Raw genomic sequence first — 112,224 nt, 5'->3', positions numbered from 1 at the left:
AGGCGCCGCCAGCTCACCCGCGCGCCCAGGCGCAGCGCGGTCTGCAGCGGCTCCAGGTTGCGCCCTTCGGCGGCCTCGCCCCGGCCGATCATGCGGAACGGCTCGGGGTCCCAGGCGGCGTGCGGGTTCTCGACACGGTCCAGGAAGCCGTCGATGGCCTGCTCGACGGCCATCCTGATGACCTTGATGTAGATCTCGTCGGACGGGCGGGCGTACTCGGGGATGCGGGTCTGGATCTCCTCGATCACCTCGGCCGAGACACGTGCGATGCCCGCCCTCAGCGTCTGCACGATGTCAGCCGGTGTCCGGGTGTCGCTCCTGATGCCCATCGTCCCTCCTGCGGCCCATTGTGACCCAGGCGACAGAAGATTTGTATGGGTACGTCACTTACCGAGGAACGCGGCGAACTCCTCCAGGTCGATCAGGCCGTCACCGTCCTTGTCGAGTTTGGTCACCCCGGCCTGGGCGGCCTCCTGGGTGATCGGCTGCCCGAGTACTTCCATCAACCGCACCAGCTCGTCAGCCGAGATCCGCCCATCGGAGTCGGCGTCGACCAGGTCGAACGTGATCGCGTAGTCGCTCATGCGTCAGACGATAGTGGCGCCAAACACCCCTATGTCGGCATTTCGACGAAGGCGGCTCGCCGTACATCTTCGGACCTTGGGTACTAAGGACGGAGAAAGGGGGAAGCGTGGCTGTACCCGTCATCATCGACTGCGATCCGGGGCACGACGACGTCTTCGCGATCTGGCTGGCGGCCGGGCACCCCCGCATCGACCTGCGGGCCATCACCACCGTGGGCGGCAACGGGCGGCTGGAGCACACCACCTACAACGCCCGGGTGGTGACCGGGCTGGCGGGCATCGCCGGGGTGCCGATCGCCCAGGGAGCCGACAGCCCGCTGGTGCGGGCGCTCGAGCCGGCCGAGTGGATCCACGGCTCCAACGCGCTGGGCGGCCCGGAGCTGCCCGAGCCCACGGTGGACGCCGATCCGCGGCCGGCCGTCGAGCTCATCAGGGACACCCTGGACGCCTACGCCGAGCCGGTGACGATCGTCGCGACCGGGCCGCTGACCAACATCGCGCTCTTCGTCAGGGCGTACCCCGACCGCTGGCCGAAGGTCAGGGAGATCGTGTGGATGGGCGGCTCGACCGGGCGGGGCAACGTCACGCCGTACGCCGAGTTCAACAGCTGGTCGGACCCCGAGGCGGTGGTGATGGTGCTCGACAGCGGGCTGCGCTTCACCATGGTCGGCCTCAACGTCACCCACCAGGCGCTGATCACCCCCTCGGTGATCGAACGCATCGCGGCCGTCGGCAACACGACGGCCGCCTTCGGCGTCGAGCTGCTGCGGTACTTCAACAACAGCTACGAGATCGACCAGGGCATGCCCGAGGGCCCGCTGCACGATCCGGTGGCCGTCGCGCTGGTGGCCGAGCCAGGCCTGGTCGAGACCGTGCACACCCGGCTCGACATCGAGCTGCGCGGCACCGAGACGTCGGGCGCGACCAGCGTCGACCTGATCGACAAGCTCAAGCGCCCGCCGAACGCGCACGTCGCCGTCGGCCTGGACGTCGACCGCTTCTGGGACCTGATGATCGAGGCGATCACGACGCTGGCGTAGGCCAGGCCTTCATCGCCAGCTCGGCCACCCGCTCGAGCGCCTCGCGGGTGGCGCCGTCGCGCGACTGCTTGGACATGCCCTGGATCATCGCGGCGTAGAAGGCGGTCAGCGACTCGGCGTCGGTGTCGGCGGGTAGCCGACCGGCGTGGATGTCGGCCTCGATCCGCGCCTTCATCGCCGCCTTCGACGTCGTCCTGAACGAGCGCAGCAGCTCCTCGGCCTCGGTGGACTCCGGACCGCAGTTCTCCGCCCCCGACACGATCAGGCAGCCCGGCGGGTGCGCGGGATCGGTGTACTCGGTGGCCGCCTCGCGCAGCACCCGCTCGATCGCCGCCCTGGCGGTGGGCTCCTCGGCCATCGCGCGGACGGTGAACGCGCCGTAGGTGGCGCCGTAGCGGGTCACCGCCTCCTCGAACAGGCGCATCTTGTCGCCGAAGGCCGCGTACAGCGACGGCGGCCTGATGCCCATGACCTGGGTGAGCTCGGCCACCGAGGTCGCCTCGTAGCCGCGCCGCCAGAACGCGTGGATCGCGCTGTCCAGCGCCGCGTCCCTGTCGAAAGCCCGCTGTCTCGCCATGGACACATTCTATAACGATCGCTATGTTATGGTTCTGTATCGATCGCTAAAGAAAGGTGGGACGTGATGAAGACCGCACTCGTCACCGGTGCCGGCCGCGGAATCGGCCGCGCGGCCGCACTCAAGCTGGGCGCCGACGGCTTCCGGGTCGCCGTGAACTACGCCAGGGACGCCGAGTCCGCCAAGCAGGTCGTGCGGACCATCGAGGAGGGCGGCGGTCAGGCGTTCGCCGTCCAGGCGGAGCTGGGCGCCGAGGGCGCCGTCGAGTCGCTGGCCACGCAGCTGGAGCAGCAGGTCGACCGGCTGGACGTGCTGGTCAACAACGCAGGCGTCGCCGCGCAGCGGCGCCTGGAGGACGAGACCGCCGAGGGCTTCGACCGCGTCTTCGCCGTCAACGTACGCGACCTGTTCTTCCTGACCCAGCGCCTGCTGCCGCTCATCCCCGACGGCGGCCGCATCGTCAACGTCACCTCGGGCGTCGCGCGGATCGCCTACCCCGAGGGCATCGCTTACGCCATGACGAAAGGCGCGGTCCAGACGTTCACGCTCGCCCTGGCCAAGCAGCTCGGGCCGCGCGGCATCACGGTCAACAACGTGGCGCCCGGCATCATCGACACGCCGATGAACGCGGGCTGGCTGCGCGACAACCCCGAAGCCGAGGCCTACGCCGCGAGCCTCCACGCGCTCAACCGCATCGGCGACCCCGACGAGATCGCCGACGTCATCGCCTTCGCCGCCGGCGACGCCTCCCGCTTCATCACCGGCACCACCATCGACGCCACAGGCGGCGGCAACCTGTAACCCTCTTCTTCTCATGCGACTTCTTCTTCTCGTACGGCAGGCCGCCGCCGCCGGCCGCCCGCCGCACTCCGGCTGAGGGCCCGCGCCCGGCGCTTCCGGCGAGTCGGGGATCCTCGCCCGCCGTCACGGCGCCTCGTCACCCGGGCACCACGGTCCCGGCTACCCCCGACGCGTCGCACGACCTCCTGACCCGGGCACCACGGTCCCCTGGCCCGCCGCACAAGGCGCCGGGCGACCGCCGACCCACGTCTCGCCGACCCCGGCGCGGGAAGCCGCTGTTCTGATCAGGCGACCCGGACACCGATCTTCCCCAGGGTGCCTTCGGTGAAGGCGGCGATGGCCTGGGGAGCCTCGGGGAGGTCGAAGACCCTGGCCACGTGAACCCGCAGCCGGCCGGCGACCACGTCGTCGGCCAGGCGGGCGAGGGTGGCCGGGCTCGGGTCCGACATGATGGTCGTGGCCTTGATGCCGGGCTCGTCAGGGACGAAGTGGATCGTCGAGGTGAACCGGCCACCGGGCGCCACGAGCCCCGCCACGGCCGCGCCGTCACCGGCCAGGTGCAGGGCCGCGTCCACGCCCGCGGGTGCGATGGCGCGGACCTGGGCCTCCAGGTCGGTGTGGTCCACCACGTGCTGCGCGCCGAGGCCGGTCACGAACTCGGCCTCGGCACCCGGCCGGCCGGTCGCGATCACCGTGACCCCGCGCGCGACCAGGAACTGGACGGCGAATGAGCCGACCCCGCCGGTCGCCCCGGAGACCAGCACGGTCTCCCCGGCGGCCGGCGCCACGGCGTCGACCGCGTTGAGCGAGGCGGTGCCCGACAGCCCGAGCGCACCGGCCCGGGTGAGGTCGAGCCCAGCGGGGATCTTCGCGATCCCGTAGGCCGCGGGGACCGCGAGGTAGTCGGCGAAACCACCCTGGCCGAGCGTCGGCCGCGCGACCACGCCGAACACCTCGTCGCCCGGAGCGAAGCCCGTCACCTCGGACCCGACGCCCGCGACCACGCCGGCGAAGTCCTTGCCCAGCGTGACGGGGAACTCGTACTCGTAGGCTCCCTTGAGGAACCCGCCGAGCACGCCCAGGTCGAACCCGTTGACGGACGAGGCGGAGACCTTGACGAGCACCTCCTCGGGACCGGGCTCGGGCACCGTCAGCTCCGTCAGCGCGGGGGAGGAGCCGAAGTCGTCAAAAGCAACTGCGCGCATGATGAGAAACCACACTTTCTGTTCGTTAGTTACCAATCGAAAGTGTGGGCCATATGCTGGGTGACGTGGAAGAAGGCACTTTGACCCGCGTAACGCACAACGATGTTCGCTGCGAGCTGCGCGACGTGCTCGACAGGGTGGGCGACAAGTGGAGCGTGCTGGTCATGGACCTGCTCGGCCACGGGCCGCGACGCTACTCCCAGCTGCAGCGCGACATCGAGGGCATCTCCCAGCGGATGCTCACGCTGACGCTGCGCAGCCTGGAGCGCGACGGCCTGGTGACCAGGACGGTCACGCCCACCTCGCCGCCGCGCGTGGACTACGCGCTCACCGAGGTGGGCCAGACGCTGGCGGTGGAGGTCGGCTCGCTGCTGCGCTGGGCCGAGCTCCACCGCGCGTACGTGGCCGCCTCACGCGCGGCCTACGACTCGACCTCCTGATCCCCCAGCTCCTGGAAGAGGGTCAGCTGGAGCCCGGCGGGCCCCTCGAGGCGGGAGTTCAGCGAGTTCCACGGGGTCCTGGTCGGCGGGGCGATCACGGTGGCGCCCGCCTCCTCGAGCCGGTCAGTGGTGGCCGGGGAGTCGTCCACCTCGAAGGCCACCCGGATGTGCCCGGCAACCCTGCGCCCCACCTCGACCTCGTCGATGTAGGCCGCGTGGCGCGGATCGGTGATCTCCAAGGTGGCCTTGCCCGCCTCCAGGATCGTCACCCTGCCACCATCGGGCGAGGAGAACGCCCCCCGTTCCGGCATGCCGAGCTCATCCCGGTAGAACTCCAGCGCCTTCTCATAATCCTCGGCCGTCACGACAAGCCGCAGTTCACGTACCTTCATGCAGCGAACGCTCTCACAGGTACGACGGTCCGGTCACCCTGCCCCTGAACGTCCACCACACCCAGGCCTGCGAGGCCACCAGGAACGGCAGGATCGCCATGATCACCGGCGTCAGCCAGGCCCCCGAGGCTCCCGGCACCAGCGGCAGCCGCAGCCCGGCCAGCAACGCCACCAGAACCAGTCCCGCGGCGGTCAGCGCGTAGGTGCGCTGCTCGCCCGCGCCGCCCGACAGCACGGCGGCCCTGTCGCGTAGCGGCCCCCGCAGGCGCAGTGCCGCGAAGGCCAGCCCGTGCGCCCCGAACAGCGCGGCCACCACCAGCGCGGGCAGCAGCGCGACGGGCCCGTGGATGCCGAGCAGCACGTCGCCAAGCAGCGAGCCGATGCTGAGCGCCAGCCCCCAGCTGCCCGCCACGATCGCGCCGTCCCAGAACCCCTGCCAGCGGGCCCCGGCCAGCCGCCCGCGCAGCCACAGCCCCATGTCCCGCACGACCCAGGCCAGCACCAGCGTCACCACGACGACGAAGTTCTCGCTCAGCAGCCGCCCCTCCAGCTGCGGGAACAGCCCGGCGAGCACCCCGACCGAGGCCACCAGCCACACCTCGTTGCCCAGGAAGAACGGCGCGATCGCGGCGATCACCTCGCGCCGCTCCTCAGGCCCGCGCCCCAGGTACGGCAGCAGCATCCCGACCCCGATGTCGGCCCCGGCCAGCACCAGGTATCCCAGCACGAAGAAGGCCAGCACGAAGATCTCCATCACGTCCTCCTCAGAAGCTCAGCGCCGGGACCGGCTGCTCGCCGAGCGCGACGGTCACAGGACCACGCCGCGCGGTGCGCGCCAGCAGCCAGTAGTTGACCAGGATCAGCACGGCGAACACCGTCACGAATCCGGCCAGCGAGAACCCGATCGGCACCCCGGGCGACATCGCGTCGGCGGTCTTCAGCAGCCCGTAGACGGCCCACGGCTGGCGCCCCATCTCCCGGAACACCCACCCGGCCAGCATGGTGACGAACGGGACCGGGATCATCGCGGTCAGCAGCCAGTGCCAGGCGCGGAACCCGCGCACGACCGGCCGGATCAGCATCAGCAGGAAGCTGGGGATCAGCACGAACAGCATCACCGCGAACAGGATCAGCATGGTCAGCGACCCGGCGTGCACCCAGCCCGACGGCGGCAGGTAGTCGCCGGGGCCGTAGCGGGCGACCATGTCGGCCTGCGCCTGCGCCATCCGGTCGGCGTTGCCGACGTAGGCGGCCAGCTTGGTCGGCTGCATCGTCTGGAACCCCATGCCGCCCATGGTCGCGGTGACCATCAGCGCCGGCAGCGCCACGCCGATCCCGATCCGCAGCGACTTGCGGAAGAAGTCCTGCTCGGCCGTCCGCTTGCGCAGGTGTCTGGCGCTCACCCCGGCCATGAACAGCCCGCCCAGGACCAGCGCCCCCGACAGGATGTGGCCGAAGGCCACCAGCGCCGCCGGGTTGGACACCACCGCGCCGAAGTCGGTCACCTCCAGCGTCCCGCCCGCCACCCGGTAGCCGACCGGGTTCTGCAGGAACCCGTTCGACACCATGATCCAGAAGGCGCTGGCGTAGGCCGTCAGCGTGACGATCCAGATCGTCGCCAGGTGCGCCCACCGGTTCATCCGGTTCCAGCCGAAGATCCACAACCCCAGGAACGTCGACTCGACGAAGAAGGCCACCAACGTCTCGAGCGCCAGCGAGGCGCCGAACACGTTCCCGGCGAACTCGGTCAGCCCGCTCCACGACAGCCCGAGCTGGAACTCCATCACGAGCCCCGTCGCGATCCCCATCGCGTAGTTGATCACATAGAGCTGGCCCCAGAACCTCGTCATCCGCTCGTGAACCGGGCTGCGGGTGAGCGTCGCCCGCGTCTGGATGACCGCCACCAGCGTGGCCAGCCCCAGCGTCAGGGCGACGAACAGGAAATGCGCCCCCGCCGTGAGGGCGAACTGCAGGCGGGCGAGGTCAACGGTGTCCATGCAGGCGAGGATCCCGTTACGGCTACCGCCGCCGCGTCATGCCCGGGCAGGCATCGCGCGTACATCCTGGGTGGCTGGGGGCCGCCGGCCGTACTCCTCAGGGAGTAAGCCAGCCCGGCGTGATCATGCCCGCCTCGTAGGCGAGGACCACCAGCTGGGCCCTGTCACGGGAGCCGAGCTTGGTCATGATGCGGCTGACGTGCGTCTTGGCCGTGGCGGGGCTGAGCACCAGATGGGCGGCGATCTCGTCGTTGGACAGCCCGTTGGCGACCAGGACGAGCACTTCCCGCTCGCGCTCGGTGAGCGCGTTGAGCTCGGGACCCGGCTCGGGGCGCTGCACCCGGCCGGCGAACTCGGCGATCAGCCTGCGCGTCACCGAGGGCGCGATGAGCGCGTCGCCGCGGGCCACCACCCTGACCGCGTGGATCAGCTCGGCCGGCTCGGTGTCCTTGACCAGGAATCCGCTGGCGCCGGCCCTGAGCGCGCCGTAGACGTAGTCGTCCAGGTCGAAGGTGGTCAGGATGATCACCCGCACCCCGTCCATGCGCGGGTCGGTGACGATGCGCCTGGTCGCCTCCAGCCCGTCCAGCTCCGGCATCCTGATGTCCATCAGCACCACGTCGGGCCGCAGCTCGCGCGCCATGGCCACCGCCTCGCCGCCGTTGGCGGCCTCGGCGACCACGTCGATGTCGTCCTCGTCGCTGAGAATGGACCGGAACCCGGCCCGCACCAGCCTCTGGTCGTCGGCGAGCAGCGCCCTGATCATCGGCTCTCCTTCTGTCGGGTACGGCCGGCCTGCAACGGCAGCGTGGCCAGGACGCGGAACCCGCCGCCGGGACGCGGCCCCGCCTGCAGGGTGCCGCCCAGCGCGGTCGCCCGCTCCCGCATGCCCTGCAGGCCGAACCCGCTGCCGTCGGCGTAGTCGGACCCCGGCCCCTCATCCTCCACGCTGATCACGATTCTTCCGGACTCGTGGGTGATGGCGAGCGTAGCGGTGTCGGTGCCGGAGTGCCGGGAGACGTTGGTGAGCGCCTCCCTGATGATGCGCACGGCGGCCAGGTCCACCTCGGTCGGCACCCCGTCCAGCGCCCCCGACACCTCGGTGCGCACCTCCAGCCCGCTGGCCGCCACCAGCTCGCCCACCCTGGCCAGGCTGGCGGCGGGCGCGGTCGGCGCGTCCTCGTCCACCTGGCGCAGCACGCCCAGCGTGGTGCGCAGCTCGCGCAGGGTCTCCTTGCTGGCCTGCTTGATCGTCTCCAGCGCCTGCTCGGCGTCCTCGGGCCGCTTGCGCAGCCCGTGCAGCGCGGCGGAGGCCTGCACGTTGATCATGGAGATGTTGTGGCCGAGCACGTCGTGCAGCTCCCTGGCGATGCGCAGCCGCTCCTCGCTCTCGCGCCGCCTGGCCTCCTCCTCCCTGCCGTGCTCGGCCTCGATCGCGCGCTGCTCGACCTCGCGCAGGTAGGCGCGCCGGTTCCTGGTGACGCCGCCGGCCGCGACCGCCGCCACCATCCAGCCGGTGATCAGGAGGAACGTGCTGTTGTCCACGTGTCTGACCGGGCCCATCTCGCCCACTCCCAGGCCGAGCAGGCACACGGCGGCGGTGACGATGGCGGCGGTGAGGTGGCCCTTGTCGGCGGCGGTGTACAGGACCAGGAACGGCAGGATGATGAGCGGCCCGTCGTAGGCGGCCGTGGGGTAGTAGGCCAAGGTCGCCAGGGACACGATGATCAGCGCCGCCACCGGGTAGCGCTCGCGCACCAGCACCATGGCGCCGGCCACCACGGGGAGCGCGAAGTCCAGCCAGTTGGCGTGCTTGCCTTCCTGGTACATGAAGGCGAGCACGGTGCCGATCAGCACGGCGACCAGGGCCGCGATGGAGATCAGCATGCTCCAGGACAATCTGCGCATGCCCTCCATTGTGCTAGCGGCGTTCTCCGTGCGGGTACATCAGGGAAATGAGCACTAGGGACGAGCTTCGCCAGGTCGAAGAGGATCTGGCCAAGTTGAAGGCCGCCAACCGCGAACTGCGCGCCCAGGTCGGGGAGATGGGAGCGACCGACCTGGTCGAGCGCTCCTCCATGATCCAGATGGCCGACGAGCAGGACGTCGTCATCGGCGATCTGGAACGCAGACGGGAAGATCTCCTCCAGCGGCTCGGTGGCTAGGTCCGAAGCGGGGCGCCGACCTCGTGCAGGTGTCGCAACGCCTGACCGTAGGAGCTCAGCAGGCCGCACTCGGCGTAGTCGATGCCCTCCTGCTCGCAGTAGGCCCGCACGATCGGCTGGGCGTGCCGCAGATTGGGCGCCGGCATGCTGGGAAACAGGTGGTGCTCGATCTGGTAGTTGAGCTGCCCGAAGGCCACGTCGAGCAGCAGCCCGCCGGTGACGTTGCGCGCGGTGAGCACCTGCTTGCGCAGGTAGTCGAGCTGGTCCGCGGACGTCAGCAGCGGCATGCCCTTGTGGTTGGGCGCGAACGTGCAGCCCAGGTACAGCCCGAACAGGCCCTGGTGGAGGGCCAGGAACGCCAGCGCCTTGCCCGGCGACAGGGTGGCGAACACCACTGCGAAGTAGACGGCGAAGTGGCCCACGAGCAGGGCCGCCTCGAGCGGGCGCCGCTTGGTCGACGGCTTCAGCAGCGCCTTGAAGCTGGCCACGTGCAGATGCCAGGCCTCGAGCGTGAGCAGGGGGAAGAACAAGAAGGCCTGGCGGCGGGCGACGAAGCGGGGCAGCCCGGTGCTCCTGGCGGCCTGGTCGGTCGACCAGACGATCACCGCGGGGGAGACGTCGGGATCGTGGTCCTCGTGGTTGGGATTGGCGTGGTGGCGGTTGTGCTTGGTGTTCCACCAACCCCAGCCGAGCCCGATGGCGGCGTTGCCGGCGATCAGCCCGGCGATGTCGCTGGGGCCGCGCCTGCGGAAGACCTGCCGGTGGCCCAGGTCGTGGGCCATGAACCCGAACTGCGTGAACACCACCGCCAGCAGCGCGGCCACCAGCAGTTGCCACCACGAGTCGCCCACCCACACGAACAGCGCCCAGGAGCCTGCGTAGGCGAGGGCGGCCAAGCTCAGCCGGATCATGTAATAGACAGGACGCCGGTCGAGGAGACCGGCGTCCTGGATCTTCGTCGCTAGCCGGGCGAAATCGCTGCCCCGGGTTTCGAGCGCTGCCGGATCGGCCACGGGTCTCCTCACGTCGCTGTGAAAGTCGCCACCAGCGTCGCGCATTCTCCGCGAAGAGGGAAGATCACCGCTTGCGCGGGCGTTTTTCGCCGATCCTCTCCCTGAGCTTGGCGATCTGCCGCTCGTACAGCTCCCGCGACCGTCTGGTGAAGTCGAGCAGCAGCTCGACCTGCTCGTCAGTGTAGGAGGCGGGGATCGAGGCGCCGTCCTCGACGATCGGCCCGTACAGCTCCCAGCCCTTCGCCCGGGCTTCCTCGGTGGCGCGCACGATCACCTTGCGCCGGTCGCCCGGGTCGGGGGAGCGGGTCAGGTAGCCCAGCTTCTCCAGCCGGTCGAGCATCGCGGTGACGCTGCCGGTGGTCAGCCCGAGGGCCACGCCCAGCTGGGACGGCGTTATCTCCTGGTGCTCGAGCAGGACCTCGATGCACCGCAGGTCGGTCCGGTTGACGCCCAGGTACTGTGCGGCGGCCTCGTCGTAGGCGTCCACGGCGGATTGCGAGGCCTGCACCTCCAGTCCCAGCTGCTCGCGTATGTCCATGCATCCCTCTTTCCTTGATAGTCAAGGTACATGATGATCGAGGATTGGCCAGGCTGTTGCCTGCTTGGGTGAATCCGTTTACGGCCGGCCTGGCCCGCTCCACAATGGCGGGACGGGGAGGAGGTCCCATGAACGGGACGCTGGTCCGGTGGCTCGCGGGCTTATGCCTCGTGATCGCGGGGGCCGGGGTGCTCGGGGGCGCGGTGGTCGTGGTCGGCGGCACCACCCGGGTCCACCATGTCATGCCCCTGCGGGTCCATCCCGTCGGGATCGTTCCCGTCGGCGTCGATGGCCCCCCGCGCGACGCACCCGGCGCGGTGGACGCCCCCGACTCCACCGCGGCCGAACGCCTGGCGATGGGCGGGGGAGCGCTGGTGGTCGGCGTGTGCGTGGGCGTGGCAGGGCTCCTGCTGCGCGCCATGGTCCTGTCGATCGCCGACGAGCCCGCGCGCGGGCGCAACGCGGCCCGGCTGACCTGGCTGGCCGTACTGTCTCTGATCGCGGGCGTGCCGGCGCCCTTCCTGCCCTACCTGGCGACCTCGCTGGCGCTGCACAGGCTGGGCCAGGACCGGGACCTCGTACCCGAGATCGACTTCTCCGGGCCTTTCGTGTTCGGCGCGATCCTGTGCTACGTGCTGTCGGAGGTCGTCAGAACGCGACGCGGTCAAGGGTGACCAGCTCGGCCCCGGCCTCGGCCAGCTCCCGCTCCACCGCGTCGGACACGCCCTCGTCGTAGGTCGAGTGGGCGCCGGCCACCAGCAGGACCCGGTGCCCGCGGGCGAGCGCGGCCAGCGAGGTCTCCCTGACGCACCACTCGCTCTGCATCCCCGCCACCACGATCGTCGACCCGGCGGGCACGAGCCCCTCCAGGTCCGTCCCGTCGAAGGAGTCGGGCACGGTCTTGTCCACGACCGGCTCGCCCGCCAGCGGCGCGTGCACCAGCTCCCACCCCGGTGTGCCCGGCTTGTCGGGGTCGTCGGGCCCGCCGTTGTTGCGCACGTGGATCACCGGGGCCCCGGCCGTGCGGGCACGCTCGAGCAGGGTGGCGATCGCGGCGCCTACCGGGCCCGCGGACAGGACCGGCGCTGGCGGCTCCAGCATGTTGCGCTGGGCGTCGATGAGCAGCAGCATGCGAACACACTATCGGATGACAGGGCCTGGCAGAGATCTGACAGCGGCGCCTGGCAATGTCTGCGGCATGACAAACGTGCTGATCGTCGGCTCCGGGCCGACCGGACTGACCCTGGCCATCGAGCTCGCCCGCCGCGGCGTGGACCTGCGCATCGTGGAGCGCTCGCCGGAGCACCCCGGCGGTGTGCGCGGCAAGGGGCTGCAGCCCCGCACGCAGGAGGTCTTCGACGACCTCGGCGTCATCGACGAGATCGTGGCCACCGGCTCCGCCTACCCGCCCATCCGCAGCTACCAGGACGGCCAGGTCGTCTGGGAAGGCCGCATGGACGAGGTCAAGCCGGTCACGGACGGCGAGCCGTACCCGAACCTGGTCATGCAGCCGCAGTGGCGCACCGAGCAGATCCTGCGCGACCGGCTGGCCGAACTGGGACACCAGGTCGAGCTGGGCGCCGAGGTGACGGACTTCGAGCAGGACGCCGACGGCGTCACGGTCACGCTGAGCACCGGCGAGACCGTGCGCTGCGCCTACCTCGTGGGCGCCGACGGCGGGCGGAGCACCGTGCGCAAGCGGCTCGGCGTCGGCTTCGTGGGGGAGACCTTCGACAGCGAGCGGATGCTGCTGGCCGACGTCAAGGTGCGCGGCCTCGACCGCGATCACTGGCACATCTGGGGCGACATGGTGGCCAAGGAGCTGCGCGTCAGCCTGTGCCCGCTGCCGGGCACCGACGTCTTCCAGCTCGTCACGACGCTCGACAGCCTCGACGACGTGACCGACGTCGAGGTCGACGAGATCGTGTGGCGCTCCGAATACCGCGTCAACATCCGCATGGCCGACCGCTTCCGGGTAGGCCGCGTCTTCCTGGCCGGCGACGCCGCCCACGTCCACTCACCCGCCGGCGGCCAGGGGCTCAACACCGGCGTCCAGGACGCCTACAACCTCGGCTGGAAGCTCGCCTCCGGCAACGAGCGGCTGATCGACACCTACGAGTACGAGCGGATGGGCATCGCCGAGCACGTCCTCGGGCTCAGCACCCGCCTGCTGCGCGACCGGGACCTCAACCGCGGCGACGAGACCAAGCAGCTCGGCCTTGCCTACTACGGCAGCCCGCTGTCGGTGGGTGAGCGCGGCGGCGAGCGGCTCGGCACCCTGTTCGCCGAGCAGCGCGGCACGCACTTCCTGCTGCTGGCCGACACCTCGCAGGAGTACGGCGAGCAGATCAAGGTGGTGCCCCCGCTCCCCGGCCAGGAGGGCGTCATGCTGGTCCGCCCCGACGGCTACATCGGCTACCACGGCGACGAGGCGGGGCTGAGCGCGTACCTCTCGGGGTTCGGCATCGCGGCGCCCCTGGCCAGCGCCTCCCGGTAGGCCCGCTCGCCCAGCGCCTGGCGCACCTCCTCGCGATCGACGGGGATGCCGCGCAGCGCCGAGGCGGCCCCGAGCAGCTCGGCGGCCAGTGGCGGCGGGCAGAACTCGGCCACGCCTTCCAGCACGGAGGCCCTGGCGGTCCTGTCAGGGCAGTCGGCCATCAGCTCAAGCGCCGCCCGCAGCTGCTCGCCGGGCTCGGACACCCGGGCCAGCTCCACCCGCACGGTCGCCAGGAACTGCGCGGGAGCGCCGGTTCCCGCCAGCTCGAGTGCCTGCCGCAGCAGCTCGGCGGCGGCCCCGTCATCGCCGGACCTCCTGGCCAGCTCGCCCCTGACGTGCAGCACCCTGGCCAGGGCGAGCGGCTCGTCCGCCCGCTGCGCCGCCTGCCAGGCCCTGCCGACCAGGGACGCGGCGCCCGCCAGGTCGCCCATGCCCGCTCGCAGGCGGGCCAGCCGTACCAGGAACAGGATCGGGCCCGCCGGCGTCTCCAGGCCGGAGATCTCGGCGCCGAACCGCTCGGACTCCTCGGCCAGCTCCAGCGCGGCGGCGTAGTCGCCGCGGTTCTCGGCCGCCAGCGACAGCCAGTGCAGCGTGTACGACAGGCCCCACCGGTCGCCCGTCGCGCGGAACCCGTCGAGCGCCGGCAGCAGCAGGTCCTCGGTGCCGGCCACGGTGCCGTACTCGAAACGCACGATCCCGGCGATCAGCCGCACCGCCGACCTGGTCCACGGATCGGGGTGATCACCCAGCCGCTCGACGGCGGACTCGGTCAGCGCGACCGTCCCCTGCGGGGGCCCGGTCAGGCTGGCCAGCACGAAGGAGTTGAGCGCGGCCGGATGGTCCGACTCGCGTACCGCCTCGGAGATCTCGCCGGTGACGATCACCTTGCACAGCCCGTGCGCCAGCTCGCGGCCGGCCGGAGCCACCGGGCCCACCCTGCGCAGCACCGCCGCCGCCTGCTCGGCCGCCTCGTGCCGCCTGCCCCGCATGATCCACGGCCACAGCCGGGGCAGGATCAGCCGCAGCGGATCGTCCGTGCGCCGCAGCGCCGCGTCCAGGTTGCCCTGCTCGGCGTCGAGCACCGCCAGCCACTCCAGCTGCTCGCCGGTCCGCAGGTACGGCTCGGCCGTCTCGGCCAGCCCCGTGTAGTGGCGCGCGTGCGCGGCCGTCACCTCGGGCAGCTCGGCCGCGGCGTACTGCCTGATCGTCTCCAGCATCGTGTACCGGTCGCCCGCCACGGCGATCAGCGACTTGTCCACCAGCGACGACAGCACCTCGAGCGACCCGCCGCACACCAGCCGCACCGCCTCGGCCGTCGCGCCTCCGGAGAAGACCGTCAGCCCGCGCAACAGCTCCCGCTCCTGCTCCGACAGCAGATTCCAACTCCAGTCGATCACCGCGCGCAGCGTCCTGTGCCGCGGCTCGGAGGTACGGCTGCCGCGGAACCCCAGCCGGTCGCCCAACTGCTCGACCAGCGCCGAGACCGGCATCGTGCGCAGCCGGGCGGCGGCAAGCTCGATCGCCAGCGGGATGCCGTCGAGCTCCCGGCAGATCCTGGCCGCCTCCCGCGCCTCGACCTTCAGATCCGGCCTGGCCGCGGCGGCCCGGTCGAGCAGCAGCTCCACGGCGGGCGCTTCACGCAGCGGCGTCACCGGGTGCAGCGACTCGCCGGGAATGTCCAGCGGCTCCCGGCTGGTGGCCACGATCCGCAGGTCCGGTATCTCCGCCAGCAGCCACTGCGCCACGTGCGCGGCCTCGTCGATCATGTGCTCGCAGTTGTCCAGCACGATCAGCGCCGAGCCGCCGCGCAGTTCCGCCACCGGATCGGTGACGCGCAGCGTGGCCTCCACGGCCGCCCGCACCCCCGAGGCCTGCGCCAGCTCCACCAGCCACACCGGGTCGCCCCGCAGGGCCAGCGTGTCGGCCAGCTCGACCGCCAGCCGCGTCTTGCCCGCGCCGCCGGGGCCCGCCAGCGTCACCAGCCTGATCCCGCTCTCCAGCAGGCCCCGCAGCCGCGCGACGTCGTCGGAACGCCCGACGAAGCTGGTCAGCCGGGCGGGCAGGTTGGTCCTCGGCTCCGGGTCCCGCACCGCGAGCAGGTGCGCCTGCCGCAGCTCGTCTCCCGGGTCCATGCCCAGCTCGTCGGCCAGCCGTTCGCGGATCCGCTCGAAGACCTCCAGCGCCTCGGCCCGCCGCCCGGCCGCCACCAGCGCGCGCATGAGCAGCGCGTGCAGCCCCTCGCGCAGCGGATGGTCGGCGACCAGCCCCTCCAGCTCCGGCAATGACGGGCCGGTGGCCTCCAGCGCCGTGAGCCGCAGCTCCTCCAGCCGCGCCGCCGGGCCCTGCGCGAACGGCAGGCCGAGCGCGTCCGCCAGCGCCGGGCCGCGCCACAGCGCCAGCGCCGCCCGCGGCTCGCCGGCCCGCACCAGGCGCTCGAACTCCCAGGCGTCCACCTCGCCCGGCGGCACGTCGAGCAGGTAGCCGGCCGGATGGGAGGCGATCAGCCCGGGCGCCTGCCGCCGCGCCCGCGACACCAGCGACTGCAGCGCCGCCGTAGGATGCTCGGGCGCTTCCTCCGGCCACAGGTCGTCGATCAGCCGCTCGGCCGTCACCACCCGCCCGGGCTCCAGCGCCAGCCGCACCAGCAGCACCCGCACCCGGGCGGCACCGATGTCGACCCCCGCCACCTGGAGCGGGCCCAGGACTCCGATCCGCATCCTGGAACCCTAACCCGGCAGCGGCACCTTCCTGCCGAGCCGGTAGATCGCCACAGGGACCTGCAACGCGGTCACGTCGGCCAGCGGGTCGCCCTGGACGGCCACCAGGTCGGCGTCGAACCCGGGGGCGAGGCGGCCCTTGGCGTCGCCCACCCGGCAGGCCTGAGCCGCCCGCGAGGTGATCGAACGCAGCACGTCGACCGGCTCGAACCCCAGGTCCACCAGCATCTTCGCGCCGAACGGCAGCAACCCGTGCGGCTTGACCGGTGCGATGCCCGCGTCGCTGCCGATGACGAACTTCACCCCGCCCCTGTACAGCTGCCGCAGCGTCTCCATCAGCAGCGGCATCCGCTTGGCCAGGTTGGGCGGCGGCGTCAGGTTCCGCACCGGGACGATCCCGGCGGTGAGCGACACGATCACGTCCGAGGCGGCCAGCCTGGCGATGATGCCCGCGTCGGGCTCGATCGAGTCCTCGGTCCAGAACGCGCAGTGCTCGATCGTGTCGAACCCGGCCTCGAGCGCGTAGACGATGCCCTCGGGGGCGTGGGCGTGGCCGGCGATGGGCAGGCCGAGCTCGTGGGCCTCGTCGGCGGCGGCCTTCAGCTCGGCCATGCCGTACTGGAGCAGGTACGGCTCGCTGCCAGGGGTCATCTCGCCGCCGGTGACCATCATCTTGACCACCCGCGCCCCGCGCTCGGCCCGCTCCCGGACCGCGGCGCGCACGCCCTGCTCGCCCTCGGCCTCGCCGCCCAGGAACCAGCAGTGACCCTTGGGGGTGGTGATCGGCGGGCCCGCGCCGATGATCTCGGGGCCCTCGGTCACGTCGAGTCCGAGCTCCAGCGCCAGGTAGTCGCGATCGCCCAGGTCACGGACCGTCGTGACGCCCGCGTGCAGGTGCCGCGTGGCGGCCTCGCGCATTCGGTCGGCCAGGCCGGGCTCTTCCAGGTGGCCGATCGGGTCGAGGCTGGCGTCGAAGGCCAGGTGGACGTGGCAGTCGATGAGCCCGGGCAGCAACGTGACGTCGTCCCCCAGGTCCAGGGCGTCGGGCGCGTCGTCGGTGACGTCGGCGATCCGCCACCCGTCCACGACCACGACCTTGTTCTCGTGCATGTCGACGCCGTCGAACAGGCGGCGCGCGCGTATGGCGAACATACCTGGACGATCGTCCCGAAGCGGGAACCACGCATGAGTACGGGGTACTCAGTTCGTCGAGCCCCGCATCACCAGCCGGGTCGGCACGAGCAACCGGCCGGGATCGCCGCCGTAGAGCAGGTCGATGAGCGCCCCGGCCGCGAGCGCGCCGCGCCGTTCCGCCTCCAGGCTCAGCACGGTCAGCGGCACGTCCCAGGTCTTGTCCTCGGCGGTCTCGCACATGATCGTGACCTGCAGGTCGTCGGGGATCCGCAGGCCGAGCTTGCGGGCGGTGCTCAGCAGCGCCTCGCCGTAGGTCTCGTTCAGCCCGTGCACCGCGTCGGGACGGTCGGGACGCGACAGCAGCCGCTCGGCCGCCGCCGCGGGCGGCTCGCCGGGCTGCAGCGACTCGATGATCACCGGGTTGCCCGTCGCCAGGCTCCAGGCGCGGTAGGCCTGCTCGGTGTCGAGGGTGTAGGAGTCGGGGTCGGAGCCCGTCAGCAGCGCCACGCGCTCGGCGCCGCGGCCCCGGAGGTGGTCGAGCAGTTCGTGCAGGCGCCGGTCGGAGTCGCTCTCGATGACCGGCACGGCCTCGAAGCCGGTGTCGAGCGGCCGTCCGTCGGCCACCGTCGGCTTCTCGGTCATGAACGGGTGGCCGTGCCCCGGGTCGACCACGATCAGCCCGTCGAGCGGCACGCGGCCCCACAGTTCGGTCGGCAGTACGACCAGCGCGTGGTCGCGCTCGACGGCCAGCATCGTGGCGCCTGAGGTGAAGGCGGCGTAGTAGGGCCGGTAGGTGTGCTCCCACTGCCGGGACCCGATGTGCTCGACCAGTATCCCCAGCACGCCGACCCGCCCCGAGGCCAGCCCGGCCGCGACGGGGTCCGGCTGGTAGCCCAGGCGCTCGGCGGCGGCCCGCACGGTCTGCCGGGTCCTGTCGGACACGCGCCCCTTGCCGCTCAGCGCGTGGGAGACCGTGGTGATCGACAGTCCTGTCGCCTTGGCTACGTCGCGGATGCCGATTCGAGGGGACACGGGCTCCATACTCTCGGTGAGAAAACGTTTTGGCAAACACTATTGACGATGCCAAAACGCTTTTGCAAGAGTTCAGGTCCCCTACCTGGAGAAGCGACATGGTCACCCTTCGTTCAACTGCCTTCGCCGCCGCGGGGCTGGTGGCGCTCCTGCTCGCCGCGGGCTGCGGCGGGGGGTCGTCCTCCTCCGCCAACACCACCGAGGCCAGCGGAGACTCCTACGGCAACTGCAAGGTCAGCGGCAAGCGCGGCGAGTTCAAGCTCAACCCCGTCGTCGCCGACACGCTGAGCGTCCAGGGCGACCTGCCCTCGCCCGGCTGGTGGAACGGCGACACCGTGGCCCAGATCAAGGACGGCTACGAGTACTGCATGGCCGCCAACATCGCCTACCGGGCAGGCCTGTCCAAGCTGGCGATCGAGAACACCCCGTTCGACGCGCTGGTCTCCGGCCGCACCCAGAACTTCGACATGGCGCTGGCCGAGATCTCCATCACCGACGAGCGCAAGAAGGTCGTCAACTTCTCGGCCCCCTACTTCGCCTCCAACATCGGCGTCATGATCAAGAACGGCACCGACGCCTCGGCCGCCAACATCAAGAAGCTGCGCCTGGGCGTCAAGCAGGGCACGGCCGGCGCGCTGTGGGTCGCCAACACGCTCAAGCCCGAGCAGCAGCCCAAGGTCTTCGCCAACGACCCGGAGATGAGCGCCGCCCTGCAGGCCGGCCAGATCGACGCCGCCCTCCAGGACGTGGCGATCATGCTCGGCTCCGCGCAGAAGTCCAACGGCCTGCTCAAGGTCGCCGGCCAGTTCGACACCGGCGAGTCCTACGGCGCCCTCTACCCGAAGAACTCCGCCAACGCCGACACCATCAACAAGATCATCGACCAGATGAAGTCGGACGGCACCCTCGACAAGCTCTCCGCCGACTACCTCGCCAAGGCCTTCGGCGGCGACCCGGCCGCCATCCCCCAGTGGCAGGCCTCGTGAGCGCCGTCACCGTACGGCGGGCCACGGCGCAGCCCGTCCCCCACCCGGCCCGCGGGCTGGCGTTGCTGGGGCTCGGGGCCGCGAGCGTGGCCACGGTGGCGACCTGGCTGGTGACCGCCGAGATCTTCCAGGCCGCCGCCGGGTCGTGGAAATGGGTCTTCGGCGCCGTGGCCGTCGCGGCGGCGGCAGCCGTACTGCTCGTCTTCAAACCGGCCGTGGAGGCCTGGCGCTGCTCGGGGCGGTGCGCCGCGTGCGGCGACGTCGTGGAGAAGCGGGCGCTGGCCGCGCGCGTGCGCGAGTCGGCGTGGACCGCGGCGGGCACGGCCTTCGCGGTCCTGTGCGCGCTGGCGCTGGTGATGTTCGTGCTGGCCAACGACGCCGCGGTGCAGCGGACGTTCTTCCAGGGCGAGCTGATCGGCACCAGCACGCTCGACATCATCAGGGCCTTCGGCACCAACCTCTTCATCGCCGTCGTGGCGCAGGTGTTCGTGCTCGTCTGGGGCCTGATCCTGGCGCTGGCCCGGCTCGCCCCCGGCCGCGTGGGGCGCCCGATCAGGGCGCTCGCGGTCGCCTACATCGACGTGATCAGGGCGGTCCCGGCGATCATCGTGATCTACCTGATCGGGTTCGGGCTGCCGATCGCGCAGATCCCCGTCCTGTCGGGGCTGAGCCAGACCTGGTACGCCATCCTCGCGCTGACCATCGTCTACGGCGCCTACGTGGCCGAGGTGTTCCGCTCGGGCATCGAGTCGGTGCACCCGAGCCAGGTCGCCGCCTCCCGCTCGCTCGGCTTCTCCTACCTGGCCACCATGCGCCACGTCGTGGTGCCGCAGGCGACCAAGCGGGTGATCCCGCCGCTGCTCAACGACTTCATCGGCCTGCAGAAGGACACCGCGCTGGTCAACGTGATCGGCACGATCGACGCCTTCAACCAGGCCAAGATCTTCTCCGCCAACCACTTCAACCTGTCCTCGGTGACCGTGGTGGCGGGACTGTTCATCCTCATCACCATCCCGCAGGCGCGGTTCGTGGACCGGCTCATCGCCCGCGACAAGGCCAAGGGGTCCTGATGGCCTTCCTCGAGATCTCCGACCTGCGCAAGAGCTACGGCGAGCACGAGGTGCTGCGCGGCATCGACCTGTCGGTCGAGCAGCACCAGGTCATCTGCCTCATCGGCGCCTCCGGCAGCGGCAAGTCCACGCTGCTGCGCTGCGTCAACGCGCTCGAACCGATCGACGGCGGCAGCGTCACGCTGGACGGAGAGGTCGTCTCCGGCGCCGGGGTCGACGTCGACCTGCTGCGCCGCGACGTCGGCATGGTCTTCCAGAGCTACAACCTGTTCCCGCACATGAGCGTGCTCGACAACGTCACGCTGGCCCCGATCAAGCTGGGCGGGCTGTCGCGCTCGCAGGCTGTGGACAAGGGCATGGCCCTGCTGGAGCGGGTGGGCCTGGCCGACAAGGCCAAGGCGTTCCCCGACCGGCTGTCCGGTGGCCAGCAGCAGCGCGTGGCGATCGTGCGCACGCTGGCCATGGAGCCGCGCGTCCTGCTGCTCGACGAGATCACCGCGGCGCTCGACCCCGAACTGGTCGCCGAGGTGCTCGGCATCGTCAGGCAACTGGCCCAGGAGGGCCTGACCATGCTGCTGGCCACCCACGAGATGGGCTTCGCCAAGGAGGTCGCCGACAAGGTCTGCTTCCTCCACCAGGGCAGCCTGCTCGAACAGGGTCCCCCTTCACAGATCTTCACCGACCCGGTTGAGGAGCGTACACGCATGTTCCTGAAGTCGATCATCGCGGCGGGGCGGCTGTGATCCTGGCCATTCAGCACGAGGACGGTACCGGTCCCGACCTCATCGGCTCGCGGATCGCCGCTGCTGGCGTGCCGCTCGACCTGCGCTGCCCGTTCCGCGGGGATGAGGTTCCCGCGTCCTTGGAGGGGTACGGCGGGCTGCTCGTGCTCGGTGGTACCCCGGGGACCTACGACGTGGAGATCGCGCCGTGGCTGCCGCGGGTACAGGAACTGCTGCGGGAGGCGGTGCGCACCGAGCTGCCGACGCTGGGCGTGTGCCTGGGCGGGCAGTTGCTCGCCGCCGCCTGTGGGGGAGAGGTCCGGGTGGCCGACCGCCACCAGGTCGGCCTGTTCCCGCTGCGCGCGCATCCCGCCGTCGCCGACGATCCGTTGTTCGGCGGGCTTCCGGCCGAGGCGGCGGCCGTGCAGTGGCACTGGGACGAGATCAGCGTGCTGCCGCCCGGCGCGGTGCCGCTGCTGTGGGACGCCGACTTCCCGCACCAGGCCTTCCGTCTGGGTTCGTCGGCGTGGGGCGTGCAGTTCCACCCCGAGGTGCTGCTGGATTCGGCCCGCGCCTGGGCCAAGGACGACTCCGAGCGGCTCGGCCGCGACGTCTCCGAGATGCTCGCGGAGATCGAGGCGGCCGAGCCCGCCCTGCGCGCCCAGTGGGGCGCCTTGGCCGACCGGTGGATCGGCGTCATCAGGAGAACACCTTCGCCTTGAGCTTGGGGAAGCGCTGCGCGACACGCAGGAAGGTCTTGAAGCCCGTCCTGGCCAGGCGGCTGCCGCCGGTGAACTGCTCGGCCGCCTTCATCGAGTCGCGCACGGCGGCGAAGCCGTACTCCCGCATCTGCTCCTCGTAGGCCGCGATGGCCCGCACCGGGTCCTGGCCGCTGGTCAGGGCCTGGTGGAGCAGGCGGGCGTCGCGCAGCGCGGTGTTGGCGCCGATGCCGCGCATCGGGGTCATGCTGTGGATCGCGTCGCCCAGCAGCGTGATGTTGGTGGCCTGCCACGGCTCGATCGGGATCGAGGTGCGGATCGGCAGCAGCGTCACCGTGTCGGGGTGTGACAGGTCGACCAGTTTGCGCAGGTCGGGGTGCCAGGTCTGGATCATCCGCGCCACGGTGTCCTTCAGCTCCTTTCCCGACATCTGGGAAATGTTGCTGGGGAAGCGGTCGATGGTCGCGCCGAAGGCCCACAGAACGTAGCTGCTGGTGTTGTCCATCAGCGCGCCGGCCTGCTCGGTCGAGCCGATCCCGGTGCGCGGGGCGTCGTCGCCGAGCTCGTGCGGGGCGCAGAACAGGCCCATGCCCACGGGCGGGATGACGCTGTTGGGCCCGGCGACGAGCCGGTCGGCGACCAGGCGCTTGGTCTGCGGTGTGAGCGGGAACTTGCCGGCGACCGTGGTGATGTGCGTGTCGACGCGCTGGGCGTGCGGCAGGTACTGCTTGCGCACCCGCGAGTTGCCGCCGTCGGCCGCGACCACGATGTCGGCCGTCTCGCTCGTGCCGTCCTCGAACAGCAGCCTGATGCGCCCGTCGGCCAGGCGCTCGTACCGCTCGAAGGTCTTGCCGAAGCGCACCACGTCCTGCATGCCTGACAGCAGCACCTGGCGGAGCGTGATGCGGCTGACCGAGTGGTGGTCGTCGGCGGGGTCGGCCGCCTTGGCCGTCTCGATGAGCAGCAGCTGGTCCATCTTCTCGGTCAGGAAGCCGAAGTCCTGGCCGCTGACCCCGGCCGTGTCGAGGAAGGCCTGCCACAGGTGGGCGGGAAGGCAGTCGCGCAGGGCGCGGGCGCCGTTCGGGTCGATGTGCACCCGGTAGCCCTGCAGCCGGTCGCCGGGAGTGCGGTCCCGCTCGAAGACTGTGACCGGGTGGCCGGCCTTCTTCAGCCCCTGGGCCAGGCACAGCCCGCCGATTCCGCCGCCGATGATCGCGATGTGAGGTCTCATGCCGGCAACTATCACCCGTCTGGATGATTCTGTCAACCATCCGGATGGATGATAGTGTGGGCGGTATGAGACGAGCACCGGAGGAGAAGCAACGGGACCCCGAACGCACCAAGGCCCGGATCCTGCAGGCCGCCGTGACGGAGTTCGCGGCCAAGGGGTTCGCCGGCGCCCGTGTCAGCGAGATCGCCGATCGCGCGGGCGTGAACAAGCAGCTGATCTCCTACTACTTCGGTGGCAAGGAAGGCCTCTACCGCGCGCTGACCAGCCAGTGGCAGAGCGAGGAGAGCGTGTTCGCCGACCGGTCCACCTCGCTGGGCAAGCTGGCCGCCGGATACGTGCGCGCCAGCTCCGCCTACCGCGACTTCGGCAAGCTCATGCTCTGGGAGGGGTTGTCAGAGGCCGAGCCCGACCCGCGCTTCACCCAGGAGATGCGGCGCAACGTCGAGGAGCTGCGCAAGCGGCAGGAAGCCGGCGAGTTCCCCGCCGACCTCGACCCGGCCGCGCTGCTCGTGGTGCTGTTCGCGGCGGCCGCGGCCGGAATCGCCTTCCCGCAGCTCGTGCGCGCGGTCTTCGACCAGGACCCCGCCTCGCCCGAGTTCGCCGAGCGTTTCGCCACGCAGATCGAGCGGCTGGTCGACCACCTGCGCGGCTGATTTGGCGTATTCACGCGATGCCCCGCGCGCGCCTGTCCGTGTTTGCTGATTCCGGCCATGCACAATCGGCTTATGTCTGGAGGCGTACATGGAGATCATCTCCCGCGGATTTCGCGGCAAGCAGCGAAGTGACGACCGGCTACCACCCGGCCAGTACCTGACCGAGGACTTCCCTGTCCTGTCGGCCGGACCCACGCCGCACGTGCCGCTCGACCGGTGGGAGTTCACCATCGACACCGAGGCGGACCAGGTGCACCGGTGGAACTGGCAGGAGTTCACGGCTCTGCCGTACGAGACGCCGACGGTGGACATCCACTGCGTGACCACCTGGTCGAAGCTGGACACGAGCTGGCAGGGCATCTCGCTGGACGTGCTCTTCGAGAACGTCGACAGCGCCGCCGAATTCGCGCTCATCCACTCCTACGGCGGCTACACCACGAACCTGCCCGTGGAGGACCTGCTGGACGGCAAGGCCTGGATCGTCTACCGCTACGACGGCGAGGAACTGGCGCCGCAGCACGGCGGGCCCGCCCGGCTGCTGGTGCCGCACCTGTACTTCTGGAAGTCGGCCAAGTGGGTGCGCGGGATCCGGCTGATGGACCAGGACTGGCCGGGCTTCTGGGAGACCGCCGGCTACCACAACTACGGCGACCCGTGGCGCGAGCAGCGTTACGAGGGCGACTGATGGCCCGCCTCACCTGGCGGGAAGCGCGCCTGGTCAAGGTGCGCGACGAGACCGCCACCGCCCGCACGCTGGTCCTGGAGGCCCTAGGCTGGCCGGGACACCTGGCCGGACAGCATCTGGACGTGCGGCTGACCGCCGAGGACGGCTACCAGGCGCGCCGCAGCTACTCCCTGGCCGCGCCCGCCGACGGCGACCGCATCGAGCTGACCGTGCAGCGCGTGGCCGACGGCGAGGTCTCGCCGTACCTGACCGAGGTCATGGAGCCCGGCGACGCGCTCGAGCTGCGCGGCCCCGTCGGCGGCTGGTTCGTCTGGCGGCCCGCCAGTCCCGCGCCGGTGCTGCTGGTCGCGGGCGGCGCGGGCATCGTGCCGCTGATGGCCATGATCAGGCAACGCCGTACGGCCGGCGCCGCCACCCCGTTCCGCCTGGTCTACTCCCTGCGCGACCCCGGGCAGCTCTACTACGCCGACGAACTGCGCGACCCCGGCCTCGGGCTGGACGTGACGCTCGCCTACACCCGGGCCACCCCCGACGGCTGGCCCCGTACGGCAGGCCGCCTCACCACCGGCGACCTGGGCCCCTACCGGGAGGCCGACTGCTTCGTGTGCGGCCCGACCGGGTTCGTCGAGGCGGCCGCCGACCTGCTCCAGGAGCTGGGCCACGATCCCGCCCGCATCAGAACAGAACGCTTCGGCCCGACGGGAGACTGACATGACCGACTACCTGGACGGCAACGCCCTGGCAGGCCCGCTGGCCGAGATCTTCGCCGTCGACGTCTCCGCCGCGATCGGCCAGTGCGCCTCGTGCGGCCTGGCGGGGCCCGTCGCCTCCCTGCGCGTGTACGGCCCCGACCCCGGCCTGGTCGCGCGCTGCCCCGGGTGCGAGGAGGTCGTGCTGCGGCTGGTCCGCGGGCCCGACGCCGCCTGGCTCGACCTGCGGGGCGCGGTGTCGCTGCGCATCCCGCTTGGCTGATGCGGCGCTGGCTCTTCCCCGACCTGCCCGAGCGGCACGGCCACCTGCTGGTCATGCTGACCGTGGTCACCGGGATGGTCGACGCGGTCAGCTTTCTCGGGCTCGGCCGGGTCTTCGTGGCGAACATGACCGGCAACGTGGTCTTCCTCGGCTTCACCCTGGCCGGTTACCGGACCTCGGACGCGTGGGCGTCCCTGCTGGCCATCGCGGCCTTCGCCGTGGGCGCCTGGGCGGCGGGCCGCCTCACCCGCAACCTGCCCGCACCCAGCGGCCGCCGGGTCCGCGTGTTCGAGGTCGCGGTCGGCACGCAGACCCTGCTCGTGGGCGCCGCGCTCGTCGTGACGCTGACGTTCGGTCACCAGCACCCGGCGCCGAGGATGGTGCTGATCGCGCTGCTGGGGTTCGGCATGGGCCTGCAGATGGGCACGGTCCGCGCCCTGGCGGTCCCCGACCTGGCCACCAACGTCATCACCACCACGCTGACCGGCCTGGCGGCCGACCCGCCGGGCCCGCCGAGCAGGCGCCGCCTGGTGTCGATCGTCGCCATGTTCCTCGGCGCCTTCGCCGGCGCCGCCCTCCACCTGCACGTGGCCGTATGGGCGGCTCTGCTGGCGGCGATGATCCTCCTCGCCCTCACCACCGTCCTCGCCATCCGCCAGACCTAGTGTGATCTCCATGGATTTCACGACGTTCCAGGCTTCGGCCGCGGATGCCGACACGATCGGCGAGATCCACGCCTCCTCGTGGCTGGCCGCCTACGGCCCCTTCTTCGCGCCGGAATTCTTCGCCCAGGCCGTGCGGCACCGCCGCACGAAGTGGCCCGCGGTGCTGGCCGAGCGGAAGGGCGCCGTTCTGCTGGGCGCGCTCGGCGGGCGGCCGCTGGCCTTCGCCTTCATCGGTGAGTCGCCCACCCGTCCCGGATCGGCCGAGATCCACTCCTGCTTCGCCCACCCCGACGGATGGGGCACCGGTGTCACGGCGTTCCTCATGGCGGCCGCGATCGACCGGTTGAGGGAGGACGGATACCGGCACGTCCATCTGTGGACGTTGCGGGACACGGCGCAGTCACGCCGCTTCTACGCCAAGTGCGGGTTCGCCGAGTCGGGTCGGACCCGCGGCTGGGACTTCGGCGATGGGAACCTGATGCCTCAGGTCGAGTACGAGCGCGGGCTCTAGCCGGCGGCCAGGCGCTCGAACAGGTCGAGGGCCGCTTGCCGTACGTCGTCGGGCGAGACGCCGCTGAGCTGCTGCCTGGCCTGGTCGACGTCACGCGTCGTGGCCAGGGTGATCGCCACGGACGCGGCCGCGGCACGGTCCAGTGACCCTGCGGGCGCGTCGTCGGCCAGCTGCTGGGCGCTCGCGGCGAGGTCGAGGTTGTCCTTCAAGCGATGCTCCTCGAATGGTTGGGCTCGACCATTGCATCACCTGCCGAGCCCCTCTATCCACCGATCGGTGAATTAGTCACTACCCGGAATGGTGACACCTGACTCGTATGCCAGGATCACTGCTTGCACCCGATCGCGCAGGCCGAGCTTGGTGAGCAGGTTGCTGACGTGGGTCTTGACCGTGTGCTCTGTCACCACCAGGGTTTCCGCGATCTCCGCGTTGGACAGGCCGCGGGCGATGAGCTGCAGCGTCTCGCGCTCCCTGGCCGTCAGTACGGCCAGCTCCCGCGTGGGCCTGGGCGTCGGCCTGGCGGCGAACTCCGAGATCAGCCGGCGGGTGACCGCGGGCGCCAGCAGCGCCTCGCCGGCCGCCACCACGCGCACCGCGTTGACCAGGTCGTCCCGCCGCACGTCCTTGAGCAGGAACCCGCTGGCCCCCGCGCGCAGCGCGTCGTAGACGTAGTCGTCGTGGTCGAACGTGGTGAGCATGAGCACCTTGCAGCCCGTTTCCGCGCACACGATCCTGGCCGCCTCGATGCCGTCCATCCTGGGCATCCGGATGTCCAGGAGCAGCACGTCGGGATCGTGCTCGCGGACGGCGGCCACGGCCTCGACGCCGTCGCCGGCCTCGGCCACCACCTCGATGTCCGGCTGCGCGGCCAGGATCATCGCGAACCCGCCGCGCACCAGCTCCTGGTCGTCGGCCACGACCACCCGTACCGTCGCCGTCACGGCCGGGCCAGCGGCAGCCGTACGGTGACCTGGAAGCCCCGGCCGTCGGCACGGGGACCCGCGGTGGCGGTGCCGCCGCAGGCGGCGGCGCGCTCGCGGATGCCGATCAGGCCGTTGCCGCCGGAGGGCAGGGCGCGGCCCGTGCCCTGGCCCTCGTCGGTGATGTCGATCATCAGGGTGTCGTCCTCCCAGGTGAGCGCGATCTCGGCGCGGTCGGCGCCGGAGTGCTTGACGATGTTGGTGAGCGCCTCCTGCGTCACCCGGTAGGCGGCCACCGCGGTGTCGGGGGGCAGCGTCCCCGGGGTGCCCGAGACGGCGTAGTCCACCTCGAGTCCCGTTCCGGCGATCAGGGCGGGCAGGTCGTCGATGGTCGGCTGGGGAGCCCTCGGCTGTTCGCCCTTCTCCTTGAGCACGCCCAGCATGCGGCGCAACTGCTCCATCGCGTCGCGGCCCGCGGCGGCGATGGCGTCGAAGGCGGCCTCGGCGCGGTCGGGATCGCTGCGGACGACCACGGGTCCCGCCTCGGCCTGGACGACCATGAGGCTGACGGCGTGGGCGAGGATGTCGTGCATGTCCCTGGCGATCCTGGCCCGCTCCCGCTCGGCCGCCCGCTCGGCCTCGACCTCCCGCTCGCGTTCCAGCCTCTCTGCGCGCTCGGCCTCGAGCCTGCGGGCGCGGTCGAGGTGGTCGGCCCGTTCCGCTTCGAGGCGCCGCGCGAGGTCGAGGTGGTCGGCGCGTTCCGCGAGCGTGGCGGCGTAGGCCCGGGAGGTGGCGGCGGCGCGTCCGATGGCGTAGGCGGCGACGGCGCCGAGCAGGCCGCGGATCGCCGTGGCCGAGGAGCCCACCAGGAGCAGCATGCCCCCGATGGCCACCACCACGACGACGAGCCCCAACCACCGCCTGCTGTAGACGGCGACTGTGTAGAGCCCGATCAGGCTGGAGTACCACACGGGCTGCGAGGGCACGGGCCCGGTCACGTCATAGAAGGAGATGGCGGTCAGCGAGACCAGCATGGCGATGATCGGCGCCCGCCGCCGCCACGCCACCGGTACCGACGCGACGACCACGACGACGTACCCCAGCCGGCTCCACGGCAAGCCCTGGTCGTCCTCCTGCGACAGGAACGGCCACATCTGCGCCACGAGCACCAGTACGGCCAGCGCCCCGTCCACCCAGAGCGGAGGGAGCGCCCGGACCCACCGACGCGCTCCCTCAACAACAGGCAGATCGGACATAAGCCCCCATCTTTCCTCACGCATGGGCGAGCGCGTGACGCGCCCCGGAGTCCGTGCGGCGGATCATCGGCAGGAAGGAGACCAGCAGGCACAGCGCACCGAGGGGGATCAGGTCCTTGTTGACCGTCGGCACCGCGAAGTCCAGCATCACCAGCACCGGCGTCCACCACTTGACCTGCCGCGCGACTGCCAGCTGCACGACCAGCGCGAGCTGCGCGGCGTAGAACAGGAAGGGCCCGGCGTCGTAGACCGCGAGCGACACCCCGGGCACGGCCCTGACCTGGTCGAACAGCGGGCTCATCGCCTCGTGCGAGGATGCCATGAACCCGATCACGATGTCGATCGCGAACTGCGCGCCGGCGCAGGCGATCCCCACGACACCGACGACGACGCTGAGCGTGGCGGGCCAGGTCCGCCCCAGCATCCTCCGCATCTCCAGAAATATCGGGACAAAGAGCGCGAGTGCGCCGAGGAAGGCCAGGTGCCCGGTGGTCCAGGCGATCCCCGGCCCCCGGCTTCCGTCGAACCCGTCCACGATCCGGATCAGGCCATAGGCGAGCACGAGCAGGGGAGCGACGACGAAGGCGGCGCGGCTTTTCATGAGTGGTCTCCTTGAGCAGTGGCAACGCACTCATCGTCGTGTTTGGCACCCCGCGCCGTGATCGCCGCCGCGACTGAAGTTCGCCTCACTCCTGAGAGTGAGAAGCCGCCTCGATCACGCCGCGCAGCGCCATGGAGATCCGCTCGGCCGCCGTCTCGGGATCAGGCATGCCGTTGTCGAGCCAGGCGATGACCCCCTCGATCGTCGCCGCGAAGGTGAGCTGGGCGGCCCAGCCCAGCCAGGCCGGATCGGGGATCCGCGCGGCCAGATTGCGCCGGGCGATCTCGATCGACTCGGTGGTGAACACGTCGACGAAGTCGCGGAACTCCGGCTCGCGCGCCGCGTACCTGAACAGCAGCCGGAACCCGTCGGGATCCTCCCCGGCCGCCCGCACCAGTGCGGGGATCGTCCGGTCCGAGTAGCCCGCCGAGCCCACCCGTTCGGCCAGAAGGGTGCAGGCCCGCTCGAGGATCGCGCGGTAGAGCTCGTTCTTGGACTCGAAGTGCCGGTAGAGGATCACCCGGCTGATCCCGGCCTCGGCGGCCACGTCGTCCAGGCTGGTCGCGGCATAGCCCCGCGAGGCGAACGCGCGGGTCGCGGCGCCCAGGATCTGCTCGCGCCGCTCGGCTCGGCGCATCCGCCGTACGGTCTCCATCCACGCTCCTCTTGTTAACTCTCAAGTCTACAAGTAGCGTTGTTTATATGCGAGTAAACAACTTGCCGCTCGCGCCCGAGCTGCTGCGCGAGCTCCAGCGCGAAGGTCCCGTCCACCGGATCCGGACCCGGGTGGGCCACGAGGCCTGGCTCGTCACCGGTTACGAAGAGGTGCGCGCCCTGCTCGACGACCCGCGCCTGGGCCGTTCACACCCGGACCCGGACAACGCCGCGCGGATCGGCGACTCCGCCCTGTTCGGCGGCCCCCTCGGCGACTTCGACACCGAGCACGCCGAGCACGCCAGGATGCGCGCCCAGCTCCAGCCGCACTTCTCACCCAAGCGCATGCGCGCCCTGCGTCCCCGCGTCGAGGCGCTGGCCGACGGCCTCCTCGACGACCTGGCCGAGCACGGCTCGCCCGCCGACCTCCAGGCCGCCGTCGCCACGCCGCTGCCGATCCTGGTCATCTGCGAGCTGCTCGGCGTGCCGTACGAGGATCGCGAGCAGTTCCGCGCCTGGAGCCAGGCGGCCGGCAACACCCGCGACAACGAGCTGTCCCTGTGGGGACTGACCGAGCTCTACGAGTACGGCAGGCGACTCGTGCGGCGCAAACGCGACGACCCCGGCGACGACGTGATCACCAGGCTGCTCGACGCCCCCGACACCGACGACGGCGAGATCGCGATGCGCGGGATGAACCTGCTGTTCGCCGGGCACGAGACCACGGTCGTCCAGATCGGGGTAGGGGCGCTGCAACTGCTCGCCAACCGCGACCAGTGGGAGGCGCTGCGGGCCGGCCCCGGACTGATCCCACGGGCCATCGACGAGATCATGCGGGCGCCGGACACGAACATCGGTGGCGGCGGCATCCCCCGCTACGCCAGGACCCGCTTCGAGCTGGGCGGCGTGGCGATCGAGGCGGGCGAGCTGGTCCTGCTGTCCGTCGGCGCGGCCAACCACGACGAGAAGGAGTTCGCCGACCCGGACCGCTTCGACGTCGGCAGGCAGGCGGCCGGGCATCTGACCTTCGGGCACGGGTCGCGCTACTGCATCGGGGCGCCGCTGGCCAAGATCGAGCTGGAGGTGGTCTTCTCCCGGCTCATCCCGCGCTTCCCCGGCATGCGGCTGGCCGTACCCGTGGAGGAGCTGCGCCACCACGAGGACTCGCTCACGGGAGGGCTGATCGAACTTCCCGTGATTTTCTGAGCCGAGCGTGTAGAGAACGCGCCGCCCGCGCCGACCCAGGGGTGAAAGGAGCGCATCTGATGAAGTACATGCTGGTGATGAACCTGAACCCCAAGCAGTTCGAGTCGCTGACCGAGGAGCAGCGCGACGAGATCTTCCGCGGTCACGAGGAGCTCATCGAGACCATCACCAAGTCGGGCGAGATGGTCACCACGGTCGCCCTGGCCGATCCGTCGCAGACGGTCACGGTCCGCGTGCGCGACGGCCGGACGGTGGGCACCGACGGGCCGTACCAGGCGTCGGAGGAGTTCGTCTGCGGCTACTACGTGGTCGACTGCGAGTCCAGGGAGCGGGCGGTGGAGTTGGCGGCGTTGATCCCTGACGCCCGCTACGCGCCGGTCGAGGTCCGCCCGATCATGTACGACGGCGGGCCGGAGGCCTGATCAGCCGAAGAAGCGCTCGAGGACGGGGGCCAGCGCCTCGGCCTTGACGATGTGGGTCTGGCCGGGCAGCGTCACGTAGTCGGCGTTGGGCAGCTGCTCGGCCAGCGTGCGCACACCGCTGCGCATCCAGGCCGGGCTCTTGCCGCCGTCGATGGCCAGCGCGGGGATCGCCACGTTCGCCCAGGCATCCGCGGGGTACGGCCGGCCGTGCTCGTGGTCCGCCACGAAGGAGACGTCGTACGGCAGCGTGTGCGCGACCGCCTTGAGCCCGGACCAGGCGGGCATGAGCGGCATCAGGGCCACCACGGGCGCGGGCAGGTTCACGCCGGCGCGCATGAAGTACTTGACCGCCTTGCCGCGTTGCCCGGTGGCGACCAGCTCGTCCATGCGCCGGACGTAGTCGGCGGGGATCGGCGGGCGGGTGTCGTCCACGAAGAACGGCGGCTCGAAGACGGCCAGCTTCGTGATCGGCAGCCCGCTCTCGGCGGCGTCCAGTGCCAGCGCGGCACCTGAGGAGATCCCGTAGACGCGGGCGGAGCCGCCCGCCGCGTCGATCACCGCGGCCAGGTCCTCGATCTCGCGCTCGGGCGCGAACGGGAGGGTGTCGCCGCTGTCGCCTCGGCCCCTGCGGTCGTAGGTGAGGACGGTGAAGTTCTTCGCCAGGGCCTGGGCCAGCGCGCCGTTCGGGCCGGCCTTGCGGTGGCACAGCGCGCCGTCGACCAGGACCACGGCGGGTCCCTCGCCCAGCCGATCGAACGCGATCGGGGTGCCGTCCTTCGACGTGGTCCGGTCCATGACGTTCCTCCTCTTAGGTGTGATCCCAGCATGCTGCCGACAAATTAATTTGTCAAGACTGAGTAGGGGTCTACTCATGCGAGCGGGGCCCCTGCGGCGCAGGGTGGGAGTCGCTGCCGCGAGGAGGGGATCGCACGTGCCGCGCTTGCGCGGCACGTGCGACGTCAGGGCGCTCAGTTGTCGATCGCCTGGTAGAGCGTGGTCCAGAAGTCGTGGAAGACCCGCGCCGAATTCGGAACGGACGCCCCGACCTGGGTGAGCAGGATGCCGGTGAGCTGGTTGGCCGGGTCGGCGTAGGTCGAGGTGCCGCTTCCGCCGTCCCAGCCGAACTGGCCGATGGGCGCGTAGTCGCCGCGGTAGGTGCGCACCGCCATCCCGAAGCCCCAGCCGCCGTGCTGCCCCTGGCCGAAGGAGATGTGGACGTTGTCGCGGGCCATGGCGTTGCGGCCGGCGTTCTGCTCGGGCGTGAGGCGGTTGGTGGTCATCAGCTCGACCGCGGGCCGGGACAGGATCCGATGGCTGCCGTGCATCCCGCCATTGAGCAGCATCCGGAAGTAGGCGTGGTAGTCATCGACGGTGGAGACCAGCCCACCGCCGCCGCCCGGGAAGGCCGGAGACTCGCTCCACCGCCCGCCCTTGGCCTCGTCCCACACGAGGAACTCGCCGGTCTGCGGGTCGGGGGCGTACAGGGTCGGCATCCGGTCGATCTTGTCGGCGGGCACGTGGAAGGCGGTGTCCTTCATCCCCAGCGGGTCGAAGATGCGTTCCCGCAGGAACGTCTCGAACGACTGGCCCGTGACCCTGGCCACCAGCACGCCGAGCAGATCGTTGCTGATGTGGTACTGCCAGCGCTCGCCGGGCTGGTACATCAGCGGCAGCGCGCCCAGGCGGCGCAGCCACTCATCGGGCTCGGGCATGGGCTCGGGCAGATTGGGCGTGAGCCCCTGCTCGAAGACCGCGTTCATGATCGGAGTGCCCAGCGACGTCATGTCCATGCCGAGCCCGAACGTGGAGGTCAGCAGGTCCCGCACGGTGATCGGCCGCCGTGCCGGCACGGTGTCGTCCAGCGGGCTGTCGATCCGCTTCAGCACCTGCCGGTCGGCGAGTTCCGGCAGCCACTGGTCCACCGGGTCGTCCAGCCGCAGCCTGCACTCGTCAAGCAGGACCATCGCCGCCGCGATCGAGACCGGCTTGGACGTGGAGGCCATCCGGAAGATCGTGTCCCGCCGCATCGGCGCGCCACCGTCATGCCGCATGGTCCCGATCGCCTCGACGTGCGTCTCCTCGCCCCGGCCGACCAGGGCGACCAGCCCGGGGATCTTCCCGGACTCGACATGCCCCGCCAGCACGTCACGCAGCCTGCGCAGCCCTGCTTCGGAGAAGCCGCCGTTGCTCTGTCCCATCATGAATCTCCTTGCGCACAGTGTTCGATCTGCGAGGTCGGACTCGCGAACCGTTCATGGCGACCACCATCGCCGACCGCGCTGATGCCGGACCGCCGCCGTACTGACGCGGTCGCTGACACGACCCGGTCGAGCACGTCCTGGGCTCGCCGTTGAGCTGGCAGCCCTTCTCGGCCGGGGTCACAACGGCTACACCACCCACCCCCGCTGCTTGAGGTGCTCGACTTGAGCGCTTCAGGTTCGGCGCGCACCGAAGGTCGTCTCGAAGGCGAGGGCGCTGGTAGTGGGCCCCCTTCCTCCAGCTCGCACATGACCGGATCGACCAGCCGCAGGCGTACATGATCTGAGTGTTCACCCGGGGTTCATGGAAGTGGCGGGAGTGAGTCATGGGGGTCTGGTGGTCTTCTACGGGTTTGTACGAGTTTGATACGAGGAGATCCGACGTGGTTGGGATCAAGGGGCGTCGTAAGGCGCTGACTGTGGTGGCGGCGGGGTTGCTGGCCGCCGTGGCGGTGCCGGGTCTGGCGGGGGCCTCCGACGGGGATCGGACGGACGAGATCAGGTCGGCGTTCTACGGTGGGCATGCGCGCAACGTCATCCTGCTGATCGGCGACGGGATGGGCGATTCCGAGATCACCATCGCCCGGAACTACGCCAAGGGGGCCGCCGGGCGGCTCAACATGGACTCGCTCCCGTTCACCGGGGCGTACACGACGTACGCCGTGAGCAAGGACGCCCCGAACAAGCCCGACTACGTCACCGACTCCGCCGCGAGCGGTACGGGCTGGGCGACGGGCCACAAGACCTACAACGGCGCCATCTCCGTCACCCCCGACGGCAAGCCGCAGCCGACGCTGCTCGAGCTGGCCAAGCAGGCCGGGTACCGCACCGGTGACGTCACGACCGCCGAGCTGACCGACGCGACGCCGGCCGTACTGGCTGCCCATGTCGTGGACAGGACCTGTCAGGGGCCGGCCGACATGGCCAAGTGCCCGGACAACGACAAGGCCAAGGGCGGCGCGGGCTCCATCGCCGAGCAGGAGATCGTCACCGGCGCCGACGTGTACCTGGGCGGCGGCAAGCAGCGCTTCGACCAGACCGTCACCGGCGGTGGCACCGTCATCCAGCAGGCGCAGGGCGCCGGCTACAACGTGGTCACCGACAAGGGCGGGCTCGCCGCGGCCAAGCCTGGCACCAAGCTGCTCGGGCTGTTCGCGTCCGGCAACATGCCGCAGGAGTGGACAGGCCCGCTGGCCAAGGTCGGCGGCACGGCGCCGTCCAAGTGCACGACCAACACGGCCTACGACCCGAACGCGCCCCACCTGTCGGAGATGGCCACCAAGGCGATCTCCCTGCTCGAGGGACGCGGACGGCGCGGGTTCTTCCTGCAGATCGAGGGCGCGTCGATCGACAAGCGCGACCACGCCGCCGACCCGTGCGGGCAGATCGGGGAGAACGTCGAGTTCGACAACGCGGTGAAGGTGGCGCTCGACTACGCGCGCAGCCACCGCGACACCCTCGTCGTCGTGACGGCGGACCACGGGCACACCAGCCAGATCATCCCGCTCGAGGCGCAGAGCCCCGGCCAGACGGCCACCCTCATCACCGCCGACGACGCGCCCATGAAGATCAACTACGCCACCAACACGCCCGGCGCCTCCCAGGAGCACACGGGCACCGAGGTCCGCATCGCCGCCCAGGGCCCCCAGGCCTCCAACGTCCTCGGCGTAACCGACCAAACCGACCTCTTCGGCACCATCACCCGAGCCCTCTCCCTCCGCTGACCCAGCCGAGGCTCCCTCGCTAACCCTCCCCGGGGGCGCGCACCACTCTCCCGGTGCGCGCCCCTCCCTTTTCCCCAGCACCCCCACGGCGGGGTTGCGGCAGCGCGTACGGCGCGGCCTGCTGGGGACGCACTTGGCACATGGCCCGTACGGCGCGTCCCGTCCCGTGGCGCGGGGTGTGACGGGTTGCCCGCCGCGTCAGGCCACCTTGCTAAGCGCCGGGTCGGCGAGTACCTCGGCGGCGGGACGCGGCGCAGCGCGTACGGCGCGGCCTGCAGGGGGTGCGGATGGCGGGCGGGTCGGTAGCAGCAGGACCGCAAGGGGTTAGGGCCACAAGCCGGTCAGCTCTAGCGCGTGTTCAGGACTGGTGGCGTGTCGGATGCCGGCGACGGGTTGTCCTTGCTGGTCGTTGAGCTGCCAGCCCCCAAGTTGGACGACAGGCGCGTGGCCCTTGCGCATCGCCAAAGCAAGCTCCGAGAGCGTTCCCCAAGATCCGCCAATCACAATGACGGCATCGCCCGAGTTCACGATGATGGTGTTGCGGGCTTCACCAACGCCTGTGGGAATCGAGATCGTCAGATGCGGGTTGGCTCCTTCTCGGTCGGCGCGAGACAGAATTCCGACGACCGTTCCGCCTGCGTTTCGCGCGCCTGCGGCGACCGCTTCCATGACACCCGAGTAACCGCCACAGATCACCACAGCCCCGCGTTCGGCCAGGAGTTCGCCTAGTCTCAGCGCGTTGCGCTGCTCCTCCTTGGAGCACTGCCGTGGTCCACAGACTGATACCTGAATGGGCATGTCCTACCTCCCGGACATGACCTTAATGAGGAGTTGCGGGGTAGCGGCTGGGTGGGCGGCAAACCCGTTCGTGCACGTGCCGGCGATGCTGCTGGGCGGCGGCTCGTCGCCGGTTGCGCCGTTGCTCGGGCCGACCCTGCTGGCGGCGGTCCTGGCCGCGGCGGGGGCGGCGTTCTTGCGCCGCCGCGGCCTGGCCGCCGGATGGTCAGGACTCGGTGGTGACTTCGTAGTGGGTGACGGTGGTGTCGTAGTCCGTCAGGGCGGCTCGCGCGGCCGGCTCGACGACGGCGGTGCCGAGGGCGGCGCCGGCGAAGTTGCGGATCTTGTCCAGGGATTCCCACCAGGTGATGACCTGGATCTCGATGATGGGTCCCGCCTCGCGCCTGAGCAGGTGGGCACGGACGAAGCCGTCCGTCCCGCGCAGGGCGGGCAGGACGGCCTCGTCGAAGTGCGCCTGGTAGGCGCCGGCGCCCGAGGGTGTCGCGGTGGCTCGCCAGATTCTCGCGATCATGCCTCGAATCTAGGCGCCCCTGATGAGATCGCGATACCAGAAATATGAGGATTTGGGAGTACGGCGGAGCGTGTCGAAGTCCACGTGGACGAGGCCGAACCGCTGCGTGTACCCCTCGATCCACTCGAAGTTGTCCATGATCGACCAGACGAAGTACCCGCGCACGTCAGCGCCCTCCGACATGGCCCTGCGCAGCGCCTTGACGTGCCCGTCCAGGAACTCGATCCGCCGGGAGTCCTCGACGGCGTCGGGGTAGGCGCACCCGTTCTCCGTGACGTAGATGGGTGGCAGGTGCTCGCCGTACCGGTCGCGGAGCTGGGTGATCATCTCGTGGAGTCCGTCGGGCACGACCGGCCAGCCGAAGCCCGTCAGCGGGTAGCCCTCGATCTCGCGAATGCCGAAGGGCAGGTCGGCGGGCAGGTCGAAGCCGGAGAAGGACTCCACGCCGTCGCCGGGCGCGCCGACCAGGGTGGGGCTGTAGTAGTTGATGCCGTACCAGTCCAGCGGCGAGGAGATGATCTCCATGTCGCCCGGCTCGCCCTGCTCGAACCCCTCGGGGTAGCGGCCGAGCAGCAACGGGTCGGCGAACAGCCAGTTCATCAGCAGGTCGTAGAGCCCGGCCGAGTCGCGGTCGGCCTGGGTGTCGCCGGCGGTCCAGACGGGCGTGTGCGACACGGCGATGCCGATGTTCCCGGCCCCGGCGGCGCGCAGCGCCTGGACGGCCAGGCCGTGGGCGAGCAGCTGGTGGTGCGCGACGGGCAGCGCGTCGAAGAGCAGCTGCTTGCCCGGCGCGTGCTGGCCCAGGCCGTACCCGAGCAGCGTCACCTCGGCGGGCTCGTTGATGGTGATCCACATCGGCACCCGGTCGGCCAGCTTGGCGCCCACCACGGAGGCGTAGTCCGCGAGGCGGAATGCGGTGTCGCGGTCCACCCAGTCGAGCTCGACGGGTGTGTCCCAGTGGTAGAGCGTGGGCACGGGCGTGATCCCGGCCGCCAGCAGCTCGTCCACCAGGCGTTCGTAGAAGTCGAGGTCACCGGAGAGCACCCGCGGCCACGACACGGAGAACCGGTAGGCGCCCACGCCGAGCTCACGCATGAGCGCGACGTCCTCCCGGTATCGGTGGTAGTGGTCGGTGGCCACCGACGCGTTGGACCCGTCCTTGATCCGGTCCCGCCGGGCGGTGAAGGCGTCCCAGACGGAGGGCTCCCGAAGGTCGGCGGCCCCCTCGATCTGGAAGGCGGAGGCGGACACGCCCCAGAGAAAATCATGAGCACCGTTCACAATCGTGGACTCTAGTGCTGCATGGGCTTGGCCACCACCCATGCGCGCGCCGACTCGGCCCGGTCGCGCAGGGACTCCAGCGCGACGGCGAGGTTCTCGTGGTCCATGTACGCGGTCTTCTCGATGGCCGCGCCGTGCGTCGCCACCTGCTCGGCAAGTGCGTTGAGCTCGGTCAGGGCGCTGACGATGTCACGGCTTTCCTGCGGGTTCAGGTCGCACATGGCCCGACGGTACGTAGGGTCCCGCTTGCCGTTCAACTGGCAAAATGGCAAGTATGTTGCGCCTAGCCCGGGCCATCGTCTTCGCGATGGCGTGCGTGGCCGTCACGGCCGCCGGGCACACGCTGGCCGGCGGCGCCGCGGTCGCGCCTGCCACGCTGGCCGCGGGCGGGATGTTGCCGCTGGGGCTCGCCTGGGTGCTCGGCGGTCGCGAGCGCGGCCCAGGGGTGGTGCTGGCCGCGACGGCCGCCGCCCAGTTCGCGCTGCACGAGCTGTTCGCCACGCCGATGGGCGCGCACGCGCACTTCGGGCTCGGCATGCCGTTGGCGCACCTGACGGTCGCGCTGCTGACCGGCTGGTGGCTGTACCGCGGCGAGAGCGCGTTCTGGCTCATGCTCCGCCTCTGGCTCAACGGCCTGCCGCGCCTCCTGCCGCTCGCGCCGCTCCCCACACCGGTACGGCCGGCCCCCGTGGAGGGCTCCTACGCCCCCTTCGTCACCCGGTGGGTGGCCACGCCGATCGGCCGCCGAGGCCCTCCCTGACGCTCCGGATTCGCGAACCTTCCATCCGTTCCCATCTGGAGCACACAAAGTGAGAACCTTCCGCAACCTCGTTGCGGCGATCTTGGGCTGCGGGCTGTTCCTGGCTCTCGGCTCGACCGCCGCCTACGCGCACGACACGCTCAAGAGCAGCTCACCCGCCAAGGACTCCAACGTCACCAAGGTCGAGAGCATCGAGCTGGTGTTCTCGGGCCGTATCCGCTTCCCCACCGTGGTCCTGCACGACGCGCAGGGCAAGCAGGTCACGCTCGACCCGCCCGAGGCCGTCGGCGACAAGGTCACCACCCGGGTCCCGCAGCCCCCGGCGCCCGGCGCCTACACGATCGCCTGGCGGGTCGTCTCCTCCGACGGCCATCCGATCGAGGGGGAGATCCCCTTCACCGTCGGCGGCGCGAAAGGCGCCCCCGTGGCCTCCGCTCCCCAGCCCGCCGAATCCACCGGGGTTCCCGTGTGGGTCTGGGTGGGTCTGGTGGTTCTCGTCATCCTCGGGGCAGGCACGGCACTCCTGACCAGGCGTTCCAGGAAATCTGAGGATTTGTCCCAACAATAGGGATAAGTGGGCGGATCCTGGAGTGGAGAGGGGGATGATAGGGGCCATTCGGCAGGAGGCTGGTCGATGTGGCGGATCTAACGAATGGGGACTACCTGGTGTGGCCACCGAATCGGTACGAGGTGCGTTGGGAGATTCCTGACGGCGGCGTGCAGAGCGAGGCGTACAGCTACCCGACCTGGGCCCGCGAGGCCGCCCGCAAGCTGCACGAGGGCGGCTGGGCCAACGGCGTGCACGTCGTCCGGCTGAAGGACGGGCAGATGCTGTTCGACCCCGGTCATGGCGTGGAGGTACCGATCGAGGAGTGGTAAGTCCCCAGGGCGCCTCTTGACCCGAAATTAGGTTTGCCTACACTAAGTCCGTCGCAGCAGAAGGAGCGGACCAGTGTGGGACAACGTCTTTCCCAGCTTCCTGATCGGCCTGCGTGAGGGGTTGGAAGCGGGACTCGTCGTCTCCGTTCTGGTCGCCACGCTGGTCAGATCCGATCAACGCGCGCGCCTGCCCCACGTGTGGACAGGCGTGCTGGCGGCCATCGGCGTGTCGATGGCCTTCGGCGCGGTGCTCACGTTCACCTCGGCTAACCTGCCCGGCAAGGCGCAGGAGGCGTTCGGCGGCTTCCTCAGCCTGATCGCTGTGGTGTTCGTCACGGCGATGGTGTTCTGGATGCGCCGCTCGGCGCGCAGCTTCTCCGGGCAGCTCAAGGAGAAGGTGGCCGCGGCCCTGCAGATGGGCGCGGGCGTGCTCGTCGTCACCTCGTTCCTGGCCGTGGGCAGGGAAGGGCTGGAGACCGCGCTGTTCCTGTGGACCACCGCCCAGGCGGCGGGCGAGTCGGCCGGCCCGCTGATCGGCGCGGCCATCGGCCTGGTGCTCGCCGCCGGGCTGTGCTGGGGCCTGTACCGGCGGGTGCTCAAGCTCAACCTGACGCGCTTCTTCACCATCACCGGCTCGATCCTGATCGTCATCGCCGCGGGCGTGCTCGCGTACGGCTTCCGCGACCTGCAGGAGAGCGGGCTGCTGCCCGGCGGCGACTCCTTCGCCTTCGACCTGCCCATCGACGCGGGCACCTGGTACGCCACGCTCGTCCAGGGCACGCTGAACCTCCAGCCGAGGATGACCTGGCTGCAGGTGATCGCCTACGTGGGCTACGCGGTCATCACGATGACGGTCTTCCTGCGCCAGACGGGCACCACGGCCCCGGCCGCCTCCGCCTCGGAGGACAAGCCGCGCAGGGTCCCCGCCTGGAGCGTTCCCCTCGCGGTCGTCGCGGTTCCCGCCGTGATCGCCGCCATGGTGATCGCCGTGTCCGGCAAGAAGACGGAGAACGTGGCGGCAGCCGTACAGGTGTCCGCGCAGAACTGCGGGAAGGGCTTCACCACGCCCAAACCGGGGCGGCAGGTGTTCCAGGTGCGCAACACGGGCGACCGTACCGCCGAGGTCTATCTGATCGACCCGGCGAGCAACGCCGTCTACGGCGAGGTGGAGGGCATCGCGCCCGGCACGACGCGCAGCCTGGTCGCCACGATCGGCACCGGCTCCTACGCCTGGCGCTGCGTGCCCAACGGCGGCGGCTCCGTCACCTCGGCGGCGGTCCGCGTCAGCGGCGGCTCGGCCGGCACCGCGGTCATCCCGCTGGCGGAGAAGGAGCTGGAGCAGCCGCTCGCGGCCTACAAGGCCTACGTGGACAAGGGGCTGGCCGCGCTGGAGGAGGACACCTCCCGCCTGCACGCCGACCTGGCCGATGGTGACGTGAAGAAGGCCAAGAAGGACTGGCTGACCGCGCATCTGCGCTACGCCTCGCTCGGCGCTGCCTATGGCACGTTCGCGGACTTCGACGGAAAGATCAACGGCCGTACGGCGGGCCTGCCCGGCGGGGTCGAGGACAAGGACTTCACCGGATTCCACCGCCTGGAGTACGGCCTGTGGCACGACGAGTCCGCCTCGTCGCTGGCCAAGATCGCCAAGCAGCTGGCCGACGACGTCACCGCGCTGCGCGAGGACTTCCCCAAGCAGGACTTCGACGCCGGCGACCTGGCGCTGCGCACCCACGAGATCCTGGAGAACACCCTCCACCAGGACCTGACCGGCTCGACCGACTACGGCAGCGGCAGCACGCTGGCCACCGCCAAGGCCAACCTCGACGGCACCCAGGTGCTGCTCGACCTGCTGCGCCCGCTCATCGACGCGCGCAACCCCAAGGTCACCCCCGCGGTCGACACCTGGATGAAGCGTACGGCGGAGCTGCTGCGCGACCCCAAGCCGCTGGACTCGCTGTCCCCGGCCGAGCGCCAGAAGCTCAACGGAACCGTGAGCCAGCTGCTCGAAGAGCTCGCCCCCATCCCCGACCTGCTCGAGATTCGGAAAGCCGGATGACATCCCAGACGGACCGCCGGTCCTTCATGAAGGCCGTGTTCGGAACCGGAGCCATGCTGGCCACCGGTGCTGTCACGGCTTCCTCCACCGCTTCGTCCGCCGAGGCCGCCGTCCCTTCCGCCGTGGCCTTCCACGGGCCGCACCAGGCAGGCGTGGTGACGCCGCCGCAGCGCGCGGCCGCGTTCGTCTCCTTCGACGTCATCGCGGCGGACAAGGCCGAGCTGGCCGAGCTGTTCAAGACCATCACCGCCCGCGCCCGCTTCCTGACGGCCGGCGGCGCGCCCGAGGACCTGGGCGTCGGCGCCCCGCCCTCCGACAGCGGCGTCCTCGGGCCCGAGGTCCCCGCCGACAACCTCACCGTCACCGTCGGCGTGGGCGACTCGCTCTTCGACTCCCGCTACGGGCTGTCGGCGCTCAAGCCGGCCAAGCTCAAGCCGATGCGCACCTTCCCCAACGACGACCTCAACCCGGCCGAGTGTCACGGCGACCTGTCGCTGCAGCTGTGCGCGGACAACACCGACACCGTGCTGCACGCGCTGCGCGACATCTGCCGCCACACGCGCGGCGGGATGCAGGTCAAGTGGCGCATCGACGGCTTCGCCAACCCGGCCAGGCCGACGGGCGCCCAGCGCAACTTCCTCGGCTTCAAGGACGGCATCGCCAACCCCGCCTCCAACGAGCACGACAAGCTCATCTGGGCATCCGCCGGCGAGCCCGCGTGGGCGGCCGGCGGGACGTACCAGGTCATCCGCATCATCCGGATGCTCGTGGAGTTCTGGGACAGGGTGTCGCTGTCGGAGCAGGAGAAGATGATCGGCCGCCGCCGCGACACGGGCGCACCGCTCGACGGCGCCGCCGAGCAGGACATCCCCAACTACGGCAAGGACCCCAAGGGCGAGGCGATCCCCCTGGACGCCCACATCCGCCTCGCCAACCCCCGCCAGGCGCAGACGGACGGGCAGCGCATGCTGCGCCGCGGCTACAACTACGACCGCGGCATCGACAAGGTCGGCAACCTCGACATGGGCCTGGCCTTCTGCTCCTACCAGCAGGACGTGGTCCGCCAGTTCGAAGCCACCCAGGAACGCCTCATCGACGAACCCCTCGTCGACTACATCACCCCCACGGGGGGTGGCTACTTCTACGTCCTGCCCGGCGTCCAGAACGCGACCGACTGGCTCGGCCGCACCCTCCTCACCTGACCCTCCTTTCCGAACGGCGGGCCCACCCAACCCCTGAACCCGCTCAACCCTCGGACCACCCGACACGCGGGACCGGCCAGCACCCGGACCCGCCACCATCCGGGGCGCCGCACGCACCCACCCCGCGGCGCCCCACCCCTCCCCCCGCGCCGGCGGTCGCCCCCCGGCGCGGGGCCCACCTCTGCCTGCCGTACACCCGCTGCCCTGCTTCTCGAGACGCGTCCGACCTGGGAGTTGTGCCGCCACGAACTTCTCGCCGGCCGGGCTTTGTCGGTGGTCGTGGCTAGCATCGGATGGGTTCGATTCCATGCGACTCCGGGTGAGTGATGTCGTTCAAGACCGAGCAGATCGCAAGGCTGGCCGATTCCGGATGGTCTCGCTGTGGTTCCGTGGCCGAAGCGGTGGCGCAAGCCGGGCTACCGCCGATCACGCCCGCCTACCTGGCGACCGCGTTCTCCGACGACATGTGGAAGACCGCCGAGCACACGGTGCGCGCCCTACGCGACCACTTCGCGTCGGCTCGCTTCGCCGACGAAACGACCTACGGCATCCTGCTGGTCCCCGACCCCGCCAAGCTGGACACCCGCCGCCCGATGCCCCCGTCCGTCCGAGCGGACCAACTCGGCACCCCCACTGACGACGTGTTCGACGAACGTTTGCCCGCAGGCACCCTAGGCACCCGACCAGGCATCCCCTGGACCATGGTCGCCACCATCACCGGCGCCTACGGCCCATCCCTGGGCAGCCACAACCAGATCGTGACCGCCCCACCGGCGTCCTTCACGGTGACCGGCACCGACACCAGAAACCTGATGATCCGTCAACTCTGGGGCGCCCGAGTCCTGCAGAGCGGCCCCAACCTCCCCGACTGCGAAGCAAACCAGCGATGGACCTTCACCCTGTTCCCCGGAGAAGGCCTAACCGGCGACCAGGCCGAATCCGGCACCGTACTCAAGGGCAAAGTCCGCTTCCGTCTAGGCAAACCCACCCGCACCATCGCCTCCGCCCGCACAGCCCCCGCAATCACCATCCCACCCTCCACCTGACCCACACCCAAGCCGGGGAGGGCTAGTGAGGGATACGGCCGATGGCGCCGAGGGCTTCGGGGGCGGATTCGGGGAAGGGGTCGCCGGGGGCGGGGCGCCAGTCGGCGACCGGGACCAGGCCGGGTTCCAGCAGTTCGAGCCCGTCGAACAGGGCGCGGATCTCCTCCCGGGTACGGACCCGGACCGGGTTGGCGCTTCGGCTGTAGATGGCCTGACCGGCTTCGATCTCCGCGCGCGGCATGGTGTCGGCGCACACGTGGGTGAGGGCGATGTGACTTCCCGGAGCCAGCATGTCGCGAAGCCGCGCGACATGCTGACCGGCGTCGTTCTCGACGACGAAGTGCAGGACGGCGACCGTGAGGACCCCGATGGGTCGGCTGAGGTCGAGAGCCGCCTCCTGGCTGGCCAGGATGGCCTCCGGCTCCCGTAGATCTCCTGCGATGGTGACCACGCCGGGCCGGTCCAGCCATGCCCTGCCGTACACGACGACGATCGGGTCGCTGTCCACGTAGACCACCCGAGCGTCCGGGTTGACCTCCCGGACCGCGTCGTGCGTGTTGGGGCTCATGGGCAGCCCACAGCCGATGTCGAGAAACTGGGTGATACCCGCCTCTGCCATGGCGCGGGCGGCCCGCAGCACGAACCCGCGGTTGGCCTTGGCCGACGCCTGCACGGTCGGGAACCGCGACATCAGCGTGTCCGCCGCCTCCCGGTCGGCACTGAAGTGCTCAGGACCGCCAAGCAGATAGTTGTAAATCCTCGCGGAGGAGGCAGTCTGCCCATCGATGCTGGAACGCGTCAAAGCCAAGCCTCCTCCGGGGGTGAGAGCAGCGATGATCTACGCCTTACCGAAGTACAGGAGCATATGCCGCCCACCCCTCCATCGACCACCCTCCGCCGCCGGCCGTCAACACGCCCTGTACGGCAAGCCCCCCACCCGCAGCCCCAAGGCACGCCATCACAGGCCGCACCCCCCACACGCCAAGTGCACCCCCTGCAGACCACGCCGTACGCGCTGCGCTGAGCCCCACCGTTGAGGTGCTCGCCGACCCGGCGCTTAGCAGGGTGGCCACGGTTGCGGTTCGTGATGCCCGTGTCCAGCCGGGTTAAGGGCGCACGCCGTACAGGTGCTCCAGGGCGAGTTGGTCCAGGCGCTCGAAGGCCATGCCGCGGCGGGCCAGTGCTTCGACGTCGGAGGTGAAGTCGCGTACCGATCGCCAGGTCTCTCCCGCCGACAGGGTCGGTACGGCCAGCTCGTCCACCCTGGCCTCGCTCAGCGCCTGACGGACCTCGGGGTCGGCGCGGAAGGCCCTGACCTTCTCCCGCAGGATCAGCCAGTTGCGCATGCACGCTCTGGCCGACTCCCACACGCCGTCGTCGTCCTCGGTCCGCGGCGGCTTGTAGTCGAAGTGGATCGGCCCGGAGTAGTCCGAGGAGTCGACCAGGTCCACCACCCAGAAGGCGCCGCGCGCGTTCCCCGCGCCGAAGCGCAGGTCCTGGTCGTAGCGCGGCCCGTGCTGGCCGTTCAGGTCGATGTGGAACAGCTTCCCCTGCCACAACGCCTGCGCCAGCCCGTGGGCGTAGTTGAGCCCGGCCATCTCCTCGTGCCCGACCTCCGGGTTGACCCCGACCAGCTCGGGCCGCTCCAGCCGCTCGATGAAGGCCAGCGCGTGCCCGACCGTCGGCAGCAGGATGTCGCCGCGCGGCTCGTTCGGCTTGGGCTCGATCGCGAAGCGGATGTCGTACCCCTGCTCGACCACGTAGGCGCCGAGCAGGTCGAAGGCCTCCTTGTAGCGGTCCAGCGCCACCCGCACGTCCTTGGCCGCCCCCGACTCGGCGCCCTCGCGCCCGCCCCAGCACACGTACACCGATGCGCCGAGCGAGGCCGCCAGGTCCAGGTTGTCCATCACCTTGCGCAGCGCGAAGCGGCGCACGTCCCGGTCGTTGGCGGTGAACGCGCCGTCCTTGAAGATCGGGTGCGAGAACAGGTTCGTCGTGGCCGTGGTCACCACCAGCCCGGTCTCGCTCAGCGCCTTACGGAAGGCGGCCACCCGCTCGTCGCGGTCGTGCCCGTCGAAGGCGAACACGTCGTTGTCATGAAAATTCACGCCATAGGCGCCTAGCTCGGCGAGCTTGTGGATCGCCCGCTCGGCCGGCATCGGCGGCCTGGTCGCCGGGCCGAACACGTCCACGCCCTGCCACCCGACGGTCCAGATGCCGAAGGAGAAGCGGTCCTGCGGGGTCGGCGTGTAGCTGCTCATCGGTCGCTCCTCCAGTTCTCGGTGGCGTCGCGCAGGCCGGCGTGCCGGTCGCGGATCTCGGGCCGCGGCTCGGCGGCGTACTCGGCGGCCCGTACGGCGGGCCACTCGGGAAAGCGCCCGGTCAGGGCCCAGGCGGCCTGCCGAGCCGCCCCGATCGCTACGTACTCGGCGGCCTCGGGCACGGTCACCGGCCTGCCGAAGACTTCGGGCGCGATCCTGCGCACCGCCTCAGATCGGCTCCCGCCGCCGATCAGCAGCACGCGGCGCAGCCGTACCCCTTGTCCCTCGAGCCGCGCGACGGCGTCGGCCAGCGAGGCGAGCACGGCCTCCACCGCGGCCCTGGCCAGGTTCTCCCTGGTGGCGTTGGCCGTGGTGAGGCCGCTCAGCACGCCGGAGGCGTCAGGCCGGTCGGGCGTGCGCTCGCCGTCGAGGTAGGGCAGCAGCGTCAGGCCGCCCGCCCCGGGCTCGGCGGCCAGCGCCAGCCGCGACAGCTCGGCGACGTCGCAGCCGAGCAGGCCGGCCGTGGTGGTCAGCACCCTGGCGGCGTTGAGCGTGCACACCAGCGGCAGGAAGCGCCCGCCGGCGTCGGCGAACCCGGCCACCGCGCCGCTCGGATCGGCCGCGGGCACGTCGCTGACGGCGAACGCGGTGCCGGAGGTACCGATCGAGACGGCCACGTCGCCGGGCTCGAGCCCCAGCCCGAGCGCGGCGGCCATGTTGTCGCCCGTCCCCGGCCCCAGCGCCGCTCCCCACGCGGTGCGGCCGACGATTTCGGACGGGCCGGCGACGCGCGGGACCGCGGGCTCGTGCCCGAGCGCGCCGGTGAGGATCTCGGGCAGGTACTTGCCCAGCGAGGGCGACCAGTAGCCGGTGCCCGAGGCGTCGCCGCGGTCGGTGACCGGCTCGTCCGCGCCCAGCCGCAGGGTCAGCCAGTCGTGCGGCAGCATCACCGAGGCGGTGCGCGCGGCGTGCTCCGGCTCGGTCTCGCGCAGCCAGCGCAGCTTGGCCACGGTGAACGCGGCCACGGGGACGCTGCCCGCCAGCCCCGCCCACCTCTCCCGCCCCAGCTCGGTGACCAGGGCGGCGGCCTGCGGCGCCGAGCGCGTGTCGTTCCACAGCAGCGCGGGCCGTACGACCTCGCCCGCCGCGTCCAGGGCGACCATGCCGTGCTGTTGCGCGCCGACGGCCACCGCCTCGGCCCGCTCGAGCAGCGGCCTGACCGCCTCGAGCGCCGCCTCCCAGTGCCGTGGATGGCACTGCGTCCCATCGGGATGCGGCGCCGAGGCGGTGTCGACCACGACCCCGTCCTCGGCCCTGCACAGGACGGCTTTGGTTGATTGAGTCGACGAATCAATTCCGGCGACGAGCGTCATACCCCAGGTTCTACACCGCGTGGTCGGCCCCGATCAGCCCCTGGCTCGCTTGATCTCGCGCAGCTCAGGAAGGATCGCCGTCAGTGGGAGTCTGGTCTGGGGATACGGACGCCGGCGGCGCGGAGCTTGGTCTCGACGAGCCCTACCCCCTGCGCCGCGGCCGATCCCTCCTCCTCGCCGTGGAGGGCGATCAGCTTGTACCGGGTCGCGGCCTCGGTGCGGGCTTGCAGACCGGTCACGATCTTCAGCTGTTCGGGATTGGCGAGGAAATGGTCGGCGAAGTCGGTGGCGAGCTCGGCGATACGCGGGTCGTCAGGTTCCCAGGCCGCGGCTTCGACGCCGCGCTTGATCAAGGCGACGAACCGGGTGTCGTCCAGGGCGTGCTCGACATGGGTGAGGTAGTCGTCGAAGCCCTCGGGGACCAGGGCTCTGGCCAGCACCCAGCCCTCCCTGGTGGCCGCCACCTCGTCCGCGGGGAAGCCGAGGCCGGGCATCCGCCCCAGCAGCGCCACGGCGCGGTCGGGCAGCAGAGCCCGGTCACCGTCGGCGAGCCGGTGCAGCGTGTCACGCCGCGCGGTCAACTCCTCGATCCGTTCGGTGAGCTGCCGCTCGACGTCGGCGAGCGCGGCGGCGAACAGCGCGGCGTCGGCGTCGAGCAGGGGCCCGATCTCGGCCAGCGGCACCCCGGCGGCGGCCAGCGTCCGGACCTGCACCAGCCGCAACAGATCGGCCGATCCGTACCGCCGGTAGCCGGAGCTGTCGCGTTCCGGCTCCTTGACCAGGCCGAGCTTGTGGTAGTGCCGCACCGTCTTCACCGTGACGCCGACGAATGCCGCCGCCTGCCCGATCGTGACTCCGTTCCTCATCTGCTCAGCCTGCCTTGTGCTCAGTCCGTCGGCTGAACCGGCCTGCGGAACACCTCGTTGACGAGCCTTTGCTGGGCGTTCTGGAATGCTGCCGCGATGGACAGGTCGGCGTCGTCCACGCAGTTCAGCGCGGCGGTCAGGGTCTTGCGGCCGTCGGGTGTGCTGTACATCAGCGCCGCGTGGCCCACGGTGGCGCCGTTGTGGGAGATGACGGTGCCGCCGCCGTCCGTTTTCACCACGAACACCCCCAGGCCGTAGTCCATGTTCGGGATGCCCGTCGGGTGCGGGGTGCACATCTCGGCCAGCAGCGGGGCCGGCAGGAGCTTGCCGCCCATCAGCGCGGAGATGAACGTGTGCAGGTCCTGGGCGGTCGAGATCATGTCGCCGCCGCCGGAGATCCAGGAGGGGTTATGGCGGGTGATGTCGATCGTCTTCTGCTCGCCGGCGTCCTCATACCGGTAGTAGGCGTGGGCGTATGGCTCGGGGATCTCCGGTGAGGCGTCCGGCACCACGGTGCCCGACAGACCGAGCGGCTCCAGGATCAGCCGCCGCATCTCCTCGGCGACCGAACGGCCGGTGACCTTCTCGATCAGCAGCCTGGCCAGCACGTAGTTGGTGTTGGAGTAGCTCCAGCCCGTCCCCGGCTCGAACCGTGCCGGCTTCGACAGCGCCAGCCGTACCAGCTCTTCCGGCTGGTAGGTCTTCAACCGGTTGTCCACCCACTCCTTGCCCGTGGTGCTGTAGGGGATGGGGATCCCCAGCGTGACCGTCCCGTCGTTGTCGACCTCGCCGCTGAAGTTGAACACCCCGCTGGTGTGCTGCAGCAGCATCCGCACCGTGATCCGCTCGTCCAGCCCGAACTCGGGCAGGTAGTGCGCCGCCGGGGTGTCCAGCTCGATCTTGCCCTCGGCCACCAGTTGCAGCACCAGGGTCGCGGTGAAGGTCTTGGTGTTGCTGCCGATCCGGACATGCCCGTTCGTCGGCGGCTTCGCGGCCCCGCCCAGCTCGGCCGCCCCGGCGCTGCCGACCCACTCGCCCCGCTCGTCGTGCACGCGCAGCGACACCCCGACGAAACCGGAATCGACGATCTCCTCGATCGCCTTCTGCAGCTCCGGGCGATCCTGCCCGGCGGCGTCGAGAGCGGCGGTGATCTTGCGGGCCATCTCGGCCGTGGTGCTGGGCCTGTCCGGGTGGACCTGGGCGGCTTCGGTGGCCAGGAGGACGGTCGTGCGGAAGTTGTCGGCTTCTGCCGGAGCCTGCCTGCCGAGCAGCTTCATGGCTTCGGTCAGGGCCGGCAGTACCCGGTCGGCGAGTTCGGCGACGGTCTTGCCCTTCAGTTCGATGTCCTTGGCGTTCGCGGCGAGTACATGCCCGACCAGGCCGGTCGCCGACCTCAGGGCGACGGTGGCATTCATGGCGGTGTTGTGGGGCGAACCGGTGGCGCCGGCCATCAGCGCCACGGCGCCGTACGCGGCGGTCCGCAGGGTGCTCTTGTCCTGGTCGGAAAGGGTGATGGACATGGTGGTCCGCTCCTCGAATCTGTGCTGTCCGGGCGGCGTCGTGCCGCCGCGACGAGCTTCCACCCTGACCCGAGGTCAACCTCAACGGTGATCCAGCTCACAGCACCTGTCACATCGGTCCGCGCGGATCCGTCAGTACTACATGAAGGACGTGAGGGGAGAACGTGACGTGGATCAGTACCTGGCGGACCGTTTCGAGGCACACCGCCCGCACCTGAAGGGGGTCGCCTACCGGATGCTCGGCTCGCTGAGCGAGGCCGACGACGCGGTGCAGGAGGCCTGGATCAAGCTCAGCCGCGCCGATGCGGACGGTGTGGAGAACCTGGGCGGCTGGCTGACCACCGTGGTGGGGCGGGTGTGCCTGGACATGCTGCGCACGCGCACCGCGCGGCAGGAAACCCCGATGCCCGATCCTGTGGTCAGCCGCCCCGGGGGGATCGATCCCGAGCAGGAGGCGCTGGTGGCCGACTCGGTCGGGCTCGCGCTGCTGGTAGTGCTCGAGTCGCTGACACCGGCTGAGCGGCTGGCGTTCGTGCTGCACGACATGTTCGCCGTGCCGTTCGAGGAGATCGCCCCCGTCGTGGGACGCTCGACGATCGCCACCAGGCAACTGGCCAGCAGGGCGCGCCGCCGCGTCCAGGGGGCGGCGCCGGTGCCGGATCCCGACACGCGACGCCAGCGGGAGGTCGTGGACGCCTTCCTGGCGGCCGCGCGCGACGGCGACTTCGCCGGGCTGGTCGCGGTGCTGGCTCCCGACGTGGTGCTGCGCGCGGACGCGGGCACCCAGCGGACCGAGATCCGCGGAGCGGACGAGGTGGCCGGGAACGCGCTGCTCTTCCGCCGCTTCCACGATCGGTTCAGCACCTATCCCGCGCTGGTCAACGGCATGGCCGGGGTGGTGAACGCCACCGCGGGCGAGCCGATGTCGGTCATGAGCTTCACCATCACCGACGGCAGGATCACGGCCATCGACATCCTGGCCGACCCCGAGCGGCTGCGCCGGCTCGACCTGGCGGTACTCGATTAACCCTCGACCTCGAACAGGGCGTCCAGCCCGGTGACACGCAGCACGCGGGCCAGGACGCCGTGCACCCCGCGCAGCGTCAGGCTCTCGGCGCGCTTGTGCAGGCCGAGCAGGGCGCTGATGCCGCTGGAGTCGCAGAAGCTGAGCCCGCTCGCGTCCAGGACCACCCGCCTGCCCGCCACGTCGACGTCGTCGAGCAGGTGGTGGGTGCGGGTGTCGAGGGTGCCGCCGAGGTGGATCACCATCCCTTCGGGAAGGTGATCCACCGAGATGGCCAGCTCATCGGACGTCATGGACGGATGGTAAGCCCTTCGGGCTCCTCCAGCCTCTGTACGGCCTGCGGTTGCGGCTCCGGTGTCCCCGGGCAGGTCGCCCCGTCGCCGGGCACGGTGCCGTCACGCATGTAGGCGTTGAACACGCCGTCGATGCACGCGTTGCCCCTGCCGATCAGGCCGTGCGTCTTGCCGCCCTGCTCGACGACCAGGTGGGAGCTGGGGAACAGCCCGTGCACCTCGACCCCACCGGGGAACGGCGTCGGCCCGTCGGACACGTCCTGCAGGAACAGCACGTCAGGCAGCCCCGGCCGTCCCTTGACCGGCAGCGGCTGCTGCCCGTGCACCGGCCAGAACGCGCACGGCGCGTTGAACCAGGCGTTGTTCCAGGTGGCGAAGCGCGCGGTCTTGTACGACTCGGTCATGTCCCGGTGCCAGACCGGCCACGCCCGCGGCCACCTGGCGTCGGAGCACTCGACCGACAGGTACATCGAGTAGGCGTTGTCGTCCTGCGCGCCGAAGTTCTGGAAGGCGTCCACCAGCGCGTCGGCCGAGCCGCCCGCGAACGCCGGTGTGAGGATCGGCCAGAGTCTCGTCCGGTAGGCGTTGGCCAGGAACGTGTCGTCCAGCTCGTCGGGCCCGACCACGCCGCCGGCCGGCGCGGCGGTCAGCTTGGCGCGCAGGTCGTAGTAGGCCTTCTCCACGACCTCTTCGGTGGTCCCCAGATGGTAGGTGGCGTCGAAGCGGGCGACCCAGGCGAAGTAGTCGTGGATCCGGGCCTCGAAGGAGTGGTTCTGGTCGATGTTGTCCTGGTACCAGATGCCGCTCGGACGCACGATGCTGTCGAGCACCAGCCGCCGCACGTGCGTGGGGAACAGCGTGGCGTAGGTGGCGCCCAGGTAGGTGCCGTAGGAGAAGCCCAGGTAGTTGATCCGGTCCTGGCCCAGCGACTGCCGGATGACGTCCAGGTCGCGGGCCGCGTTGACCGTGGTCAGGTGGGGCAGCAGCCAGCCGTACTTCTGACGGCACAGCTCGGCCACCCGGCGGGCCCTGTCGACCCAGACCCGCTCGGCACTCCTGTCGGCGGGGACGTAGTCGGGCCTGACCGGCGTCAGGTAGTCGCCCGAGCAGGCCACCGCGGGCTCGCTGGTGCCGACGCCGCGCGGGTCGAACCCGATCAGGTCGTAGGAGGCGGCCACGGCCGGGTCCATACCGCGCACGCCGAGGGCGAACCCAAGCCCGGAGGCGCCGGGGCCGCCGGGATTGGCCAGCAGCACACCCTGGAACTGGTCGTCAGGCACGGTGTGCTTGCGCCTGGCCACGGAGACCTTGATCTTCGGACCGCCGGGCCGCCGGTAGTCCACGGGCACGTCGATCTTGGCGCAGTCCAGGTTCTCGAACCCCGGGATCACGCATGGGGCGAACTCCGCGACCGGAGTCCGCGCAGCCGCGGGGGCCGCCGGCAGGACCAGTGCCAGGGCGGCCGTCAGTAACCAGAGTCTTTTTCTCACGTTCGGAGTGTGAATTCGTGCCTCGCGCCTAACATCAGGGAAAGCCCCATAGGCTAATCGCCCGCCGGGCTCCTCTTCTGGACGCCGCGGCCCCCTTTGCGCTGTCGATGACAGATCTTGTACGGCATACCGCCCCACCGGCCGCCCGCCGTACTCCGGCCGAGGACCCGCAACCGGCGCTGCTGGCGAGTCGGGGACGGTCGCCCGCCGTAACGGCGCCCTGTTGGCGATGTCAATAAAGGACGGTGCTTACGACCGGGTTTTACGCCCGTAAGCACCCTGTAAGGTATGCGGCTCTCCCTCGACGCGCAGGCGGCTGTCACGATCTGGATGCGATCGACCCAGGTTCATCCGAGAACGGGAGGTAGCTGTGCGCAGGTACGTCACGGAGTTCATCGGAACCTACTTTCTGGTCTTCACGATCGGTTGCACGGTCCTGGCCGTGGCCCCCCTCGCTCCGATCGCGATCGGGGCGGTCCTCATGGTCATGGTCTACGCGGGAGGCCACGTCTCAGGCGCTCACTACAACCCGGCGGTGACGCTGGCCGTGCTGTTACGCGGCCGGATCGGTCTCGCCGACGCCGTCGCGTACTGGGGCGCCCAGCTGGTGGCCGGCGTCCTCGCCGCCCTGACCGCGCTGTACGTGGTGAACCCCACCCACGTGTCCCAGCTGTCGCCTTCCGGGCGCGAGCTGCCGGTATCCCTGGTGGCCGAGGCGCTGTTCACCTTCGCGCTGGCCTACGTGGTCCTCAACGCGGCCACCAGCAAGGACCACCCGGGTAACAGCTTCTACGGGCTGGCCATCGGGTTCACCGTGGCCGCCGGGGCGTTCGCCGTGGGCGGCGTCTCGGGTGGGGCCTTCAACCCCGCGGTCGCCGTCGGCGCCGCGACCATGGGCTTGTTTGCCTGGTCGAAGATCTGGATCTGGCTCGTGGCCGATCTCGCGGGAGGTGCCCTGGCCGGGCTGGTGTTCCTGGCGCTCAACCCGCAGGACCGTGCCCCGCTGGAAGCGTCCGCGGCCTGACCATGATGACCGCGCGGGAGAGCGTCGAGCGGGCGGGCCTCGACGTAGGGGCCCTGCTCGCCGGACTGACGGCGGCCGCGAAGGCCGAGCTGGCCGCCGTCTACCACTACACGATCCTGAGTGCCGCCTGCGCCGGTCTGGCCGGTGAGGAACTGCCGGCGCTGCTCAGGGACATCCGCGACGAGGATCGCCGCCACTTCGACGCACTCGTGACTCGCATGTACGAGCTGGACGGGAGACTTCCCGAGGACATCCGCGTGTTCGTGGCGAGCGAGGCACCCTACGAGGACCCGCTCGGCGACTCGAGGGACCTCCCACCTGCCCGACGGGCTCTACCGGTAGGTCGACGTCGTGTTCATCGCGCGCCGCCCGGGGCTGAACCCGGTCGATAGGACCTGACGAACACACCCAGGCCGTAACGGTGGACGGTGATCGTGTTCTGGGTCGCGACGGCGGTGAGGTGGACGAGGAGCTGTTCCGGACGCTCTGCTCACCTACTACCTGCCGTACTAGGTACGGTGGCCGGCATGGGATTCGGGGTGCGCCAGTTCGAGCTGACCTTGATGCACCGCATGCGCGACCTCAACCCCGAGCGGGTCGAGGACGCGCTGGCGGAGATGCACGCCACCCGGGCCGAGCTCCGCGCCGCGCACTCGCAGTGGACCCGCATGTCGTACTCGCGCAAAGCTCCCAAGGGCATCTCCGCCCTCCGTATGGCCCTCGGCCCGCCCGCCTGCCGTGGCGCCAAACCGGCGGGCAGCCTCACCTGCGAGCTGGTCCGCTGGCGCCTGCCGTCCTGGCCGGACCTGGAGTTCGAGGCCCTGCTCGGCCCCGGCGGCGAGCTGTGGAACCAGTGGTTCGTCCGCCCTTCCAGCGCTGCCGAGCTCGCCTTCTCCGCCATGAAGCCCTGGGGCTGCGTCGTCGGTGACGTCGTGAACAGCTTCCCCGGCGCCACCCAGCTGGAGGGCTCGGCCCCGCACCACTGGTCCGTCGACTTCACCCACGACGGCACGCCACACCGCGCCCGCTTCATCTACGGCCTCCTCCAACGCGTCGACCGCCTATGACCTCGGTGAGGAGGGGCAGAGCGGTCGCGTAGTCGGACTCCGAGGGGGCGGCGAAGCCGATCAGCAGGCCTTGAGAGCGGCCCGCGGGATCGTGGTGGAGCTCCGTGAGACCGCGCAGGGCCAGACCGCGGCGGGAACAGGCGGACAGCACCTCCGCTTCGCCCTCGGGCATCAGGAAGAGAGCGGACAGGCCCGCCGGGACGCCTTCCAGAGGGAAGCGGAAGGCCAGGAGTTCGCGGCGGCGCCGGTAGCGGAGGCGGGCCGCGCGGACGTGACGGTCGTAGGCGTGGGTGGCGATGAGGTCGGCCAGCACCAGCTGGCTGAGCGTCTCGGTGTAGAAGTCCGCCTCCTCCTTGGCCCTGACCACGGCCGGGACCAGCCACGGCGGCAGGACCAGCCAGCCGAGACGCAGGCCTGGGCCGAGGGTCTTGGAGACCGTGCCGCCGTAGACGACGTGCTCGGGTGCCATGCCCTGCAGGGCGCCGACCGGTTGCCTGTCGTAGCGGAACTCACCGTCGTAGTCGTCCTCCACCAGGATCCCGCCCGTGGCGCGGGCCCAGGCGCAGGCGGCCTGGCGGCGGGCCGGGTGCAGCGGCACGCCCATCGGGTACTGGTGCGCCGGCGTGAGGAAGGCCGCCCCGGCATCGGACGGGAGCGCGTCGACCCGGGCGCCGTGGGCGTCGACCGGCAGCGGGACCACGGTGAGGCCGGCCCGCCGTACCGCGTCCCGGTAGACCGAGTGGCCCGGGTCCTCGAAGGCGGCGACCCCGACGCCGCAGGACGACAGGACGCGGCTGAGCAGGACCAGGCCCTGGTAGTAGCCGGAGGTGACGACGACCTGGGCGGGCGTGGCGCGCACGCCGCGGGTGCGGCCGAGGTAGTCGCACAGCGCCGCCCGCAGCTCCGGCGTGCCCTGGGGGTCGCCGCGGCCGACGGCGTGGCGGCCGAGCACGCGACGGGTGGCCGCCAGCCAGGCCCGGGCGGGGAAGGCGCTGACGTCGGGGCATCCCGGGCGCAGGTCGTACAGCGGCTCGCGCGACGTGCCGGACGTATCCGTGAGATCCGGGCCGGGCGGTACTTCGGCGACGCGGGTGCCCGAGCCGGGGCGCACCGTGAGGTAGCCCTCGGTGGCCAGCTGGTCGTAGGCGGCCACCACGGTCCCGCGCGCGAGGCCCAGCTCCCGCGCCAGCCCGCGCGTGGAGGGCAGGAGCGTCCCAGCCGCCAGCCGCCCGCCCCTGATCGCCTCGCGCAGCGCCGACTCCAGGCCGGACCGCCGCGGCCCGCGCAGATCGAGCAGAAGATCCACCCGCGAACTGGACCAGGAATTCACCACGGAACCGGACCTTACCCTTGGTCCGGTCCACGCCTACATTGGCAGGTGTGATCGTGATAGCGCACCTCAGCGACACCCACCTCGACCTGACGGACCGGGCCACCGAACGCACCAAGGCCGTCATGGACTACCTCGACGGCCTGCCGTACGACCTGGACCTCGTGCTGGTCACCGGCGACATCGCCGACCACGGCCTGCCCGCCGAGTACGAGCAGGCCCGCGGCCTGCTCGCCTCCCGCCACCCGACCCTGATCTGCCCGGGCAACCACGACGAGCGCGCCGCCTTCCGCGAGCACCTCCTCGGGCAGCCACCGGCGGCGGGCCCGATCAACCAGGTGCACCGGGCCCCGGGGTTCACCCTCGCGCTGTGCGACTCCTCGATCCCCGGCAAGGACCAGGGCGAGCTCGACGACGAGACCATCGCCTGGCTCGACGACGTGCTCGACGACCCGGCCCCGGTCCTGGTCGGTTTCCACCACCCGCCGGCCACGCTGTGCTCGCCGTACGTCGACGGCATCCGCCAGTACGGCGAGCAGCGCCTGGCCGACCTGGCCGCCCGCCACCCGAACCTGGTCGCGTTCCTGGCCGGGCACGCCCACACGCCCGCGGCCACCACGTTCGCCGGGAAACCCCTGCTCGTCGCGCCCGGAGTCGTCTCGACCACCACGCTGCCGTGGGAGGGCACCGACGCCCTGATCCACCTGGACCTGCCCCCCGCCCTCGCCTTCCACGTCCTGGACGACGACAACCGCATCACGACCCATTACAGGCCGGTGGTCTGACGCTACGGTGGACCCGTCATGAGGGTCCCCGCGATAGTCGCTGACGTCGCCATGGCGGGTGGGACGGCCGCCCTGGTGTCGGCTGCGATCGCCTCGGGGGTGGAGCCCGGCTCCCGGCCGAGCGACGTGTACGCCTACGGGCTGGCCTTGCTCATGGGCGGGCTGCTGCTGGTCCGGCGGCGGTGGCCGCTGAGTGTGCTGGTGGCCACCACGGTGGCGCTGCTCGTGTACTACAGCGTGGGATACGTGGGCATCGCGCCGGTGCTGCCGCTGGCGGGGGCGCTCTACAGCGCGGCCGAGGCGGGGCGGGTGCGCTGGACGATCCCGGTGATCGCCTTCTTCGTCGCCGCCGACGTGTACGTGCCGATGGTCAACCGGCACGAGCCGCCGCTGCCGCTGCTGACGTTCGTGGCCGAGCGGGCCCTGGCCCTGGTGGCGCTGGTGCTGCTCGGCGACACGGTCAGGAACCGCAGGCTGCGCCTGGTCAGGGAGACCGCCCGCCGCCTGGCCGAGGAGCGGCTGCGCATCGCCCGCGACGTGCACGACACCGTGGGCCAGTCGATCTCGGCCATCACGGTCCAGGCCGCGCTCGCCGACGACGTCATGGACCGCAGCCCCGACCGCGCGCACGAGGCGCTGCGGGAGATCCGCACGGCGGGCAAGCACGCCCTGACCGAGCTGCGCTGCGTGATCGACATGATCAGGAACGGCGAGCAGCGCCCGATCGGCGGCCTGCTGGAGGCGGCGGAGAAGGCGGGCCTGCGCGTGGAGTCGGCGGTCCCCGACGGCCCGCTGCCCGTGGGGGCCTACCGGATCGTGCAGGAGTCGCTGACCAACGTGATCAGGCACGCCCGCGCGAGCACGGTGTCGGTCGAGATCCGCCGCGAGCCGGGACACCTGCTGATCGACGTGACCGACGACGGGCGCGGCGGCGCGGCGGTCCCGGGCAACGGCATCGCCGGGATGACCGAGAGAGCGGCGGCGCTCGGCGGCGAGCTGACCGCGGGACCCGCGCCGGGCGGCGGGTTCCTGGTGCGCGCCAGGCTGCCCGTCCGGGAGGGTGAACCATGACGGTCAGGGTGCTGCTGGCCGACGACCAGCGCCTGGTGCGGGCCGGGTTCCGCGGCCTGCTCGACGCCACCGGCGATATCGAGGTGGTGGGGGAGGCCGCCGACGGCGCGCAGGCCGTGGCCCTGGTCAGGCAGTTCGCGCCGGACGTGGTGCTGATGGACATCAGGATGCCGGGCATGGACGGCCTGGAGGCCACCCGCCTGGTCACCGCCATGGGCGCCAGGGTCGTCGTGCTCACCACGTTCGACCTGGACGAGTACGTCTTCGAGGCGCTGCGCGCGGGCGCGAGCGGCTTTCTGACCAAGGACGTCGAGCCGGAGGACCTGCGGCAGGCGATCAGGGTCGTGGCCGGGGGAGAGGCGCTGCTCGCGCCGCGCATCACCGCCCGCCTGATCGCCGAGTTCGTCAGGCGTGACGCCCGCAGGCGGGCCGACCCCGAGCGGCTGGCCCGGCTGACCGAGCGGGAGCGGGAGGTGATGGCGCAGGTGGCCAGGGGGCTGAGCAACGAGGAGATCGCCCGCGAGCTGTACATGAGCCCGGCCACGGCCCGCACGCACGTCAGCCGCGCGATGATCAAGCTCGACGCGCGTGACCGGGCGCAGCTGGTCGTCATCGCCTACGAGATGGGGCTGGTCTGATACCGGGATTTACGTAGCAGGCCGTCGTCGCCGGACGGATTCGCGACCCCTGGTCTGGTTCGTAATGTCCGGGCCATGTGGGAGATCGCGACGAACTTCACCGAGGTGCTCGGCGCCGTGCTGGCGCTGCTGTGGGGGCTGGCCGCCCGCCGGCCGGGCCGGGTCCTGGTCGGGCTGGGGCTGGTGGCGGTGGTGGTCCAGGTGGTGCTCGTCGGGTTGACCTGGCCGACGGGGTGGGACTACGTGTCCAACCGGGTCGTGCTCGCGCTGCCGCTGATGCTGGCTCCCGCGGTCGCGGTGGTCGTGGTGAGCCTGCCCCGGTTGGAGCCACGCTGGCCCATTCATGCTGCCGCGGTGGGTGCGTTGCTCGACTTCTACGTGGTCTTCGTGGATCGGCCCGCTCCGCCGTACACGGTGAACGTGATCGTGTTGTGGGCGATCCTGCTCGGCGCGACGGGGCTGCTGTGGTGGCGGCAGGGCAGGATCAGGGCGCTGCCGGTGCTGGCGGTGGTGGTCGTGGTGCTCGGCGGGGCGGTCTTCTACCTGCAGCGCGCCAGCGTGCTGCCCGACCGGGTGGACATGGCCTCGATGACCGACCTCGACTGGGGCGGCGGGCCGGTGGGCATGGGGCACGAGCACGCGATGCGGAACGTGACCGACCTGACCGGGCCGAGCGAGCGGCCCGACGCGGCGTTCACGCTGGTGGCGCAGGAGAAGTGGATCACGCTGAGCTCGGGCGCGACGGTGGACGCGTGGACCTTCAACGGGCAGGTGCCGGGGCCCGAGCTCCGCGTCCACCAGGGCGACCTGGTGCAGGTCACGCTCGTCAACCAGTTGAAGTCCGAGGGGGTGACCGTGCACTGGCACGGCCTGGACGTGCCCAACGCCGAGGACGGCGTCGCGGGCGTCACCCAGGACGCGGTACGGCCGGGCGGTACCTACGTCTACCGCTTCCGCGCCACGCAGGCGGGCAGCTTCTGGTACCACACCCACCAGGACTCCTACCTGGCCGTCGACCGGGGACTGTTCGGGCCGCTGACCGTGCTGCCGCCGGAGGCCAAGGGGCTGGACATCCCGGTCATGGCCCACGAGTGGACCACGCCCCAGGGCGTCAGGACCGCCTTCGGCGCGTCGGACACGCTGCGGCGGGTGGCGGTCGCGCCGGGCACGCCGGTGCGGCTGCGGCTGATCAACACCAGCGACAACACCGTCTGGGGCGCCGCCGACAAGGACCCCCGCACCTTCGTGCTCACCGGCACGCCCTTCACGGTCGCCGCCATCGACGGCGCCGATCTCGTCGGGCCCACGCCGCTGACGGACGTGCGGCTGCCGATGGGCGTCGGCGGGCGCTACGACCTGACGTTCACCATGCCCGATCATCCCGTCCGGCTGACCGACCTGGCCGACCCCGGCGGCGGCCTGCTGCTCGGCGACGGGCCGGCGCCCGCGGTGCGTTCCGACCTGCCCGACTTCGATCCTGCCGGTTACGGCGCGGGTGTGCCCAGCCCGTTCAAGTCCTTCGACCGGCGCTTCAAGCTGATCCTCGACGACGGGCCCGCCTTCTACGACGGGTCGCTGAGCTTCCCCTCCACGATCAACAACCTGCTCTTCCCCGACACGCCCATGCTGATGGTCAGGCAGGGCGACGCCGTCGAGACCACCTTCGTCAACCGCGGCCACAACGACCACCCGATGCACCTGCACGGCCACCATGCCCTGGTGCTGTCGCGCAACGGCGTGCCGGTACGATCGTGGTGGACCGATTCGCTGGAGATTCTGCCCGGGCAGACCTACACGGTCGCCTTCCGCGCCGACAACCCCGGCGTGTGGATGGACCACTGCCACAATCTGAAGCACGCCTTCCAGGGGATGGTCATGCATCTGGCCTACGAGGGCGTGCACTCGCCCTTCCAAGTGGGCCACAAGACCATCAACCGGCCGGAGTAAATCAACCGATCGGTGGATCTTCGTCTCATCCTCCGGTCCCTGCGATCGGGCGATGTGCAGGTGGGGCCCCGGTTGCGAGGCTTCCTTCATGCGAACCGTGAAGCTCCTCGTCGGCGCCTACGTAGCGCTCAGCGTCCTCACCCTGGCCGCGATCGTCCTGCTGCGCAACAACCACACGATCGTGACCGACGCCGCGTGGGTGCGGGCGACCATCGTCGTCCTCAGCTCCCTGCTGACCCTGCTGTTCACCCGCCAGGCCGCCAGCGGCTCGCAGCGCGGCTTCCTCCGGCTGCGGATCGTCTCGGCCGCCATGCTGGTCGCCATCGCCGTCATCATCTGGCTTCCTGGCCTGTTCCCCCTCTGGCTGCGCATCGAGCAGGGCGTGTGCGGCCTCGCGCTGCTTGGCGTCGTCATTCTGGTGAACGGCAGGCAGCTGCGAGCCGAGTTCAGCCAGATACATTGATGGACATGGAGCGGCAGTGGCATCCGGTGTTCGCTATCGGGCCCTATGTGCTACTGGCGGTCCTGGTCGCTTACACCATGATCACGAAGTGGGCGGACGGGGCGTCCCTGCTGCTCGACCTGCTCCTGTGCGGCCTGGCAGCGGTGTCGATGCTCCTGGCCCGGCTCAAGCCGGTCTTCTTCTGGGCGCTGCTGGGGATCATGCTCGTCCTGGTGATCAGGGATCCCTGGTTCGGGTGCCTCACACCCGCCGGGTTCATCTATGCCTTCCGCGTGCTGCGCTGGCCGTGGGAGCTGGTCGGCGTGGCCGCCGTCGCCGTGATCGCGGGCACCGCGCAGGCCACCGCGGTGGACAAGAGCACGCTGTTCGGACTGCTGTCGTACATCGGGGTGCTGGCCGCGAACGTGGGCCCGATGTGTCTGTTCGCCTGGTTCCTCCAGCGCGGCGCCAAGCATGAGGAAGAGCGCGAGAGGACGATGCTGGAGCTCAGCGAGGCCAACCGCAGACTCGAGGCGACCCTGGCCGTCAACGCCGACCTGCACGAGCGGCTGCTGTCCCAGGCCAGGGAGGCCGGCGTGCTGGACGAGCGGCAGCGCATGGCGCGCGAGATCCACGACACCCTCGCCCAGGGCCTGATCGGGATCATCGCCCAGCTGCAGGCGGCCGAGCAGGCCACCGACGATCCCGCCGCCTGGCAGCGGCACCTCTCCCTGGCCACCGGGCTGGCCAGGGAGAGCCTGTCCGAGGCTCGCCGTTCCGTGCACGCGCTGCGGCCCGCGCCGCTGGAGACCGGCCGCCTGGCCGATGCCCTGTCCGGGGTCGCCGGCCGCTGGTCGGCCCTGCACGGGCTGGAGGTCGCGCTCACCACGACGGGCACGCCGCGGCCGATGCCGCCGGAGGTCGAGGTGGCGTTACTGCGCACCGCCCAGGAGGCGCTGGCCAACGTGGCCAAGCACGCCCAGGCCGGCCGGGTCGGGGTGACGCTGTCGTACATGGAGGACTCGGTGGCACTGGACGTGCGCGACGACGGCAAGGGATTCGATCCCGCCGACGGGTCCTCCGGCTTCGGTCTCATAGCGATGCGCCAGCGCGTCGAGGGTCTGTCCGGCACGCTCCAGATCGAGTCAGAACCCGGCGCGGGCACGGGAATCTCGGCCAGCGTCCCCGCGGAGGCACTGTTATGACCCGGATCAAGCTGCTCATCGTCGACGACCATCCCGTCGTGCGTGACGGGCTCGGCAGCATGCTGGCCCGCGACCCGGAGTTCGAGGTCGTCGGCGAGGCCGGCGACGGCGCCGAGGCCGTCCAGCTCGCCGAGACCCTGCACCCCGACGTCATCCTCATGGACCTGCGCATGCCCGGCATGGACGGCGTCGGCGCCATCACCGAACTGGCCGCCCGCGGCAACCCCGCGCGCGTCCTCGTCCTGACCACCTACGACACCGACAGCCACGTCGTGCCGGCCATCGAAGCGGGCGCCACCGGCTACCTCCTCAAGGACGCCCCCCGCCCCGACCTGCTGCGCGCCGTACGCTCCGCGGCCCGCGGCGAGGCGGTCCTGTCGCCCGCCGTCGCCGCCCGCCTCATGAACCGGGTCCGCACCCCCATCGCGAGCCCCCTCAGCCACCGCGAACTGGAAGTCCTCGAACTCGTCGCCGCGGGCACCACCAACCGCGAGGCGGCGACCCAACTCTTCATCACCGAGGCGACGGTCAAGACCCACCTGCTCAACATCTACGCCAAACTCGGCGTCAAGGACCGCGCCGCCGCCGTGGCCGAAGCCTTCAGCCGCGGCCTCCTCAAACCGTGATGGATCTCGACTTCGTGCGTGAGGCCTACGGCTGGCCCTCCGATGTCGTGGCGACCGAAGGGCCGCGCGGGGCGCTGGGGCGGATCTGGCGGGTGGAGGCCGGGGTGGCGCGGTACGCGCTCAAGGAGATCTTCTTCGAGCCGCCGTCCCCGGCGTTGATCGAGGCGGAGCTGGGGTTCGCGCGCAGGGCGGCCGCGGCCGGGGTGCGGATGCCGGGGGCCCATCCCTCTCGGGAGGGGCGGTATCTGGTCGAGATTCCCGGTGGGGCGTGGGTGCGGCTGTATGACTGGGTCGAGCTGCGGGCCGCCGCGGTCGAGCCGGAGGACGTCGGGGGGTTGCTGGCGCGGATGCATCGGTGTGCGCCCGCGCTCGGGCGGGAGGTCGAGGGCGGGCCGCCCGCCCGGTGGTACGACCGCGTCCCGGCGGGGCACGCATGGGCGGAGGCGGCCGAGTCGGACGCCGCGTGGGCGCCGAGGTTGAAGGAGCGGCTCGCCACGCTGCCAGAGCTGTGCGCGGCCGTCACGCCGGCGGATCCCGCCGGGTCGATTCTGTGCCACCGGGACCTGCACCCGGAGAACGTGCAGACCGATCCCGGCGGTGCGCTGGTGGTGCTCGACTGGGACAACCTCGGCCCGGCCGAACCCGGTAGAGAGCTCGGCCGGGCGCTGTTCGACTGGTTCGGGGACGACCTGGACGGCATGCGCCGCATGTACCAGGCCTACGTGCGCGACGGCGGGCCGGGGCGGATCGTCACGCTCGCGGACTTCACCATGATGCTGGCGTGCCGGTTGAACTTCCTGCTGGTCCAGACGCGCGCCGTACAGGATCCCGAGCATCGCGAGTTCGCCGAACGGGAGATCGACGAGGCGCTCGACACGCTGCCGACCCCGCGCCGCCTGACGGAGGCGCTGGCCACGCTGAGCTCACATCCCTGAAGGATGTGGACTCAGAGCAAGGTCCCGCCGGAGGCGTCCAGCCAGTGACCCGTCACCCAGCGGCTGTCGTCGGAGGCCAGGAAGGCCACCACGTCCGCGACGTCCTCGGGCGTCCCCACCCGCCCCATGGGCGACAGCGACGACACCCATGCCAGCGCCTCGCCGACGAGCCTGCCCTGATGCATGTCGGTGTCGATGACGCCGGGCGCCACGGTGTTGACCGTGATCGCCCGGGGCGCCAGTTGCTTGGCCAGCGTCGAGGTCAGCACGTCGAGCGCGCCCTTGGACATCGCGTAGCTGATGGACAGGGGCATCGCCGAGCCGCGGGTCAACATGGTGGAGACGTTGACGATCCGGCCGCCGTCACGCAGCCGGGGCAGCGCGAGCTTGGTGACGAAGAACGGAGCGGTCGCGTTGACCGCGAAGATCCGCTCGAACTGCTCCCTGGTCACGTGCTCGATGCCGGGCTCGTCGCTCAGGATCCCCGCGTTGTTGACCAGGATGTCCAGCCCGTCGGATCGGGCGTCGAACTCCTGCCACAGCCGCTCGGCGTCCCCGTCGTGGCCCAGCTCGGCCCGCAGCGTGAACGCCTCGCCACCCGCCTCCTCGATCGCCGCGACCGTCTCCTTCGCCGCCTGTTCGTTGCCGCCGTAGTGCACGGCGACGCGGGCGCCGTCGCGCGCCAGGCGCCGCGCGACTGCCCGTCCGATACCCCTGCTCGCCCCGGTGACGAGCGCGGTCTTGCCGATGAGTGCGTTCACGATGCCTTCCCGGTGGTGATGGTGCTTGCCGGGACCAGGCTCGGCGTTAAACCGCGGTTCAGGTCAAGCTAGGTTGGCGGCATGCTGGTTTCGGAGGAGCTGACCATCGGCGAGCTGTCCGCGCGCAGCGGCGTGCCCGCCTCCGCGCTGCGGTTCTACGAGCGCAAGGGGCTCATCGCCAGCCGCCGCACCGCGGGCAACCAGCGCCGCTACCACGACAGCACGCTGGGCCGGCTGGCGTTCATCCGCGCGTCCCAGGGCGTCGGCATCCCTCTGTCGGTGATCGAGGGCGTCCTGGAGTACGTCCCGCACGACGTGGCGCCGGGCAAGGAGGTGTGGCAGCGCGCGTCGGAATGCTGGAGCCGGGACATCGACGAGCGCATCGAGCGCCTGGAAGACGTCCGCGCCCGTTTCACCACCTGCGCCGGCTGTGGCTGCCTGTCCTTCGCCGAATGCCGCCTGGTCAGCCCCTGAATCCAGGCTCGGGGGATCAGGCGCGTTCGATGGCGATCTGGTAGGAGTAGCGGTCGCCGCGGTAGAGGGACTTGGCCACCTCGATGGCGCGGCCGCGCTGGTCGAAGGCGGTCCGCTCGACCAGGAGGGCGGGGGAGAGCGGCATCGTCTGCAGCAGCTCCGCCTCCTCGGGCTCCAGGACGGTGGCGCGGATCGTCTGGTCGGCCCGCTCGGGGCGGATGCGGTACTGCGACTCCATCAACGCGTACAGCGAGCCGTCCAGCGGCAGGTCGAGCAGGCCGGGCGCCAGCGCGAGCGGTACGTGGGACGTCTCCAGGCACATGGGGGTGTTGTCCGCCATCCTGACGCGGCGGATGCGCGCGACCGGATCCGCCGGGCTGATCGACAGTGCGAACCCGATGCGCGCCCCGGCAGGCACCTCCACGGCGTCGAGCAGCCGGGACCCGGGCGCCAGCCCACGGCTGTGCATGTCCTCGGTGAACGAGGTGAAGTCGATCGTCTTGGTGATCGGCCGCTCGCTGACGAACGTGCCCGCTCCCTGCACGCGGAAGACCAGGCGGTCGCTCTCCAGCCGGTCGATGGCCCGCCGTACCGTGAGCCTGCTGACCCCGAACGCCTCGGCCAGGTCGCGCTCGGTCGGCAGCTTGTCGCCGGGCCGGAGCTGATTGCTGATCAGGCGGTAGAGGTGCTCCTTGAGCTGATCGGTCTTGGTCGGTTGCCGTGGAGCCGTTGCCAAGCCGTTTTGGTCCACACCAATCACCGAGCTCTCAGGTCGTCGTCCGCCTCTTTCCCGCCAACCATACGGCATCTTGACGCTACTTTCGAGATTGGGCTATACCAATAGCAACGTGGAGGTGGACATGATGCGACCATTCCCCCGCGCTCTCGGCGCGGTCGCAGGGTTAACACTGGTAGCGGTGACGGCGGCGTGCGGCAGCTCTTCATCCGATGAAGGAAAGGGCGGCCCAATACAGATCACGTTCTCGTACCTGTGGGGCGGGCCCGAAGCCCAGGCGCTGGAAAAGATCATCGCCGAGTTCAACGCCGGCCAGAAGAAGATCGTGGTCAAGGGCGTGTCCAGCCCCGACTTCCAGAAGCAGCTGGCCTCGATGTCGGGCTCCAAGGGAGCCTTCGACATCTCGGACAACTTCGGCAACGGTGTCGGCTCCTGGGCGGCCAAGGGCATCCTCGAACCGCTCGACGACTACCTGGCCAAGGACGGTGTCGACACCTCCGACTTCGTGCCCGCCGCCCTGCAGCAGATGAAGTACGAGGGCAAGACCTACTCGCTGCCCATCGCCGTGCACTCCTACCAGCTGCTCTACAACAAGAAGCTGTTCGCGGACGCCGGCATCGACCAGCCGCCCAAGACCACCGAGGAGTGGGCCGCCGCGATCGCCAAGCTCACCAAGACCGACGGCGCGGGCAACCTCACCCAGCTCGGCCTGGGCAACCCTGACAGCGGCAGCACGTTCTCGACGCTGGCCTACCAGTTCGGCGGCGACTGGTTCGACGGCTCGGGCAAGGCGACCCCCACCAACCCGGGCAACCTGGCGGCGCTGAAGTTCTACACCGACAACGTCACCGCCAAGTACGGCGCCGACAAGGTGCTCAAGTTCACCTCCGGCTTCGGCGAGTACGCCTCGCCGCAGAACCCGTTCTACATCGGCAAGGTCGCGATGGTGATCGACGGCGAGTGGCAGCCGCGGTTCATCGCGCAGAACGCCCCCAAGCTCGAGTGGGGGGTGGCGGCGCTGCCGTACCCCTCGTCCCAGCCGCAGCTGGAGGGCACCACGCAGCTGACGGCGAGCACGCTGTTCATCCCGCGCAACTCCGCGCACAAGCAGGAGGCGTGGGAGTTCATGAAGTTCATGATGGACAAGAAGGCGATGCTCGACTTCACCTACGCGTTGGGCAACCTGCCGTCGCGGCTGTCGCTGCTGGACGACCCCAAGTTCGCCGACATCCCGCAGTTCAAGAACTGGCTGGACGCGCTGAAGTCGAAGAACGTCAAGGTGCAGGCCAGCACGCCGTGGGCGCAGCAGTACAGCACCGACCTGAACGCGGCCTTCGACCAGGTGCTCCGCGGCACGGCGGCGCCGGACAAGGCGCTGGCCGACGTGGCGGGCAAGGCCGGGTCCTATGCGCGTTAGCACGAAGCGACGCCAGCTCCTGCTGGGGCTGGCGTTCGCCTCGCCGTGGCTGCTCGGCTTCTGCCTGCTGATCGCGGGCCCGATCCTGGCATCTGCGGTCTACAGCCTGACCGACTTCAACCTCTTCCAGGAGCCGAACTTCGTCGGGCTGGACAACTACCGCGAGATGCTCGGCGACGAGCGGTTCTGGACCAGCCTGGCCAACACCGCCTATCTCACGCTGATCGGCGTGCCGCTCAGCCTGATCCTGTCGCTGGCCTGCGCGATGCTGCTCAACCTGCCGCTGCGCGGCCAGCCGCTGTTCCGCGCCGTGGTCTACCTGCCGACGATCCTGCCGATCGTGGTCACCACCTACGTCTGGCGCTGGCTGATGAACGCCCAGTACGGCTACGTCAACAAGGCCATCGGCTGGCTCGGCGTGGAAGGCCCCGCCTGGCTGGAGGACCCGACCTGGACCAGGCCCGCGATCCTGCTCATGGGGATCTGGGGCATCGGCAGCAGCACGGTCATCTACCTGGCGGCGCTGCGCGACGTGCCGCGCGAGTACTACGAGGCGGCCGAGGTCGACGGCGCCGGATGGTGGGCCCGCTTCCGCAGGATCACCGTGCCCATGCTCACGCCTGTGACGCTCTTCCAGCTCATCACCGGGGTCATCGCCTACCTGCAGATCTTCACCCAGCCGTTCCTGATCGCGCAGACCAGGATGAACCAGGCCTCCGGGGGTCCCGGCGATTCGCTGCTGACGTACTCGATGTACCTGTTCCAGAACGCCTTCGTGCACCTCAAGATGGGCTACGCCTCGGCCATGGCCTGGGTGCTGTTCGTCGGCACGATGGCGATCACCGCGGTGATCATCCTGTCGTCCCGCAGGTGGGTGCACTATGGCCTCCGTTAGCGCGGTACGGCCGGCCGTCCGCGGCTACACCGGGCTGGCGATCATGGCGACCGCGTTCCTGCTGCCGTTCGTCGTGATGGTGGCGACCTCGTTCAAGTCGCCGCAGGACGTCTTCGCCTTCCCGCCCCGGCTGCTGCCCCAGCACTGGGTGAGCGACAACTACGCCGAGGCCACGCGGGTCATGCCGTTCTGGCGCTACCTGCTGAACACGGTGTGGCTGTGCGCGGTGACGATGGCCGGCTCGGTGCTGTCGTGCCCGCTGGTCGCCTACGCGCTGTCCAAGCTGCGCTGGCGCGGGCGTGGGGTGGTCTTCTTCCTGGTCGTGGCGACCATGATGCTGCCGCCCCAGGTCACGCTGATCCCCGTCTACCTGGTGTGGAACAAGCTGGGGCTGGCGGGCACGTACTGGCCGCTGGTGGTGCCCAGCTTCCTCGGCACGCCGTTCTTCATCTTCCTGCTGCGGCAGTTCCTCATGAACGTGCCCGACGAGCTGCTCGAGGCCGCCCGCATCGACGGGGCCTCGGAGTTCGCCATCTACTGGCGGCTGGTGCTGCCGCTCACCCGGCCCGCGCTCATCACCGTGGCGGTGTTCCAGTTCGTCTGGACCTGGACCGACTTCCTGTCGCCGCTCATCTACCTCAACGACACCAGCCAGTACACGCTCTCGATCGGGCTCTACAACTTCTTCTCCGAGCATGGGGTGGCGTGGGGGCCGCTCATGGCGGCCTGCCTGATGTTCGCCGCGCCTGCTCTGGTGATCTTCGTGCTGGGACAGCGCTACTTCGTCGACGGCATCGCGACCAGCGGCCTCAAATAAAGGGATATTTCATGACATACAAGAAGATAACTGGCACGTTTATCGATGAGATCACCGTGGACATCCCGTCGCAGAACTGGGGTCCGCAGGAGTGGGAGCGCGAGTTCGACACCTTCGCCGAGGCCGGGCTCGACACCGTGGTGCTCATCAGGGCGGGCTGCGGCGAACGGCTGGCCTGCCCGTCCAAGGCGGTCTCCGACCGGGTCGCGACGTTGCCGGTGTACGTCGACCTCGTGCGCCTCTTCCTCGACCTTTCCGAGGCCCGCGGCATCGGCTTCTACCTGGGTCTGTATGACTCCAACCACTTCTGGTACCGCCACGACTGGCGTACCGAGGTGGAGATCAACCGGGCCTTCATCGCCGAGATGTGGGAACGCTACGGCGACTCGCCCGCCTTCCGCGGCTGGTACCTGCCGCACGAGACCACCGACTCCAGCCTGCGCATCCTGGACATCAACACCACCCTGGCCGAGCAGGCCAAATCCTCGACCGGCCTGCCTGTGCTGATCTCTCCCTATTACATGGGACGCAAGGACATCGCCGGCGCCCAGCCTGTCCGCACCCCCGAGGAGCACCGGCGGATCTGGGAGGAGATCTTCGGCCGCTACCAGGGGCTGGTCGACGCCTGCGCCTTTCAGGACGCCACCACCGACCTGCTGCAGCTCGAGGAGTACACCAAGGCCACCGTCGAGGCCGCGCGCGGCACCGGGATCGCGATCTGGTCCAACGCCGAGACCTTCGACCGCGACATGCCGATCCGCTTCCCGCCCACCGACTGGCGGAAGCTGGCGCACCGGCTCGACACCGTCCAGCCGTACGTCGACAAGATCATCACCTTCGAGTTCCCGCACTTCATGAGCCCCAACTCGATGTGGCCGTCGGCGCAGGCGCTCTACCGGCGCTACCAGGACCTGATCGCGGACCGGACCCGGTGATGGGGGTTCTGGAAGCCATCCGTGACGGGCTCGTCGTCTCCTGCCAGGCGCCCGAGGGGCATCCGCTGCGCCGTACCTCTGTCATCGCGCTGCTGGCCGAGTGCGCCGAGCGCGGGGGAGCCGTGGGGGTGCGGATCAACCATCCCGACGACGTGCGCGCGGCCAAGGCCCTGGTGCGGGTGCCCGTCATCGGGCTGACCAAGGTGGCGCGGCCCGAGGCGCGTCCCCTGATCACTCCCACGCTGGAGCTGGCCTCGGAGTTGGTCGCGGCGGGGGCCGACCTGGTCGCCGTCGAGGCCACCTCCTCTGCATCCCTTGTCAAGCTCGTCCGTGCGGAACTGGGCGTGCCGGTCATGGCCGACGTCTCGACCCTCGACGAGGGGTTACGGGCCTGGGACTTCGGGGCTTCCCTGGTGTCCACGACACTGTCCGGCTACACGGCCGAATCCCCCTGCGCAGGGGACGAACCCGATCTGGAGCTGGTGGAACGGCTCGCCTCGCACGGCGTCCGCACCGTGGCGGAGGGGCGGTTGCGCACCCCGGAGCATGTCGCGACCGCCTTCGCCGCAGGGGCCTGGAGTGTGGTCATCGGCGGTGCGGTGACCGATCCGCTGGCCATCACCCAGCGGCTCGTCGCGGCGACGCCTTTAGGACATTTGCTATGAAAGCCGTGCTCGGCGTGGACATCGGCGGCACCAAGATCGCCGCAGGGCTGGTGTCGCCTTCCGGGGAACTGCTGTCGTCCCGCGTCATCGCCACCCCCGCCGCCGACGTGCTCGATCATGCCGTACGGCTGGCGCGCTCGCTGCTCACCGACGGCGTCGTGGCATGCGGAGTGGGAAGCGCCGGGACCATCTCCGCCTCCGGGATCGTCACCCACGCCACGGACGCCCTGCCCGGATGGGCGGGCACCGACCTGCTCGGGGCGTTCTCGGCTGCTCTCGACCTCCCTGTCCGGGTGGTCAACGACGTGCACGCCTGGGCCGAGGGGGAGTCCAGGTTCGGTGCCGCCGCCGGGGCCACGTCCGCGCTGGTGGTGACCGTCGGGACGGGGATCGGCGGGGCCTTCGTCGTGGATGGACGGGTCCTGCCGGGAGGTGCTCTTGGACACCTGTGGGTGGGCGGAGACCGGCGATGCCCCTGCGGTCGGGTCGGGCACGTGGAGGCCTATGCGTCAGGGCCTGCTCTCCTGGCGGAGTACCTGCGCCGTGGCGGTCAAGGCTCCTTGGAAGGGCCGGTCGCCGACGAGGTGGTCCGTGAGGCGGCGACCCTGCTCGGGCGTGCGCTGGGCGGGCTGGCCTCGACGCTCGAACCGGCCGTGATCGTGATCGGCGGCGGCGTGACCGGGTTGGGCTCACGCTTCCTGGACCCGCTGTCGGCCGCTCTGCGCGCCGAGGCCCTTCCCGGGCCTGATCGCGTCCCGATCCGGCTCGCATCCCTTGGTTCCGCGGGTGGGGTGATCGGCGCCGCATCCTTATGGAAGGGAGAAGTCCCATGCTCGTACGGAGAACACTCTTAGCCCTGGCCGTGGTGGTGGCCTGCGCGATCGGGATCCCGTCGCCTCCAGCCTCGGCCGACACCGACCTCCTCCTCGGCAAGACGTACACCGCCTCGGTGGCCGCCAGTGCGTCCTACCCCGACAGTGGCGGCGAACTCACCGACGGAGCCCACGCCGCCGCCCTCCTGGCCGACCCCGCCTGGCAGGGCCGCAATGGCGCGACCAGCTACCAGTTCACCGCCGACCTCGGCACCGCGTCGTCGATCACGTCCCACACGGCCACCTTCTTCAAGTACACCGGCGCCGGCGTCTACCTGCCCACCCAGGTCGCCTTCCAGGACTCGCTCGACGGCGCGACCTGGTCCACGGCCTGTACCGTCTCGGCGCAAACCGCTCCGGACGTCTCGGCCAAGGCGTACGCCTGCACGCCCGGGACGCCGCGCACCGCCCGCTTCGTCCGCATGATCGTCACCAGCACCCCGGCCACCTGGAGCTTCGTCGACGACTGGGCGGCCATGGGCACGTCGTCGTGCGGGACCTCGCCCCGGTTCGCCGGCTCCTTCCTCCAGCCCGACCTCGGGGACACCTGGAACACCGGCCAGTGGGCCACGGAGCTGGGGTACCTGAACCGCGCCTGCATCACCGATCTGGCCCTGCAGTGGACGGCCGACAGCAAGACCAAGACCACCGTCTACCCCTCAGGCCTGACCGGCTACACCCAGTCGACCACCACCGACGTCGTCTCGCGCGCCCTGACGGCCGCCGACAACGCGGGCATCAAGGTCTACCTCGGCCTCCAGGTCAACAACGACTGGTGGCAGAAGTACGCCAGTGACAGCGCCTGGCTCAACGCCGAAGCGACCACGGCCAACGCCCTGGCCGACGACCTGTGGTCCAAGTACGGCACGCACCCCTCGCTGGCCGGCTGGTACCTGTCCTTCGAGGTCGACAACTGGAACTTCACCACCCAGGCCAGCTGGGACGCCATGGCCGGCTTCTACTCCACGGTCGCCAACCACCTGCACCCCAAGCCCATCGTCGTCTCCCCCTTCTTCAACACCGCGGGCGGCCTGACGTCGGCTCAGTGGCAGTCCATGTGGACCTCGATCCTGACGACGAGCCCCATCGACGTCATCGCCCTCCAGGACGGCGTGGGCGCGGGCCACGCCGTCACCTCACAGCTCTCGACCTGGTTCACCGCCACCAAGAACGCCATCACCGCCGCCCGCCCCGCGACCCAGCTGTGGGCCGACACGGAGACGTTCAACCTGGACTTCAAGCCCATGGGCGTCAAGGACTTCGTCGCCGACATGCAGGCCGTCCAGTCCTCGGTGTCGCGCTACTGGAGCTTCGCCTACGACCACTACCAGAGCCCCATGCAGGTCGACCCGGCCTACGACCAGACCTACCGCGACTACCTGACCTCGGGCGTGGTCGAATCCACCCCGCCCGCCACCCCTACGGGTTTGACGGCCACAGCCATCAACCCGCTGACAGTGAACCTCTCCTGGACAGGCCCCTCGGACGCGGTCGGCTACCGGCTCACCCGCAACGGCACCCTCGTCAAGACCCTGTACGGCACGGCCACGACCTTCACCGACTCCGGCCTGGACCCCTCAACCGCCTACACCTACTCGATCGCCGCTTTCGACGCGGCAGGCAACGTCTCCGGCTCCAGCGGTACGGCCTCGGCCACCACCCCCGCGGCCCCCAACAACCCCATCAACCTGGCCTCCGCCAAGCCCTACACGTCATCCATGCCCGCGGACGCCTCCTACCCGGACACCGGCACCGCTGAGCTGACGAACGGCACCTACGGCACCACGTCCTACGGCGACGCCGCCTGGCAAGGCAGGAACACCGCCTCGCCGTACTCCTTCACCGTCGACCTGGGCACGACCAAACTCATCAAGGAACTCTCGAGCGACTGGCTCCAGGTCAAGGGCGTCTACATCTTCCTCCCCTCATCCATCACCTACGCCCTCTCAACCAACGGCACCTCATTCACCACGGCAGGAACCGTAACCGCCCCCGCAGTCGGCTCAACCGACCAGTCCCACAAGTACCGCCTACTGGGCCTGAACACCTCCGCCCGCTACATCAAAATCACGGCAACCCCGGCCAGCAGCGCCTGGTCCTTCACCGACGAAATAGAAGCCCGCACCGACACCCCATAGATGCATCCTGCTGACGGCCGGGCACCCCCGGCCGTCAGCAGGCCTCACTCCGGCCTTGTGTCATGGCTCTGCCGCAGCAGCCGTGTTGCCAGCAGCGTGAGCCAGAGCCATCCGCTGGTAATCGCGATTCGTTGGAAGAGTCCGCCGTAGGCGACCAGCGATGGGTTCTGGCTGAAGGCCAGGGTGGCCAGGATGAATGTGGTCAGGAACGCCGCTCCGGTGAGTGCTGAGTAGATGGCCCAGCTGGGCTGTCGTAGTCGGGCGAACCGGATGGCGAAGACGATGCATGCCGCGAAGAGGGCGATGAAGCCTGGCAGGGAGATGAGGTCGTGCAGCTCTGCGGCCAGGTTGGTGTACTCCGCTCGCATGGCGGCGGTTCCCGGTGGATAGCCGCTGACCGGGTCGGTGGTGAAGATGCCTGCACCGATGAGCATGACGGCCCAGGCTCCTACCAGGATCGGTCCCCACAGGGTGCCTCGGGTGGTGCCGCCTTCCGCCTTGAGTGCTTGCCGTACTCCGAATGCGAAGGCGAGTGTCAGGAGTCCGGCGACGATGAAGTTCGCCGTCTGGGTCCAGCCGTACTCGCCGAGTGCCAGCGAGCTGACGGGATGACGTAGCGGGTTGTAGTGGCCGCGCGTGGCGCCCTCGATGAGAAACGCGACCACGAACAACGGCCCTGCGACTACCCCGCAGCGCAGTAACCACTTCGCCGGCCTGCCCTTGGAGCCCGGCCTTGGCGCCGGGTTGGGTGGGATCAGAGTCTTCATGTTTGTCAGGCTAGACTGACACGCGAATCGGTGTCAATCTAGCCTGACAAGACTTGGCGCATGATCGCGCCCTGGGGTGGACGGACTTGAACGCCGGAAGAAAGAACTACGCCCTGGCTGGGGGCGATGACCTGCGCGGGAGCCTACTTTCTGTCACTGTGTGCTCACGCAATGGGGCCTCGGCGGGACTGCGGCGGGGATCCCCTCCCTCGTGCCACAGAGGAAGGAACACGTGGACGTAGAGGCGCAGATCCTCGACCTGCTGTCGCGGGTGCAGACGCTTGAAGGGAGCGTTCGTGCCGGCGACAGCAGCATGGCCACGGTAATCGGCATCGCCCAACTGATGACCGACATCTCCGAGATGCGGACCGAACTAAGACAGGACCTCGGAGCCCTCAGCGACGAGTTGGCAGGCCTCCGAAGACACATGAACGAGCAGCTCAACTCCATCCTGTCCGAGCTGCAACAGAAACCCGACCCTCTCGAACCCGAACCGATCAACTAACCCCAAAGAATCCCCATCCAGCGTCAGGCTCATCGCACTGAGCCTGACGCGGTACGAGCACGCCCCAGCGGCGGCGGGGAGGTGCCTGAGCTCAACCCGCGCATCTCATGCTGGGGATATACCTGCATTTACTCGGCCTGCGACAGCGTGCCGCCCGACACGGGCCGCATAGTCCCGTCGGCCCTGGTCGCGACCAGGATGTGACCGTTCGGTCTGGAGAGGGCAGTCGGAGCGAAGTCCGATCTCACCTCGTGCGACAAACGCATCATCTGGCGCGTAAGCAACAACACATGCCATGACTGGACGAAGGATTGTCGCATTACGCGCCAAATGAGACGATTGGTGTGAGATGTCGACGGATATCACGGTGATTCTTAACGATCAACCCGGTGAGCTCGCTCGGCTAGGGGAGGCCACCGGGCAGTTCGGTGTGAACATCCAAGGGTTCGCGGCCTTCACCGGCGATGGAAAAGGCCTTGTCCACGTCCTCGTCGACGACGCGAGCGTGGACAGATGCAGGCAGGCTCTCGATGCCGCCGGAATGGGAATCGCCGACGAGCGGCCCGTCCTGGTGGTGAACGTCGAGGACCGGCCGGGGACGCTGGGCGAGCTGGCCCGCCAACTCGCCGACGCCAACGTCAACATCGAACTCGCCTACACCACGTTCGGCGGCGTGAAGATCGTCATCGCCACCGACGACATGGAGAGCGCACTCTCAGCCCTCGACTGGCCGGTCGTACGCCACGACGCCACGCCGCCCAACATCTGGGACCAGCCCGCCTGATCTGAGGAAGTCCCGTAGCTCGGGGTCCACCGCGTAGATCACGGTCCCCCGCATGCCGCGGGTGAGCAGAACCTTGTACACGTTCCGAACCAGTTGGTCGAAGTCACTGTCCGGGACGGACTTGCGGCTCATGAAGGCGGGATCCTTGTTCTCGTTGCGCACCGTGACCAGCCGTCCGTCGCGGACGGTCAGGTCGGGGCCCAGGATGACCCCGTTCCAGTCGTACTCGAAGCCCTGGGCGGTGTAGATGCAGCCGACCTGGCCGAAACCGTTCGGCTCGCTGGCCCACAGCATGCTCGGCGGATGGTCGCCCACGGCGCGGTCCTTCTTGACGTTCCACGGCCGGGCCCAGTCGCCGATGACGACGTCGTTGACCAGGGTGTCGTCGGGCCGCGGATCGCTCCACGGCCAGCAGAAACCGGCCGTCATGCGCGCCGTCCCGTCCTGCGCGCGCAGAAAGGCCTCGAGCTCGTACGGCGAGCCGGCGACCCGTACCTCGAAGTCCTCGTCCCCCTCCCAGACCGTGGGCCCGCCCTCGGCCAGGCCCAGCAGGCGCAGCACCCACTGCTCGTACGTGCGGCTGCCACCGCAGCGGAACTGTTCGTCGAGGGCGACGAAGCGGACGTCGTACCCCTTCGCCCGGGCGTAGCGTTCGATGCTCGCCACGGTGCCGAGTTCGCCCGGCCGTACCATCTGGTGTTCGTCCAGCAGGAAGACCGGCACCCGCGCCGCGGACAGCAACTCGTCGAGCTGGCTGCGTCCCGTGCGCCTGGCGGCGGGGGTGAAGCGGTTGGTGGAGGTTTCGCGGATGCGGTGGGCTTCGTCGCAGATCAGCACGTCCAGGCCGTTCTGCTCGGCGTCGGTGAAGCTGTTGAAGTACCGGAAGAGGTTCTTGATCCGGGTGCTGCCCCGGCCGGGATAGCGGCGCATGGTCTGGGTGAAGGACTGCGAGCCGGTGGCGTGCAGCGCCGTACGGCCCTGCCTGTACAGCTCGCCGAGCAGGGACAGCGCGATGACGCTCTTGCCGCTGCCCGGGCCGCCGGTGACGATGACGATCTGCTTGGAGTCGGCGCGGCGTGCCCGGTCGACGGCGCCCATGACCAGCTCGTAGGCGACCTGCTGGCCGTCGAGCAGGGTGAACTGCTCGCGCTCGCGGATCTCCTTGGCGGCGTAGGTCATGAGCTGCTTGCTCGGCGCGACCGCGCTGCGCAACAGACGGTCGGCCGCGTCGGCGCCCGGCTTGTCGGACAGGCGCTCGCTCAGGTAGCGCAGGAACTCGCCGCGCCGCTGCTTGGTGAACAGCCGGCCGCGCTCGTCCCTGACCTGCTCCGCCAGCCCGTCGACGTCCAGGTCCATGGCGTTGTGCAGGTACGCCGCGCCGTACACGTTGTCGGCCTTGCCGTGGAAGATCCCGAGGAAGTCGCGCAGGTACTCGCAGTAACGCCGCACCTGCTCGGCCGGGTGCAGCCGCTCGCCGCCCGGCATGCCGTCGACGATCACCAGGTGCTCGCCCAGCTCGGACGGCTCGGCGCGGCTCCACTGCTTGAGCTCGACCACGACGTAGGAGTCCTCGCCCGTCCGCGGATGCACCCCGGCCAGGACCACGTCGGCCCGCTTGCTGGTCAGGGGCAGCTTGTACTCCACGAGCATCTCGACCCTGTGCAGCCCCGCGTCGGCCAGATCACGGGCGAGGGCCGGCAGGCTGCGCTGCCAGGACCTGATCTCCGAGGGCGAGGGGCGGCGGCCGGTGGTGGCGCGCACGTGCTCGGCGATCACCTCCGCCAGGGCGGCCTCGTTGGGAGACGCGAGCAGGTTCTCGACAGACAGCCGCAGCGCCGTCACAGACTTCCCCCAGGCAGCACGAGATAGCTCGTGCGGGTGGGGGCGTATCCGCTGTCCAGCACGGAAGCCCGTCGGGCCGCATCACATGGTCATCAAAGATTAGTCATGGTGCTTTACCCGCGAAAGGCGAGCCGTTCCATTGGGGCTCTCCACCGGGAAGATGATTGGAGCGGGGTTACGGCCCGGCACCCGCTGCCCCGTACCGGAGAACCTGGCCAAGAAGCAGCAGCCCTAGCCGTGGCCATCCAGCCGACTCCACTGGGCCGGCTGATCCCTCACCTTGTGGTTGATCTACGGCGGAGAGGGCTGGCGAGTGGGCGTGCCCATCCCTGGAGGAACCGGTGGAAGTCACTCATCCAGTTTGGCGCTGCCGTTGAGTGGTGGCAGAAAATCGCGTTGAGAGCGCCAGACGAAGCGCGCTTGCATAGGACATGAGCAAAATCATGGTGAACCGTGCCAGAGCATAAGCAGCCGCGGCCGTCCAACGCCCGTGAGGCCGGTGATCGCCTCAAACTCCATCGGAACCTCGTACGCATGGATGGCCGGGACTACCGGTTGATCACTCTGCGCCCCGGGACCCGGGCCCGATTCTCCACGAACTTCTACCACGACACCTGGCACATCCTCTCCGACCCGCACGGCACCCTCCTGCTCAGCCGCCTCCTCTGGGGCCTGTCCTACCAACGGCAACCCGGCACCGTCGTCCTCATCGACCGCCGTTTCATCGACCCGAACCCTTTCGACGCCGAACCGGGCGACCCCATCGCACTGATCCCCGCCAACCTGACCCACCTGCCCGCGCGAACCGCAAACCGACTCAGCCGACTTGTGGTCCCACCAGCCGGGACCATCCGCTGGCACACATGGGGCCTGGACTTGGCCGCCCACGAGTGGCGCACGCAGCGATCGGCCGGCACCTGGTGGCGCCACTTCCACCCCGAACCCGACGCCCGCAGAGCCGAGATCACCCAGCAGGGCAACCTGCTGAGCCTGCGCGCCTCACCATCGCTCCTACGCCAATGGGCTGTCCACACGACCACCATGGGCGACTACTCACACCACGGCATGTCCTACACCGAACTGCACGGTCCCCGCTGGGAACTGTGCCGCGCCGACGGCGAGGTACAGACCTTCACCGACTACCACCAGCAGGTATCGGTCGCCAAGATCTCCCGCCGCGAGCTCCTGGCCACCGCCGATACGCCCACCCATCCGGAAGACATCTGCCCCCTCGTATGGAGCCACAACGACGCCGTCCGAAGCCGTCGGGTCCGAGCACCAGCCTGAAACGCATCATCCCCGCGCTGTCGGCGGCCTCCGCCATCCCACACGTGGCGGCCCCGCTCGGGCCAGGAGCATTGCGGTGGCCTTCAACCGTGACCACTTGCGGAGGGCCTCCGAAGCAGCCGACCTGAACCACGTGTGGTCCTTGCGCCACCCCTGGCATCCTCAGAAGCATGAAGAGCGTGTACGAGGCCGCAGGTGGCAGCCATGGCCTGTTCCGCCTGGCCGAGGCGTGGCACTCAAGGGTGATGTCCGACGACGTGGTCAGCCACGCATTCAGCCACGGATTCCACCCACAACACACCGAGCGACTCGCCGCCTACTGGTCCGAGGCCCTCGGCGGACCAACCGCGTACTCCAGCATCTACGGGAACGAGACATCAGTCGTCCGACTCCACAGCGGCAACGGCGAACACGAGGAAATGAACCATCGAGCAATCGTGTGCTTCGACCAGGCCCTGGAAGACGTAGGCCTGAACACGGACGAGCCACTCCGCCAGGCATTGCACGACTACTTCACCTGGACCACCACAACGACAATGTCGCGCTACCACGAGTCCGCCGACGATGTCCCAGACGACCTGCAGATCCCCCGATGGTCCTGGGACGGACTGCAGCATCGAGGAGCGTGATTGCGGATTAGCAGGCCCAAACCGGACGATTGCCCTAGCCTGAACCGCGATCGTCGCGGCGGTCGGTTCTACGACCCTGCTCCGGATGATCAGGGCGACATCCCACTTACAAACAGTGCCCTGCTCCTGTCAGGCGTGATTATGTGCGGTCTCTAGCGTGAGCTGCTCATTCCTGGCGTTGGTCTGAGGCACGTTCGTGCAGAGGGCTAATTCAGGGATCTTGATAGGAGCCTGTCTCCGGGTCGCCGTAGTTAGCGGCAAGATTACTTTCCGTGTCAGGCGCTAACGTGGCGTGATGCACCCCGAGGACCCTCCCTCTCCCGGCCCTGACGCTGTTGAGGATCCGCCCCCTGCCACGCCAGCTGCTGAGGCTGGATGCGCATGCCTGTCCATGGTGTTGACCTGCGGCATGGTGATCTTCTGTGTGATCGCTGTGGCTGCTGACCTGGACAATGCCGGAGTGATCTGGCTCTTCGCTGGAGCCTTTGTGGGCACGCTCGCCGCCCTAACCGCCGGGTCAGGCCACCAGGACGCCGCAGCACTCAGCGGTATAGCCGCAATCGCACTGGTAGGGGTGAGCATTGCCACCTTCCTCGGCTACTACTTGTGATTTCCTATGCGCGCATGACAGCGGCCGGTTGACATCCGAGGCGCATTGCGGCCGCGAGCTCCAGGTCTACTGCGGCAGCCGCGACGGCGGCGATTGCGATCTGGTCGGTCGAGCGTGTGCTGGTGGGCCTCACGGAGGATCGCCCGTATCGCCGCACGCTGTACCCGCCTCTCGACATTGTCGCGCTGCCGAACGGCGGCGGCCGTTTCCCGTACACAGGCCCGCAACCCGCCCTGTCGCCTGGGCATTACTGACCACGGCTGTGGCAGAGCACCACCAGTAATCGCATCACCATGCAAGCACCTGCAACGCTGGGCGGGTGCAGACAGCCCGGCGATCGGGCGTCGGACCCGCCAGTGGTGCGCCAATTGAGAAGGAGGCGTCGCCCCACGGCGCGGGCGAAAGCGCTGTCGAACTGCCGTGTGTTCGATCAAATGAGGCCCCCAACTTCACGGTGCGTGCTCGGTGCCAGCATTACTGCCTCCCCCGCGATGGGGCGCGGCATCGTGCGTATGCACGCTGCCTACCCGCGCCTCATCGACTCGCCCAAGCTCAGCAGGTACGGCCCCTGGTCCCACCGCGATAACCGCTGGCACGAGGTCCGCCTGCTCAGGCTCGGGGGAGGCTTCCAGGGGCGCGCTGCAGGAGGCGGTGGTGGCCGAACGGCACGCGACCTCCTTGATGCGGTGGCCAAGGTCGGGCGCAGGCGCGGTTCGCGCGCTGTTTGCCTGCGTCTACTACGCGACCCTTCGTCCTGAGGAGGAGGCGGCTCTCGGGGGTTGAGGAGTATGGCGTAGCTGCGGATGGTCGCCGCCCGGCCGTACGATCTGCGGCACGCGCCCGTCTCGCTCTGGCTCGACGCTGGGATGCCAGCGCTTGACGTGGCCAAGCGCGCTGGTCACGGCGTGTACGTCCTGCTCCGCGTCTGCGTCAAGTGCATCGACGCCCAGCGAGACCACATCAATGGAAAGATCAACTGACAGACTTTGCCCGCGGCGTGCTAAGTGATCAGGCGCATCCGCTGGATGTCGACCCCTACGGGGGAGATCGTGGCCTCCAGACCGTCCTCGGGCACGTGCCAGCGGCCGGGGAAGGCCTCCCGCAGTGCCTGGATCGCGATGCTCGCCTGGATGGTGGCCAGCCGGAGGCCCAAGCAGACGTGGATGCCCGTGCCGAAGGACAGGTGAGGGTTGGGATCGCGCGTGGCGTCGAACGTGTCGGGGTCGGCGAATACGAGTGGATCCCGGTTGGCGCGGCGGATGGAGGCCACGACCCGAGCGCCGGCAGGGAGCACTACGCCATCCAGGTTCACCCCGGTGATCGTGAAGCGCTCGATGGCGCTCACCGGCGGCACGTACCGCAGCACCTCCTCCACCAGGCCCGCTGCGGGCGCAGCGGGAAAGCGTTCCAGGCACAGCACCGCGTGATAGATCAGCCTGGTCGTTGTCTCGTGGCCCATGACGATCAGCGTGGTGACCAGATCGAGCAATTCGCTCTCGTCGAGCGCCGTCGCCAGGGCTGGGATCATGCCGCCGCCCGGGTCGGCGACCACCTCGCGAATATAGGTGCGCAGTTCTGCCACTTCTTCGTAGAAGCGTGCTCGCCGTACCGGATCCTCGGCGAAAGCGTCGGCGAACTCGGAGATGGTGATCGTCCAGCGGACGAAGTCGGCCCTGCGCGCCGGTGAGATGCCGAGCAGTCCGGCGAGCGTGGCGACCGTCAGTGGTGAAGCGAACGCGTCCACCACCTCGCCGGATCCGTTGGTCAGCAGCTTCCTCGCGGTCTCGGCGATGGAGGACTCCAGGGCGGACATCGCGCGGGGAGTGAAGGCCCTGGCCACCAGGCGGCGTAGCTCGTGGTGGCGGGGCGGGTCCAGCGACGGCAGGCTGCGCAGTACTGGGTTGTCGTGGTGAGGTGCCGGATGCGCGCTGTGGGCCAGTTCGTCGGAGGAGAAGGTGCCGTGGTCGCTGAGGATCCGGCGGACATCAGCATGCCGGGAAACCATCCACGCGCCGAACCGCTCATCGAAATGGATCGGGCCGGGCGCGGGTGGGCGGGCGAAGATACGTTCCTTGATGGACATGGGACACACCTTGGGCGAGTGGCCTGACAGATCGCTGCCAGATCGCCGTCAGCCGCTCTGATCGGTGAAGCGGACCAGGACGAGCGCCGCTTCGCAATTGTCCATCGTCTGCTGCGACCGCTCCGCAGTGCGCCGCCTGACGGAAGGTGGCTGTGGAGGCCGACCCGCATACGGCCGCTTACTGCTCAACCTGCAGAAAAAGGATCACGCGAAGATCGATTCACACACTACATCCGTGGACGTGACCCCGGTGCTGAGCGAGCGCGTGGTTCATGCCCGCGGTGATGCACGGACTGTGTGCCCGGGCCGCATGAGTTCCTCGACGATGCGATCGGCTGCTTCCGACGGATCCTCATGCTCCCATATACGAATGACCCGCCACCCTGCCTGATGCAGGTGCTCGTTCGTGGCAACGTCCCGGGCGATGTTCTTCGCCAGCTTCTCTGACCACCATGTGTCGTTCGCAGCAGGACGTGTGGCGTGCTCAGGGCAGGAGTGCCAGAAACACCCGTCAATGAACACCGCGACCTTAGCTCGTGTGAAGGCTATGTCGATCGTTCGGCGCTTCATGCCAGGTATTGGCCAGGCCACTCGGTACCGCAGCCCACGAGCGTGCAGTAGCTTCCGCACGGAGGTCTCAGGCGCGGTGTCCCTGCGACGCTGCTTGCTCATCCGCGCCGACACGCCGGCCGAACTGGGAGAAGGCATGGGGGCCACGGAATAACGGTATATCTCGTCGGCAACCCCTGACGCCACTGTGCCCCCGGCGACCGAGGCGCGGCGGTCTTCGCAGCAGTGCCAGGAGCAGAGCCTTCAAGCTGGTCAGGTTCAGAACGCATCGTCTGTGACTCTCCATACTGTCGGTGGCCGCCAGTACGCTGTGTGCGCATCGGCCAGCTTGCTGCCTCTGGTGCCAACCGATCATGGTGACTGTGGCAGCTTCGTCCCGCACGACACACCAGTGGAGACCAAGTGCACCCTGCCAAGATTGTTGACTTGTTCGCCGGTCCTGGTGGGCTCGACGTGGCAGCGGAGAAACTCGGTGTCATGACGGTGGGTGTGGAATGGGACGCCTCGGCTTGTAAGACGCGCCGGGCCGCCGGCCTGGACACGGTGGAAGGCGACGTGCGTAGCTACGGCCCTTCCGACTTTCCTGAAGCGGACGTACTGGCGGGAGGCCCACCGTGTCAGACCTTCACCGTCGCAGGCACCGGAGCCGGTCGCAGGGCACTCGATGAAGTATTGCGCTTCGTCAAGCGTATGGTCGCCCGGGAAGATCGAGAAGAGATCGATCGAGATCTTGCCATGCTGGAGGACGAGCGAACCGGCCTGGTCCTGGAACCTCTCCGCTGGGCACTTGAAGCGATCGACGACAAGAACACTCCTTACCGGGCGATCGTTCTTGAGCAAGTCCCGGCCGTGCTTCCGGTATGGGAAGCCTATGCAGCGGCCTTGCAGGGCGAAGGTTATTCCGTGGACTGCGGCATCCTGCGTACGGAGGAATACGGCGTTCCACAGACACGTAAGAGGGCAGTACTGATCGCGCGCATAGGCGATGAACAAGTGACTCTGCCTCGGCCTACGCATCGGCCGTACCGCAAGGGAGTCCCGCGGGATGCCGGAGATCAGGAGCTTCTGCCATGGAGGACCATGGGAGAAGTGCTTGAACGACAGCAGAAATTCCAAGTGATCTCGAACTACGGCACTGGCGGTGACCCTAAAGCTCGCGGTCGACGCGCCTCCTGGGAGCCCTCGGCCACGGTAACCGGAAAAATCTCCCGCAACCGTGTCGTCTCCTTGGACGGCGCTGAACTGGAACGCTTCTCCCTGGCGGAAGCGGGCTGTCTCCAGACCTTCTCTGTCGACTATCCGTGGTCCGGAGGGGATGTGAGCCAGCAGATCGGAAATGCTGTCCCTCCTCGATTGGCCATGCACATCCTTTGTGTTGCATTCGGCTGGAATCCCCCAGACGATGACCTGCTGCAGAGCCTCAGGACCTGGAGGTCTGTAGAAGCTTCAGAGTCGAAAGACATCGACAATGCCGTCCTGGCGGAAGTGGAATATGCCTGATTTTACCGGGTGTACTTCTGGCGATTGCCGCCTCTCAATCGGTTGAATCTGGCTGGATCGAGCCGGATCTACCTACGCACGTAGCATTATCTTGAGCCCGATACATGTGGAGGAACGCTATGGTCGGCGGACAACTGCGTGTGGGGCAGGTGTTCCGGTATGCCAGCGGCAAGGACCCCGTACCAGCACTGTTAGACGACTACGACAATTTTCACCATGCGACCCATTCACCTGGTTCGCCGCGTGCATTGCTGGAAAAAGGCATCAACGGAATGGCAAAGGTCGTCGGGCCTGACAGAACACGCCGGCCCGCAATCTTGATTCGGTCAAGTCCGTGGAAGGCAAGCTCTACGGAGACTCCCTGGCATGACGTGTTCGACATGGACCATGGCCACGTCCGATACTTCGGCAATCACAAAGCAGGGCAGAAGGTCGCTCCCGGAACAACCACAGGCAACGCTGCGCTGCTGGAAGCGTTCAACGGTCATCAGGCTGCGACGCCGGCAGAGCGCGCAGCGGCAACACCGCTGTTGTTGCTCCGGCTGTGTCGCGCAATGGCCGGCCGAAGGGATATGTGGAGTTCTGCGGGCTCGGTCTGGTGGAACGCGCAGAGCGAGTGGTGCAGTGGGGAGGGCCGAAGCACACGACCTTCACCAACTACGTCTACGACATCGCGCTGATCGATCTCACGGACGAGGGCGATGCGGTGTCCTGGGACTGGATACACGCCCGGCGAGACGCATCGCTTACCGCGGCTCAGGTCCTTACGGCAGCTCCACGTGCATGGCGGACGTGGGTCAAGGATGGCAACTCAGCGCTCCCGCGACTCCGACGCCGTGTTGCCAAGGCTCGGATCACCAAGGTAAAGGACCAGAGGCCAGTCGCAGGCAGCCCAGAGGCTACCGACCTCAAGGCGGTCTACAAGCGCTTCGCCGGCAACAAACATGACTTCGAAGCCGTGGCAGCCACCGTGGCTGCTCGTGTACTACGGGGTTCTGATCAGCGCTACACCGACGGCTGGCTCACCCGTCGATCTGGCGACGGCGGTGCCGATTTCGTCGGTCGCCTCGATCTGGGCAGCGGACTTGCCGGCACCAGCTTGGTCGTGCTTGGGCAGGCCAAATGCATCAAACCCGACAGCCTAGTCTCTGCAGAACAGATTGCCGGAGTGGTCGCAAGACTGCGCCGCTGCTGGATCGGCGTCTCCGTCACCACAGGCTCGTATTCTGAACCCGCCCAATTGGAGATGGTCGAAGATCAGCACCCGATCGTCCTGATCAACGACATGGATTTGATCAGGGAACTGCGTGCTATCGCCCGCGACGACCACGGTGGTGACCTGTCGGCATGCCTCGACCACATCATCGCGAGCACAGCCACAACGATCACCAATCGTCGTCCTGAGGAGATCCTCCTCGAGTGAACGTCGGCGGCGGTGTGCAGCACTTCCATACAGCCACATCGATCTGAGGCATCACGCTTCGATCCATGGGACGGCGCCCGCCCCGAGGCCTCGCCTTGGAAGCTGAGGGAAGAGCGACGAACGGCCGGCTCCCAGCGGACAAGGCATGCTCCACTGAATGGTGAATTGTCTGTTCGAGACCGTGGGGATCAGGTCTACAGAGCTTCTGATAAAACCCCTAGACTCCGCCTGTGGCCGACACTCTTGATCTCCAGTTCCCAGAGCCCAAGCCTGCGCGAGGAGAAGCCGCGGCCGGTTCCGCGGGCGACCAGGCACTTGACGCGGTGGAGTCTTGGTTCCGCAGCCAGTCGAAGATGGAGGAGCGCTTCGGTCAGATCTTCCGTCAAGCCATCGACGAAGTCCTCGACGGGCAGCGCACTGCGCGGTTCGACATCTACGCCGACGGCGTGGTGGCGAAGACCGAACGGACGTACTTGGGTACCAAAGTTGAGATCATCTGCCAGGACGAGTTTCACCTGGACCGCGGGCGGAAGATGGATTATTCCGTCGCTGGATATGACGTGGATGCCAAGTTTTCGATGCGCGCGCTCTTGGGGCAGGAGATTCCTCGCGAGGCGGTAGGTCACATCTGTTTAATCATGCATGCCTCCGACAAGACCGCAGAATTCTCGGTTGGACTCGTACATGTGACGCCGGAGATTCTCAATGCGTCGTCGAACCAGGACGGCAAGAGGACCATCAGCGCGATCGGCCGTTCTCGTGTTCGATGGTTGGTGCGCAAGGGAAAGCTTCCGGAGAATCAACTGCTGCGGCTGCCGCCGGCTGCCCTGCGCGCGATCTTCGATCCCGCCCTGTCCAAGCAGGAACGTGTCAATCAGCTTTTCCGTCTCGTGCAGGGCAGAATCATCTACAGGCGAACTGTGACGACAGTAGCGCAACAGCACGACGGCCCGAAACGCGTACGCGATGCGAGACTGGCGCTGGCCGTCCAGGGAATCATCATTCTCGGCTACCGCGACGGCCATCCCGAGATTGCACGCGCTCTCGAACTCGCGATTCCCCGACAGAGCGAGTGGATCAGTGCGCGCGTAGTGCCTCGCCCGCTTGGGGACACCCGCCCTGCGGCCATGATTCAGGGCGGGTATTACGTTCAGGCGCGCCACGACGAGGCTTCTTGTCCCGTCACGCCTCGCTATGGCATTGGGGAGTGATTCCTGCCGACAGAGCTGTACGCTTGACATTTTCGGCAGGGATTGTTGGATGGAAATGCTGGCCGTGGTTGCGGAATGATGTCCACGGGAGCGCTGACCGCCGTTGCCGTCCGTCGATTGATCGTCCCGTAAGAGAGTCGTGTGAGTTGCGGCGGGAGCCATGTTTCTTGATGCTGCCTTCTGGGCGATATGAGCAGAATCAACATCGTCTTCGGACGCATTGCAGCGTGCAGGCTAATGAAGCAATGCATGGCAGGCAACCGACGCTTGATTTGATCCCGACTCAGTCAGGGCACGGCTGTTTTGCGTACATCTGAGAGTCGGTATCAGTGGCGCAGGGCTGCCCCGGGAAGGGGCAGCCATTTGGAACCGTCTGTGAAGTTTTGCCCTGGATCGCTTCTGTAAGGATCCCGCTTAGTCCTTTGCGTCCTGCCTCTGGGCAAGCATCGGCCTTGGCTCGGTAGCGCGATTGCTGTGCCCGAAGCGGTCGGGAGGTTCACGCGGCCGATCGGCGGGGGAGCATCGAGAACCGCGGAGATAGGCGTCGTCGACAGTAGCGGGCGGCGTGCGCCTAGGACGTGTGATTGCTGGCACTAGAACGGGAGGATTTTTCGTGTTTGCCACCACGGAGGTAGTCGGGTCTATCATTGCGCCGGTGATGTCGGCGACACCCCCTCGTGACCATAGGTCTGATCTGACCGCTCTATGTGCGATGCGGCATGAATGCGGCAGTGGGTGTGCCAAGCGTATTTTGTGATGCCGAGGGTGGCGGCAGCCTTTCAGGGCCAGACGAGAGAGGCGTGAGGTCGTAATGGCGAGGCGGCAGGACTGGACCCCGGATGTCGGACTCATACAAGAAGTCGAGAAACAGTTCGATCGAGCGATCGCGTCGTACCAGGCAAATCCCAACCTCATCACCGAGCATGCGAACCACGAAGAGTCGATCCGGGTCGGTGGGTACGCCAACCGCACGCTCCTTGAGCTGGTGCAGAACGCGGCGGACGCAATGTCCGGTGGGCACCTGGACCATTTCGGCGTGGGGCGGGTGGAGATCGTCCTCGACATGCGGTCAGCGACGCTGTACTGCGCCAATGCTGGACGCCCGTTCTCAAAGAGCGGCTTGACGTCGATCGCACACGCCCACCTCAGCGGCAAGCGCGGCGACGAGATTGGGCGCTTTGGACTGGGCTTCAAGTCGGTCCTGGCGGTGACTGATGCCCCGCAGGTATACAGCCGATCGGTTTCCTTCGAGTTCAACTCGGACAAGGCAAAGGCGGCGATCGGTGCTGTCCGAGCGCCTATGAAGAGGCTCCCTGCGCTGCGGACCGCCACCCTGATCGATGCTGAGGCAGCGTTCGAGGAAGACCCGATGCTCGCCGAGTTGGCCGAGTGGGCGACGACGGTTGTCAAGCTGCCACGAGCTTCCAACTTGGAACGTTTAAATCGGGAGATCCGTAAGTTCCGGTCGGAATTCCTCCTGTTCGTCACGGAGGTGCGCGAGGTGCGGCTTCGTGTCATCGGGGCCGAGGAGTCGTACAGCACGAGCCACATATCCCGAGACCACGGCGACGGTTGCTTCAGGATTGAGCGCCCGGACGGGTCCGGCGACGAGTGGGTCGTGGAGCATCGGATGCACTCTCCGTCCCATGAGGCTCGGGCCGAGGTCGGAGAGGCGGTTTCGCGGGATCAGGTCAAGGTCACAGTTGCGATGCCGTCCCGCCAGGCTCGGCTCAAGACCGGAGAGTTCTGGTCATACTTCCCCTTGCAGGACGAGACCACTGCCTCGGCGCTGTTCAATGCCCCCTGGAGCGTCAACGACGACCGGACGACGCTGCTCAAGAACACCTACAACCGGGAAATCCTGAAAGCTCTCTCCGAGATGTTCGTAGGGATGCTCCCCAAGGTCGCGTCGAGTGACGACCCTGCCGCCCACCTTGAGTACATGCCTGCGCGTGGTCGTGAGGCACTCTCGTTCGGTGACGACATTCTCTCCACACATGTGCCGAGGATCGCGGCCCAGCGTGAGATTGTTCCAGACGCGACGGGCAGACTGAGGATCGCTGGAGAGCTTCGCCCGCTCGACTTCATGGTCAGCGGTGTCTCGGAGCAGGACCACAAGGACTGGATCAATTCCCCGAACACGGGCGACGACGTCCCGCATTGGCGCTGCTACGCCATCCAGCAGAGAATCGCCCGTCTGCGGCAGCTCTGTGTCTTCAGCGTCGCCGAGAAGTTGGAGATCAACGCCCGGGACGAGAAGCGAGCTCTTGAGGCAATGCCAAAACGCGGCATCATCACGTGGTTGCGCGAGTGGGCCGAGGGCACGGATCCTAGTTCGGCAGCGAAAGCCTTCGCCTTTGTCGTCAACCACCCGGCCATCGAGGGCATCCAGACCGCACGGGTGATCCCGACCACGGATGGTATGTGCGCTCTGAAGGACCGGAGCAACGTCTTCTTGAGGCGGGTCGACGACGTCGACATCGAGGGCGCACGGTTCGTCGCCGAGGACTTTCTCGCAATCCCGAAGATCGACGAGCATCTACGCCGTGAGGGGTTCCGCGACCTGGATCCCCTTGCCATCCTGCGAGCACGTCTCAACAAGCTCTCTGTCAACTCTGACGACGAGGCCCTGACCAGGTTCTGGGACGCGGTCCTCAACGTTTCGCCGTCAGAAGCCGTGAGGATGCTGTCGAAGGACACATCAGGACACATCAGGGTACCGACCCGTGACGGTAAGTGGTCATGGCCCAGCCAGGTCGTGGACATGGACGGCCTCGGCGATGAGTTCGGCGGGCGCCTGCTGGACCGATCCCGATGCGTCCCACAGGTGGCTCACGCAGTCGGCGTCGTCCACGACCCCGTGAAGGAGTACCCCACCGAGGACGAGGTCTTCTTCGGGGACTACTGCCGGTGGGTGAGGGACTTTCTCAACACCCGGCGAGGGCCGGGCGAACGGGAGATCGAGCGCATCGAGTTCGTCGAGAACGCGGGCCCTGGTCCGTTCTCGGTCCTCATCATGCTGCGGGACGCAGCCGCGCCCGATCAGATGCGAGAGAGATGGACGACGCAGCTGTTGGGGTTCGAGGATGAACCCTGGACCGTTGAGGACCTCGATTCCCGTCAGATCTATCGGGTGACCTCACCGCTTCGATGGGCGGTTGACCGAGCAGGCGTGCTTCCTTCGACCAGGGGCCGCAGATCTCCGCAGAAGATCGTGTCGGCAACCCTGGTCGAGTACGAGGACCTGCTTCCGCTGTACCGAGGTCCCCGACACGTCGAGCACAGACTGAACCTGCCCCGCGAGCTGGCTCAGGTGCCGTCGGACGTACTGCGGGAAGCTCTCGAGGCGGAGATCTTCCCACCACGCGTCAAGGACCACACCTTGACGGCGTTCGTCATTGCCGCGAGCAGACTCGTCTTCTCGCAAGGACATCCGTCACGCATCCCAGCCCGTCTCGGGCAGGGCGTCGAATCTCGGCGGCCGGACACGGTCTACATCGCGACCACCGACGAGGAGCAGCGCTTCCTGGCGTCTCGGCAGAAGCCTTATCTCAGGGCGAACAGTGACGAGGTCTCCACTCTGGTCGAGGTCGTAGGATGCCGTAGGTTCGAGGACAGTTTCTCCTTCTCCATGTTGATCGAGGGGCAGCAGGACGGTGAACGCATCATCGACCTGTACACGGGACTTCGCTCGACCTACGTGGCGGACAAGGTCATGAACGCCACGGTGGCGAGGGCGGTGCACATAGCCAAACGCGTGACCACCGAGGATGGCGTGGAGGACCAGTCGCTCGACAGGTACCTCGACGGATATGCGTTGACCGTACGGGCAGACCTCGGAGAGCGGGAAGTCCTGGATGTCGTCAACAAGGCGTTCGGCCTGGGATTGGACAACGCCCAGCTGAGCGAAGTACTCAAGGCAGGGCTGGACCAGCGTCTCGAGGAGCAGCGCCAAGCCGCCAAGGCGGCCGTCACCGATGTGGACCGTCTGGAGGTGTTCTTCGGGGATGACACTCTCCGGGAGGCGTTGCCCAAGGGCCTCTGGTCGGCACTCGAGAGACAAGGCCTGGTGAACGACGCGACCTCTGTCGCGGAACTCTTTCTCACCGTTTACAGAAGCGATTCGATTCGATTGCTCGCCGACCAGTTCCGCGGCGAGGGATATACGGACGTCCCCACGACGTGGGCTGGCGGGGCGCCGACGATCACTTGGCTTCGGAAGATGGGGTTCGGGGCCGAGTACGCCGGTCAACGGAACGAGCGTCAGGACGACGAGTTCGTCGTTCCCGGAGCCATCAAGCTGAACCCCCTACACGATTTCCAGCAAGACCTGAGCGCCCGTCTGAGGGACGTCCTGATCCTTAAGGAGCCGAACGGCAACGCGCTCAAGGCCATGGTCGAGCTCCCCACCGGCGCAGGGAAGACTCGCGTGGCGACAGAGACGGTGCTGCGGCTGTTCATCGACGGTGCCCTGAGCGGACCGGTGCTCTGGATCGCGCAGTCCGCCGAGCTCTGTGAACAGGCGGTGCAGACCTTCAGCATGGTGTGGCGCGGCCTGGCTGACGAACGACCACTGACGATCGGCAGGCTTTGGGAGAACAATTCGGTGCATGAGCCTGACACGCAGTTCGGCGTCGTCGTCGCCACAGATGCGAAGCTGGACAAGATCATCGACCGCCCGGAATATGCGTGGTTGAGCAACGCGTCCGTGGTGATCGTCGACGAAGCCCATCGCGCGGGTAGCTCTCCGAGATACACGAAAATCCTCAGATGGCTCGGTGTGGACGGGCGCAGTTGGGAGCGGCCTCTCGTCGGCCTCTCCGCGACGCCGTTCAAGGGTTCGGTGGGCAACGACACTCAGACGAAGGAGTTGGCTGCGCGCTTCGGACGTCGCATGATCAAGGCCTTTGAAGGGGGCGAGGCCTACCGGAAACTGTCCCGGATGGGTGTGCTCGCTCGCGTCCGGCACGAAGTGCTTCCGGGGATTGACGTCGTTCTGAACGCCGGCGAGTTGGCCAACGTTCGGAATCAGCGCAAGCTCGAACCACAGGTTCTCGATCGCATCGGTCGAGACCAAGCACGTATGGCGGTCCTCGTGGACCACATCATGCAGCAGGATCCGGAATGGCCGATCCTCGTGTTCACCCCGAACGTGCTGTCAGCACAGGTACTCGCGGCGACCCTGCGTTATCGCAAGGTCGAGGCCGCCGCGGTGAGCGGCCAGACCGGTCGGCAGGAGCGTCGGGAGGTCATCGAGCAGTTCAAGTCGGGAGAGATCCGTGTGCTCGCGAACTGCGACCTGTTGATCCAGGGATTCGACGCTCCTGGCGTCCGTGCTCTTTACATCGCGCGCCCGACGTTCAGCCCGAGCGCTTACATCCAGATGGCAGGGCGTGGTCTTCGCGGCCCGGAGAACGGCGGCAAGGAGGAGTGCCTGATCGTGGATATCGCCGACAACTTCGGTGCGGTCAACGACTTCCTCGGATATCGGGAGTACGAACAGCTCTGGCGGGAGCACGGCGCATGATTCTTGTTCCGGACCTCGCAGACATCGAGGCGACGGCCACGAGCGGTGCCGAGCGCCGTGTCGCGCGTGTCCTGAGTGCGATCGAGGGACCAGAAGGAGCCGTCGCGTTCCACTCGGTCTCGCTCCGAACCCACGAGACCAAGCAACAGGCGGAGGCGGATTTCGTCGTCCTGTGGGAGAACGTCGTCATCCTGGTCGAGGTCAAGGGCGGGGGAGTGAGCAAGCACGACGGCCTCTGGTACACCGTCGACCGACGCGGCGATTGGAAGAGGCTTCGTGAATCCCCGATGCGGCAGGCCCAGTCGGCCATGCACGCATTACGAGCGATCTTCACCGAAGAAGGCATCGGTTGGTACGCAAGTGAGGCAGTCGTCATCACGCCTGACATAGATGCCCCTCCTCCGACCGTCGAGTGGAAAGGCAGCCACTGGTGGGCCAAGGAGGAGATGACCGTCGCGGCCATGACCGCAGCGTTCAAGACCGTTGTCGGTGGAACGAGAACGGCGCCGCATGGAGTGAAGATCGCGCGTCCCGACCTCTTGCGAGCGCGTCTTTTCGGCGAGTTCACACGGGTGCCGGTGATCGACGCTCAGCGCGGGGCCGTGATCGAGGAGCAGAACCGCGCGACGGACGACCAGGCGCGTGTGCTGTCCGCGCTCGCACGCAACCAGCGCATGATGGTGATCGGAGGGGCGGGTACCGGGAAGTCCCTCGTGTTGGCCGAGGCCGCGAAACAAGAGACCGGCGAGGGTAGATCCGTCCTGATCACCTTCCACTCGCCGGCATTGGTCGGCTTCTTCTCACCACGCATCACAGGCCGTGCGATCGACCTACGCCCCTTCTCCGAACTCGACGGAGAGAAGAAATACGACGCCGTTCTCGTCGACGAGGCGCAAGACCTCATGAACGCCGACGGGATGGACGCGCTGGACGCCGTCATCAAGGGAGGACGCGCGAAAGGACGCTGGCGGATGTTTCTCGATCCCAACAACCAGGCGCATGTGGACGGCTCCTTCGACCAGGATGTCTACGAACTTGTGTCAGACGAGGCGTTGCTCCTCGACCTCAACCGCAATGTCCGCAACACCAGGGCGATCGTCCACGTCGTCCAGGAGTACCTGGGGGCTGACATCGGAGATCCTGGAATCGTCAATGGTGAGCGAGTGCAGTGGAGATGGGCCGACGCGGAGGCCGATGTAGCCGCCGCGGAGAGCGTGGCACGTGAGCTCGTCGACGACGGCGCCCGTCGTGAAAGCATCTGGATCATCAGAGCCATGTCCGACGCCGCTCCCGTTCGGAGTGCCGCAGGTTTCACCGTGACCAGCCCACGCTTTGCGAAGGGGCTGGAGGCGGAGCACGTGATCGTCTGCGACCTGCCCGAGGTGTATGACGAGCACGGGCTCGCCGGGTTCTACGTCGCCGTCACCAGACCACGGGTCACGCTGCATGTCGTTGCCTCCAAGAACGACAAGCAGCGGCTCCAGGAACTCGTCCGGAAGCAGGTCGGGAAGTGAACCTCACCGAGGCACAGAGTGCCGCACTGCAGCACCTCCGGGACACCTACGTCGGGCCGGACGGGGGGCAGGAAGAAGTGACCCGCAACCTTCCGCATCGGCAGTACGCCGTCGGGATGTTGTTCCCCGCCCCTCCGGAGGCCGATAGCAGGCCTCAGGCCGAGCCCGAGGACGAGGTCTCGGCGGACGTACCGGAGGGGGATCTCGAGGAGGACGGTGCCGCGGTTCCGTTGGCCGAGGACTGGCGCCCTTCGTCCGTCGCGATCTCCTTCGTCACCGACGGCGCCTCAGTGGAGGCGAAATTCTCGTGCGGTACGTACTCGCAGGAGTCGGTTGACGGGCCGCCTAAGTGGCGTCGTAGGCCGTTCGCCTCGGGCAAGATCTTGCTTACGAGAGGCTGGCGTCCGGAGCTTCTCACAGTGGGCGACGTGCCCGTGGAGATCGGGTCGCGCTGGCGCGACTTCAGAGGGAACTCCCTGGTCACGGTTCATGTCAGGGTGATGTCTGAGTCCACCGGAGACGATCGTCTCGACATCCCTCAGATGCTCTTCCAGGTAGGGCTGTCAGTCAGTCCAGCCGCGGGTGCGCAGTTCATGGAGTATGACACCACCCGTTTGTCCGGCGGGGATCAAGAGACGGCCGAACTCCGGCTCAGGTACCGCAACCGCAAGGTCTACGCGGTCGGTCACGGGATGGCCGCCGATTGGGATTTCACGGACGGTCGCTGTACTGAGGTCTTCCTCGATCCGGTACCGGCCTTCGTCGTCCCCGCTGTCGAGACCACGGGCTTTGCGAAGGGCACTCCTGAAGCGGAGTCCTTGGAGCTCGCACATCTCATGAGATTGGATTCGGACCCGGAGCCGGTGCTCCGGTCTCTGGATGCGTTCGCCGATGCGTTCGCCGAGTGGGTGGACGAACAGACATGGCGGGCTGAAGGGTTCGGTGACGAGGCCGGGGTCGCTCGGCGAATTGCGGGCCGCTCCCAGGACGCGGTCGAGCGGATGCGGGCAGGCGTGGCGCTGCTTAGTGATCCATCTCAGGGACGCCTTCGTACGGCATTCGCTCTGGGCATGGCGGCGATGCGTCTGCAGATGTGTCAGTCCTCGATCAACCGTGGTGGTCCTGAGGCCGGTTCGGAGGAACCACGTTGGAGGCCTTTCCAACTCGGGTTCCTGCTCGTCTCGCTCGCCTCCACAGTCGACGAGAAGCATGGTGATCGTGACCTCGTCGATCTCATCTGGTTCCCGACTGGCGGTGGCAAGACCGAGGCGTACCTAGGTCTCGCGGCGATTGAGATCTTTCGCCGGCGACTGGTTCACGGCACGGCGGGCGGCGGCACCGCCGTGATCACCAGATACACACTCCGGCTCCTGACGTCCCAGCAGTTCCAGCGAGCGGCAGCGCTGATCTGTGCCATGGAGTTGCTGCGTGGCACAGATCCTCGGGTGAAGGGTATGACGCCCTTCACGATCGGCCTGTGGGTGGGGAAGGATGTCACTCCCAACAGCCGCTCGGAGGCGAAAGCGGCGCTGGACCGGTTGTTGAAGGCGGCACGACCTGAAGAGGCCAATCAGTTCCAGGTGGAGAGCTGCCCCTGGTGCCTGACACCGTTGGTGCCCAAGTCCAAGAGCACGCAGTCGAAGGATTACGGCATGCGCCTGCTCGGCAAGGACATCGTGCTGCACTGCGTTGACACCTCGTGTCGATTCAGCGACGAACTGCCGCTCGCCGTCGTCGACGAGGTCCTGTACGACGATCCGCCCACGATCCTTCTGGCGACCGTCGACAAGTTCGCCCGCCTCCAGTTCAAGCCCACGGCGGGAAGGCTCTTGGGCCTCGGAACCACGTTCAAGCAGCCCTCCATGCTCATCCAGGACGAGCTCCATCTTCTGTCCGGGCCGCTGGGCACCACCGTCGCGGTGTTCGACGCTGTGATTCAGCTCCTGCTGAGCCGGATGGGTACGAGTCCTAAGATCGTCGCCTCCACCGCGACCATCCGTGCTTCGGACGAACAGGTGCAGGGGCTGTACGGGCGCAAGGTCGCGCACTACCCGCCGTCCGGGCTCGACGACGACCGGACTTTCTTCTCTCGGCCTGTCACGAACGAGGAAGGGCGACTCTACATCGGGCTCATGCCTCAGTCGGTGTCCCAGCCCTCGGCCGTCATCTCCGCGGTCACCCCGCTCATCGAGATACCCGAGGTCCTCTCCGCCCGCGGCGACACCGTCGTACCCAAAGACGCCTACTGGACGCTGGTCATGTACCACAACTCTCTCCGGGAACTCGGACGTACCGGAACGCTCGTCGTCGACGACGTGCGGGCCCGACTCGAGCCCCGCGCGGAACGTCTGGGCCTGCCGTCGCGAATGGTCAGGGCGGAGCGTGTGCTGGAGCTGACGAGCCGAAGGGGAGCGGAGCAACTGCCGAGCGACCTTCGAGCGCTTCGGGTCCGTGTGGACGAGTCCTCGGAAGCAATCGACGTCGTCCTGTCGTCGAACATGCTCTCCGTCGGCATCGACATCCCCAGGCTCGCCCTGATGCTCATGGTCGGGCAGCCGAAGACGACCGCGGAATACATCCAGGCGACGAGCCGTGTCGGACGTGGCGACACCAACGGCATCGTGGTGACGCTCTTCAGGTCGAGTCGTGCGCGGGACCGGTCGCACTTCGAGACCTTCCGTGCATACCACGAGGCGCTCTACCGCAGCGTCGAACCGACGAGCGTGACTCCCTGGTCGTTGGCCTCGCGGGAGCGCTCGCTGGCCGGGGCGCTCGTGGCGCTGGTGCGGCAATCGTTCGCCCCGCTGGCCGACAATGACACAGCAGGACGGTTCGACCTCGATGACATGGCACTCAGTGATGCTATGGCGGATATTGTCGACCGCTTCCTCGGATATGTGGCTCGGGCCGACGACATCGAGGCGGAGGAGACGCGACAGGCGGCCTGGAGCCTTCTGCGCGACTGGGACCGTCGAGCGAGTGCGGCCCGCGAAGCGGACGAGACGCTGGGCTACGAGCGGTCAGCCAAGATCGAAAAAGCGCTGGTCAAGAGATTCGGACAGCTCGCGGAAGGCTGGCTCGTCGGCGACTCGATGAGGTCGGTCGAACCGAACGTGGCCGTGAACGTCCAGGAACCTCAGGAGGAGGTGCACCGTGGAGAAGATCAGGCATGACCTGCGGTTGTCGGAGACGATCACACCCTTCGGTGTTGGAGCGATCGTCGACATCCGAGGTGAGTCGTTGATCGCGCCGGACACCTCGTGGTGGGACAAGAAGTACGCCCATGAGATCAGCTGTGAGCGACTCCTCGCCAGGCTCGGCGCGGGAGTTCTCAGGCAGCCGCCGACTCATGCAGGCCATGCGGGGAAGGACACACCGGCACTGCTCTACTGGCGCTTTCCCGCCTGGCGGTTCTGCGAGAGGTGCTCAAAGCTCTCCAAGCTGACAGGGAAGAAAAAAGGTAAGTGGAGCAACACCTGTGAGTGCGGAGGGTTCCTCGTCCCGATGCGCTACATCGCGATCTGCGAACAGGGCAGTCACGCCCAGGACGTCCCGTGGTTCAAGTGGGCGCACAGGGGCCACGGTGCGACCCTCGACGAAGCTGTTCGCTTCTGTAAGGCCTATAAGGAGCTCCGGTTCGAGAGGGTGTCCGGTCAGGGCGAGGGCCTGGCCTCCCTCCGGGTCAAGTGCTACGGATGTGGGCACAGCCGTTCTCTGGCGGAGCTCGTGACGAGGGATACCCTGCACCGCGACGGCCTCCACTGTGTCGGTCGGCAGCCGTGGGAGCCGGAAAGTTCCGTGAAGAAGCCGTGCAACCATCGTCTTGTAGCGGTCCAGCGGGGGGCGACAGGGAACTACATCGCCGATCGGATCTCCGCGCTCGACATCCCCGAAGAACGCCCGCAGTCTGCGGAGATCGCCGACAAGATCCGTGGTCATGTCTTCTTCGAGAAGCTCATGGCGGACAACGGCGGACCTCAGGCGGAGGTGATTGCGGGATGGATAGCCGGCGAGCTAGGCGTGTCTCCGGAGACCGTGCGCGAGGTCGCGGCAGGAGACGAGGCCTCGGCTGACGACGTGCTTCTCGACCTCAAGGATGGGGAGTGGGCCGCTTTCTTGAAGAAGCTCGAGGGTGGACGAGACCGTACCGGTGGGGACTTCGTCGTCGACGGATGGAGCCGGGACACAACCTCGGGACCGGAGAGTCTCGTCAGCCGGATCGCTGGTGTCGGACAGGTGCACCGGGTACGCGAGGTGACTGCCTTGCGGGGCTTCAGGCGCCACAGCGCGGAGGCCGATCTGATCACTGCTGATCTCGGACCGAAAGGGTTCCCCACCTATCCGGCGATGGAAATGTTCGGCGAGGGAATCTTCCTGAGGTTCGATGAGGACAAACTCGCACAATGGGAGGCGCAGCCGGGCGTCCAGGCGCGGGCAGGCATCCTCCTGAAGCGCCGCGCGGGCACGCCATGGGCGGACCGGCTCGACGTTCCGGAGCCGCGCTACATCGCTCTGCACACGTTGTCGCACCTGCTCATCCGCAGGCTGGCGTTCGCCAGCGGATATGCATCAGCGTCGCTGCGGGAACGGATCTATGCGAACTCCGACCGGAAGGACAAGACTGCCGGGATTCTGATCTACACCGCGGCAGGAGATGCTCAGGGAACCCTTGGAGGACTAGCTCGGCTGGGACATCCTGGGAAGCTGATCCCGCTGCTCGTCTCAGCGCTCGACGACGCGGATGTCTGCTCGAACGACCCGGTGTGCATCGAAAGAGACAGGCAAGGTTCGTCCCAACTCAATTTGTCTGCATGCCATGGTTGCTCGCTTGTGAGCGAGACCTCGTGCGAGACCGGCAACAGGCTGCTCGACCGCCAGCTGGTGCTCGGAGGAGGAAACGTCGTCGGTTTTTGGGACGGTGTTCTGGCAGAAGTACGCCAGGCAACCGTTACAGCACGATCGGAGTGAGAGCCGCGCACAAGGGGTGTGAATGGGCTGGGCACGCTTGGAAACGTGGGTACGACGCGGAGGAATTACCGAACCCTCGGGGGCGGGTCCGGTCTTGCCAGCAGGCGCGAGGGGTTGATCGGCAATGAGCGCCAGAAATCGAAGGCGTTGCGGCGGTCTAACGTGCCGAGTATTTCTGATGGGCAACCCAGTCCTTTGTGCTCGTGCAGCACTGGAGGAGCGGACCGCATGAGCTGCTCGATGGCAGGCCGGTCCGAAGCGCAGGCCCAAGGCCCGAGCACGGAAGCGGCGCGGCAGCATGACCGCATCCTGTGGGTGCCGTAGTTGTCGCAGATCAGATGGATGTCCAACGCGGCCGGGACCGTCTTGTCGATCGTGGCCAGGAACTTTCTGAACTCGGCGGCGCGGTGATGGCGGTGCAGCTGGCCGATGACGGTGCCGTCTTCGATGTTGAAGGCGGCGAACAGGCTGGTGCTCCCGTTCGGACATAGTCATGCATGCGCCGTTCGGGCATCCCGGGCATCATCGGTAACACCGGCTGGGAGCGATCCAGCGCTTTGGATCTGGGACTTCTCATCCACGTACAGCACCACCGCCCGCTCTGGCGGGTTGTGATACAGGCCCACGACATCGACGACCTTCTCGATGAACAACGGTCGGCCGACAGCTTGAAGGTGTCGGCCCGGTGCGGCTTGAACTCGAATCGCGCCAGATCCGCCCAATCGTCGACTTGGACAAGCCGCTGCGCTTGGCCATCGAAGCCCGCGACCAGTGCGTGGCATTCCTGGGCGTCTCCTCCAGCGTGGCCACCACCACCTCCTCGACCTGGTCCGTGTGATCGATGGCGGCCGGCCCGGCCGGGGCTCGTCGACCCCTCCAGCCGCAATCGCAGGAACCGGGAACGCCATTTGGAGACCGTGTCCGGGTGCACCCCGCAACTCCGCGGGGATCTGCTGGTTGTCCTTGCCATCCGCGCACCCCAGCACAATCTTCGAGCGCATCGCCAGGACCTGCGAGGACACGAAAGAGTCGTCATGTGCGGCTCACGCCGCCCGCGATCAAGAACTCGTCTGTAATTTATGGTCGCCTCCAACCACTTCCTATTGTCAGTCCGTATCCGGGACATGAGGAGCTGAGGCGGTGACGCACGATCGACAGCGGTTCACCACCATGTACGACCAACACCGACAGCGGGTCTGGGCCTACGTGGTCAGCCGTGCGGGGCGGCAGGTGGCGGACGAGGTGGTCAGCGAGACGTTCGCCATCGCCTGGCGCAAGTTCCACGAGATGCCCGCGAACGCGCTGCCGTACCTGCTGGGGATCGCCAGGAACGTCCTCCGCGAGAACATCAGGGAGGAGGCCCGCCGCGAGGGGCTCAACCAGGAGTTGCGCGAGTGGGTGTCGGGCGACGTCGCCGAGCAGGTGGCCGAGCGGCTGGGAGTCCTGAAGGCTATGGCCAGGCTCACCCAGGACGAGCGGGAGCTGCTCATGCTGGTCGCCTGGCAGGGGCTTTCCCCGCGCGATGCGGCCGGGGTCGTCGGCTGTTCCGTGCCTGCCTTCCGAGTACGCCTGCACCGGGCGCGCAAGCGACTCCAGCAGGAGATGGAGCCCGTCGCTGCCGCCATGTCCCGGTTCGACCTGTCCAGGGAGCCGTCTTGAACCCGATCGACGAACTTCGGGCCGCCCAGCCCGCCCACTTGGCCGACTTGTCTGTGGACGAGCGCACCAGGCAGGCTGAGCTGGCTTACGCCATGTCCCAGGGCGTGCCGGTGCGCAGGAGGACCCGTCGCCCTGTGTGGGTACTGGGTCTGGCCGGAGCCGTGGCCGCCGTAACCGCTGTTGCGGTGGTCAGCGGCACGTTGGGCGGCGGGGTGAATCCCCGCGCGCCCTCGGCCTCCTCCACCACCGTCAAGCATGCGCCGGTCGAGCTTTCTGCCCAGCAGGTGCTCCTGGTCGCTGCGACCTCGGCGGAGAAGCAGCCGCCGAGCTCGGGGGCCTACTGGCACATCGAATCCGTGCAGCAAACCCTGACCAAGGCCGCTACCGGATATTTCGTGACCCAGGGGACCCGCATCCAGAGCTGGGTCTCCGCACGCGGTCAGTGGAGCCGTACCCAGTCGCTCGGTGTGAAGCCGGCCTCCGATGCCGACCGCGCGAAGTGGGAGGAAGTGGGAGCGCCACAGAAGATCGAAGTGGAGGTGCCCGGCAAGGGGAAGGTCACCCTGCCCACCGAGGCAGGCAAGCCCTCCTCGGGCCATCTCGCGGGGGAGGAGATCTTCTGGCTGGGCCGCAGCGTCACCATGGCCGACCTGCGGAACCTGCCCGATGCCCCGTCCGCGCTGAAGAAGTGGTTGCTGCAGTACTACAAGGGCCACGACACCGAGTCCGACCGGTCCATGGGACAGGACGCCTGGCTGTTCCAGACCACCGCCGGGCTGATCACCGACATGCCGGTCAGCGCCAAGGTCCGCGCCGCGGCCTTCCGTATGCTGGCCGACCTGCCTTCGGTGACGACTGCGGGGGAGGTCACCGACGCTCAGGGCCGATCTGGTACGGCTGTCGCCATCGAGACCGATTCGCTGACCCAGATGGGCGACAAGGGTGTGCTGCAGGATCAGTTGATCATCGACGAGGACAGCGGCGCGGCTCTGGCGCGGGAGAGCGTCGTGGTCAAACCCGGCGGTTTCCAGCAGGGCTTCGAGCCGGGCACCGTCTGGAACTCCGTCACGATTGTCCAGGCCGGCTGGGTCGACTCGCGGGGAGCCTGAGCTCAGGGGAGTGGGCCGGGAACCCCACTCACTGGTATCCGGGCCCGCCGTACTTGGCGATCTCCTCGAGACCGTGGATGAAGGGCAGGATCGCAGCCAGCGAGAGCACCCCGCTGTAGGTACTTGTTGACAAACAACAATATGCACATATAGATTATATGCATATGCTTACAAAATGGTCTTCGCGCTAGAAGTTGTGTGAGGTCATAGCCCTGAGGAGCCTGCCTTGAGTAACGGTGTCAGATTGATCCGCAACGATCGGCTTACGCAGAAGGTGGATTATGCCTACGCCGCGATCGCTGACGCGCCCGTGCGCTCCATCTGGGTGGCGGGCGCCTGCCCGCTCGATCTCGACGGCGAGACTGTCGCGGTCGGCGACTACGCGGGCCAGACCCACCAGATGATGTGCAATCTCGTGACGGCGCTGGAGGGAGCGGGCGCGTCGCTGATCGACCAACTGGTGGAGGTCGAAGCCACCGCCGTCATCGCCGGTGCGTGCGGCTGATGGTCTTCCCGCATTTCGGGCCTGGCGCAATCTCTGCCATGCCCAACCGGATCCTGGCCCTGGCAGCCGCCCTCACCATCGCAGCGACCGGATGTGGGGTGCTGCCGAAGAGGCAGGCCTTACCCCCGTCGTCCGAGCCCTCGCCATCCTCCAGCGCCTCGACCCCCAGCGCACCCGCCTCCAGCGATCCGGCCACCACGGCGCCGGCCGAGGACACCCGCCCGGCCCTGGCCGAGACCCGTAGCACCATGACCGAGAACCTCAAGCTCGAGGTCGTCGGGCTCAACCGGGTCAAGGGCAAACATCTGGTCGTCCAGATCCGCCTGTCCAACACCGGCACCAAGGACCTGCCGTGGACCGGCGAGATAGGCGACGACACCCGCCCGCTCGGCCGGATCCTGTGGGCGTCGGGTATCGGCGTCCTGGACGCGGCGGCCCGCGTGTGGCTCCTGCCGTACAAGCCGAACGGCTCACCCTGCCTGTGCAGCGACCAGGAGCGCGACGATCTCGGCTACTTCGTCGAGCCCGGCCGGTCGATCACCGTGTACGCGGTGCTGCCCGCTCCGTCGGGAAATCCCTCCACCACCACGGTCGTCACCCCGGTGGGCCCGCCCATGCTGAATGTGCCCATCAGTGACGAACCGCCCGCGGGTGACTTCCCCGATCCCGACGCCGAGCCCGTCACCCCGGTCGCTCGCCGCCTCGTGCTGCCTTCCGAGTCGTTGGACAAGTCGGAGGAAACCGCCGACGACGGCAAGGACCTGCAGGTCAACCTCTCCTCCGACGTGCTGTTCGCGGTGAACGAGGCCACGCTCACCCCCAGGGCCAAGGCAGTGCTGGCCCGTACGGCCAAGCTCATCGACGCATCGCCCGCCGCGGTGGTCAAGGTGGAAGGTCACGCCGATTCCTCCGGCAACGACACCATCAACGACCCGCTGTCGCAGCGCCGCGCCCAGGCGGTGCAGCGCGCCCTGACGGCGTTGCTGACCCGTGACGGCGTGCGCTTCCAGGCTCGCGGGTACGGCTCGCGCCGCCCCCTGTACAGCAACGACACCGACGAAGGTAAGCGCCGCAACCGCCGCGTGACCGTCACCTTCGCCAAGCCCACGCCCAAGCAGGCAGATCCGGCCGGGGACGTCGTGCAGACGCTCTCGCCCGAGGCGGGCGAGCTCAAGGCCACGGGCGAGGCCGAGGGCCAGCCGATCGCCATGGAGATCACCGGCCTGCGACGGCTGCCGGGTGGGATCGGCCTCCTGACGTACACCGTCACCAACGAGGGGTCGGCCGAGACCACGTACAACGACCTGCACCACGCGCAGGACTGGGAGAGCTACAAGTACCAGGCCGCCAGCAACGTCCGGCTGACCGACACCGCCGCCCACCGCCAGTACCTGCCGGGCCGCCTGGAGGTGCCGACGGGCGACGACGCGGACTACTACTGCGCCTGCACCGGACTCTCCGGCGTACGCATCAGCACCGAGAAGTTCGCCCCGGGCCAGACCCGTGAGTTCTGGGGTCTGTTCGCCCTCCCCGACGCCACTAGGTCTCTTAAGGTCAAGATCGCCACTTTCCGCGATCTCCAGGTTCCCATCCAGTAGCCGTCAGGGGTACGGCTCGCACCGCCGTACCCCAAGCCTGGCCCGCTCGCGCAAGGAGGCGATCTTGGGAGCTCACACCTGACAGATCGCACCACCACATCGGCGGGCCGCCTTGGTGTCCAGGGTGGAGAGAAACGTCATGCAGAAGGCCCCGATTGTTGGACCGGGGCCGAACGGCGAGGTGAACCGGCGGCCTTTCTGAGCTTCGCTCAGGCGGTCATGAGATCCCCACGTCCGTGTGGTTAACCGGGCACGGCTCACGCTGGTGATCGATACGAGCGAGTGGTTCCTACGTCCATTGGGGGTGTGCTGGGGGTTCGTCTTGACCTGGGCAAACGCGCTCAAGATTATTCCGTGTGCTCGGTAGGCCACCGGCGTGCTGCTGAACACATCCACGCGCTGCAAGAACGCGGTGCCCTCTCGCGCCTTCGATAGGCCAGGCATGGTTGGGACGCCAAGGGATCATGCGTTCAGGGGAAGGCACCAGTGCGTGCCGGTGGTCCAGCCGAGAAAACGCCGCCCGCGGCTGCCCCGGACGGTTCCGGTTTTGTCGAAGTACCCGCCGTTGATGACATGCGCGAGCCCCGCGACAGCAGGTCCGAAGCGGTCGCTGAGGCCGGCATCAGCGACCTGCTGGCGTAGGCGGTTCACCGCGGCATGCTGTTGGCGCTGGTCGCAGAAGCTGAGATAGAAGATCGCTTGCCGCCAGGCGTACGCCACATTCTTGATCATTTGCAGGCGGGCGCGGTGATTCGAGATGCGCATGGCCTGGCGGGCCACGATCCACGTAAAGGTGCGGTCGACGAGGTCGGGCCCCTGGTCGCGCAGGCGATCCTGCAGGTGGAGAGCCTCGACGAGGAGGGCCAGGTTGTGGGTGGTCAGGATCTGGCTCTGTTCCAGGACGGTGCCGTTGCTCGCGACGTAGCTGTTGGCGCGTCCGGTCTGGGCTTCTTTGGCGCGTGCGGCGCAGGCGGTGGCGAAATCTTCGGCGGTTCGCTTCTCCCACCTGCCGATACGCCTGGCACGCTGCTCCGATGGCGCCACCCATGCGGCCGCATCAGGGAGGTCGTAGTAGCGGGCATACAAGGTGCCCGCCATGGTCCGGCTCGTGATCTCGGCCGCCGCACGCCATTTGTCGGTGAACGTGCCCATGAAGATGTCGGCGGCCACCTCCTCCACCAGCGGCATCGGCAGATCAGCCTGCCTGGCCAGGGCGCCCAGCTCGCGGACCAGCGGATTGGGCAGGATCGCCTGGGGAAAGGCGCTCAGCGTCAGCATCGTCGTCTGTTCCAACGTGCGCCGCGCGGTACGAGCGGTATCGGGGCGAGGCGAGTGGAAGGAGCGCAGCGCGCCGATCCAGGGCAGTTCGTCGAATCGGATCTGATGTTCCAGGTTGAGCAACAGCAGACTGCGGCGCCGCCGAAACGCGCCGTAGGTCTGGGCGTAGAGTCCCGCAAGCTGCTCGTCATCGACGTTCGCGGCGAGAACGTGCGCGGTGATCTGTGGCAGAACCTGGGCCAGCACCTCTCCGGAGGTGATCACGCCGCAGGCCACGAGTTCGTCGACCGGCGCTTCCAACGCCCGGGTGGCCTTGGCGAGCAGATGAGGCGGGATCGGATGGCCTCCGGTCGCCTCCGGCAGTTCGTCCGCGGTGGTCTCTCCCGCGAGCGGTTCGATCGCGGGGATGCCGCCGTCCTCCGGATAGCGGTCCAGTCGCGCTGCCAGGACGGCGGCCAGTGAGGCGTGGGTCGGCCGGGCCGCCACTACGGCCTGCGCACTGCGGAGAGCAGCGCGTTCCTCCAAGCCCGGAGCGCCGTGTCTGCTGACCGTGTTGGCCAGCGCGCGGCGGATCCAGCCGACCTCGCGGCTCGAGAGGGTGCGGCTGTCGTGCGTGCAGGCCTCCAGCGCCCGGTGCAGCCGGTCGAAGTTGCTCTTGGGATGGGTGTGGCCGGAGGCCAGTGTGTGCTGCTCGCGCGCTCGCCGATAGTCGGCGAGCCACTGGCCGCGCCGCTGTGTCCAGTCACTCGGCCACACTCGGCACGGCCACCCGCCTTCCACGGTCCCGGTGTCGGACAGGTTCGGGAGATCCTCATCGACGGTGTCACACCACAGCGCCACCAACCGGTCATACAGCGGCAGCCAGATCCGGAGCGTCTCCAGCATCGTCGCGATCTTCGAGTTGACCGTGGCCGAGCGCAGGGCCGTCTTGATCTCTCCCACCGGCGCGAGCCGTACTGTCGCGGCGGATGGTGTGATGGCCTTCGCCAACCGGGGAGTCATCCGTAACCGGTGCATCAACGGCCGAAGGCGAACCACCAGATCGAGCGCCGCTGCATGGTGCCCGCGATCGAGCAACCACGCGACCACCATCATGGCGGCATCCTCTGGAACGTCGATCCGATAGCTCCCCGATGCCAAAGCCGCGCAGAGTTCTGCCTGGCCGGTGTCGCTGAGAGAGAACAGGTTGAGCCGTTCGCGGTTGGTTTCCCCCGGCGCATTCTGCGGCAACGCCCGTAGGCGAGCGACGTCGTCGTCACCAAGCGGCGCCTCGGCCAGATATCGGCCGGTGGCGAATCCACCGTGCGCGACTTCGAGCGTCACCCACGCGGGTGTGTCGGCGACTGGCGTGCGCGAGCCGACCGTCAGCTGGCCGGTGTGCATACCGTCCAGCACCGCCCGCCACGCCACCACCTTGGCTTCAGCCCGCTCTCGCGCCGGGGAGTCTTCCTCGGAGACGGCCTTTTCCAGCGCCCGCTGAAGCTGCCCGAAGGCGTACCCCGGCGAGGCCGTGAACCGCGGCTCGTCCGACACAACGACCCCCATGATGTGACTCGTGAAGACCTGAAGGCGAGGATCGAACTCGCGCCCTCCCGGGTAAGAGCCGGGTGATCTACCGCTGATCTACTTCAGGGCCGGCTTTGTCAGGCCGTCGACATGGAGGCAGGACTCGAACCTGCGCCCTCCCGGTCCCGAGCCGGGTGATCTACCGCTGATCTACTCCATGATCCGTTTTGTTCACCCTAACTGACGCACGAGACCACCCTCCAGCGAGTATCGCGGGAGTAGGGCAGCAGCAAGGATTGGCTCCGCACCGATCTTGGAGCGACGATGCACCGCGAAGGACCCAACCAAGGGCGCCGGCGTCATGCCTCCACTGATTCCCGCTCTGGCCTGCTCGCACAGTCGTTGACGTCCAAGTACCCGTCCGACGTGCATGTTCGTAAACATGCACGTCGTTGATCACCTGGCGAGGCCTGAAATCCGCGCCCGACCCTGGCTCGGCGAGCCCTCGCGACCGAGCAGGAACCCGTTACTGACCTGATGAAAAGGCGCACCTCGGTCACCATGGCGTTGGCCAACTGCACCAGTGCGGCAGCGAAGATCGTGCACATGTCGATCGCGACGTAGGCCAGCTGGCCTTTCCACACCGCGCCGCGCGCGTCCAGCCAGTCAAGCGCCGTCCCGGCGGTGCGGCCCTCAACCTGACCAAGCAAGCCCTGTCCCGGTGGCTATCTCCGGGCCGCCCGTAGAAGGAGCCCCCGGGCCACCGCTCACGACTTCAGCTTGAGCCTCTTCCTCGACGCACCCGGGAACACGACGACCAGGTGCTGCTCCTCCCCGCCATCGTCGACCCGCACGTAGACACGCAGCCGGTAGCGGCCCTTCCCGCCGATCGCCAGGTTCGGCATCGGGGCACCCGCGCCCACCTCTCCCCCCTCGCCCATGTACGGCACCGTGAGCTGGCCGCTGCGGCTGACGATCGACACCTCGTTGACCTGATCCCATCCCGCTGTCCGCTGTGGCGGCGCCGTACGGAAGGCCTTCACGGTAAGGCACAGATCAACGATGTCTGCGACGTGACCGATGAGCACCGCGCTGCCGTTCACCCCGATGAGGGTCCTGTCGTCGTAGACCTTGTCCATCGCCCGCTCCGCCGCCTCGTCGACCGCTTCGTCTTCGGGGTCGTGGACCAGATAGCCGGGATCGCCGTCGACGAACAGGAAGTACTTAGCCGTGGCCTGGACGACACCCTTCATCCGCGGCCACGGGTCGCGGCACTTCGCGTTCCCCTCGGCGATGTAGGCGTCGTTCGCCGCTTGCGTATCCGTGGCCGACTGCAGCAGCTCGGGATGGGTCGCGCCGACGATCTCCGGGCAGACGTAGACGAGGTCCCACGGGTCCGCGCCCCAGGCGGGCCGCGCGCTCCCGGCCCGCGTCAAAATCTCCTTCTGCTCGTCGCGGTCCTTGGACCGGCACAGCGTCCGCCCGTACGCGAGGATCGCCTGGTCCGACAGGCTGTCCGGGAACATGGGTGAGACTCCGCCCTCTCTACTCCGCGCCCGGCACAGGAACGCGGCGTCGCGTTCCGCAGGTTTCAAGTCGCCGAAGCTGGGCCGGTCATAGCAGTCAGTCGACCAGCCGGTGTAGGTAAGGTGCGCGGCCTGCTCCGGGTGGATCAGCGCGATCATCGGCAGTACGGCCATGGCCGCCACCGCGACGCGTATCACGGGCCGCCGCGCGGACGGAAGGTCCGCCCGATGGTGCTCAGCGGGCAGTTCACGGGCGGTCGCCGCGATCCACACGGTGCTGACGAGCCCCACCGCGTCCATGACCAGCATCGCCAGATTCGCGCTGGGGATCCTTCCGAAGAGAACGTTGAGCGGGAGCACCAGCGCGTAGACACCCAGCGACAACCACCCGGCGGCCTGCGTGCCGCGGCTCCACCGGCCGTCGCGCCGCTGCCCGACAACCGTGATGATGGTCGCCGCCACTCCGTTCAGCATCAAGACCAGTGCGACGATGTCGCCCGAGCCAAGCTCTGGGAGATTCAGTTCGTCGAGCAGTTCGTTGGCCATCCCGGCCAGCTCGACCGCGAACATCGCTGCGGCCGCCGCCCGCAGCACGCGCGACCGCCAGCGGATAACGAGCAGGTAGAGGACGTCGATCGCGGTCCACAGCGCGAGCTGGAACGCCGCGTCCACCGCGTCGGGAAGCAGCCCGATCGGGTACCACAGCACGAGGGTGTGCGCCACCGCCAGATACAGCAGTCGCCGCAGCGCCTTTGCCCGGCGGTCCAGCGGTCCCGGCGCGGGGGCACGCAGGATCAGCCACAGGAGCGCGGCCTTCACCAGGGCGGCCACGAGCAGCGCCACAGTCGTGGGGCTGTCGAACCCGCCGGGCGCGTAGAACTCTGCATGGGCTGGCGGCGACCATTCGACGGCCGTCCAGAGCCAGGCGTCGCCGAGCACCAAGCCCGCGACCGCCGCCGCAAGGACCAGACCGACTAAGCCAATCCTGACAATCCGCCAGAAACTCTCCGAAGGCACGAGACGCGATCTTAGTGCGGCACCGCCGTACAGGCGGATACAGCGGAACGAACGATCCCGCCCCACCGATCAGACTCCATGACCTTCGACGCGATGCAGCTTCGAACATGATGAGGCACTGCGCGCCCCGGCTCCCAACGGAGGCTAGTTTCTCCACCTGCCCAGGTTCTGCCCTGAGAGCGCCCGGCAGCCCAGAACCGCTGATTTTGATTAACGATCATCCGTTTAGTTCTGGTTTGCCCTGTGATCTAAATTGCTCATTCATGCCGTTTCGTCCGCGCCTCCGCTGATTCCCGGGCTGGCCCGTCTGCCCTCGTGCTCGTCCAGTTCTTGACGTCCGAGCACCCACCGAGCACGCATCCGAAATGCATCGTGATCGGCCCTGGCGGAGGCGTAGAGAGGCCAAGGTTCGGTTCATGCCGGTAAGTCGGGGTCTTCGTAGTCCTGACGAAACTTTCGTCGGATATGCCCTTGACCTGCGGCGGGGCACGCTTCGGGAATTGGGCCGTTCAACAGCGATGAGTCTCGCGGTGATCTCAGGTCTACAAGTCACACCGCTCCATCGCACTCGAACAGGAGGCGTCTTGAAGCTGCTACTCACGTCGGCGGGCGTCAAGAATCTGAGCATCCACAACGCGCTGGTCGATCTGCTGGACAAGCCGATCGCCGAGTCCAACGCCCTGTGCATCCCGACCGCGGCATACGGGCACCCCATGAGCAGTCCGGACGGGCCCTGGCGGTTCATCTCCGGACAGTCCCCGCTGCCCATGTCCGGGCTGGGGTGGGGGTCCGTGGGAGTGCTGGAGTTGACCGCGCTGCCCAGCATCGGTGCAGAGCGTTGGGTCCCCTGGGTCGAAGAGGCGGATGTGCTGCTGGTGAACGGCGGCGACGCGCTGTATCTGTGCCACTGGATGCGGCAGTCCGGTCTCGCGGACCTGCTGCCGTCGCTGGGCGAGAAGGTGTGGGTGGGGCTGAGCGCCGGGAGCATGGTGATGACCCCGCGGATCGGGGAGTACTTCGTCGAGTGGAAGCCCCCCACCGGTGACGACAGCGCGCTGGGGATCGTCGACTTCTCGATCTTCCCGCACGTGGATCACGAACTGCTGCCGAAGAACACCATGGCCGACGCGGAGAGGTGGGCTGCCCTCATCCCAGGTCCGGCGTATGCGATCGATGACGACACCGCCATCAAGGTGGTCGACGGCACTGTCGAGGTCGTCTCCGAGGGCAAGTGGAGGTTCTTTCCCTTTGAACCGACCTCGATCCGCACCTGACACGCGGCGGACAAGTAGTAGGGCGAGTCGGTGACAATGGCCCGCCGTCACGGGTCACCACACTCCAGACCGGGCAAACCGGAACAGAACGAAGCGGAAACGATCTCAAAACCCCGGCATTGACCCTCATTGTCGCAGGTAAATGGCATATCCGACGAAAGTTTCGTCAGGACTACTGAGACCCCAAGTCCGGCGCCCGGCTCGCCACGGAGAGGCCGCCCGCTCTGCCTCCGTCGACCGATTGCGCCGCGCTGCCCGCAACCGCGTCAGGAACGCTTCGCGCCGCTGCGCGGTCGGGTAGGCGCGCATCACCGGCGTGATTGTGTTTCGGCTCGCGGTCAGGCGGAGTCGGAAGCTGGCGTTCACCAAGGCGCAGGTCCGGTCCCTGCTGGCAGCACGGCCGTACGACCTGCGGCATGCTGCCTTGTCACTGTGGCTGAACGCCGGCGTGGCTGCCCCTGAGGTCGCGAAACGGGCGGGCAACAGCGTTGAGGTGCTACACCGCACCTACGCCAAGTGCCTCGACGGCCAGCGCGAGGCCGTTAACAAGAAGATCAACAGAGCCCTCGACGAGTAGTAACGCGCGGCACCGCGGCCCCGGTCGATGATCGGGGCCGCTCTCATGTACGCAGGAGGGCAATGCCCTCCAACACGTCTGTGACGACGTGATCTGCCAGTGCCGGGCTGGTGCCGCTGCGTCTATTGATCCAGATTGTGCGGAGCCCGGCCATGCAACCGCCTTTGATGTCCGCTTCGAGGTTGTCGCCGACCATCCATCCGCCGTCGCCCAAGGATGCCCCGCAACGGTGGGCGGCGATGTTGAAGAGCTGGCGGTCGGGCTTGCGAATGCCCTCGGCGCCGGAAAGGGCGTAGCCGTCGACGACGTCTATCAGTCCCGTCTCACTGATCTTCCCGAGCTGGTTGTCTGGGGTGCCGTTGGTGATGATCCCAACCCGCCATCCCTCCAGGCGCAGGCTGGACAGTGCAGCGATCACCTCAGGGCGGCACGTAACGAGATGTGGCATCCGCGCGCGGTACTCGCTCCATAACCTGGGCGCCGGCGCAGACAGCTTGAAGCGGTCGCGCACCTTGGTAAAGAACAACTCCCTATGGGGTACGCCATTCTGGTCCAGGGAGATGAGCCACTCCTTGCCTTTGCGGCCGAGTCCGTGCTCCTCCGCGAACTCGCGCGCCCAGACGGCGAACGCGGCGTCCAGGTCGATGAGGGTGTTGTCGAGATCGAATAGGGCAAGTCGCTGCACGCTATCGGAGCCTATCCATATCGAGATCTTGAGGACTGACCTGCGGAAACGCCATCAAGATCATATCGAGCATGTATCGCGATCATTGACCTACGGCTGCATACGGCTGCTCTCGGCTGCCTACGGCGTGATGCAACGGAAATGAGAAAGCCCAGGCCAAGGCCTGGGCTGCTGGTCAGAAGAGTGCCCCCGGCGGGGTGCAGCGCAGATGGGCAGCGACGGCCCCATATCCCATCTCGTCAGGAGCTGACGATAGTCGAACGCTTTCAGCTGAGGAGTACCCGCTAGCCCTGCTCAAGAGCCTGCGCGGCGCGTTAGGATCGCCGGGCTAGTCGTGACTGCCATATAGGGAGAGAAGCCACTGGACTGCTCTCAGGCACGAAGCTTGGCGGGTCAGGATCGTAGGCGATATGTAGAGGGCTGCGGCGATGATCGCCGCAGCTTCGCAAGGAGTGGATGTGACGGAGAGCGGACGGGATCTCCTCGGCAGCGACTCCGTTGGAGCGATCGCGGACATCGCGCGTTCGACACGAGATGCGGAGCGCGCCTTCGCCGCAGCCGGTATCAAACTGGAGAAGCAGCCGGTCACGCAGTACGAAGGCACGGTGATCGTCGCAACCCCGCGAACCTGCGCGGTCACAGCACTATCCCGGGGTGGTCATGTCTACGCTGGCGGCGTGACATTGGTGTGGGTGACGGGCAATTCAGGGACTGGTAAGTCCACGGTCTGCGGGGTGTTG

Annotated in this window: 111 protein-coding genes, 2 tRNA genes and 1 pseudogene (1 of these 114 only partly in view); 67 read left to right on the top strand and 47 right to left on the bottom strand. The window is 68.6% G+C overall.

Features of this window, described 5'->3' with window-relative positions; genetic code table 11:
* Positions 1 to 329: the 5' portion of a PucR family transcriptional regulator gene (locus KIK09_RS48745; RefSeq protein WP_250575012.1), read on the bottom strand. The gene continues 826 nt to the left of window position 1, outside the view; the window shows 329 of its 1,155 coding nt (coding positions 1-329); its start codon is at positions 327 to 329; the stop codon falls past the left edge of the window.
* 54 nt (positions 330 to 383) lie between these two features.
* A complete protein-coding gene (locus tag KIK09_RS48740; RefSeq protein WP_214326405.1) occupies positions 384 to 584 on the bottom strand; it encodes an EF-hand domain-containing protein in 201 nt (66 codons plus the stop codon).
* A gap of 107 nt (positions 585 to 691) precedes the next feature.
* On the opposite strand from KIK09_RS48740, the gene KIK09_RS48735 reads away from it, so the two are divergent.
* Positions 692 to 1,624 (top strand): nucleoside hydrolase, encoded by a 933-nt coding sequence (locus KIK09_RS48735; protein WP_214326404.1) that lies wholly within the window; start codon positions 692 to 694, stop codon positions 1,622 to 1,624.
* Here KIK09_RS48735 and KIK09_RS48730 read toward each other — a convergent pair.
* On the bottom strand, positions 1,608 to 2,201 hold the full coding sequence (locus KIK09_RS48730) for a TetR/AcrR family transcriptional regulator (RefSeq protein WP_214326403.1): 594 nt from the start codon (positions 2,199 to 2,201) through the stop codon (positions 1,608 to 1,610). The two genes, KIK09_RS48735 and KIK09_RS48730, sit on opposite strands and share 17 nt — an antisense overlap.
* A gap of 66 nt (positions 2,202 to 2,267) precedes the next feature.
* Between KIK09_RS48730 and KIK09_RS48725 the strand changes: the two genes are divergently transcribed.
* Complete coding sequence (locus KIK09_RS48725) at positions 2,268 to 3,002, top strand: SDR family NAD(P)-dependent oxidoreductase (RefSeq protein WP_214326402.1); 735 nt, start codon at positions 2,268 to 2,270, stop codon at positions 3,000 to 3,002.
* Positions 3,003 to 3,286: 284 nt separating this feature from the next.
* On the opposite strand, the gene KIK09_RS48720 is transcribed toward KIK09_RS48725, so the two are convergent.
* On the bottom strand, positions 3,287 to 4,207 hold the full coding sequence (locus tag KIK09_RS48720; protein WP_214326401.1) for an NADP-dependent oxidoreductase: 921 nt from the start codon (positions 4,205 to 4,207) through the stop codon (positions 3,287 to 3,289).
* Positions 4,208 to 4,287: 80 nt separating this feature from the next.
* Between KIK09_RS48720 and KIK09_RS48715 the strand changes: the two genes are divergently transcribed.
* Positions 4,288 to 4,647, top strand: a complete 360-nt coding sequence (locus KIK09_RS48715) for a winged helix-turn-helix transcriptional regulator (RefSeq protein ID WP_250575011.1) — start codon at positions 4,288 to 4,290, stop codon at positions 4,645 to 4,647.
* Here the strand turns inward: KIK09_RS48715 and KIK09_RS48710 are convergent.
* The 5 genes from KIK09_RS48710 to KIK09_RS48690 form a co-directional block, all read right to left on the bottom strand.
* Positions 4,629 to 5,039 carry a VOC family protein gene (locus tag KIK09_RS48710; RefSeq protein ID WP_214326399.1) on the bottom strand — a complete coding sequence of 137 codons (411 nt, stop codon included), beginning with the start codon at positions 5,037 to 5,039 and terminating at the stop codon, positions 4,629 to 4,631. The two genes, KIK09_RS48715 and KIK09_RS48710, sit on opposite strands and share 19 nt — an antisense overlap.
* Positions 5,040 to 5,052: 13 nt before the next feature.
* Positions 5,053 to 5,793 carry a cytochrome d ubiquinol oxidase subunit II gene (locus KIK09_RS48705; protein WP_214326398.1) on the bottom strand — a complete coding sequence of 247 codons (741 nt, stop codon included), beginning with the start codon at positions 5,791 to 5,793 and terminating at the stop codon, positions 5,053 to 5,055.
* A gap of 10 nt (positions 5,794 to 5,803) precedes the next feature.
* Positions 5,804 to 7,036 (bottom strand): cytochrome ubiquinol oxidase subunit I, encoded by a 1,233-nt coding sequence (locus KIK09_RS48700; protein ID WP_214326397.1) that lies wholly within the window; start codon positions 7,034 to 7,036, stop codon positions 5,804 to 5,806.
* Positions 7,037 to 7,133: 97 nt separating this feature from the next.
* Entirely contained in the window at positions 7,134 to 7,802 is a 669-nt protein-coding gene (locus KIK09_RS48695; RefSeq protein WP_214326396.1) for a response regulator, read from the bottom strand.
* Entirely contained in the window at positions 7,799 to 8,944 is a 1,146-nt protein-coding gene (locus KIK09_RS48690) for a sensor histidine kinase (protein ID WP_250575010.1), read from the bottom strand. Before KIK09_RS48690 ends, KIK09_RS48695 begins: the two co-directional genes overlap by 4 nt.
* 47 nt (positions 8,945 to 8,991) lie before the next feature.
* On the opposite strand from KIK09_RS48690, the gene KIK09_RS48685 reads away from it, so the two are divergent.
* The gene (locus KIK09_RS48685) at positions 8,992 to 9,201 is read left to right on the top strand and encodes a hypothetical protein (protein WP_214326395.1); all 210 of its coding nucleotides are present in this window, start codon (positions 8,992 to 8,994) and stop codon (positions 9,199 to 9,201) included.
* Here the strand turns inward: KIK09_RS48685 and KIK09_RS48680 are convergent.
* Positions 9,198 to 10,214, bottom strand: a complete 1,017-nt coding sequence (locus KIK09_RS48680; RefSeq protein ID WP_308164748.1) for a fatty acid desaturase family protein — start codon at positions 10,212 to 10,214, stop codon at positions 9,198 to 9,200. The two genes, KIK09_RS48685 and KIK09_RS48680, sit on opposite strands and share 4 nt — an antisense overlap.
* Positions 10,215 to 10,278: 64 nt before the next feature.
* A complete protein-coding gene (locus KIK09_RS48675) occupies positions 10,279 to 10,752 on the bottom strand; it encodes a MarR family transcriptional regulator (protein WP_214326393.1) in 474 nt (157 codons plus the stop codon).
* Between the two features lie 128 nt (positions 10,753 to 10,880).
* Between KIK09_RS48675 and KIK09_RS48670 the strand changes: the two genes are divergently transcribed.
* The gene (locus KIK09_RS48670) at positions 10,881 to 11,426 is read left to right on the top strand and encodes a hypothetical protein (protein WP_214326392.1); all 546 of its coding nucleotides are present in this window, start codon (positions 10,881 to 10,883) and stop codon (positions 11,424 to 11,426) included.
* Here the strand turns inward: KIK09_RS48670 and KIK09_RS48665 are convergent.
* The gene (locus tag KIK09_RS48665) at positions 11,401 to 11,883 is read right to left on the bottom strand and encodes an isochorismatase family protein (RefSeq protein WP_214326391.1); all 483 of its coding nucleotides are present in this window, start codon (positions 11,881 to 11,883) and stop codon (positions 11,401 to 11,403) included. The two genes, KIK09_RS48670 and KIK09_RS48665, sit on opposite strands and share 26 nt — an antisense overlap.
* Before the next feature lie 67 nt (positions 11,884 to 11,950).
* Here KIK09_RS48665 and KIK09_RS48660 point away from each other — a divergent pair, with 67 nt between their 5' ends.
* The gene (locus tag KIK09_RS48660) at positions 11,951 to 13,249 is read left to right on the top strand and encodes an FAD-dependent monooxygenase (protein WP_214326390.1); all 1,299 of its coding nucleotides are present in this window, start codon (positions 11,951 to 11,953) and stop codon (positions 13,247 to 13,249) included.
* Here KIK09_RS48660 and KIK09_RS48655 read toward each other — a convergent pair.
* The 3 genes from KIK09_RS48655 to KIK09_RS48645 are packed head-to-tail and all read right to left on the bottom strand — an operon-like array spanning position 13,168 to position 18,132.
* Positions 13,168 to 15,966 carry an AfsR/SARP family transcriptional regulator gene (locus KIK09_RS48655; RefSeq protein WP_214326389.1) on the bottom strand — a complete coding sequence of 933 codons (2,799 nt, stop codon included), beginning with the start codon at positions 15,964 to 15,966 and terminating at the stop codon, positions 13,168 to 13,170. The genes KIK09_RS48660 and KIK09_RS48655 overlap by 82 nt on opposite strands.
* Positions 15,967 to 15,975: 9 nt before the next feature.
* Positions 15,976 to 17,118: an amidohydrolase family protein gene (locus KIK09_RS48650; RefSeq protein ID WP_214326388.1), complete on the bottom strand. Its 1,143-nt coding sequence runs from the start codon at positions 17,116 to 17,118 to the stop codon at positions 15,976 to 15,978.
* Positions 17,119 to 17,166: 48 nt separating this feature from the next.
* Entirely contained in the window at positions 17,167 to 18,132 is a 966-nt protein-coding gene (locus KIK09_RS48645) for a LacI family DNA-binding transcriptional regulator (protein WP_214326387.1), read from the bottom strand.
* Between the two features lie 98 nt (positions 18,133 to 18,230).
* On the opposite strand from KIK09_RS48645, the gene KIK09_RS48640 reads away from it, so the two are divergent.
* From KIK09_RS48640 to KIK09_RS48625, 4 genes are read left to right on the top strand one after another with little or no spacing between them, the layout of a single operon-like run.
* On the top strand, positions 18,231 to 19,118 hold the full coding sequence (locus KIK09_RS48640; protein WP_214326386.1) for an ABC transporter substrate-binding protein: 888 nt from the start codon (positions 18,231 to 18,233) through the stop codon (positions 19,116 to 19,118).
* Positions 19,115 to 20,188 carry an amino acid ABC transporter permease gene (locus tag KIK09_RS48635; protein WP_214326385.1) on the top strand — a complete coding sequence of 358 codons (1,074 nt, stop codon included), beginning with the start codon at positions 19,115 to 19,117 and terminating at the stop codon, positions 20,186 to 20,188. Before KIK09_RS48640 ends, KIK09_RS48635 begins: the two co-directional genes overlap by 4 nt.
* The gene (locus KIK09_RS48630; RefSeq protein WP_214326384.1) at positions 20,188 to 20,931 is read left to right on the top strand and encodes an amino acid ABC transporter ATP-binding protein; all 744 of its coding nucleotides are present in this window, start codon (positions 20,188 to 20,190) and stop codon (positions 20,929 to 20,931) included. The genes KIK09_RS48635 and KIK09_RS48630 overlap by 1 nt, the downstream gene beginning before the upstream one ends.
* Positions 20,928 to 21,632 carry a type 1 glutamine amidotransferase gene (locus KIK09_RS48625; protein WP_214326383.1) on the top strand — a complete coding sequence of 235 codons (705 nt, stop codon included), beginning with the start codon at positions 20,928 to 20,930 and terminating at the stop codon, positions 21,630 to 21,632. The genes KIK09_RS48630 and KIK09_RS48625 overlap by 4 nt, the downstream gene beginning before the upstream one ends.
* Here the strand turns inward: KIK09_RS48625 and KIK09_RS48620 are convergent.
* Positions 21,610 to 22,860, bottom strand: a complete 1,251-nt coding sequence (locus tag KIK09_RS48620) for an FAD-dependent oxidoreductase (RefSeq protein ID WP_214326382.1) — start codon at positions 22,858 to 22,860, stop codon at positions 21,610 to 21,612. The two genes, KIK09_RS48625 and KIK09_RS48620, sit on opposite strands and share 23 nt — an antisense overlap.
* A gap of 65 nt (positions 22,861 to 22,925) precedes the next feature.
* Here KIK09_RS48620 and KIK09_RS48615 point away from each other — a divergent pair, with 65 nt between their 5' ends.
* From KIK09_RS48615 to KIK09_RS48590, 6 genes are all read left to right on the top strand, one after another.
* Positions 22,926 to 23,513, top strand: coding sequence for a TetR/AcrR family transcriptional regulator (locus KIK09_RS48615; RefSeq protein WP_214326381.1), 588 nt, complete (start codon positions 22,926 to 22,928; stop codon positions 23,511 to 23,513).
* An 88-nt stretch (positions 23,514 to 23,601) separates the two neighbouring features.
* On the top strand, positions 23,602 to 24,198 hold the full coding sequence (locus KIK09_RS48610; RefSeq protein WP_214326380.1) for a sulfite oxidase-like oxidoreductase: 597 nt from the start codon (positions 23,602 to 23,604) through the stop codon (positions 24,196 to 24,198).
* Entirely contained in the window at positions 24,198 to 24,908 is a 711-nt protein-coding gene (locus KIK09_RS48605) for a ferredoxin reductase (protein ID WP_214326379.1), read from the top strand. Before KIK09_RS48610 ends, KIK09_RS48605 begins: the two co-directional genes overlap by 1 nt.
* Before the next feature lies 1 nt (position 24,909).
* Complete coding sequence (locus tag KIK09_RS48600) at positions 24,910 to 25,170, top strand: DUF6510 family protein (protein ID WP_214326378.1); 261 nt, start codon at positions 24,910 to 24,912, stop codon at positions 25,168 to 25,170.
* A complete protein-coding gene (locus KIK09_RS48595; RefSeq protein ID WP_214326377.1) occupies positions 25,170 to 25,835 on the top strand; it encodes a YoaK family protein in 666 nt (221 codons plus the stop codon). The genes KIK09_RS48600 and KIK09_RS48595 overlap by 1 nt, the downstream gene beginning before the upstream one ends.
* Before the next feature lie 10 nt (positions 25,836 to 25,845).
* On the top strand, positions 25,846 to 26,346 hold the full coding sequence (locus tag KIK09_RS48590) for a GNAT family N-acetyltransferase (protein WP_214326376.1): 501 nt from the start codon (positions 25,846 to 25,848) through the stop codon (positions 26,344 to 26,346).
* Here KIK09_RS48590 and KIK09_RS48585 read toward each other — a convergent pair.
* From KIK09_RS48585 to KIK09_RS48565, 5 genes are all read right to left on the bottom strand, one after another.
* Positions 26,343 to 26,555, bottom strand: coding sequence for a hypothetical protein (locus tag KIK09_RS48585; RefSeq protein WP_214326375.1), 213 nt, complete (start codon positions 26,553 to 26,555; stop codon positions 26,343 to 26,345). The genes KIK09_RS48590 and KIK09_RS48585 overlap by 4 nt on opposite strands.
* 72 nt (positions 26,556 to 26,627) lie before the next feature.
* Positions 26,628 to 27,287, bottom strand: coding sequence for a response regulator (locus KIK09_RS48580; protein ID WP_214326374.1), 660 nt, complete (start codon positions 27,285 to 27,287; stop codon positions 26,628 to 26,630).
* On the bottom strand, positions 27,284 to 28,522 hold the full coding sequence (locus KIK09_RS48575) for a sensor histidine kinase (RefSeq protein ID WP_214326373.1): 1,239 nt from the start codon (positions 28,520 to 28,522) through the stop codon (positions 27,284 to 27,286). Before KIK09_RS48575 ends, KIK09_RS48580 begins: the two co-directional genes overlap by 4 nt.
* Before the next feature lie 16 nt (positions 28,523 to 28,538).
* Positions 28,539 to 29,123: a hypothetical protein gene (locus tag KIK09_RS48570; protein WP_214326372.1), complete on the bottom strand. Its 585-nt coding sequence runs from the start codon at positions 29,121 to 29,123 to the stop codon at positions 28,539 to 28,541.
* Positions 29,124 to 29,208: 85 nt separating this feature from the next.
* On the bottom strand, positions 29,209 to 29,778 hold the full coding sequence (locus KIK09_RS48565; protein WP_214326371.1) for a TetR/AcrR family transcriptional regulator: 570 nt from the start codon (positions 29,776 to 29,778) through the stop codon (positions 29,209 to 29,211).
* Positions 29,779 to 29,825: 47 nt separating this feature from the next.
* On the opposite strand from KIK09_RS48565, the gene KIK09_RS48560 reads away from it, so the two are divergent.
* Positions 29,826 to 30,983, top strand: a complete 1,158-nt coding sequence (locus KIK09_RS48560; protein WP_214326370.1) for a cytochrome P450 — start codon at positions 29,826 to 29,828, stop codon at positions 30,981 to 30,983.
* A gap of 59 nt (positions 30,984 to 31,042) precedes the next feature.
* Positions 31,043 to 31,405: a YciI family protein gene (locus tag KIK09_RS48555; protein WP_214326369.1), complete on the top strand. Its 363-nt coding sequence runs from the start codon at positions 31,043 to 31,045 to the stop codon at positions 31,403 to 31,405.
* Here the strand turns inward: KIK09_RS48555 and KIK09_RS48550 are convergent, their stop codons facing one another.
* The gene (locus KIK09_RS48550) at positions 31,406 to 32,200 is read right to left on the bottom strand and encodes an alpha/beta fold hydrolase (RefSeq protein ID WP_214326368.1); all 795 of its coding nucleotides are present in this window, start codon (positions 32,198 to 32,200) and stop codon (positions 31,406 to 31,408) included.
* 173 nt (positions 32,201 to 32,373) lie between these two features.
* Positions 32,374 to 33,603 carry a serine hydrolase domain-containing protein gene (locus KIK09_RS48545; protein ID WP_214326498.1) on the bottom strand — a complete coding sequence of 410 codons (1,230 nt, stop codon included), beginning with the start codon at positions 33,601 to 33,603 and terminating at the stop codon, positions 32,374 to 32,376.
* 443 nt (positions 33,604 to 34,046) lie between these two features.
* Between KIK09_RS48545 and phoA the strand changes: the two genes are divergently transcribed.
* A complete protein-coding gene (gene phoA / locus KIK09_RS48540) occupies positions 34,047 to 35,387 on the top strand; it encodes an alkaline phosphatase (protein ID WP_308164747.1) in 1,341 nt (446 codons plus the stop codon).
* A gap of 324 nt (positions 35,388 to 35,711) precedes the next feature.
* Here the strand turns inward: phoA and KIK09_RS48535 are convergent, their stop codons facing one another.
* From KIK09_RS48535 to KIK09_RS48520, 4 genes are all read right to left on the bottom strand, one after another.
* Complete coding sequence (locus KIK09_RS48535) at positions 35,712 to 36,185, bottom strand: TIGR00725 family protein (protein WP_214326366.1); 474 nt, start codon at positions 36,183 to 36,185, stop codon at positions 35,712 to 35,714.
* Positions 36,186 to 36,390: 205 nt separating this feature from the next.
* The gene (locus tag KIK09_RS48530) at positions 36,391 to 36,696 is read right to left on the bottom strand and encodes an antibiotic biosynthesis monooxygenase family protein (RefSeq protein ID WP_214326365.1); all 306 of its coding nucleotides are present in this window, start codon (positions 36,694 to 36,696) and stop codon (positions 36,391 to 36,393) included.
* Between the two features lie 9 nt (positions 36,697 to 36,705).
* Positions 36,706 to 38,019 carry a GH1 family beta-glucosidase gene (locus KIK09_RS48525; protein ID WP_214326364.1) on the bottom strand — a complete coding sequence of 438 codons (1,314 nt, stop codon included), beginning with the start codon at positions 38,017 to 38,019 and terminating at the stop codon, positions 36,706 to 36,708.
* Complete coding sequence (locus KIK09_RS48520; protein ID WP_214326363.1) at positions 37,989 to 38,198, bottom strand: hypothetical protein; 210 nt, start codon at positions 38,196 to 38,198, stop codon at positions 37,989 to 37,991. Before KIK09_RS48520 ends, KIK09_RS48525 begins: the two co-directional genes overlap by 31 nt.
* Positions 38,199 to 38,251: 53 nt before the next feature.
* Between KIK09_RS48520 and KIK09_RS48515 the strand changes: the two genes are divergently transcribed.
* The 6 genes from KIK09_RS48515 (at position 38,252) to KIK09_RS48490 (ending at position 43,923) form a co-directional block, all read left to right on the top strand.
* Complete coding sequence (locus KIK09_RS48515; RefSeq protein WP_214326362.1) at positions 38,252 to 38,737, top strand: MFS transporter; 486 nt, start codon at positions 38,252 to 38,254, stop codon at positions 38,735 to 38,737.
* A 49-nt stretch (positions 38,738 to 38,786) separates the two neighbouring features.
* Complete coding sequence (locus KIK09_RS48510; protein ID WP_214326361.1) at positions 38,787 to 39,305, top strand: copper resistance CopC family protein; 519 nt, start codon at positions 38,787 to 38,789, stop codon at positions 39,303 to 39,305.
* A 122-nt stretch (positions 39,306 to 39,427) separates the two neighbouring features.
* Positions 39,428 to 39,616, top strand: coding sequence for a hypothetical protein (locus KIK09_RS48505; RefSeq protein WP_214326360.1), 189 nt, complete (start codon positions 39,428 to 39,430; stop codon positions 39,614 to 39,616).
* 73 nt (positions 39,617 to 39,689) lie between these two features.
* Positions 39,690 to 41,675 (top strand): iron uptake transporter permease EfeU, encoded by a 1,986-nt coding sequence (gene efeU, locus KIK09_RS48500; RefSeq protein WP_214326359.1) that lies wholly within the window; start codon positions 39,690 to 39,692, stop codon positions 41,673 to 41,675.
* Positions 41,672 to 42,877, top strand: a complete 1,206-nt coding sequence (gene efeB, locus KIK09_RS48495; protein ID WP_275956551.1) for an iron uptake transporter deferrochelatase/peroxidase subunit — start codon at positions 41,672 to 41,674, stop codon at positions 42,875 to 42,877. Before efeU ends, efeB begins: the two co-directional genes overlap by 4 nt.
* 389 nt (positions 42,878 to 43,266) lie before the next feature.
* On the top strand, positions 43,267 to 43,923 hold the full coding sequence (locus tag KIK09_RS48490) for a hypothetical protein (RefSeq protein ID WP_214326357.1): 657 nt from the start codon (positions 43,267 to 43,269) through the stop codon (positions 43,921 to 43,923).
* A 22-nt stretch (positions 43,924 to 43,945) separates the two neighbouring features.
* On the opposite strand, the gene KIK09_RS48485 is transcribed toward KIK09_RS48490, so the two are convergent.
* From KIK09_RS48485 to KIK09_RS48465, 5 genes are all read right to left on the bottom strand, one after another.
* The gene (locus tag KIK09_RS48485) at positions 43,946 to 44,725 is read right to left on the bottom strand and encodes an SAM-dependent methyltransferase (RefSeq protein ID WP_214326356.1); all 780 of its coding nucleotides are present in this window, start codon (positions 44,723 to 44,725) and stop codon (positions 43,946 to 43,948) included.
* A 304-nt stretch (positions 44,726 to 45,029) separates the two neighbouring features.
* Positions 45,030 to 46,184 carry a xylose isomerase gene (gene xylA / locus KIK09_RS48480; protein ID WP_214326355.1) on the bottom strand — a complete coding sequence of 385 codons (1,155 nt, stop codon included), beginning with the start codon at positions 46,182 to 46,184 and terminating at the stop codon, positions 45,030 to 45,032.
* Positions 46,181 to 47,557: a xylulokinase gene (xylB, locus tag KIK09_RS48475; RefSeq protein ID WP_214326354.1), complete on the bottom strand. Its 1,377-nt coding sequence runs from the start codon at positions 47,555 to 47,557 to the stop codon at positions 46,181 to 46,183. The genes xylA and xylB overlap by 4 nt, the downstream gene beginning before the upstream one ends.
* 80 nt (positions 47,558 to 47,637) lie before the next feature.
* A complete protein-coding gene (locus tag KIK09_RS48470) occupies positions 47,638 to 48,423 on the bottom strand; it encodes a MerR family transcriptional regulator (protein ID WP_214326353.1) in 786 nt (261 codons plus the stop codon).
* Between the two features lie 20 nt (positions 48,424 to 48,443).
* Positions 48,444 to 49,943 carry a serine hydrolase domain-containing protein gene (locus KIK09_RS48465; protein WP_250575007.1) on the bottom strand — a complete coding sequence of 500 codons (1,500 nt, stop codon included), beginning with the start codon at positions 49,941 to 49,943 and terminating at the stop codon, positions 48,444 to 48,446.
* A gap of 142 nt (positions 49,944 to 50,085) precedes the next feature.
* On the opposite strand from KIK09_RS48465, the gene KIK09_RS48460 reads away from it, so the two are divergent.
* A complete protein-coding gene (locus KIK09_RS48460; protein WP_214326352.1) occupies positions 50,086 to 50,970 on the top strand; it encodes a sigma-70 family RNA polymerase sigma factor in 885 nt (294 codons plus the stop codon).
* Here KIK09_RS48460 and KIK09_RS48455 read toward each other — a convergent pair.
* Together KIK09_RS48455 and KIK09_RS48450 are read right to left on the bottom strand one after the other, a co-directional pair.
* Positions 50,967 to 51,260, bottom strand: a complete 294-nt coding sequence (locus KIK09_RS48455; protein ID WP_214326351.1) for an STAS domain-containing protein — start codon at positions 51,258 to 51,260, stop codon at positions 50,967 to 50,969. The two genes, KIK09_RS48460 and KIK09_RS48455, sit on opposite strands and share 4 nt — an antisense overlap.
* Positions 51,257 to 52,750, bottom strand: a complete 1,494-nt coding sequence (locus KIK09_RS48450) for an alpha/beta hydrolase (protein ID WP_214326350.1) — start codon at positions 52,748 to 52,750, stop codon at positions 51,257 to 51,259. Before KIK09_RS48450 ends, KIK09_RS48455 begins: the two co-directional genes overlap by 4 nt.
* Before the next feature lie 370 nt (positions 52,751 to 53,120).
* On the opposite strand from KIK09_RS48450, the gene KIK09_RS48445 reads away from it, so the two are divergent.
* The 3 genes from KIK09_RS48445 to KIK09_RS48435 all read left to right on the top strand — a co-directional run bounded on the left by KIK09_RS48445 (position 53,121) and on the right by KIK09_RS48435 (position 54,841).
* Entirely contained in the window at positions 53,121 to 53,774 is a 654-nt protein-coding gene (locus KIK09_RS48445) for an MIP/aquaporin family protein (protein ID WP_214326349.1), read from the top strand.
* A 2-nt stretch (positions 53,775 to 53,776) separates the two neighbouring features.
* Complete coding sequence (locus KIK09_RS48440; protein ID WP_214326348.1) at positions 53,777 to 54,166, top strand: ferritin-like domain-containing protein; 390 nt, start codon at positions 53,777 to 53,779, stop codon at positions 54,164 to 54,166.
* 135 nt (positions 54,167 to 54,301) lie between these two features.
* Positions 54,302 to 54,841: a hypothetical protein gene (locus KIK09_RS48435; RefSeq protein ID WP_214326347.1), complete on the top strand. Its 540-nt coding sequence runs from the start codon at positions 54,302 to 54,304 to the stop codon at positions 54,839 to 54,841.
* Here the strand turns inward: KIK09_RS48435 and pdxR are convergent.
* The gene (gene pdxR / locus KIK09_RS48430) at positions 54,804 to 56,147 is read right to left on the bottom strand and encodes a MocR-like pyridoxine biosynthesis transcription factor PdxR (protein WP_308164746.1); all 1,344 of its coding nucleotides are present in this window, start codon (positions 56,145 to 56,147) and stop codon (positions 54,804 to 54,806) included. The genes KIK09_RS48435 and pdxR overlap by 38 nt on opposite strands.
* Before the next feature lie 74 nt (positions 56,148 to 56,221).
* On the opposite strand from pdxR, the gene KIK09_RS48425 reads away from it, so the two are divergent.
* The 8 genes from KIK09_RS48425 to KIK09_RS48390 all read left to right on the top strand — a co-directional run bounded on the left by KIK09_RS48425 (position 56,222) and on the right by KIK09_RS48390 (position 63,820).
* Positions 56,222 to 56,956 (top strand): metallophosphoesterase, encoded by a 735-nt coding sequence (locus KIK09_RS48425; RefSeq protein ID WP_214326345.1) that lies wholly within the window; start codon positions 56,222 to 56,224, stop codon positions 56,954 to 56,956.
* Positions 56,957 to 56,974: 18 nt separating this feature from the next.
* Positions 56,975 to 58,027: a sensor histidine kinase gene (locus KIK09_RS48420; protein WP_214326344.1), complete on the top strand. Its 1,053-nt coding sequence runs from the start codon at positions 56,975 to 56,977 to the stop codon at positions 58,025 to 58,027.
* Positions 58,024 to 58,665 (top strand): response regulator, encoded by a 642-nt coding sequence (locus KIK09_RS48415; protein ID WP_214326343.1) that lies wholly within the window; start codon positions 58,024 to 58,026, stop codon positions 58,663 to 58,665. The genes KIK09_RS48420 and KIK09_RS48415 overlap by 4 nt, the downstream gene beginning before the upstream one ends.
* Before the next feature lie 75 nt (positions 58,666 to 58,740).
* Positions 58,741 to 60,612: a multicopper oxidase family protein gene (locus KIK09_RS48410; RefSeq protein ID WP_214326342.1), complete on the top strand. Its 1,872-nt coding sequence runs from the start codon at positions 58,741 to 58,743 to the stop codon at positions 60,610 to 60,612.
* Between the two features lie 88 nt (positions 60,613 to 60,700).
* Complete coding sequence (locus tag KIK09_RS48405; RefSeq protein WP_250575006.1) at positions 60,701 to 61,075, top strand: hypothetical protein; 375 nt, start codon at positions 60,701 to 60,703, stop codon at positions 61,073 to 61,075.
* A gap of 5 nt (positions 61,076 to 61,080) precedes the next feature.
* The gene (locus tag KIK09_RS48400) at positions 61,081 to 62,259 is read left to right on the top strand and encodes a sensor histidine kinase (protein ID WP_250575005.1); all 1,179 of its coding nucleotides are present in this window, start codon (positions 61,081 to 61,083) and stop codon (positions 62,257 to 62,259) included.
* A complete protein-coding gene (locus KIK09_RS48395; protein ID WP_214326339.1) occupies positions 62,256 to 62,885 on the top strand; it encodes a response regulator in 630 nt (209 codons plus the stop codon). The genes KIK09_RS48400 and KIK09_RS48395 overlap by 4 nt, the downstream gene beginning before the upstream one ends.
* On the top strand, positions 62,885 to 63,820 hold the full coding sequence (locus KIK09_RS48390; protein WP_250575030.1) for a phosphotransferase enzyme family protein: 936 nt from the start codon (positions 62,885 to 62,887) through the stop codon (positions 63,818 to 63,820). The genes KIK09_RS48395 and KIK09_RS48390 overlap by 1 nt, the downstream gene beginning before the upstream one ends.
* Before the next feature lie 11 nt (positions 63,821 to 63,831).
* On the opposite strand, the gene KIK09_RS48385 is transcribed toward KIK09_RS48390, so the two are convergent.
* Positions 63,832 to 64,581 (bottom strand): SDR family NAD(P)-dependent oxidoreductase, encoded by a 750-nt coding sequence (locus KIK09_RS48385; RefSeq protein ID WP_214326337.1) that lies wholly within the window; start codon positions 64,579 to 64,581, stop codon positions 63,832 to 63,834.
* An 81-nt stretch (positions 64,582 to 64,662) separates the two neighbouring features.
* Here KIK09_RS48385 and soxR point away from each other — a divergent pair, with 81 nt between their 5' ends.
* Positions 64,663 to 65,055, top strand: a complete 393-nt coding sequence (gene soxR / locus KIK09_RS48380) for a redox-sensitive transcriptional activator SoxR (RefSeq protein WP_250575004.1) — start codon at positions 64,663 to 64,665, stop codon at positions 65,053 to 65,055.
* 16 nt (positions 65,056 to 65,071) lie between these two features.
* Here the strand turns inward: soxR and KIK09_RS48375 are convergent, their stop codons facing one another.
* Positions 65,072 to 65,791: a GntR family transcriptional regulator gene (locus KIK09_RS48375; RefSeq protein WP_214326336.1), complete on the bottom strand. Its 720-nt coding sequence runs from the start codon at positions 65,789 to 65,791 to the stop codon at positions 65,072 to 65,074.
* Positions 65,792 to 65,915: 124 nt separating this feature from the next.
* Between KIK09_RS48375 and KIK09_RS48370 the strand changes: the two genes are divergently transcribed.
* The 7 genes from KIK09_RS48370 to KIK09_RS48340 are packed head-to-tail and all read left to right on the top strand — an operon-like array spanning position 65,916 to position 73,530.
* On the top strand, positions 65,916 to 67,208 hold the full coding sequence (locus KIK09_RS48370) for an ABC transporter substrate-binding protein (protein WP_214326335.1): 1,293 nt from the start codon (positions 65,916 to 65,918) through the stop codon (positions 67,206 to 67,208).
* A complete protein-coding gene (locus KIK09_RS48365; protein ID WP_214326334.1) occupies positions 67,198 to 68,103 on the top strand; it encodes a carbohydrate ABC transporter permease in 906 nt (301 codons plus the stop codon). The genes KIK09_RS48370 and KIK09_RS48365 overlap by 11 nt, the downstream gene beginning before the upstream one ends.
* Positions 68,090 to 68,920, top strand: a complete 831-nt coding sequence (locus tag KIK09_RS48360) for a carbohydrate ABC transporter permease (protein WP_214326333.1) — start codon at positions 68,090 to 68,092, stop codon at positions 68,918 to 68,920. The genes KIK09_RS48365 and KIK09_RS48360 overlap by 14 nt, the downstream gene beginning before the upstream one ends.
* Before the next feature lie 11 nt (positions 68,921 to 68,931).
* A complete protein-coding gene (locus tag KIK09_RS48355; protein ID WP_214326332.1) occupies positions 68,932 to 69,855 on the top strand; it encodes a DUF4434 domain-containing protein in 924 nt (307 codons plus the stop codon).
* Positions 69,855 to 70,520, top strand: coding sequence for an N-acetylmannosamine-6-phosphate 2-epimerase (locus KIK09_RS48350; RefSeq protein ID WP_214326331.1), 666 nt, complete (start codon positions 69,855 to 69,857; stop codon positions 70,518 to 70,520). Before KIK09_RS48355 ends, KIK09_RS48350 begins: the two co-directional genes overlap by 1 nt.
* Positions 70,517 to 71,374: an ROK family protein gene (locus KIK09_RS48345; protein ID WP_214326330.1), complete on the top strand. Its 858-nt coding sequence runs from the start codon at positions 70,517 to 70,519 to the stop codon at positions 71,372 to 71,374. The genes KIK09_RS48350 and KIK09_RS48345 overlap by 4 nt, the downstream gene beginning before the upstream one ends.
* Positions 71,350 to 73,530: a DUF4434 domain-containing protein gene (locus KIK09_RS48340; protein ID WP_214326329.1), complete on the top strand. Its 2,181-nt coding sequence runs from the start codon at positions 71,350 to 71,352 to the stop codon at positions 73,528 to 73,530. Before KIK09_RS48345 ends, KIK09_RS48340 begins: the two co-directional genes overlap by 25 nt.
* A 44-nt stretch (positions 73,531 to 73,574) precedes the next feature.
* Here KIK09_RS48340 and KIK09_RS48335 read toward each other — a convergent pair whose 3' ends face one another.
* Positions 73,575 to 74,297 (bottom strand): DUF998 domain-containing protein, encoded by a 723-nt coding sequence (locus tag KIK09_RS48335; protein ID WP_214326328.1) that lies wholly within the window; start codon positions 74,295 to 74,297, stop codon positions 73,575 to 73,577.
* Positions 74,298 to 74,529: 232 nt separating this feature from the next.
* On the opposite strand from KIK09_RS48335, the gene KIK09_RS48330 reads away from it, so the two are divergent.
* Complete coding sequence (locus KIK09_RS48330; protein ID WP_214326327.1) at positions 74,530 to 74,802, top strand: hypothetical protein; 273 nt, start codon at positions 74,530 to 74,532, stop codon at positions 74,800 to 74,802.
* A 367-nt stretch (positions 74,803 to 75,169) separates the two neighbouring features.
* On the top strand, positions 75,170 to 75,586 hold the full coding sequence (locus KIK09_RS48325; protein ID WP_214326326.1) for a hypothetical protein: 417 nt from the start codon (positions 75,170 to 75,172) through the stop codon (positions 75,584 to 75,586).
* On the opposite strand, the gene KIK09_RS48320 is transcribed toward KIK09_RS48325, so the two are convergent.
* Entirely contained in the window at positions 75,518 to 77,428 is a 1,911-nt protein-coding gene (locus KIK09_RS48320) for a DNA/RNA helicase domain-containing protein (RefSeq protein WP_214326325.1), read from the bottom strand. The two genes, KIK09_RS48325 and KIK09_RS48320, sit on opposite strands and share 69 nt — an antisense overlap.
* Positions 77,429 to 77,962: 534 nt before the next feature.
* Here KIK09_RS48320 and KIK09_RS48315 point away from each other — a divergent pair.
* The 3 genes from KIK09_RS48315 to KIK09_RS48305 all read left to right on the top strand — a co-directional run bounded on the left by KIK09_RS48315 (position 77,963) and on the right by KIK09_RS48305 (position 79,954).
* Positions 77,963 to 78,715 carry a hypothetical protein gene (locus KIK09_RS48315; protein ID WP_214326324.1) on the top strand — a complete coding sequence of 251 codons (753 nt, stop codon included), beginning with the start codon at positions 77,963 to 77,965 and terminating at the stop codon, positions 78,713 to 78,715.
* A 170-nt stretch (positions 78,716 to 78,885) separates the two neighbouring features.
* The gene (locus KIK09_RS48310) at positions 78,886 to 79,344 is read left to right on the top strand and encodes a group II truncated hemoglobin (RefSeq protein WP_214326323.1); all 459 of its coding nucleotides are present in this window, start codon (positions 78,886 to 78,888) and stop codon (positions 79,342 to 79,344) included.
* Between the two features lie 295 nt (positions 79,345 to 79,639).
* Positions 79,640 to 79,954, top strand: coding sequence for a hypothetical protein (locus KIK09_RS48305; protein ID WP_214326322.1), 315 nt, complete (start codon positions 79,640 to 79,642; stop codon positions 79,952 to 79,954).
* Positions 79,955 to 80,954: 1,000 nt separating this feature from the next.
* On the opposite strand, the gene KIK09_RS48300 is transcribed toward KIK09_RS48305, so the two are convergent.
* Entirely contained in the window at positions 80,955 to 82,037 is a 1,083-nt protein-coding gene (locus KIK09_RS48300) for a cytochrome P450 (protein ID WP_214326321.1), read from the bottom strand.
* A 270-nt stretch (positions 82,038 to 82,307) separates the two neighbouring features.
* On the bottom strand, positions 82,308 to 82,745 hold the full coding sequence (locus KIK09_RS48295; RefSeq protein ID WP_214326495.1) for a very short patch repair endonuclease: 438 nt from the start codon (positions 82,743 to 82,745) through the stop codon (positions 82,308 to 82,310).
* Between the two features lie 264 nt (positions 82,746 to 83,009).
* Between KIK09_RS48295 and KIK09_RS48290 the strand changes: the two genes are divergently transcribed.
* The 9 genes and pseudogenes from KIK09_RS48290 to KIK09_RS60855 all read left to right on the top strand — a co-directional run bounded on the left by KIK09_RS48290 (position 83,010) and on the right by KIK09_RS60855 (position 99,241).
* On the top strand, positions 83,010 to 84,107 hold the full coding sequence (locus tag KIK09_RS48290) for a DNA cytosine methyltransferase (protein WP_214326320.1): 1,098 nt from the start codon (positions 83,010 to 83,012) through the stop codon (positions 84,105 to 84,107).
* 104 nt (positions 84,108 to 84,211) lie between these two features.
* Positions 84,212 to 84,634 (top strand): annotated as a pseudogene (locus tag KIK09_RS60860) (hypothetical protein); the annotation flags it as partial.
* A gap of 17 nt (positions 84,635 to 84,651) precedes the next feature.
* Positions 84,652 to 85,530 carry a restriction endonuclease gene (locus KIK09_RS48280; RefSeq protein ID WP_308164745.1) on the top strand — a complete coding sequence of 293 codons (879 nt, stop codon included), beginning with the start codon at positions 84,652 to 84,654 and terminating at the stop codon, positions 85,528 to 85,530.
* A 230-nt stretch (positions 85,531 to 85,760) separates the two neighbouring features.
* Positions 85,761 to 86,741, top strand: coding sequence for a NaeI family type II restriction endonuclease (locus KIK09_RS48275; RefSeq protein WP_214326317.1), 981 nt, complete (start codon positions 85,761 to 85,763; stop codon positions 86,739 to 86,741).
* Positions 86,742 to 87,552: 811 nt separating this feature from the next.
* Positions 87,553 to 92,268, top strand: coding sequence for a DEAD/DEAH box helicase (locus KIK09_RS48270; RefSeq protein WP_214326316.1), 4,716 nt, complete (start codon positions 87,553 to 87,555; stop codon positions 92,266 to 92,268).
* A complete protein-coding gene (locus KIK09_RS48265; protein WP_214326315.1) occupies positions 92,265 to 93,782 on the top strand; it encodes a nuclease-related domain-containing DEAD/DEAH box helicase in 1,518 nt (505 codons plus the stop codon). Before KIK09_RS48270 ends, KIK09_RS48265 begins: the two co-directional genes overlap by 4 nt.
* Positions 93,779 to 96,955: a helicase-related protein gene (locus tag KIK09_RS60390; protein ID WP_214326314.1), complete on the top strand. Its 3,177-nt coding sequence runs from the start codon at positions 93,779 to 93,781 to the stop codon at positions 96,953 to 96,955. The genes KIK09_RS48265 and KIK09_RS60390 overlap by 4 nt, the downstream gene beginning before the upstream one ends.
* A complete protein-coding gene (drmB, locus tag KIK09_RS48255) occupies positions 96,936 to 98,750 on the top strand; it encodes an MrfA Zn-binding domain-containing protein (RefSeq protein WP_214326313.1) in 1,815 nt (604 codons plus the stop codon). Before KIK09_RS60390 ends, drmB begins: the two co-directional genes overlap by 20 nt.
* 338 nt (positions 98,751 to 99,088) lie before the next feature.
* Positions 99,089 to 99,241, top strand: a complete 153-nt coding sequence (locus KIK09_RS60855; protein ID WP_372455795.1) for a hypothetical protein — start codon at positions 99,089 to 99,091, stop codon at positions 99,239 to 99,241.
* On the opposite strand, the gene KIK09_RS60850 is transcribed toward KIK09_RS60855, so the two are convergent.
* Positions 99,242 to 99,403 carry a hypothetical protein gene (locus KIK09_RS60850; RefSeq protein ID WP_372455794.1) on the bottom strand — a complete coding sequence of 54 codons (162 nt, stop codon included), beginning with the start codon at positions 99,401 to 99,403 and terminating at the stop codon, positions 99,242 to 99,244. It lies immediately after the preceding gene.
* A 32-nt stretch (positions 99,404 to 99,435) separates the two neighbouring features.
* Here KIK09_RS60850 and KIK09_RS60845 point away from each other — a divergent pair, with 32 nt between their 5' ends.
* The 5 genes from KIK09_RS60845 to KIK09_RS48230 all read left to right on the top strand — a co-directional run bounded on the left by KIK09_RS60845 (position 99,436) and on the right by KIK09_RS48230 (position 103,621).
* Complete coding sequence (locus KIK09_RS60845; protein WP_372455793.1) at positions 99,436 to 99,588, top strand: hypothetical protein; 153 nt, start codon at positions 99,436 to 99,438, stop codon at positions 99,586 to 99,588.
* Between the two features lie 302 nt (positions 99,589 to 99,890).
* Positions 99,891 to 100,409 (top strand): RNA polymerase sigma factor, encoded by a 519-nt coding sequence (locus KIK09_RS48245; protein ID WP_308164744.1) that lies wholly within the window; start codon positions 99,891 to 99,893, stop codon positions 100,407 to 100,409.
* Positions 100,406 to 101,518 (top strand): CU044_5270 family protein, encoded by a 1,113-nt coding sequence (locus tag KIK09_RS48240; protein WP_214326312.1) that lies wholly within the window; start codon positions 100,406 to 100,408, stop codon positions 101,516 to 101,518. The genes KIK09_RS48245 and KIK09_RS48240 overlap by 4 nt, the downstream gene beginning before the upstream one ends.
* Before the next feature lie 244 nt (positions 101,519 to 101,762).
* Positions 101,763 to 102,023: a hypothetical protein gene (locus KIK09_RS48235; RefSeq protein ID WP_214326311.1), complete on the top strand. Its 261-nt coding sequence runs from the start codon at positions 101,763 to 101,765 to the stop codon at positions 102,021 to 102,023.
* Between the two features lie 38 nt (positions 102,024 to 102,061).
* Positions 102,062 to 103,621, top strand: coding sequence for an OmpA family protein (locus KIK09_RS48230; protein ID WP_214326310.1), 1,560 nt, complete (start codon positions 102,062 to 102,064; stop codon positions 103,619 to 103,621).
* Between the two features lie 462 nt (positions 103,622 to 104,083).
* Here KIK09_RS48230 and KIK09_RS48225 read toward each other — a convergent pair whose 3' ends face one another.
* The 4 genes from KIK09_RS48225 to KIK09_RS48210 form a co-directional block, all read right to left on the bottom strand.
* A complete protein-coding gene (locus KIK09_RS48225) occupies positions 104,084 to 106,444 on the bottom strand; it encodes a hypothetical protein (RefSeq protein WP_214326309.1) in 2,361 nt (786 codons plus the stop codon).
* Between the two features lie 16 nt (positions 106,445 to 106,460).
* Positions 106,461 to 106,532: transfer RNA gene (locus KIK09_RS48220), tRNA-Lys, on the bottom strand.
* 21 nt (positions 106,533 to 106,553) lie between these two features.
* A tRNA-Pro gene (locus KIK09_RS48215) sits at positions 106,554 to 106,625 on the bottom strand.
* Positions 106,626 to 107,172: 547 nt separating this feature from the next.
* Complete coding sequence (locus KIK09_RS48210) at positions 107,173 to 109,014, bottom strand: DUF2339 domain-containing protein (protein WP_214326308.1); 1,842 nt, start codon at positions 109,012 to 109,014, stop codon at positions 107,173 to 107,175.
* A gap of 518 nt (positions 109,015 to 109,532) precedes the next feature.
* Between KIK09_RS48210 and KIK09_RS48205 the strand changes: the two genes are divergently transcribed.
* Complete coding sequence (locus tag KIK09_RS48205; RefSeq protein WP_214326307.1) at positions 109,533 to 110,222, top strand: Type 1 glutamine amidotransferase-like domain-containing protein; 690 nt, start codon at positions 109,533 to 109,535, stop codon at positions 110,220 to 110,222.
* A gap of 316 nt (positions 110,223 to 110,538) precedes the next feature.
* Positions 110,539 to 110,799, top strand: coding sequence for a site-specific integrase (locus KIK09_RS48200; protein WP_214326306.1), 261 nt, complete (start codon positions 110,539 to 110,541; stop codon positions 110,797 to 110,799).
* 43 nt (positions 110,800 to 110,842) lie between these two features.
* Here KIK09_RS48200 and KIK09_RS48195 read toward each other — a convergent pair whose 3' ends face one another.
* The gene (locus tag KIK09_RS48195) at positions 110,843 to 111,484 is read right to left on the bottom strand and encodes an HAD family hydrolase (protein WP_214326305.1); all 642 of its coding nucleotides are present in this window, start codon (positions 111,482 to 111,484) and stop codon (positions 110,843 to 110,845) included.
* A 428-nt stretch (positions 111,485 to 111,912) separates the two neighbouring features.
* Here KIK09_RS48195 and KIK09_RS48190 point away from each other — a divergent pair.
* A partial coding sequence (locus tag KIK09_RS48190) for a hypothetical protein (protein WP_214326304.1) occupies positions 111,913 to 112,224 on the top strand: 312 nt, incomplete at its 3' end.

Origin of the sequence: Nonomuraea sediminis (genome assembly GCF_018531495.1) — a bacterium.
GTDB classification, from domain to species: domain Bacteria; phylum Actinomycetota; class Actinomycetes; order Streptosporangiales; family Streptosporangiaceae; genus Nonomuraea; species Nonomuraea sediminis.
This window is presented reverse-complemented; position numbering and strand designations above follow the sequence as displayed.

Excerpts from the sequence above, each read along its gene's own strand:
- KIK09_RS48740 (WP_214326405.1), bottom strand. The coding sequence starts at position 584 with ATGAGCGACTACGCGATCACGTTCGACCTGGTCGACGCCGACTCCGAT.
- KIK09_RS48730 (WP_214326403.1), bottom strand. The coding sequence starts at position 2,201 with ATGGCGAGACAGCGGGCTTTCGACAGGGACGCGGCGCTGGACAGCGCG.
- KIK09_RS48725 (WP_214326402.1), top strand. The coding sequence starts at position 2,268 with ATGAAGACCGCACTCGTCACCGGTGCCGGCCGCGGAATCGGCCGCGCG.
- KIK09_RS48720 (WP_214326401.1), bottom strand. The coding sequence starts at position 4,207 with ATGCGCGCAGTTGCTTTTGACGACTTCGGCTCCTCCCCCGCGCTGACG.
- KIK09_RS48710 (WP_214326399.1), bottom strand. The coding sequence starts at position 5,039 with ATGAAGGTACGTGAACTGCGGCTTGTCGTGACGGCCGAGGATTATGAG.
- KIK09_RS48705 (WP_214326398.1), bottom strand. The coding sequence starts at position 5,793 with ATGGAGATCTTCGTGCTGGCCTTCTTCGTGCTGGGATACCTGGTGCTG.
- KIK09_RS48700 (WP_214326397.1), bottom strand. The coding sequence starts at position 7,036 with ATGGACACCGTTGACCTCGCCCGCCTGCAGTTCGCCCTCACGGCGGGG.
- KIK09_RS48695 (WP_214326396.1), bottom strand. The coding sequence starts at position 7,802 with ATGATCAGGGCGCTGCTCGCCGACGACCAGAGGCTGGTGCGGGCCGGG.
- KIK09_RS48690 (WP_250575010.1), bottom strand. The coding sequence starts at position 8,944 with ATGCGCAGATTGTCCTGGAGCATGCTGATCTCCATCGCGGCCCTGGTC.
- KIK09_RS48685 (WP_214326395.1), top strand. The coding sequence starts at position 8,992 with ATGAGCACTAGGGACGAGCTTCGCCAGGTCGAAGAGGATCTGGCCAAG.
- KIK09_RS48675 (WP_214326393.1), bottom strand. The coding sequence starts at position 10,752 with ATGGACATACGCGAGCAGCTGGGACTGGAGGTGCAGGCCTCGCAATCC.
- KIK09_RS48670 (WP_214326392.1), top strand. The coding sequence starts at position 10,881 with ATGAACGGGACGCTGGTCCGGTGGCTCGCGGGCTTATGCCTCGTGATC.
- KIK09_RS48665 (WP_214326391.1), bottom strand. The coding sequence starts at position 11,883 with ATGCTGCTGCTCATCGACGCCCAGCGCAACATGCTGGAGCCGCCAGCG.
- KIK09_RS48660 (WP_214326390.1), top strand. The coding sequence starts at position 11,951 with ATGACAAACGTGCTGATCGTCGGCTCCGGGCCGACCGGACTGACCCTG.
- KIK09_RS48655 (WP_214326389.1), bottom strand. The coding sequence starts at position 15,966 with ATGCGGATCGGAGTCCTGGGCCCGCTCCAGGTGGCGGGGGTCGACATC.
- KIK09_RS48650 (WP_214326388.1), bottom strand. The coding sequence starts at position 17,118 with ATGTTCGCCATACGCGCGCGCCGCCTGTTCGACGGCGTCGACATGCAC.
- KIK09_RS48640 (WP_214326386.1), top strand. The coding sequence starts at position 18,231 with ATGGTCACCCTTCGTTCAACTGCCTTCGCCGCCGCGGGGCTGGTGGCG.
- KIK09_RS48630 (WP_214326384.1), top strand. The coding sequence starts at position 20,188 with ATGGCCTTCCTCGAGATCTCCGACCTGCGCAAGAGCTACGGCGAGCAC.
- KIK09_RS48620 (WP_214326382.1), bottom strand. The coding sequence starts at position 22,860 with ATGAGACCTCACATCGCGATCATCGGCGGCGGAATCGGCGGGCTGTGC.
- KIK09_RS48615 (WP_214326381.1), top strand. The coding sequence starts at position 22,926 with ATGAGACGAGCACCGGAGGAGAAGCAACGGGACCCCGAACGCACCAAG.
- KIK09_RS48610 (WP_214326380.1), top strand. The coding sequence starts at position 23,602 with ATGGAGATCATCTCCCGCGGATTTCGCGGCAAGCAGCGAAGTGACGAC.
- KIK09_RS48605 (WP_214326379.1), top strand. The coding sequence starts at position 24,198 with ATGGCCCGCCTCACCTGGCGGGAAGCGCGCCTGGTCAAGGTGCGCGAC.
- KIK09_RS48600 (WP_214326378.1), top strand. The coding sequence starts at position 24,910 with ATGACCGACTACCTGGACGGCAACGCCCTGGCAGGCCCGCTGGCCGAG.
- KIK09_RS48595 (WP_214326377.1), top strand. The coding sequence starts at position 25,170 with ATGCGGCGCTGGCTCTTCCCCGACCTGCCCGAGCGGCACGGCCACCTG.
- KIK09_RS48590 (WP_214326376.1), top strand. The coding sequence starts at position 25,846 with ATGGATTTCACGACGTTCCAGGCTTCGGCCGCGGATGCCGACACGATC.
- KIK09_RS48575 (WP_214326373.1), bottom strand. The coding sequence starts at position 28,522 with ATGTCCGATCTGCCTGTTGTTGAGGGAGCGCGTCGGTGGGTCCGGGCG.
- KIK09_RS48570 (WP_214326372.1), bottom strand. The coding sequence starts at position 29,123 with ATGAAAAGCCGCGCCGCCTTCGTCGTCGCTCCCCTGCTCGTGCTCGCC.
- KIK09_RS48565 (WP_214326371.1), bottom strand. The coding sequence starts at position 29,778 with ATGGAGACCGTACGGCGGATGCGCCGAGCCGAGCGGCGCGAGCAGATC.
- KIK09_RS48560 (WP_214326370.1), top strand. The coding sequence starts at position 29,826 with ATGCGAGTAAACAACTTGCCGCTCGCGCCCGAGCTGCTGCGCGAGCTC.
- KIK09_RS48555 (WP_214326369.1), top strand. The coding sequence starts at position 31,043 with ATGAAGTACATGCTGGTGATGAACCTGAACCCCAAGCAGTTCGAGTCG.
- KIK09_RS48550 (WP_214326368.1), bottom strand. The coding sequence starts at position 32,200 with ATGGACCGGACCACGTCGAAGGACGGCACCCCGATCGCGTTCGATCGG.
- KIK09_RS48545 (WP_214326498.1), bottom strand. The coding sequence starts at position 33,603 with ATGGGACAGAGCAACGGCGGCTTCTCCGAAGCAGGGCTGCGCAGGCTG.
- KIK09_RS48535 (WP_214326366.1), bottom strand. The coding sequence starts at position 36,185 with ATGCCCATTCAGGTATCAGTCTGTGGACCACGGCAGTGCTCCAAGGAG.
- KIK09_RS48530 (WP_214326365.1), bottom strand. The coding sequence starts at position 36,696 with ATGATCGCGAGAATCTGGCGAGCCACCGCGACACCCTCGGGCGCCGGC.
- KIK09_RS48525 (WP_214326364.1), bottom strand. The coding sequence starts at position 38,019 with ATGGGTGGTGGCCAAGCCCATGCAGCACTAGAGTCCACGATTGTGAAC.
- KIK09_RS48520 (WP_214326363.1), bottom strand. The coding sequence starts at position 38,198 with ATGTGCGACCTGAACCCGCAGGAAAGCCGTGACATCGTCAGCGCCCTG.
- KIK09_RS48515 (WP_214326362.1), top strand. The coding sequence starts at position 38,252 with ATGTTGCGCCTAGCCCGGGCCATCGTCTTCGCGATGGCGTGCGTGGCC.
- efeB (WP_275956551.1), top strand. The coding sequence starts at position 41,672 with ATGACATCCCAGACGGACCGCCGGTCCTTCATGAAGGCCGTGTTCGGA.
- xylA (WP_214326355.1), bottom strand. The coding sequence starts at position 46,184 with ATGAGCAGCTACACGCCGACCCCGCAGGACCGCTTCTCCTTCGGCATC.
- xylB (WP_214326354.1), bottom strand. The coding sequence starts at position 47,557 with ATGACGCTCGTCGCCGGAATTGATTCGTCGACTCAATCAACCAAAGCC.
- KIK09_RS48470 (WP_214326353.1), bottom strand. The coding sequence starts at position 48,423 with ATGAGGAACGGAGTCACGATCGGGCAGGCGGCGGCATTCGTCGGCGTC.
- KIK09_RS48465 (WP_250575007.1), bottom strand. The coding sequence starts at position 49,943 with ATGTCCATCACCCTTTCCGACCAGGACAAGAGCACCCTGCGGACCGCC.
- KIK09_RS48460 (WP_214326352.1), top strand. The coding sequence starts at position 50,086 with ATGAAGGACGTGAGGGGAGAACGTGACGTGGATCAGTACCTGGCGGAC.
- KIK09_RS48455 (WP_214326351.1), bottom strand. The coding sequence starts at position 51,260 with ATGACGTCCGATGAGCTGGCCATCTCGGTGGATCACCTTCCCGAAGGG.
- KIK09_RS48440 (WP_214326348.1), top strand. The coding sequence starts at position 53,777 with ATGATGACCGCGCGGGAGAGCGTCGAGCGGGCGGGCCTCGACGTAGGG.
- KIK09_RS48435 (WP_214326347.1), top strand. The coding sequence starts at position 54,302 with ATGGGATTCGGGGTGCGCCAGTTCGAGCTGACCTTGATGCACCGCATG.
- KIK09_RS48420 (WP_214326344.1), top strand. The coding sequence starts at position 56,975 with ATGAGGGTCCCCGCGATAGTCGCTGACGTCGCCATGGCGGGTGGGACG.
- KIK09_RS48415 (WP_214326343.1), top strand. The coding sequence starts at position 58,024 with ATGACGGTCAGGGTGCTGCTGGCCGACGACCAGCGCCTGGTGCGGGCC.
- KIK09_RS48410 (WP_214326342.1), top strand. The coding sequence starts at position 58,741 with ATGTGGGAGATCGCGACGAACTTCACCGAGGTGCTCGGCGCCGTGCTG.
- KIK09_RS48405 (WP_250575006.1), top strand. The coding sequence starts at position 60,701 with ATGCGAACCGTGAAGCTCCTCGTCGGCGCCTACGTAGCGCTCAGCGTC.
- KIK09_RS48400 (WP_250575005.1), top strand. The coding sequence starts at position 61,081 with ATGGAGCGGCAGTGGCATCCGGTGTTCGCTATCGGGCCCTATGTGCTA.
- KIK09_RS48395 (WP_214326339.1), top strand. The coding sequence starts at position 62,256 with ATGACCCGGATCAAGCTGCTCATCGTCGACGACCATCCCGTCGTGCGT.
- KIK09_RS48390 (WP_250575030.1), top strand. The coding sequence starts at position 62,885 with ATGGATCTCGACTTCGTGCGTGAGGCCTACGGCTGGCCCTCCGATGTC.
- soxR (WP_250575004.1), top strand. The coding sequence starts at position 64,663 with ATGCTGGTTTCGGAGGAGCTGACCATCGGCGAGCTGTCCGCGCGCAGC.
- KIK09_RS48370 (WP_214326335.1), top strand. The coding sequence starts at position 65,916 with ATGATGCGACCATTCCCCCGCGCTCTCGGCGCGGTCGCAGGGTTAACA.
- KIK09_RS48365 (WP_214326334.1), top strand. The coding sequence starts at position 67,198 with ATGCGCGTTAGCACGAAGCGACGCCAGCTCCTGCTGGGGCTGGCGTTC.
- KIK09_RS48360 (WP_214326333.1), top strand. The coding sequence starts at position 68,090 with ATGGCCTCCGTTAGCGCGGTACGGCCGGCCGTCCGCGGCTACACCGGG.
- KIK09_RS48355 (WP_214326332.1), top strand. The coding sequence starts at position 68,932 with ATGACATACAAGAAGATAACTGGCACGTTTATCGATGAGATCACCGTG.
- KIK09_RS48350 (WP_214326331.1), top strand. The coding sequence starts at position 69,855 with ATGGGGGTTCTGGAAGCCATCCGTGACGGGCTCGTCGTCTCCTGCCAG.
- KIK09_RS48345 (WP_214326330.1), top strand. The coding sequence starts at position 70,517 with ATGAAAGCCGTGCTCGGCGTGGACATCGGCGGCACCAAGATCGCCGCA.
- KIK09_RS48340 (WP_214326329.1), top strand. The coding sequence starts at position 71,350 with ATGCTCGTACGGAGAACACTCTTAGCCCTGGCCGTGGTGGTGGCCTGC.
- KIK09_RS48335 (WP_214326328.1), bottom strand. The coding sequence starts at position 74,297 with ATGAAGACTCTGATCCCACCCAACCCGGCGCCAAGGCCGGGCTCCAAG.
- KIK09_RS48315 (WP_214326324.1), top strand. The coding sequence starts at position 77,963 with ATGGATGGCCGGGACTACCGGTTGATCACTCTGCGCCCCGGGACCCGG.
- KIK09_RS48310 (WP_214326323.1), top strand. The coding sequence starts at position 78,886 with ATGAAGAGCGTGTACGAGGCCGCAGGTGGCAGCCATGGCCTGTTCCGC.
- KIK09_RS48305 (WP_214326322.1), top strand. The coding sequence starts at position 79,640 with ATGCACCCCGAGGACCCTCCCTCTCCCGGCCCTGACGCTGTTGAGGAT.
- KIK09_RS48300 (WP_214326321.1), bottom strand. The coding sequence starts at position 82,037 with ATGTCCATCAAGGAACGTATCTTCGCCCGCCCACCCGCGCCCGGCCCG.
- KIK09_RS48295 (WP_214326495.1), bottom strand. The coding sequence starts at position 82,745 with ATGCCTTCTCCCAGTTCGGCCGGCGTGTCGGCGCGGATGAGCAAGCAG.
- KIK09_RS48270 (WP_214326316.1), top strand. The coding sequence starts at position 87,553 with ATGGCGAGGCGGCAGGACTGGACCCCGGATGTCGGACTCATACAAGAA.
- KIK09_RS48265 (WP_214326315.1), top strand. The coding sequence starts at position 92,265 with ATGATTCTTGTTCCGGACCTCGCAGACATCGAGGCGACGGCCACGAGC.
- KIK09_RS60855 (WP_372455795.1), top strand. The coding sequence starts at position 99,089 with ATGGATGTCCAACGCGGCCGGGACCGTCTTGTCGATCGTGGCCAGGAA.
- KIK09_RS48230 (WP_214326310.1), top strand. The coding sequence starts at position 102,062 with ATGCCCAACCGGATCCTGGCCCTGGCAGCCGCCCTCACCATCGCAGCG.
- KIK09_RS48225 (WP_214326309.1), bottom strand. The coding sequence starts at position 106,444 with ATGGGGGTCGTTGTGTCGGACGAGCCGCGGTTCACGGCCTCGCCGGGG.